The 105444-nt window shown below is 39.9% G+C and carries 105 protein-coding genes, 9 tRNA genes, 1 pseudogene and 4 riboswitches; of the genes and pseudogenes, 42 read left to right on the top strand and 73 right to left on the bottom strand.

What is annotated here, in order from left to right; translation table 11 throughout:
* Position 1 precedes the first annotated feature (1 nt).
* From LfDm3_RS03525 to LfDm3_RS03465, 13 genes are all read right to left on the bottom strand, one after another.
* Positions 2–75 (bottom strand) — tRNA-Arg (locus LfDm3_RS03525).
* A gap of 111 nt (positions 76–186) precedes the next feature.
* The gene (gene ppk1 / locus LfDm3_RS03520; protein WP_263640270.1) at positions 187–2346 is read right to left on the bottom strand and encodes a polyphosphate kinase 1; all 2160 of its coding nucleotides are present in this window, start codon (positions 2344–2346) and stop codon (positions 187–189) included.
* A 46-nt stretch (positions 2347–2392) separates the two neighbouring features.
* Positions 2393–3787: a DUF2252 domain-containing protein gene (locus LfDm3_RS03515; RefSeq protein WP_039144157.1), complete on the bottom strand. Its 1395-nt coding sequence runs from the start codon at positions 3785–3787 to the stop codon at positions 2393–2395.
* A gap of 229 nt (positions 3788–4016) precedes the next feature.
* A tRNA-Leu gene (locus tag LfDm3_RS03510) sits at positions 4017–4102 on the bottom strand.
* Between the two features lie 16 nt (positions 4103–4118).
* Positions 4119–4190 (bottom strand) — tRNA-Gly (locus LfDm3_RS03505).
* A gap of 3 nt (positions 4191–4193) precedes the next feature.
* A tRNA-Thr gene (locus LfDm3_RS03500) sits at positions 4194–4267 on the bottom strand.
* Positions 4268–4277: 10 nt separating this feature from the next.
* Positions 4278–4359 (bottom strand) — tRNA-Leu (locus tag LfDm3_RS03495).
* A gap of 22 nt (positions 4360–4381) precedes the next feature.
* Positions 4382–4454: transfer RNA gene (locus LfDm3_RS03490), tRNA-Lys, on the bottom strand.
* A gap of 3 nt (positions 4455–4457) precedes the next feature.
* Positions 4458–4530 (bottom strand) — tRNA-Val (locus tag LfDm3_RS03485).
* 175 nt (positions 4531–4705) lie between these two features.
* A complete protein-coding gene (gene serS, locus LfDm3_RS03480) occupies positions 4706–5995 on the bottom strand; it encodes a serine--tRNA ligase (RefSeq protein WP_039144155.1) in 1290 nt (429 codons plus the stop codon).
* Between the two features lie 252 nt (positions 5996–6247).
* Positions 6248–6886 (bottom strand): deoxynucleoside kinase, encoded by a 639-nt coding sequence (locus tag LfDm3_RS03475; RefSeq protein ID WP_039144154.1) that lies wholly within the window; start codon positions 6884–6886, stop codon positions 6248–6250.
* 69 nt (positions 6887–6955) lie between these two features.
* The gene (locus tag LfDm3_RS03470) at positions 6956–8437 is read right to left on the bottom strand and encodes an amino acid permease (RefSeq protein ID WP_039144153.1); all 1482 of its coding nucleotides are present in this window, start codon (positions 8435–8437) and stop codon (positions 6956–6958) included.
* A gap of 104 nt (positions 8438–8541) precedes the next feature.
* Positions 8542–8712, bottom strand: a riboswitch (Lysine riboswitch).
* Between the two features lie 64 nt (positions 8713–8776).
* The gene (locus LfDm3_RS03465; protein ID WP_039144151.1) at positions 8777–9442 is read right to left on the bottom strand and encodes a phosphatase PAP2 family protein; all 666 of its coding nucleotides are present in this window, start codon (positions 9440–9442) and stop codon (positions 8777–8779) included.
* 137 nt (positions 9443–9579) lie between these two features.
* Between LfDm3_RS03465 and LfDm3_RS03460 the strand changes: the two genes are divergently transcribed.
* Both LfDm3_RS03460 and LfDm3_RS03455 read left to right on the top strand, forming a co-directional pair.
* Positions 9580–10431 (top strand): sulfite exporter TauE/SafE family protein, encoded by an 852-nt coding sequence (locus tag LfDm3_RS03460; RefSeq protein ID WP_039144150.1) that lies wholly within the window; start codon positions 9580–9582, stop codon positions 10429–10431.
* Positions 10428–10829, top strand: coding sequence for a DUF1634 domain-containing protein (locus tag LfDm3_RS03455; protein ID WP_039144148.1), 402 nt, complete (start codon positions 10428–10430; stop codon positions 10827–10829). Before LfDm3_RS03460 ends, LfDm3_RS03455 begins: the two co-directional genes overlap by 4 nt.
* Before the next feature lie 46 nt (positions 10830–10875).
* On the opposite strand, the gene LfDm3_RS03450 is transcribed toward LfDm3_RS03455, so the two are convergent.
* From LfDm3_RS03450 to lysA, 7 genes are read right to left on the bottom strand one after another with little or no spacing between them, the layout of a single operon-like run.
* Positions 10876–12048 (bottom strand): aminotransferase class I/II-fold pyridoxal phosphate-dependent enzyme, encoded by a 1173-nt coding sequence (locus tag LfDm3_RS03450; protein WP_039144146.1) that lies wholly within the window; start codon positions 12046–12048, stop codon positions 10876–10878.
* A 33-nt stretch (positions 12049–12081) separates the two neighbouring features.
* Positions 12082–13137: an aspartate-semialdehyde dehydrogenase gene (locus tag LfDm3_RS03445; RefSeq protein ID WP_039144144.1), complete on the bottom strand. Its 1056-nt coding sequence runs from the start codon at positions 13135–13137 to the stop codon at positions 12082–12084.
* An 11-nt stretch (positions 13138–13148) separates the two neighbouring features.
* Positions 13149–13928, bottom strand: coding sequence for a 4-hydroxy-tetrahydrodipicolinate reductase (dapB, locus tag LfDm3_RS03440; RefSeq protein WP_039144143.1), 780 nt, complete (start codon positions 13926–13928; stop codon positions 13149–13151).
* On the bottom strand, positions 13921–14817 hold the full coding sequence (gene dapA, locus LfDm3_RS03435) for a 4-hydroxy-tetrahydrodipicolinate synthase (protein ID WP_082019960.1): 897 nt from the start codon (positions 14815–14817) through the stop codon (positions 13921–13923). The genes dapB and dapA overlap by 8 nt, the downstream gene beginning before the upstream one ends.
* 14 nt (positions 14818–14831) lie before the next feature.
* Positions 14832–16013 carry an N-acetyldiaminopimelate deacetylase gene (locus tag LfDm3_RS03430; protein WP_039144141.1) on the bottom strand — a complete coding sequence of 394 codons (1182 nt, stop codon included), beginning with the start codon at positions 16011–16013 and terminating at the stop codon, positions 14832–14834.
* A complete protein-coding gene (dapD, locus tag LfDm3_RS03425; RefSeq protein WP_010022676.1) occupies positions 16013–16720 on the bottom strand; it encodes a 2,3,4,5-tetrahydropyridine-2,6-dicarboxylate N-acetyltransferase in 708 nt (235 codons plus the stop codon). The genes LfDm3_RS03430 and dapD overlap by 1 nt, the downstream gene beginning before the upstream one ends.
* Before the next feature lies 1 nt (position 16721).
* Positions 16722–18035: a diaminopimelate decarboxylase gene (gene lysA, locus LfDm3_RS03420; RefSeq protein ID WP_156112349.1), complete on the bottom strand. Its 1314-nt coding sequence runs from the start codon at positions 18033–18035 to the stop codon at positions 16722–16724.
* Between the two features lie 96 nt (positions 18036–18131).
* Positions 18132–18306: riboswitch (Lysine riboswitch) on the bottom strand.
* A 147-nt stretch (positions 18307–18453) separates the two neighbouring features.
* On the opposite strand from lysA, the gene LfDm3_RS03415 reads away from it, so the two are divergent.
* Complete coding sequence (locus LfDm3_RS03415; RefSeq protein WP_039144138.1) at positions 18454–19824, top strand: aspartate kinase; 1371 nt, start codon at positions 18454–18456, stop codon at positions 19822–19824.
* Positions 19825–19835: 11 nt separating this feature from the next.
* Positions 19836–20813: a diaminopimelate epimerase gene (gene dapF / locus LfDm3_RS03410; RefSeq protein ID WP_039144136.1), complete on the top strand. Its 978-nt coding sequence runs from the start codon at positions 19836–19838 to the stop codon at positions 20811–20813.
* A gap of 48 nt (positions 20814–20861) precedes the next feature.
* Here dapF and LfDm3_RS03405 read toward each other — a convergent pair whose 3' ends face one another.
* Together LfDm3_RS03405 and LfDm3_RS03400 are read right to left on the bottom strand one after the other, a co-directional pair.
* Positions 20862–21320 carry a threonine/serine exporter family protein gene (locus tag LfDm3_RS03405; RefSeq protein ID WP_052236601.1) on the bottom strand — a complete coding sequence of 153 codons (459 nt, stop codon included), beginning with the start codon at positions 21318–21320 and terminating at the stop codon, positions 20862–20864.
* Positions 21321–21325: 5 nt separating this feature from the next.
* The gene (locus LfDm3_RS03400; protein WP_010022670.1) at positions 21326–22111 is read right to left on the bottom strand and encodes a threonine/serine exporter family protein; all 786 of its coding nucleotides are present in this window, start codon (positions 22109–22111) and stop codon (positions 21326–21328) included.
* A 152-nt stretch (positions 22112–22263) separates the two neighbouring features.
* On the opposite strand from LfDm3_RS03400, the gene LfDm3_RS03395 reads away from it, so the two are divergent.
* Positions 22264–22614 carry a hypothetical protein gene (locus tag LfDm3_RS03395; protein WP_010022669.1) on the top strand — a complete coding sequence of 117 codons (351 nt, stop codon included), beginning with the start codon at positions 22264–22266 and terminating at the stop codon, positions 22612–22614.
* Between the two features lie 52 nt (positions 22615–22666).
* On the opposite strand, the gene LfDm3_RS03390 is transcribed toward LfDm3_RS03395, so the two are convergent.
* The 10 genes and pseudogenes from LfDm3_RS03390 to helD all read right to left on the bottom strand — a co-directional run bounded on the left by LfDm3_RS03390 (position 22667) and on the right by helD (position 32766).
* A complete protein-coding gene (locus LfDm3_RS03390) occupies positions 22667–23560 on the bottom strand; it encodes a cation diffusion facilitator family transporter (protein WP_039144132.1) in 894 nt (297 codons plus the stop codon).
* Between the two features lie 27 nt (positions 23561–23587).
* A complete protein-coding gene (locus LfDm3_RS03385; protein WP_010022667.1) occupies positions 23588–24028 on the bottom strand; it encodes a nucleoside 2-deoxyribosyltransferase in 441 nt (146 codons plus the stop codon).
* A 21-nt stretch (positions 24029–24049) separates the two neighbouring features.
* Positions 24050–24451 carry a hypothetical protein gene (locus LfDm3_RS03380; RefSeq protein ID WP_039144128.1) on the bottom strand — a complete coding sequence of 134 codons (402 nt, stop codon included), beginning with the start codon at positions 24449–24451 and terminating at the stop codon, positions 24050–24052.
* 58 nt (positions 24452–24509) lie between these two features.
* Positions 24510–25394: an RluA family pseudouridine synthase gene (locus LfDm3_RS03375; protein ID WP_039144126.1), complete on the bottom strand. Its 885-nt coding sequence runs from the start codon at positions 25392–25394 to the stop codon at positions 24510–24512.
* Positions 25395–25441: 47 nt separating this feature from the next.
* A pseudogene (locus LfDm3_RS03370) lies at positions 25442–26390 on the bottom strand (MFS transporter).
* Positions 26387–26623: a hypothetical protein gene (locus LfDm3_RS06940; protein WP_052236598.1), complete on the bottom strand. Its 237-nt coding sequence runs from the start codon at positions 26621–26623 to the stop codon at positions 26387–26389. The pseudogene LfDm3_RS03370 and the gene LfDm3_RS06940 overlap by 4 nt, the downstream one beginning before the upstream one ends.
* A gap of 126 nt (positions 26624–26749) precedes the next feature.
* The gene (locus tag LfDm3_RS03365; RefSeq protein WP_052236597.1) at positions 26750–28936 is read right to left on the bottom strand and encodes a heavy metal translocating P-type ATPase; all 2187 of its coding nucleotides are present in this window, start codon (positions 28934–28936) and stop codon (positions 26750–26752) included.
* A 14-nt stretch (positions 28937–28950) separates the two neighbouring features.
* Positions 28951–29403 (bottom strand): CopY/TcrY family copper transport repressor, encoded by a 453-nt coding sequence (locus LfDm3_RS03360; RefSeq protein WP_039144124.1) that lies wholly within the window; start codon positions 29401–29403, stop codon positions 28951–28953.
* Between the two features lie 137 nt (positions 29404–29540).
* The gene (gene coaA / locus LfDm3_RS03355) at positions 29541–30455 is read right to left on the bottom strand and encodes a type I pantothenate kinase (RefSeq protein WP_039144122.1); all 915 of its coding nucleotides are present in this window, start codon (positions 30453–30455) and stop codon (positions 29541–29543) included.
* A gap of 10 nt (positions 30456–30465) precedes the next feature.
* Positions 30466–32766, bottom strand: coding sequence for an RNA polymerase recycling motor HelD (gene helD / locus LfDm3_RS03350; protein WP_039144121.1), 2301 nt, complete (start codon positions 32764–32766; stop codon positions 30466–30468).
* Between the two features lie 91 nt (positions 32767–32857).
* Between helD and LfDm3_RS03345 the strand changes: the two genes are divergently transcribed.
* From LfDm3_RS03345 to LfDm3_RS03330, 4 genes are all read left to right on the top strand, one after another.
* Positions 32858–34714 carry a cation:proton antiporter domain-containing protein gene (locus tag LfDm3_RS03345; RefSeq protein WP_039144120.1) on the top strand — a complete coding sequence of 619 codons (1857 nt, stop codon included), beginning with the start codon at positions 32858–32860 and terminating at the stop codon, positions 34712–34714.
* A gap of 192 nt (positions 34715–34906) precedes the next feature.
* Positions 34907–35563, top strand: coding sequence for a histidine phosphatase family protein (locus tag LfDm3_RS03340; protein WP_039144119.1), 657 nt, complete (start codon positions 34907–34909; stop codon positions 35561–35563).
* A gap of 10 nt (positions 35564–35573) precedes the next feature.
* Positions 35574–36839, top strand: a complete 1266-nt coding sequence (hflX, locus tag LfDm3_RS03335) for a GTPase HflX (RefSeq protein ID WP_039144118.1) — start codon at positions 35574–35576, stop codon at positions 36837–36839.
* Between the two features lie 271 nt (positions 36840–37110).
* Entirely contained in the window at positions 37111–38457 is a 1347-nt protein-coding gene (locus LfDm3_RS03330) for an APC family permease (protein ID WP_039144117.1), read from the top strand.
* Between the two features lie 32 nt (positions 38458–38489).
* On the opposite strand, the gene LfDm3_RS03325 is transcribed toward LfDm3_RS03330, so the two are convergent.
* The 7 genes from LfDm3_RS03325 to LfDm3_RS03295 form a co-directional block, all read right to left on the bottom strand.
* Positions 38490–39302, bottom strand: a complete 813-nt coding sequence (locus tag LfDm3_RS03325; RefSeq protein ID WP_039144116.1) for a DUF6681 family protein — start codon at positions 39300–39302, stop codon at positions 38490–38492.
* Positions 39302–39853: a hypothetical protein gene (locus tag LfDm3_RS03320; RefSeq protein WP_156112348.1), complete on the bottom strand. Its 552-nt coding sequence runs from the start codon at positions 39851–39853 to the stop codon at positions 39302–39304. Before LfDm3_RS03320 ends, LfDm3_RS03325 begins: the two co-directional genes overlap by 1 nt.
* Before the next feature lie 82 nt (positions 39854–39935).
* Positions 39936–40505, bottom strand: a complete 570-nt coding sequence (locus tag LfDm3_RS03315) for a guanylate kinase (protein WP_039144113.1) — start codon at positions 40503–40505, stop codon at positions 39936–39938.
* Entirely contained in the window at positions 40495–40917 is a 423-nt protein-coding gene (locus tag LfDm3_RS03310; RefSeq protein ID WP_039144112.1) for a bis(5'-nucleosyl)-tetraphosphatase, read from the bottom strand. Before LfDm3_RS03310 ends, LfDm3_RS03315 begins: the two co-directional genes overlap by 11 nt.
* Positions 40918–40966: 49 nt before the next feature.
* The gene (locus LfDm3_RS03305; RefSeq protein ID WP_039144111.1) at positions 40967–42106 is read right to left on the bottom strand and encodes a cation:proton antiporter; all 1140 of its coding nucleotides are present in this window, start codon (positions 42104–42106) and stop codon (positions 40967–40969) included.
* A 69-nt stretch (positions 42107–42175) separates the two neighbouring features.
* The gene (locus LfDm3_RS03300; RefSeq protein WP_052236596.1) at positions 42176–43843 is read right to left on the bottom strand and encodes a glycosyltransferase family 39 protein; all 1668 of its coding nucleotides are present in this window, start codon (positions 43841–43843) and stop codon (positions 42176–42178) included.
* A gap of 118 nt (positions 43844–43961) precedes the next feature.
* Positions 43962–45566, bottom strand: a complete 1605-nt coding sequence (locus tag LfDm3_RS03295; RefSeq protein ID WP_039144110.1) for an ArnT family glycosyltransferase — start codon at positions 45564–45566, stop codon at positions 43962–43964.
* Positions 45567–45717: 151 nt separating this feature from the next.
* On the opposite strand from LfDm3_RS03295, the gene LfDm3_RS03290 reads away from it, so the two are divergent.
* A complete protein-coding gene (locus LfDm3_RS03290; RefSeq protein ID WP_039144108.1) occupies positions 45718–46632 on the top strand; it encodes a proline-specific peptidase family protein in 915 nt (304 codons plus the stop codon).
* Between the two features lie 44 nt (positions 46633–46676).
* Here the strand turns inward: LfDm3_RS03290 and LfDm3_RS03285 are convergent, their stop codons facing one another.
* Positions 46677–48224 carry an ABC-F family ATP-binding cassette domain-containing protein gene (locus LfDm3_RS03285; RefSeq protein ID WP_039144106.1) on the bottom strand — a complete coding sequence of 516 codons (1548 nt, stop codon included), beginning with the start codon at positions 48222–48224 and terminating at the stop codon, positions 46677–46679.
* Positions 48225–48342: 118 nt separating this feature from the next.
* Between LfDm3_RS03285 and LfDm3_RS03280 the strand changes: the two genes are divergently transcribed.
* From LfDm3_RS03280 to LfDm3_RS03245, 8 genes are all read left to right on the top strand, one after another.
* Positions 48343–48723: a VOC family protein gene (locus LfDm3_RS03280; protein WP_039144104.1), complete on the top strand. Its 381-nt coding sequence runs from the start codon at positions 48343–48345 to the stop codon at positions 48721–48723.
* 111 nt (positions 48724–48834) lie between these two features.
* Positions 48835–50481, top strand: coding sequence for an APC family permease (locus LfDm3_RS03275; RefSeq protein ID WP_039144103.1), 1647 nt, complete (start codon positions 48835–48837; stop codon positions 50479–50481).
* Between the two features lie 81 nt (positions 50482–50562).
* Positions 50563–51093, top strand: coding sequence for a hypothetical protein (locus tag LfDm3_RS03270; RefSeq protein WP_039144102.1), 531 nt, complete (start codon positions 50563–50565; stop codon positions 51091–51093).
* Positions 51094–51167: 74 nt separating this feature from the next.
* Positions 51168–51677: a YbhB/YbcL family Raf kinase inhibitor-like protein gene (locus tag LfDm3_RS03265; RefSeq protein ID WP_010022634.1), complete on the top strand. Its 510-nt coding sequence runs from the start codon at positions 51168–51170 to the stop codon at positions 51675–51677.
* A gap of 16 nt (positions 51678–51693) precedes the next feature.
* Positions 51694–52161 (top strand): universal stress protein, encoded by a 468-nt coding sequence (locus LfDm3_RS03260; RefSeq protein WP_010022633.1) that lies wholly within the window; start codon positions 51694–51696, stop codon positions 52159–52161.
* Positions 52162–52325: 164 nt separating this feature from the next.
* Positions 52326–53129, top strand: a complete 804-nt coding sequence (locus tag LfDm3_RS03255; RefSeq protein WP_039144101.1) for an alpha/beta fold hydrolase — start codon at positions 52326–52328, stop codon at positions 53127–53129.
* Positions 53130–53143: 14 nt separating this feature from the next.
* Positions 53144–54337 (top strand): O-antigen ligase family protein, encoded by a 1194-nt coding sequence (locus tag LfDm3_RS03250; RefSeq protein ID WP_039144099.1) that lies wholly within the window; start codon positions 53144–53146, stop codon positions 54335–54337.
* 122 nt (positions 54338–54459) lie between these two features.
* Entirely contained in the window at positions 54460–55227 is a 768-nt protein-coding gene (locus tag LfDm3_RS03245; protein ID WP_039144098.1) for a flavodoxin family protein, read from the top strand.
* A gap of 47 nt (positions 55228–55274) precedes the next feature.
* On the opposite strand, the gene thiM is transcribed toward LfDm3_RS03245, so the two are convergent.
* From thiM to LfDm3_RS03215, 6 genes are all read right to left on the bottom strand, one after another.
* Positions 55275–56066, bottom strand: a complete 792-nt coding sequence (gene thiM / locus LfDm3_RS03240; protein ID WP_039144097.1) for a hydroxyethylthiazole kinase — start codon at positions 56064–56066, stop codon at positions 55275–55277.
* Positions 56067–56225: 159 nt separating this feature from the next.
* Positions 56226–56783 (bottom strand): cysteine hydrolase family protein, encoded by a 558-nt coding sequence (locus tag LfDm3_RS03235; protein WP_039144096.1) that lies wholly within the window; start codon positions 56781–56783, stop codon positions 56226–56228.
* 17 nt (positions 56784–56800) lie between these two features.
* Positions 56801–57469, bottom strand: coding sequence for an SDR family NAD(P)-dependent oxidoreductase (locus LfDm3_RS03230; RefSeq protein ID WP_039144094.1), 669 nt, complete (start codon positions 57467–57469; stop codon positions 56801–56803).
* Between the two features lie 281 nt (positions 57470–57750).
* Positions 57751–57822: transfer RNA gene (locus tag LfDm3_RS03225), tRNA-Arg, on the bottom strand.
* 46 nt (positions 57823–57868) lie between these two features.
* Entirely contained in the window at positions 57869–58195 is a 327-nt protein-coding gene (locus tag LfDm3_RS03220) for a hypothetical protein (RefSeq protein WP_010022617.1), read from the bottom strand.
* Positions 58196–58253: 58 nt separating this feature from the next.
* Complete coding sequence (locus LfDm3_RS03215) at positions 58254–58874, bottom strand: LVIS_2131 family protein (RefSeq protein WP_039144093.1); 621 nt, start codon at positions 58872–58874, stop codon at positions 58254–58256.
* A gap of 84 nt (positions 58875–58958) precedes the next feature.
* A riboswitch (TPP riboswitch) is annotated at positions 58959–59048 on the top strand.
* 63 nt (positions 59049–59111) lie between these two features.
* On the opposite strand from LfDm3_RS03215, the gene LfDm3_RS03210 reads away from it, so the two are divergent.
* The 3 genes from LfDm3_RS03210 (at position 59112) to LfDm3_RS03200 (ending at position 61381) form a co-directional block, all read left to right on the top strand.
* Positions 59112–60479 (top strand): ATP-binding cassette domain-containing protein, encoded by a 1368-nt coding sequence (locus tag LfDm3_RS03210; RefSeq protein ID WP_039144092.1) that lies wholly within the window; start codon positions 59112–59114, stop codon positions 60477–60479.
* Positions 60469–61113 (top strand): energy-coupling factor transporter transmembrane component T family protein, encoded by a 645-nt coding sequence (locus tag LfDm3_RS03205; RefSeq protein WP_039144091.1) that lies wholly within the window; start codon positions 60469–60471, stop codon positions 61111–61113. The genes LfDm3_RS03210 and LfDm3_RS03205 overlap by 11 nt, the downstream gene beginning before the upstream one ends.
* A gap of 70 nt (positions 61114–61183) precedes the next feature.
* Positions 61184–61381: an LBP_cg2779 family protein gene (locus LfDm3_RS03200; RefSeq protein WP_010022611.1), complete on the top strand. Its 198-nt coding sequence runs from the start codon at positions 61184–61186 to the stop codon at positions 61379–61381.
* A 33-nt stretch (positions 61382–61414) separates the two neighbouring features.
* On the opposite strand, the gene LfDm3_RS03195 is transcribed toward LfDm3_RS03200, so the two are convergent.
* Positions 61415–62572, bottom strand: a complete 1158-nt coding sequence (locus LfDm3_RS03195; RefSeq protein ID WP_039144090.1) for a hypothetical protein — start codon at positions 62570–62572, stop codon at positions 61415–61417.
* Between the two features lie 165 nt (positions 62573–62737).
* Here LfDm3_RS03195 and LfDm3_RS03190 point away from each other — a divergent pair, with 165 nt between their 5' ends.
* The 11 genes from LfDm3_RS03190 to LfDm3_RS06845 all read left to right on the top strand — a co-directional run bounded on the left by LfDm3_RS03190 (position 62738) and on the right by LfDm3_RS06845 (position 73589).
* Positions 62738–63082 (top strand): hypothetical protein, encoded by a 345-nt coding sequence (locus tag LfDm3_RS03190; protein WP_039144089.1) that lies wholly within the window; start codon positions 62738–62740, stop codon positions 63080–63082.
* Positions 63083–63129: 47 nt separating this feature from the next.
* Positions 63130–65502 (top strand): helicase C-terminal domain-containing protein, encoded by a 2373-nt coding sequence (locus LfDm3_RS03185; protein ID WP_039144088.1) that lies wholly within the window; start codon positions 63130–63132, stop codon positions 65500–65502.
* Positions 65495–65992, top strand: coding sequence for a hypothetical protein (locus LfDm3_RS06685; protein WP_052236594.1), 498 nt, complete (start codon positions 65495–65497; stop codon positions 65990–65992). Before LfDm3_RS03185 ends, LfDm3_RS06685 begins: the two co-directional genes overlap by 8 nt.
* 84 nt (positions 65993–66076) lie before the next feature.
* Positions 66077–66610, top strand: coding sequence for a Fur family transcriptional regulator (locus tag LfDm3_RS03175; RefSeq protein ID WP_039144087.1), 534 nt, complete (start codon positions 66077–66079; stop codon positions 66608–66610).
* 144 nt (positions 66611–66754) lie between these two features.
* Complete coding sequence (locus LfDm3_RS03170; RefSeq protein WP_010022604.1) at positions 66755–67444, top strand: VIT1/CCC1 transporter family protein; 690 nt, start codon at positions 66755–66757, stop codon at positions 67442–67444.
* Between the two features lie 13 nt (positions 67445–67457).
* The gene (locus LfDm3_RS03165) at positions 67458–68162 is read left to right on the top strand and encodes a VIT1/CCC1 transporter family protein (protein ID WP_039144086.1); all 705 of its coding nucleotides are present in this window, start codon (positions 67458–67460) and stop codon (positions 68160–68162) included.
* A 206-nt stretch (positions 68163–68368) separates the two neighbouring features.
* A complete protein-coding gene (locus LfDm3_RS03160; protein ID WP_039144085.1) occupies positions 68369–69574 on the top strand; it encodes a quaternary amine ABC transporter ATP-binding protein in 1206 nt (401 codons plus the stop codon).
* Positions 69574–70455, top strand: a complete 882-nt coding sequence (locus tag LfDm3_RS03155) for an ABC transporter permease (RefSeq protein WP_191978918.1) — start codon at positions 69574–69576, stop codon at positions 70453–70455. The genes LfDm3_RS03160 and LfDm3_RS03155 overlap by 1 nt, the downstream gene beginning before the upstream one ends.
* Positions 70455–71363: a glycine betaine ABC transporter substrate-binding protein gene (locus tag LfDm3_RS03150; RefSeq protein ID WP_082019958.1), complete on the top strand. Its 909-nt coding sequence runs from the start codon at positions 70455–70457 to the stop codon at positions 71361–71363. The genes LfDm3_RS03155 and LfDm3_RS03150 overlap by 1 nt, the downstream gene beginning before the upstream one ends.
* A gap of 91 nt (positions 71364–71454) precedes the next feature.
* The gene (locus tag LfDm3_RS03145) at positions 71455–73383 is read left to right on the top strand and encodes a M13 family metallopeptidase (RefSeq protein WP_039144084.1); all 1929 of its coding nucleotides are present in this window, start codon (positions 71455–71457) and stop codon (positions 73381–73383) included.
* Between the two features lie 38 nt (positions 73384–73421).
* Positions 73422–73589, top strand: a complete 168-nt coding sequence (locus LfDm3_RS06845) for a hypothetical protein (protein ID WP_010022596.1) — start codon at positions 73422–73424, stop codon at positions 73587–73589.
* A gap of 58 nt (positions 73590–73647) precedes the next feature.
* Here the strand turns inward: LfDm3_RS06845 and LfDm3_RS03140 are convergent, their stop codons facing one another.
* From LfDm3_RS03140 to LfDm3_RS03120, 5 genes are all read right to left on the bottom strand, one after another.
* Positions 73648–74454, bottom strand: a complete 807-nt coding sequence (locus LfDm3_RS03140; RefSeq protein WP_052236592.1) for an alpha/beta hydrolase — start codon at positions 74452–74454, stop codon at positions 73648–73650.
* 133 nt (positions 74455–74587) lie between these two features.
* Positions 74588–75640 carry a WxL protein host-binding domain-containing protein gene (locus tag LfDm3_RS03135; protein WP_039144083.1) on the bottom strand — a complete coding sequence of 351 codons (1053 nt, stop codon included), beginning with the start codon at positions 75638–75640 and terminating at the stop codon, positions 74588–74590.
* A gap of 85 nt (positions 75641–75725) precedes the next feature.
* Positions 75726–78824, bottom strand: coding sequence for a pectate lyase-like adhesive domain-containing protein (locus LfDm3_RS03130; protein ID WP_039144082.1), 3099 nt, complete (start codon positions 78822–78824; stop codon positions 75726–75728).
* Positions 78825–78850: 26 nt separating this feature from the next.
* Positions 78851–79879 carry a WxL protein host-binding domain-containing protein gene (locus tag LfDm3_RS03125; RefSeq protein WP_039144080.1) on the bottom strand — a complete coding sequence of 343 codons (1029 nt, stop codon included), beginning with the start codon at positions 79877–79879 and terminating at the stop codon, positions 78851–78853.
* 18 nt (positions 79880–79897) lie between these two features.
* Positions 79898–80689 (bottom strand): WxL domain-containing protein, encoded by a 792-nt coding sequence (locus LfDm3_RS03120; protein ID WP_225349316.1) that lies wholly within the window; start codon positions 80687–80689, stop codon positions 79898–79900.
* 590 nt (positions 80690–81279) lie between these two features.
* Between LfDm3_RS03120 and map the strand changes: the two genes are divergently transcribed.
* Together map and LfDm3_RS03110 are read left to right on the top strand one after the other, a co-directional pair.
* The gene (map, locus tag LfDm3_RS03115) at positions 81280–82080 is read left to right on the top strand and encodes a type I methionyl aminopeptidase (RefSeq protein WP_010022584.1); all 801 of its coding nucleotides are present in this window, start codon (positions 81280–81282) and stop codon (positions 82078–82080) included.
* Between the two features lie 120 nt (positions 82081–82200).
* The gene (locus LfDm3_RS03110; RefSeq protein WP_039144076.1) at positions 82201–82803 is read left to right on the top strand and encodes a matrixin family metalloprotease; all 603 of its coding nucleotides are present in this window, start codon (positions 82201–82203) and stop codon (positions 82801–82803) included.
* Between the two features lie 42 nt (positions 82804–82845).
* Here the strand turns inward: LfDm3_RS03110 and LfDm3_RS03105 are convergent, their stop codons facing one another.
* The 5 genes from LfDm3_RS03105 to LfDm3_RS03085 form a co-directional block, all read right to left on the bottom strand.
* Positions 82846–83475, bottom strand: a complete 630-nt coding sequence (locus LfDm3_RS03105; RefSeq protein ID WP_039144075.1) for a DNA-3-methyladenine glycosylase — start codon at positions 83473–83475, stop codon at positions 82846–82848.
* 32 nt (positions 83476–83507) lie between these two features.
* The gene (locus LfDm3_RS03100; RefSeq protein WP_052236591.1) at positions 83508–83954 is read right to left on the bottom strand and encodes a universal stress protein; all 447 of its coding nucleotides are present in this window, start codon (positions 83952–83954) and stop codon (positions 83508–83510) included.
* A gap of 94 nt (positions 83955–84048) precedes the next feature.
* A complete protein-coding gene (locus LfDm3_RS03095) occupies positions 84049–85671 on the bottom strand; it encodes a BCCT family transporter (protein WP_052236590.1) in 1623 nt (540 codons plus the stop codon).
* Positions 85672–85857: 186 nt separating this feature from the next.
* The gene (locus LfDm3_RS03090) at positions 85858–86415 is read right to left on the bottom strand and encodes a sugar O-acetyltransferase (protein WP_039144071.1); all 558 of its coding nucleotides are present in this window, start codon (positions 86413–86415) and stop codon (positions 85858–85860) included.
* 42 nt (positions 86416–86457) lie between these two features.
* Positions 86458–87132 (bottom strand): ribonuclease H family protein, encoded by a 675-nt coding sequence (locus tag LfDm3_RS03085; RefSeq protein ID WP_039144069.1) that lies wholly within the window; start codon positions 87130–87132, stop codon positions 86458–86460.
* A 102-nt stretch (positions 87133–87234) separates the two neighbouring features.
* On the opposite strand from LfDm3_RS03085, the gene LfDm3_RS03080 reads away from it, so the two are divergent.
* Entirely contained in the window at positions 87235–87675 is a 441-nt protein-coding gene (locus LfDm3_RS03080; protein ID WP_039144067.1) for a hypothetical protein, read from the top strand.
* 37 nt (positions 87676–87712) lie between these two features.
* Here the strand turns inward: LfDm3_RS03080 and LfDm3_RS03075 are convergent.
* The 3 genes from LfDm3_RS03075 to LfDm3_RS06970 all read right to left on the bottom strand — a co-directional run bounded on the left by LfDm3_RS03075 (position 87713) and on the right by LfDm3_RS06970 (position 89351).
* A tRNA-Asn gene (locus LfDm3_RS03075) sits at positions 87713–87786 on the bottom strand.
* Positions 87787–87914: 128 nt separating this feature from the next.
* On the bottom strand, positions 87915–89015 hold the full coding sequence (locus LfDm3_RS03070; protein WP_052236589.1) for an NAD(P)-dependent alcohol dehydrogenase: 1101 nt from the start codon (positions 89013–89015) through the stop codon (positions 87915–87917).
* A gap of 213 nt (positions 89016–89228) precedes the next feature.
* On the bottom strand, positions 89229–89351 hold the full coding sequence (locus LfDm3_RS06970; protein WP_010022570.1) for a hypothetical protein: 123 nt from the start codon (positions 89349–89351) through the stop codon (positions 89229–89231).
* 110 nt (positions 89352–89461) lie between these two features.
* On the opposite strand from LfDm3_RS06970, the gene thiD reads away from it, so the two are divergent.
* The 3 genes from thiD to fba all read left to right on the top strand — a co-directional run bounded on the left by thiD (position 89462) and on the right by fba (position 91850).
* Positions 89462–90262 (top strand): bifunctional hydroxymethylpyrimidine kinase/phosphomethylpyrimidine kinase, encoded by an 801-nt coding sequence (gene thiD, locus LfDm3_RS03065; RefSeq protein ID WP_039144065.1) that lies wholly within the window; start codon positions 89462–89464, stop codon positions 90260–90262.
* Positions 90263–90348: 86 nt separating this feature from the next.
* The gene (locus LfDm3_RS03060; RefSeq protein WP_039144063.1) at positions 90349–90960 is read left to right on the top strand and encodes a 5' nucleotidase, NT5C type; all 612 of its coding nucleotides are present in this window, start codon (positions 90349–90351) and stop codon (positions 90958–90960) included.
* A gap of 11 nt (positions 90961–90971) precedes the next feature.
* The gene (fba, locus tag LfDm3_RS03055) at positions 90972–91850 is read left to right on the top strand and encodes a class II fructose-1,6-bisphosphate aldolase (RefSeq protein ID WP_039144061.1); all 879 of its coding nucleotides are present in this window, start codon (positions 90972–90974) and stop codon (positions 91848–91850) included.
* Between the two features lie 48 nt (positions 91851–91898).
* Here fba and LfDm3_RS03050 read toward each other — a convergent pair whose 3' ends face one another.
* The 4 genes from LfDm3_RS03050 to LfDm3_RS03035 all read right to left on the bottom strand — a co-directional run bounded on the left by LfDm3_RS03050 (position 91899) and on the right by LfDm3_RS03035 (position 94753).
* Positions 91899–93029 carry an ArgE/DapE family deacylase gene (locus LfDm3_RS03050; protein WP_259739978.1) on the bottom strand — a complete coding sequence of 377 codons (1131 nt, stop codon included), beginning with the start codon at positions 93027–93029 and terminating at the stop codon, positions 91899–91901.
* Between the two features lie 151 nt (positions 93030–93180).
* Positions 93181–93705, bottom strand: a complete 525-nt coding sequence (locus LfDm3_RS03045; protein ID WP_052236588.1) for a GNAT family N-acetyltransferase — start codon at positions 93703–93705, stop codon at positions 93181–93183.
* 162 nt (positions 93706–93867) lie between these two features.
* Positions 93868–94047 carry a hypothetical protein gene (locus tag LfDm3_RS03040; protein WP_039144057.1) on the bottom strand — a complete coding sequence of 60 codons (180 nt, stop codon included), beginning with the start codon at positions 94045–94047 and terminating at the stop codon, positions 93868–93870.
* Between the two features lies 1 nt (position 94048).
* Complete coding sequence (locus LfDm3_RS03035) at positions 94049–94753, bottom strand: NAD(P)H-dependent oxidoreductase (protein ID WP_039144055.1); 705 nt, start codon at positions 94751–94753, stop codon at positions 94049–94051.
* 202 nt (positions 94754–94955) lie between these two features.
* Between LfDm3_RS03035 and LfDm3_RS03030 the strand changes: the two genes are divergently transcribed.
* The gene (locus LfDm3_RS03030; RefSeq protein WP_010022560.1) at positions 94956–95156 is read left to right on the top strand and encodes a cold-shock protein; all 201 of its coding nucleotides are present in this window, start codon (positions 94956–94958) and stop codon (positions 95154–95156) included.
* Between the two features lie 79 nt (positions 95157–95235).
* Here LfDm3_RS03030 and LfDm3_RS03025 read toward each other — a convergent pair whose 3' ends face one another.
* The 3 genes from LfDm3_RS03025 to LfDm3_RS06835 form a co-directional block, all read right to left on the bottom strand.
* Positions 95236–95760, bottom strand: coding sequence for a TetR/AcrR family transcriptional regulator (locus LfDm3_RS03025; protein ID WP_039144053.1), 525 nt, complete (start codon positions 95758–95760; stop codon positions 95236–95238).
* Positions 95761–95835: 75 nt separating this feature from the next.
* Positions 95836–96117: a hypothetical protein gene (locus LfDm3_RS03020; protein ID WP_039144051.1), complete on the bottom strand. Its 282-nt coding sequence runs from the start codon at positions 96115–96117 to the stop codon at positions 95836–95838.
* A gap of 71 nt (positions 96118–96188) precedes the next feature.
* Positions 96189–96353, bottom strand: coding sequence for a hypothetical protein (locus tag LfDm3_RS06835; protein WP_156112346.1), 165 nt, complete (start codon positions 96351–96353; stop codon positions 96189–96191).
* Positions 96354–96549: 196 nt separating this feature from the next.
* On the opposite strand from LfDm3_RS06835, the gene LfDm3_RS03015 reads away from it, so the two are divergent.
* Both LfDm3_RS03015 and LfDm3_RS06935 read left to right on the top strand, forming a co-directional pair.
* A complete protein-coding gene (locus LfDm3_RS03015; protein WP_225349315.1) occupies positions 96550–97377 on the top strand; it encodes a YczE/YyaS/YitT family protein in 828 nt (275 codons plus the stop codon).
* Positions 97378–97399: 22 nt separating this feature from the next.
* A complete protein-coding gene (locus tag LfDm3_RS06935; RefSeq protein ID WP_225349314.1) occupies positions 97400–97579 on the top strand; it encodes a hypothetical protein in 180 nt (59 codons plus the stop codon).
* 58 nt (positions 97580–97637) lie between these two features.
* On the opposite strand, the gene LfDm3_RS03010 is transcribed toward LfDm3_RS06935, so the two are convergent.
* From LfDm3_RS03010 to purB, 3 genes are all read right to left on the bottom strand, one after another.
* Positions 97638–99023 (bottom strand): class II fumarate hydratase, encoded by a 1386-nt coding sequence (locus LfDm3_RS03010; protein WP_039144049.1) that lies wholly within the window; start codon positions 99021–99023, stop codon positions 97638–97640.
* 32 nt (positions 99024–99055) lie between these two features.
* On the bottom strand, positions 99056–99619 hold the full coding sequence (locus LfDm3_RS03005; RefSeq protein WP_039144047.1) for an ECF transporter S component: 564 nt from the start codon (positions 99617–99619) through the stop codon (positions 99056–99058).
* A gap of 66 nt (positions 99620–99685) precedes the next feature.
* Positions 99686–99777: riboswitch (TPP riboswitch) on the bottom strand.
* A gap of 60 nt (positions 99778–99837) precedes the next feature.
* Positions 99838–101133, bottom strand: a complete 1296-nt coding sequence (gene purB / locus LfDm3_RS03000) for an adenylosuccinate lyase (protein ID WP_039144045.1) — start codon at positions 101131–101133, stop codon at positions 99838–99840.
* Positions 101134–101337: 204 nt separating this feature from the next.
* Between purB and LfDm3_RS02995 the strand changes: the two genes are divergently transcribed.
* The gene (locus LfDm3_RS02995) at positions 101338–102606 is read left to right on the top strand and encodes an adenylosuccinate synthase (protein WP_039144043.1); all 1269 of its coding nucleotides are present in this window, start codon (positions 101338–101340) and stop codon (positions 102604–102606) included.
* A 46-nt stretch (positions 102607–102652) separates the two neighbouring features.
* Here the strand turns inward: LfDm3_RS02995 and LfDm3_RS02990 are convergent, their stop codons facing one another.
* From LfDm3_RS02990 to LfDm3_RS02980, 3 genes are all read right to left on the bottom strand, one after another.
* Positions 102653–103750 (bottom strand): M24 family metallopeptidase, encoded by a 1098-nt coding sequence (locus LfDm3_RS02990; protein WP_039144041.1) that lies wholly within the window; start codon positions 103748–103750, stop codon positions 102653–102655.
* Positions 103751–103824: 74 nt separating this feature from the next.
* Positions 103825–104607: a biotin--[acetyl-CoA-carboxylase] ligase gene (locus LfDm3_RS02985; protein ID WP_039144039.1), complete on the bottom strand. Its 783-nt coding sequence runs from the start codon at positions 104605–104607 to the stop codon at positions 103825–103827.
* On the bottom strand, positions 104597–105190 hold the full coding sequence (locus tag LfDm3_RS02980; protein ID WP_039144036.1) for a 4'-phosphopantetheinyl transferase family protein: 594 nt from the start codon (positions 105188–105190) through the stop codon (positions 104597–104599). Before LfDm3_RS02980 ends, LfDm3_RS02985 begins: the two co-directional genes overlap by 11 nt.
* Positions 105191–105444: the final 254 nt, after the last annotated feature.

Genomic DNA, 105444 nt, shown 5'->3' with positions numbered 1-105444 from the left:
ATGCACCTAGTAGGAGTCGAACCTACAACCTTCTGATTCGTAGTCAGACACTCTATCCAATTGCGCTATAGGTGCATAAAATATTTAGAAGTTCACTAATTACCAGCGAACAAATAATATTATACCAGAGACTAGCACTTTTGGTAAAGAAAAAATAAAAAAATAACTAGAAATATCTAGTTATTTTTACCACCACAATAAAATCGCCACAACTACGATGATTGTAACCACTAAAATTGAGATGTAGGTCCAATCATTTTTGAGATTCGAGCCATTCTTTACGTTAATGCGAATGTCATGACGCTTAGAAATGTGTTTTTTATTATTCAACTTTGGATCATCAATAATCTTAAGAAAGGTTTGTTGGGCTGATTTGCCCTTAGGATGCTTAAACTTAAAGTACTGTCCGTCCGGTTTAAGAAAGCTGCCGTCTACATCATCCTGCGCATATATATCAATGATATTGAGTAACTGCTTTTTCAGTTTAGGATCAAGAATTGGGGCCGCTAACTCAACCCGATTATCCATGTTCCTAGTCATTAAATCAGCCGACGAAATCCATAACTTAGAATCATCATTAGTAAAGAAACCGTAGATCCGACTGTGTTCCAAAAACTCACCAACAATACTTGAAACCACAATTTTTTCTTTCTTACCACAAATTCCTAACTTGAGACAACAAGCACCTCTAACTACCAATCGGAACGGTACCCCAACGCGAGCAGCATCATAGATAGCTGAAATAACTTCCACATCGGTTAAAGAATTAATTTTTAGAAAGACAGCACCTTTCCCAGTTTTTAGGTAACTTTCTTTCACTTCTTGAATTCCATCAATCACCTGATCCTGAATTTGGTGAGGAGATGCTGATAAAACTTGATAACTTGGTTGAGCGGCATCTGGAGCCTGTAAGTAATCAAAGAACTTGGATAAATCTCTGACATAATCATCTTTACTGGTAAAGAAGCTCAAATCAACAAATCCCTTGGCAGTTTGCATGTTATAGTTCCCAGTTCCAACCTGAATGTAACCTTGAGGATGCTCACCCTCTTTAGTTAAGACTAAACAAGTCTTACTGTGAACCTTCATGTCCTGCTTTCCAAAAATGACATGAACCCCAGCGTTCTTTAGCTTTTCAGTGACCTTTAAATTATTTTTCTCGTCAAACCGAGCTCTCAATTCAACCACTACGGTAGTTTTAATACCTTTTTGAGCAGCCTTAGCTAATAAATCGACCACTTCAGAATGCTTTGAAACCCGATATAGCGTTTGCTTAATGGCAACGGTCTTGGGACTCTCAACGGCTTCCTTTAAGAACTGTAAAAACTGACTAAAGGAATCATAAGGATACTGAATCAACAGATCCTTTTGATCTAGGTAAGCAAGCATTGATTCTGAATCAGACCAGGTCCGTGGATTGAATTTAGCATAACAATATTCAGGATAATCTGGGGAATACTTACTAACAATCTCAAAAAGATAAGTTAGATCAACGGGTCCAGGAATTTTAAAAATGGCATCTTCGCCAAGATTGAATTTGGAAATAAAATCACGCAAAAAGTCATCATCGGTATTACCATCAAATTCTTCAACTTCAAACCTAGTTACTTTCCCTTTCTCACGATCAACAAGGTACTGACGCATTCTAGAAATAGTCTCAAAATTATTATCTTCTTTTTCAACGTCTAAAGTAGCATCAAGATCACGGGTAACGCGAAAAACAACCGTACCTGTAATTTCTTTTCCATTAAATAACCGCTTTAAGTTGTGATTAATCAGGTCCTCTAACAAAATATAAGTATCAATCCCATTGGATTTTACTGGAACCAATCGATCAAATTTAAGTGGTACTGGAATAATCCGAATGACTTTTTTGTCGTCACCCTCAACTAATACTCCAATTGCAATTTGTTTATTGGAGAGAAATTTCAGAGTGTAATTCTTATCAAATTCCTTGAATGCCAGCTCTGGCTGAATGTTTTTAATAAAATATTGATTAGCTTTGTTTTTTTGTTTGTCGTCCAAATCTTCATATGATTTGATCGAACAAATATCCTTCTCTTTCAATTCACGATTAAGTTTATCGTAGTCATGATATTGAATCTGGAAGTTTTCATTATTGCGGGTATGAATCTGATTTAGAATCTGACTGTAGTGAAGGCCGGACTTTTTTTCGACCCCATTATCACTTAATTCCATCTGACTCTGAATACTTGGTACCCGAACACTATAAAATTCATCTAAATTGTTGGACCCAATTGCTAAAAATTTTAGTTTCTCTAGGAATGGTGTGACCGTCTCAGTAGCTAAATTAATCACTCTTCGATTAAATAATGTCCAGCTCAAATCCCTGTTATAGCATGAGTCAACATATTCTTCATTTCTTTTCATGTTATTTCAAATCCTTAATAAATGTGTGATAATCCATCTCCACTTGTTTCATATACTCATTTGCAAATTCAATAAATGACTTTTTGACCTTATCACTATTTTTCAAATAACCAATGATCATTGGAAAGGTTGGAGACTGACTGTGTGCCCGTGCCAACAAGATGACACAAACCAGCACGTAATCTTTAAATGCATCTAAGTCTAACTTGTTAAGGTTTACCGAACCCTTCATGTCCTTAAACTGACGTACGTAATAACTCTTGTTTTGGGTATTAAACCAACCCAAAAACGGATCCGACGCCGTTTGAAGGATCAATTGACAATCCACAATGTTCTCACCCAACGAATCGTTCTTGTTCATTCCAATTACATTATTTTTATAAATTGGAAGGGCCTGCTTAATCTGTAAGACCAGATAATTATTGTTAGCATCCTCCAATAATACCAAGAAGCATAGCGTCCCTACACTTCCGACACCAACACTATGTCTCACGATGTCCACAATTTGAAAATTGGAAAGAAAGAAACGAATATCACTTTTAGTATGATTGTAGTAACGATCAAGACCATCACTAATTTTTTGATAATCTTTCTTACCAATGTGAACCGTTACCGGTTCATTATCAATAAACTGCCGTTCACCATTTGGAAGCACCGTTGTATACTTCTCAACAGCGTAATCAGAAGTACTTCTAAGAGCTTTGTTAATGCTTTTAGCGGTGATTTTTTGAAACGACTTCTTAAAGTGTTTTTCGCCATCTTTCAGCGTACCAAAGATTTTAGAAATATTTCTAATTGAATTAGGAAGCGTAAGTTTATCCATGGCTGGAATTTCCGTCATTCTCACTAACGCACTGCGATAGGTATCAAGCACGTCCCTTAGAAACGGATTAACCTCATTTTCAATGTCAAATCCTTGTTGTTTAGCAACAAGCAAGGCACTTACCATAAAACGTAGAAGGTCATCCTCAAAATGGCCAACGTGCGATTCATCAAAATCATTTAAATCAAACAAAAGTTGGTGTTCTGGTGAACCATAAAAACCAAAGTTACCTAAATGCGCATCACCAGCAATCAGCAGATTAATGTCACTCATTGGAATACGCTCCAAGTCATGATTCATGAGTTCCACGCTTCCGCGATAAAATGAAAATGGATTCTTAGCCATTCGTTCACGCTTCAACCCCAGTAAACCACTTAGTAACAGCGAATCTCTTTCGGTTAAGATCGGTTTAATGTCTCGCTTTTTAGCTTTGAAATTTCGCATTGCTTCCATGTTGGCATCATTACTCATTTTTTCGCCAGCATGAATTAATTGATCATCGTTCATTGAAACGTCATTAAGTAAAGCACTGACGTTGTTCAGCCCGTAAGGCGACTTTTTCTCGAGTTTCATCTTGTTTCTCCTTGGATTCTAAATCTACGTCTGATCAATTATGTTGATTACGTTATTCATATTCTACACGTGACCTTAACGTTAAATCAACTTATTATGGATATCACAATATCAATTCAGTTCTATAGTAGCGCTGTTTCGGTGGCATTTCCAGTATAGAATTAATATTTTGAATAAAAAAGAGAGCTCCTAATATTAGGGCTCTCTCACTAAAATTCCAATATTTAAATGCCGGGGACCGGGATCGAACCGGTACGGTCATCACTGACCGCAGGATTTTAAGTCCTGTGCGTCTGCCAATTCCGCCACTCCGGCAGGATGATACCAAAAAAGCGGAAGACGGGATTCGAACCCGCGACCTCCACCATGGCAAGGTGGCGTTCTACCACTGAACTACTTCCGCATATGCCGACTATAGGATTCGAACCTACGACCTCTTCATTACTAGTGAAGCGCTCTAGCCAACTGAGCTAAGTCGGCAAAAAATCAATGCGGGCGAAGGGATTCGAACCCCCACGTCCTAAGACACTAGAACCTAAATCTAGCGCGTCTGCCAGTTCCGCCACGCCCGCATAATAAATGTGTTACTAGCAATGAGCCGTGGCGGGTTCGAACCGCCGACCCTCTGATTAAAAGTCAGATGCTCTACCAACTGAGCTAACGGCTCAAATGGAGGATACAGGGATCGAACCTGTGACCTCCTGCTTGTAAGGCAGATGCTCTCCCAGCTGAGCTAATCCTCCATTGATAGATATCACCCACATACTGTGTGATGACAACTATTATATAATATCATTTTGCAGTTTAAGCGTCAAGAACAAATTTGGCTAACCTACAATGATGATACTGTTTCTTCACGCCAGTCAGACAACAAATATTATTATACCAAAATGTCGCATTGATTTCTACTGATTTTGGTTAAAATTTCTCATTTTTAACAATTTTTTTCATTCCATGCATGTAAGGTTGCAAAACTTCTGGTACATTCACGGTTCCATCTTCATTTTGATAATTCTCTAAAATGGCAGCTACCGTTCTTCCAACTGCTAAGCCAGAACCATTCAGGGTATGAACATACTGAAGCTTCCCGTTCTCATCCCGATATTGAATGTGAGCCCTTCTTGCTTGAAAATCAAGGGTATTAGAGCAACTTGAAATCTCACGGTACCGATTCTGAGCTGGCATCCAAACTTCTAAGTCATGGGTCTCAGCGGCGGTAAAGCTCATGTCACTCGAAGTTAAAGTAATGACATGATACGGAATTCCGAGTTTTTGTAAGAGGGTCTCAGCTTGATGAGTAATTTCTTCCAAAGCATCCCATGATTCGTCTGGTTTAGTGAACTGCACCATCTCAACCTTATTGAATTGGTGTAAACGAATTAAGCCACGTGTATCCTTACCAGCACTCCCAGCTTCCGATCTGAAAGCTGGGGTTAATGCCGTAAACTTCACTGGTAGTTTTGCTTCAGGAATCACTTCATCACGGTAAAAGTTAACTAGCGGTACCTCAGCGGTTGGAATCATGGTTAAATCACTGTCTTTGATCTCAAAGCCGGCTTTGTTTTCTAAAAACTTAGGGAACTGTCCCGTTCCAAACATTGAATCAGAGTTCACCATGTAAGGAGGCAGCACTTCTGTGTAACCAGCCTCCGTATTTTGGTCCAAATAAAAGTTATAGACAGCCCGTTCCAACTGAGCTCCAGCCCCTAAGTAATATACAAATCGGCTTCCGGATACCTTGGCACTTCTTTTGAAGTCTAAAATATCTAGATTTTCACCAATTTCCCAGTGGGGTTTAGGCGTAAAATCAAACTTACGTGGCTCACCAATTCTTCTAAGTTCCTTGGACCCTTCTTCTGTGAGACTAACTGGAACTTCATCGGCAGGAACATTTGGTAAATGAGCTTCAATGTCATGTTGTTCAGCTTTAATTCCCTCTAATTTTTCATCAAGTTCTTTAATCTCCTTGCCAACTTCGCGCATTCGTTGAATTTGATCATCAGCATTTTCCTTGTTGCGCTTTAGCTGTGAGATCTTTTCGGAAACTTCATTTCGCTCCGCCTTTAATGATTCACTTTTGACAATCAGATCACGGCGTTCCGAATCTTTTCTTAGCAAATTATCAATCACTTCGCCAGGAACATTTCGCTCTGCCAACTTTCCCTTGTACCAATCTGGGTTACTTCTGATCAACTTCATATCTAACATTTCAATTTCCTCCCTTAAAAGACACAAAAAGACCTTCGTCATGTTGGGACGAAAGTCTTTTCGCGGTACCACCCAAGTTCCAATTAAGGCACTCGATTAATTAATAACGGTAATTGCCGTGCGGGATTAACCGCCCGAAACACGTGCTGGAATTTTCAAATGACAACTCTCACCAACGTCATCTCTCTGTGATTCTACTTAATAGGCACGTCACGTTTATTTATCAAACTAATTATACAATAATCTAAGAAATTATCCTAATACTTCTTGAACTTTATCAGAAAGAGTCTTTAAAACTTTTTCTCTAGCATTTGGATCCTCAACAAAATCATACTTATCACCATTAATTTTAATCTTCGGCGACAAATCATAATTTTTATACCAAGTCGCATATCGCTGATTTAATTCACGATAATACTCATATAAACTACTATCGTTGTCAATCTGTTCATAATCCCGTCCCCGCTTTTTGATTCTTTTCAGCATGGTACTAAACGAAATATCAATATAGATTAACAAATCAGGTGTCTTTTGGTACTTACCGCCAGGACTAGGCTCCATCATATTCTTTAACAAAGAGTCGTAGATTTGAACCTCAGTCTCAGTAGCTCGTCCTAAATCAGCATTTAAATGAAATAACAGTGAATCCTCAAAAATCGAACGATCCATTACACTGTACTTATTCGTGGAAGCTTCTTTAATACTATCCAAGCGTTTGTTCAAAAAATAAATTTGGAGTAAAAAGGCGTACTTCTTCGGATCTTTATAGAACAATGGAAGAATCTTATTATCATCGACGGACTCATAATAAGCTGGGGAGTTCAACCTCTCAGCGAGTAACGTCGTCAATGTCGTCTTCCCTGCTCCAATAGTTCCAGATAATACAATCATTTATTTAATCCCCTTAGACTAGTTTTAAAGAATTTGCACTTGTAATTGTACCATTTCAAAATCATGAATTTAAGATTTACTTTCATTCTTTTTAATTTCATCCGTGTAATCTTCCGATGGTGAGACATCCACTTTGTCCAACGGAATAATGTGAGTGTGATGAATGATCTTGTAACTAAAGTACAAAATAATTACAAGGGGAACACTCATATAAGTGACCGCAATTTCAAATAAGTTGAAGTGAGCGAAGGCTCCGATGTCTTGACCACAAATTACAACGATACACAAGAGTAGCGTAATAATCGGACCAACTGGGAACCAGGTCGCATGATACTTAAGCTCAGAAAGCTTATGACCCTGCTTTATAAAGGCCCTTCTAAATCGATAGTGTGATAAAGCAATTCCAAACCAAGCAATAAATCCAGTTAAGCCAGAAGCAGCCACTAACCACATGTAAATCTTGGATCCAAAAATACTAGTCATGAAGGTTAGAAGTGAAACTACCATGGTAGCTAGGAGTGCCAGAACCGGAATTCCACGTTTTGATACTTTACCGAAAATTTTAGGAGCATAACCTTCATCAGCCATCGAATAGAGCATTCTGGTAGAGGCATACATCCCTGAGTTAGCTGAAGAAATAACCGACGTTAAAATAACAGCGTTCATAATGCTGGCTGCCCCGGCTAGGCCAGCTCTTTCAAACACAATGGTGAAGGGGCTGATTGTAACATCCGAAGCACTCGATCCGAGTAGGTCATGACTAGTGTACGGAATGATGGCAGCAATTACAACGATTGCTAAAATATAGAATAAAATAATTCGCCAGAAAACTTCATGAATGGCCTTGGGAACCGTCTTTTGTGGGTCCTCTGATTCACCAGCAGTAATTCCAACTAATTCGGTTCCTTGAAATGAGAATCCGGCAATGACAAAGACGCTTAAAATCCCGGGAATTCCATTTACAAAGGGAGCTTGTTTATAAGTAAAGTTACGCATCCCAATGAAGTGACCACCCATAATTCCAAAGATGGTTAAGACCCCAACGGCAAGGAAAATAAAGATGGTAATCACTTTGATCAGTGACATCCAGAATTCCGTTTCACCAAACGCCTTTACTGATAAAATGTTAATCAATAAAATCAGTGATAACGCCGCCAGACTCCAGACCCAACTTGGAAAATGCGGAAGCCAAAATTGCATTACAATGGCCACCGTACTAACATCAACAGCTACGGTAATGGCCCAGTTAAACCAGTAATTCCAACCCATGGCAAATCCTAAAGCTGGGTCCACGTATTTAGCCGAATACGTTGCAAATGATCCAGAAACTGGCATATTAGTGGCCATCTCTCCTAAACTGGTCATTAAAAAGTACACCATGATTCCCATACATACATAAGCCACTAAGGCTCCACCGGGTCCAGCATTGTGAATGGCTCCACCACTAGTTACAAAAAGACCGGTTCCGATACAACCACCTAGGGCAATCATAGACACGTGTCTTGACTTTAGACCCCGCTTAACTTGTCCGTTTCCTTTTTTCTCAGACATAAATTCTCCTCCTAAATAATTAAGAAGATCCCTCGTAATAAAACGATAAATAAAAAGACCCTTTTGAATGATTTCCAAAAGAGTCCGTATTCTTACTAATCGTAATCTTAGAAAGCTCTCCGTGCGATTGCACGACAGTCCTTGATTTATTGAACCAAGACCCAACTAACCATTCACCACGTGATTAGTTTCGGCAACCCTTCCTTTCATAAGCCTTCGTTGATTTAGTAAATCTCCAGCTAATTACTAATAAAAGTCGCGCCTCTTCTTAGAATTTCATATTTAATTATAGTTAAATTATAAGTGATAAATTTTTGATTATCAATCAAATTTTCAAAATTAATAAATTGTATTTCGAAAAATTCGTTTGTTACTTAAACTTCTCGCCCATTTAACGTAACCATACTCACAAATCTGAAGCCAGGTGTAAGCAATCAAAGCGGCTCCAATTGTGTCAGACGGAAAGTGAGCGTTAAGATAAACCCTTGAAATCATTACCAAGAAAAGCACGATGACCAGGATCGTTCTGACAATCCAGCGTGTTGATTGGCGATTAATCATTGGTACCACAATAATCCATAACACACTAATCACTAAGAAAGCCCCTAGCACGTGACCACTGGGATAGCTAAAACCAGTGTCACCTGGCAAATGCATTGATGGTCTAGGTTTTGCCACAATGTGCTTAATAACAAACCCAACGGCGTCCCCTCCAAAGACTAGGACCAATGAAAAGAACGCGGGAACCTTGAATTTAAACCACCACAGAATAATAGCGATTATCAGGATCCAGACAATGTCCATTTTCGGACTCGCGACAAAACTAATTATTGAAAAAATGGTCTCCTCAAATGAAGAAGGATAACCTTGAATCGTTCCAATTAACATGGAATCTAAAAAACCAACGTAGCCAAAACTCATTTTGACTCCAATCGTTAAAATTAACGACAGGAGAAACGAAATGGTTAGTTTATACGGGCGACTAACGTCCCTTCCAATCATCATAAGTACAATTACCTCCAAGAATTCATATAAAAAAAGTATAACATAATATCAATCGCTCATTAGAGACAAGGACTAAATTACAGTCGTACTAATATGATATAATTACAACATGAATTTTATAGATTGGAGTCTTATGAATGATTCATAGTATTATTATCATGGTGCTCGTGGGAATCTTTGCGGGAGTACTTGGTGCCATCCTCGGTATTGGTGGTGGGATGATCATTACGCCCGTTTTAACCATTGGTTTTAACCTGGACATCAAATACGCCATTGGAGCTAGTATTATCGCGGTAATCGCAACTAGTTCGGGGGCCACCATCGCATATCTAAAAGATAACGTCTTAAATTTAAGGGTGGCCATGTTCTTAGAAATTGCCACTTCAATTGGTGCCGTGGCAGGAGCTCTATTAACGGGAGTAATTAATCCCATTTTTCTTTATATTTTATTTGGACTCCTGCTGTTTTTCTCTGGACTGAACATGATTAAAAAGATCTGGGGCAAACAGGTGCAGACTAACGCAACTAGTAATGATGCCATTGCGAAGAAGTTAAAACTAAATGGTTCATACTACGACAAGAATCTAAAGAAACAAGTTGATTATAAAGTTACCAACGTTCCCGCTGGTCTCACGATTATGTTTGGCGCCGGAATTGCCAGTGGATTACTCGGAATTGGATCAGGTGCCTTTAAGGTCATTGCCATGGATACTTTCATGAAAATGCCATTAAAACCATCTAGTTCAACCAGTAATTTAATGATGGGAGTAACCGCAGCAGCTAGTGCAACTATCTACTTTTTTAATGGTTCAATTCTGCCACAGATTGCGGTTCCGCTGGCACTCGGGATTATTCTAGGTGCTACGGTTGGTTCACGAGTAATGCAAATCATGCCTTCTAAGTTGATTCGAATTATTTTTATTCCGATCTTAATTTATCTAGGAGTGCAGATGATTCTTAAGGGATTCGGGGTGAACCTCCTATCATGAGTAATCAAAACAACGTAAAAAATAGTCAGTCGGAACAAAAAGCTGAAAATATCAGAATTGAACAATTAATTGGAAAAATCATGCGAATCGGGGTTATCATCTCCGTCATCATCATGCTTTTTGGATTGGTTCTATACATTGTTACCGGAACAACTGGATTTGGAAGTCACTATTACCTCACTTCCTTTGGTCAATTACTGAAGGGAATCATTTCGTTAAAACCATATTCGATTATGATGCTAGGTGTATTCGCTTTGATCCTCACACCAGTTCTGCGAGTAGTCGTTTCAATCTACTCTTTCTATAAAGAACATGATAAAATGTACGTCATTATTACTACGATTGTTTTTATCATTTTACTGATTAGTTTCTTCCTTGGAACTTTTCTTCATCTTTAAAACACAAAAACAGTTAGACATTAATGTCTAACTGTTTTTGTTTGGTCTAATTTAAATAATTTTCCATTCTGGTTAAACCTGTTTCTAAGTCATCTTTAGACGCAGCGTACGAAATCCGAATGTAATCCTTACCAGCTTTACCAAAGGCTGATCCTGGAATGACACCAACCTTCGCGTTCTGGGCCAAATCCTGAGCAAACTTAACGTCATCTTGCCCATACTCAGTGGGAATTTTAACAAAGATGTAGAAAGCTCCCGTTGGAGCAATTGGCTCAAGTCCCATGCCCTTTAACCGTGCGATGGCTTCATCCCGGTTCTTCTGGTATTCGTCACGCATCGGGAAAGCATCATCCATTCCATTACTTAAAGCTTCCAGCGCTCCGTACTGAGCTGGATCTGATGGAGATGAAACCAGGTAACCATGCATCTTATTGGCTTGGGTGATAAACTCAGCTGGACCCATTGTAAAACCTAACCGATAACCGGTCATTGCGTGCGATTTGGAAACTCCATTAATAACCACGGTTTGATCTGGCAAATACTCGGCCAATGAATGATGTTTGATTCCATAGGTCAATTCACTGTAGATCTCATCAGCAATTACAAAGATCGCATGTTGCTTCAAAACTGGCACTAGCGCTTGCAACTGTTCCGGTGTGTATTCTACCCCTGTAGGGTTGTTTGGGTAATTCAAGATTAAGGCCTTCGCGTTGGGATGCTTTGTAAGAACCGTTTCCAGTTCATCTGGGGTTAAAACAAAATCAGATTTTGCGGTGTTAATGAAAATCGGTTTTCCACCGGCGAAACGAACCAGGGACTCGTAAAGTGGATAGAACGGTGCTGGAATTAGCACTTCATCTCCAGGGTTAACCGTTGTAAAAACCGATGCAGCAATTGCTTCCGTTGCGCCCATATTAACCATAATTTCCGTATCGGGATCATAATGCAGATTGTATTTTTGACTCATAAAATGACTAATGGCGTCACGAAGCGGCTTAATTCCCTTGTGAGGAGAATAGTGTGAATGGTTGTCCGCAATGCTTTTCATCATGGCTTCTTTTACGTGTTCAGGAGTGTTAAACCCTGGTTCACCAACTGACAACATCACTAATCCATCAATGTCAGCAATCGACTCTGAGAAAGCACGAATGGCTGATGGTTGTAACTCAGTTAGATTTTGATTAAAACGATTTTGTAAGTTTTCATTTAAAGTAGGCATATTAATTTTCCTCATCATCTGAAGATCTAACGACTAAATTAAATCTCTTTTAACTAGTTCCTCACCAATTTCAACCGTGTTTAAGGCAGCTCCCTTTAATAAGTTATCAGCAACTACCCACATGTTATAAGCATTGTCATTTTCTTGATCTGGTCGCACCCTACCAACGTATGTATCTTCTTTGCCGGCAGCGTCAATTGGTTGTGGATAAAGTTGCTTCTTTGGATCATCTTTAAGCGTCACACCCGGTGCATCGTTTAAAATGCTTTGAATCTTTTCTCGACTAGCATCCTTAGCATCATCAACGGTGAAGTAAACTGACTCTCCATGACAAATTTCAACTGGAACTCGCACACAAGTTGCAGTAACCTTAATTGCTCCAGAATTCATGTCATTTAACATGATCTTCTTGGTTTCATGAATCATCTTCCACTCTTCGTGGGTGTAACCGTCTTTTTCAAAGACATCAATTTGAGGAAGTAGGTTAAATGCAAGTGGATAATGTTCTTTCTCACCCTTAACTGGGAAGATATGAGCATCCATTTTTTTACCGTCAAGGTGTTCTTGTGCCTCATCCCTTAACTCATCGAGTCCACTTTGACCAGCTCCAGAAGCAGCCTGATAGGTAGAAACAATGATTTGCTTTAAACCAAACTGTTTTCTAATTGGTTCTAGGGCAACCACCATTTGAATGGTAGAACAGTTGGGGTTAGCAATAATTCCATGATGATTTTCAAGTGCATCCGGGTTAACTTCCGGAACCACTAACGGGACGTCTGGATCCATCCGAAAGGCACTGGTATTATCGACCGCAACTGCACCCCGTTTAACGGCTTCTGGTAACAATTTCTTTGAAACGGCACCACCTGCTGAAGCAAGCACTAAGTCGACCCCATCAAAAGAATCGGGCGTAGCCTCTTCAACGGTCAAAACATCATCTCGATACTTTAACTTTTTTCCAGCTGAACGTTTGGAAGCTAATAACTTCAAACTCTTAACCGGGATATTTGATTCAGCTAACTTCTGCATGAGACGTGTTCCAACAGCACCTGTGGCACCTAAAATTGCTACATTATACTCTTTCATCACTAATTGCTCCTCTATAAAATATTTTCTAATCCAACCACTAAACCATTAACGTCATCGACTTTTTGAATGGCGACTTTTAACCCGTTCATAAACGAATCCCGGTCAAAAGAATCCTGACGAATCGTTAGGGCTTCGCCATCACCGCCAAATAAGACTTGTTCGTGAGCAACGTATCCTGGCAGTCGCACAGCATGAATTGGTACTCCATCATACTCAGCTCCACGAGCCCCCTTCAATGTTTCTTCGGTCTTCACTGGCTTGGGTTGTTCTTTTCTTCCCGCACTAATTAACTTAGCGGTGTTGATAGCAGTCCCTGACGGCGCATCCTTTTTATCCTGATGATGCATCTCAATAATCTCAGCATCCGTAAAGTATTGGGCCGCTTCTTTAGCAAATTTCATTAACAACACCGCCGAAATGCCAAAGTTAGGAGCGATAATGCCGCTCACGTCCTGATCCTCCGCAATTTTTTGTAACTCAGAAAGTTGATCGTCACTCAGACCACTAGTTCCGATCACAGGATGAATGCCATTTTCAAGGGCAAACTTGGTGTTAGGATAAGCTGCTTTAGGAACCGTAAAGTCCACCCAAACATCAATATCTTTGCCGTTAATCTGGTCAAAATTATTATATACGTGAACATCATCGGGTAGATTATGACTCTTAGGACTTAAATCCTCGGCCTTGGGATCATAGACTCCAACCAATTGAAACTCATCATTTTTTTCAATCATTTTAATGGCCTTCTGACCCATTGAACCACGAAAACCAGCTACTAATACTTTAATCATTTAAAATGTCTCCCAAAGAATTGACGTCTAGTGCTTGTGCCAACTCTTCTTTTTCATCCCGATTTAGGGTTGCAATTGGCAAACGACACCCACCAACGCTTAATCCATTAGCATTCAAAGCAGCCTTCGTTGGTGACGGTGATGGGAACATGAATAGGGCTTGCATTTTTGGCGTTAACCAACGCTGTAACTTTCCAGCTGCTTGGTAGTTTCCGTGGTCTAGGTCATCGTACATGGCTCTAAGTTGATCTCCGTAGACATGGGACGCAACCGAAATCACACCGTCGCCACCCAGCATCTTCGTAACTAATGCTTGGGGATCTTCTCCACTGTAAACAAGAAAGTCATCGGGAGTGTTTGAGATAATATATTCCATATCAGGGAGGGAACCACATTGCTTAATGCCAGCAATGTTATTGTACTCTGACAATTCAACCACCGTCTCTTTATCCATGTTTACTCCCGTACGACCAGGAATATTGTAAATGATAATAGGTTTATCGGAATGATCCGCCACATACTTAAAGTGCTCTTTCATGCCACGTTGGTTAGGCTTGTTGTAATAAGGAACAACTACGAGTCCGTAATCAATTCCATCTAACTGCATGACTTTTTGATTGAATTCAGCGGTTTGTTGCGTGTTATTAGAACCGGTGCCGGCGATCACAGGATACTTGTCACCAACGATCTTGCCAAATTCACCGTATAACTTTAATTTTTCGTCTTCCGATAACGTTGGTGTCTCACCAGTTGTTCCGCCAACCACAAATCCGTTGGTGCCTGTATCAATTAAGTGTTGAATCAACTTTTTCAGTCGTCCAATATCCACTTCCCCATCATCACTAAATGGTGTGACGATGGCCGTAAGTAAATCTGCTTTTTCTACCATAATATATAATCTCCTTAATTTGCTGCTTGCTGCATTCGGAAATTCAAAAATCCAATAATGGCGCTGCTGCCAATCTTAATTGCTGCTGGATTAGGAGTAAGCGTTGCCTCATGAAGTTGAGAATCGGGATCGCCAATGCCTAACCAGAACATTGTGCCAGGAATCTTAGATAGAAGATACCCAAAGTCTTCCCCGGTCATGGCTGGCATCGTGTTAATAAAATCAACGTCCGCTTGATTCTCCATGTAATTAATAAAATTACTGGTTAACTTTGGATTATTTTCAACCGGAAGATAACCACCCTGATTCAAGTCCAATTGAACCTTGCAATCGTAACTGGTAGCAATCCCATTGGCGACCTCTTTTAACCGTCGATCAATCAATTCAATCATTTTTTGTGTTAATCCTCGAATCGTTCCTTCAATGCGAGCATGGCCAGCGATGACATTCCGAATCGTTCCCGCTTCCATCTTTCCAAAGGTGACAACTCCACCTTCAATGGGATCAACACTCCGTGACACAATCGTTTGGACCTGATTAATAAACTGACTAGCGGCCACGATCATATCGTTGGCGTCCTGCGGATAAGCCGCATGACCACTCTTTCCCACTAGATCAACATTAACTTCAGTCGTCCCAGCGAAAAGGGTTCCCATCCGACAACCAATCGTACCAGCCGGTAACTGCGGATTGTCATGTAATCCATAAAACTCATCAGGACGCCACTTCCCGGTGAAAATGTCGTCTTCATAGGCAACCTTCCCACCATTTTCACTTTCTTCGGCCGGTTGGAAAAACATCAATAGGTTATCCTGAGGCTGATGCTGAGAGTAGTAATTTAGGATACTCAAAGCTACGGTCATATGAATATCATGTCCACATGCATGCATCACTCCTGCATGCTTAGACGCAAAGGGTAAATCGGTCTTTTCGCTAACGGGCAAAGCGTCAATATCAGTTCGATATCCAATTGTCCGTTCCGGCTTGGTTCCATGAACTAACACCAAGATGGCCGTTGGTAATTTTTTTGGCACCTCTATTTCCATGTAAGAAGTCGTCAACCCGTCAATCACATGCTTTAAATATTCGTGGGTTTCAAACTCATGCATGGCTAATTCAGGAATCTGATGAAGATGCCGATAAATTTTTAGTAAATCGTTATCACTCAACTTCGTTTCAGTCTTGGACACATCCATCACTTCCTTAAATCATCTTCGAGTTTTGTTTTGGACTTAGTCTGATTATCAATATCTTTGATCTTTTTAGCAGGAACTCCAGCTACCATTGTATTGGGTTCAACATCGTGTAATACGACGGATCCGGCAGCGATGACCGCTCCTTCACCAACATGGACACCCTCGATTACCACGGCATTTGCACCGACTAGGACGTTATCATCAATTCGAACTGGCTCGGCACTAGCGGGTTCAATTACACCCGCTAAAACGGCCCCAGCACCAATGTGACAGTGTTTACCAACAATGGCACGACCGCCAAGAATGGTTCCCATGTCAATCATAGAATCATCACCAATTTCGGCTCCGATGTTAATCAAGGCTCCCATCATGATAACCACATGTTTACCAATTACCACTTGATCCCGAATGATGGCACCTGGCTCAATTCGAGCATCTAGATTCTTGGTATCAAGGAGTGGCACGGCTGAATTTCGAGCATCACTTTCAATTTCATACTTACTAATTAACTTCTTGTTTTTCTTGAGAAATTTAGAGACGTTGGCCCAATCGCCAAAGATTACTCCCGTTTTATTCGTGGTAAAATTCTCAATTCCCTTAGGAAATTTAATTTTGCCTAGCTTACCCTTTAGGTAGACCTTAACTGGAGTCTTTTTATCTGACTCAGAAATAAATTTAATGATTGATTGTGCGTCTAATTGTGCCATGCTAATTCTCCTTTAATTTTGTATCTAACCGACTTAAGTCTGCGTAGCTCTCACGTTTAACCGCAATCTGAGATTTTCCATTCTCGACGAAAACCACGGCTGGTCGTGGATTGCGATTATAGTTAGAAGCCATCGAGTATCCGTAAGCACCAGTATTAAAAATAACGAATATGTCGCCAGGCTTGCTCTTAGGAATGGGCTGATTTTGAATTAAAATATCGCCCGATTCACAATACTTTCCAGCGATGCGAACATCCTCAACGGGTTTGCCATCAGCGTTGTTGGCAAGTGCACCTTCATAATCAGCTTCATACAAAGCTGGCCGAATGTTATCGCCCATCCCACCGTCTACAGCAACGTAGGACTTAATTCCAGGAACATCCTTTCTAGAGCCAATGGTGTACAAGCTATAACCAGCGGTACCAACGATCGAGCGTCCTGGTTCAATCCAAATTGCGGGTGTCGGCAAATTATATGATTTCGTCTTCTGTTTAATCTCATCTACGATCGCCGATACAAATTCCTCTGGTGCAACCGGATGCTCTTCGTCAGTGTACTGAATTCCAAATCCCCCACCAACATTAACAACCTTAGCAGTGTAACCAAAGTCATCGTGCCAGTGTTTCATCACATCCACTAATTTATCGGCAGCTCCCACAAAACCCTTCGTCGAAAAGATCTGAGAGCCAATATAGGCATGAACACCCTTCATGTTCATTCGCTTTTCCTTTAAGACCCGTTGAAGTGCTTCATCGGCTTGACCTGAACCAAGGTCAAACCCAAATTTACTGTCGACTTGACCCGTCTGGATATACTCATGGGTGTGAGCTGAGATCCCTGGAGTAATTCGTAACATCACATCAATATTGGCATTTTGTTCCTCTAAAACGTCGTGTAATAAGTCGATCTCATGGAAATTATCCAACATGATCGTCCCTACCCCGTTTTTCACGGCCATCTCTAATTCATCCTTTGACTTATTATTGCCGTGAAAACTCACGCGATTCATCGGAAAATCAGCTTGAAGAGCCGTAAACAACTCGCCACCAGAAACAACGTCGATCCCAGCCCCTTCTTGCTTCACAATCTGATACATTCCGATCGTGGCAAAGGCTTTACTAGCATAATTCACCGAGTAATCGACGTGGCGTTCTTCAAACACTTGTTTAAATTTTCTGATCTGACTTCTGATCTGAGTAACGTCATAAACTTCTAAAGGTGTTCCGTATTCCTTTGCCAAATCACTGGCTTTAATACCGCCAATGTACAAATCATGATCCCTAATATCCTGCTTATCAATAACCGACTTCATCATCGCACCTCTTAAATAATTTATAAAAAAAGATCTCTTTGCTCAGGAGTTGAACAAAAAGATCTAAAAATAATTCGTTTGACATTATTTGATCAAATATTCTTGAATAGCTCCCCGCAGAATATCTGCGACAGTCCGCAATTTATTAAATCACGTCCCAGCAACCATGTCCCTACTCTGGCATAGTGCTTCGGCAAGCAACCCTTTCACTAAGTTCATTAACGAGTAACATCTCCGTTAGCTAATCTTGTTGTCTGCAACCTCTATTTGAATTTGTTAAGAATATACCCCATTTCCACCAATTCGTCAATTGATATAACTTAATTAATAATTATTTCACATATATTTTGTTAATGCGATTGATAAATCTAAAAATAATGCTACAATTCAACTTAATTAAATTCTTAAGGATGAGTAATTCATGAAAGTAACTAAGTTTGGTGGTAGTTCGCTAGCCAACGGACCCCAATTTCAAAAGGTAATCAACATTATTAAATCAGATCCCGATCGCAGAGCCATCGTGGTTTCCGCCCCTGGAACCCGCTTCAAGGGTGACATTAAGGTGACAGACCTATTGATTGAGTACGCCAACCAGGTCATTAATCACGAAGATTTCTCCGATACCCTCAATCAGATTATTGATCGATACCAAGAAATCGGCCGTTCATTTCACGTTGATGAGCAACAGATTAATCAACTGGTTACGCAATTAAATGATTTACCCAACCAATCGTTTCCGGATACTGCACACTTGATGAGTACTTTTAAGGCTCAAGGTGAGTTCATGAATGCTCAGATGTTAACCATGATTTTAAATCAGCTTGAAATTCCCGCCAAATTCATGGATCCCAAGCAGATCGGTTTCAAAGTCACTGGTAACGTTGAAGACGCTCAAATTAACCCAGCCACTTATGAAAACATCCGCAAGTTTCGTGACGTAAAAGAAAAAATGGTTTTTCCTGGCTTTTTCGGTATCAATGATGACAACCAAATCGCCACCTTTTCGCGAGGTGGATCTGACATTACTGGTTCAATCGTTGCCAGAGGACTTCAGGCTGACTTGTACGAAAACTTTACCGATGTGAACGCGATTTATTCGGTCGATCCACGGGTGGTTAAGAATCCGAAAGCCATTGACGTAATGACCTATCGGGAAATGCGAGAACTTTCATATGCCGGCTTCTCGGTCTTTCATGATGAGGCAATCATTCCAGCCATTCAGGTTGGCATCCCGATCAACGTCAAAAACACGTCGGCCCCTGACCTTCCAGGAACGATGATCGTTCCCGAAAATAAATTTCAACCTACGAGAGTGATTACCGGCGTGGCGAGTGCCAAACACTTCTCAGCCCTTTACATTCATCGTTACTTACTTAATAAGCAGGTTGGATTTACCCTTACCATCCTAAAGATTCTGTATAAGTACGGTGTTTCATACGAACACATGCCTTCCGGGATCGATGATTTGACCATCATTTTTGATAAGACACAACTAAATGATCACATCGTAAAAGAAATTACCAAGGAAATTAAGGCTGCCCTTCATCCCGATCAACTTCGCTGGATTAACGACTATGCCATCATCATGATCGTTGGGGAGGGCATGCAATCTGACAATCACACTATCGAAAAAATCATTCGCCCACTAACGGATAACGAGATCTCCATTCACATGATTAATGAAGGGGCCTCTAAAATTTCAGTGATGCTCGGAACCGATATTAAGGATTCAGACAAAGCGGTTAAATTAATATATCGCAACTTTTTCGATAATAACCGACTAATTTACTAGGAGAAAAAACAATGGCTAATTTACTTAAAGTCCACGGATCAGAGAACCAATTCTTTATACTGGATCAAACCACCCTACACCAAAAGTTAAATGATAATGAATTAAAACAACTAGCACAAACCATCGCTGACCCTAAAAATAACGTCTTAAATGGTGCAGACGGACTTCTGGTGGTCGATTCATCCAGTCATCCAGGTGCTCTTGGTAAAATGCGGGTCTTTAACGCCGATGGCAGTGAGGCTTCCATGTGTGGTAACGGACTCCGAACGGTATCCCGATATCTCGCTCAAAAGTTCAATCAAACGCATTTTAAAGTAGAAACCAACGATGCCGATCTTGACGTTCAAAGGGAAGCTGACATTGTTGAGGGCATTCCAGCATTTAGTGTTCAAATCTCCCCCATTTCATTCGATGGTAAAAGTCTCCCGTTAGAAAATCTCAAAACCCCGCTAATTGATCAGCCAGTTGACGATTTTATTTCTGGATTAGAGTATTCGGCTGTTGCCGTTCCTAATCCCCATCTCATTAGCTTCATGGGGATGGATCAAGTTAAGTCTGACGATCTTGTCCATCTCGGAACCATGTTAAACAAAAAAAATCCATACTTTACCGACGGCGTCAACGTGAGTTTTGCAAACGTTATGGATGAAAATGAGTTATTCGTGCGGACCTTTGAACGTGGTGTCGGTCTGACCAATGCATGTGGAACTGGAATGACTGCCACTAGCCTCATCTATGAAATTCTTACCCATGATGGCGACTTTGATGAGTTAGTTAACGTCTACAATCCTGGTGGGATGGTGAGAACTCACATCAAGCGGACAGGAGATCAGTATGAACTTCACCTAATTGGAAATGCCACCTTCACTAACAAGTTAACCATTAGTGAAGATGATCTTCACAATTCCAACCTTAACCAGATTCAAATTTCTGACACTGGTGAGGAACGTGATTACCAGAATTTTATTAAACAACTTCAAACTAACTAAAAATATCCTCATTGACAAAAATCAATGAGGATATTTTTTAGTTTAGGGTTAGGAAACAAAACTTTTTAAAAGATGCGTAACGTGAAAGAAAAGTTGAATGGCCAACTCAGCAAGTAAAAAGCCGATTGCCAAAGCACCAGCAATCATCGCCACCTGCATCAAGTAAACAAAGGCTAGGTGCGTGTTTCCAGTCGCAATATACTTCATCACCTCATAAGCCTGTCCTCCCGGAACCAACGGTACCAAGGCAGGAATATTAAAAACGATGATCGGCATTTTCTTGTATCTTGCAGCCAACATTCCAAGGATCCCAATCGTGAAAGCCCCAAAGACGTTTCCACCAACGTAACCACCAAAGATCGAATTGTAGGTTAAATAAACTAGGTAACTGGCCACCCCAACAAGACCACCCAAATTAAGTGCGCGTGGTGGAACGTTGATTAATATCGCAAAACAAAGGGTTGCTACGTAGACCCCGATAACTTTAACTAAGAATTCGATATCCAACCCTCCTATCCAAACCATTTCAAGGCCAATGCTACACCAAAACCAAGCGCACAGGCACCCATAATGGCTTCCATGGCACGAGCTGGCCCACTAACAAGGTTTCCTGACATAAGATCTCGAACCGCATTAGTAATCTGAACTCCAGGAACTAGAGGCATTACACCTCCGATGATCATATTATCAACCCCACTGCCAAGTCCTAATTTACGCGCTAACATGGCCAACATTCCAATGGAAATGGCAGCCGTAAACTCATTAATAAACTCCACCTTCACAATGCGGTTCAGGTAATCAAAGATAATCCATCCCAGCATCCCAATCACACAGGTAATAAAAAACACGGAATAATCTCCCCGAAAGACCACCTCAATTGACCCCGATAGAATTGCTGCGGATAATATTTTCATCCAGTACGGAAAATATGTATCCAGGTCACTTACGTGTTGTAACTCCTGATAAAATTGCTCTAGGGTGGTTTTATGCTCAGCAAAGCGTCTGGATAGGTCATTTACGGCCGTGATTTTACGGAGATCAAAGGCTCGTTTATCAATCTCAGTAATTTGTGTTTCTGAATTATCGTTAACGGAGATCATGATCCCCGTAATTGTAATGTAAGTCTTCAAGTTTGGCATGCCGGCGTTTCTAGCAATTCGTTTGATGGTATCGTTGACACGGGTCATTTCAGAACCATTCTCAATCATGATTTTACCAGCCAACATACAGGTTTTAATGACCAAATCACTATAGTTACGAAAGCGAGAATCCGGATCTAACTGATTTTTCCCAAACATTCGACTCACCCCTTTTCTTTAATATTTCTAGCATATCAAAATATCCCCCAAAAATCTCAAAGAGTTACCATAGTAAAAAATTATTTTACGAATGGTAGCGAGACAGATATAATTAAATTAGATTTGTAATGGTATCGCATAGGAGGAAAAATATGAGTGATAATGTAAAGTTTAATGATTTAAGTGAACAGGCTCAACAAAAGGTTGTTAACGATTTTGTTCCTTTTTATATCCAATTATTCAGAAACAACAACTTGGAAGTTATGAGTACATTTGACGGCGAATCTGGCGTCATTGCCGACCTTAACCGTGAAATTGTAACCGTAAGTAATAATAGTCCACGTGATATTGTGGCTGACGTCATCAAGTTCGACTATGATGACTTCGCTAGTCTATTAAGTAAGTTAAGTCAGACTTACTTCGAAAATGGTAATCCTACCGTCGATTGGTCAGAATGGTACGTTAACGCAACTAATAAGTTAGATCCTGACAATACTTTATAGTTCACTCTAATTCATTAAAAAAGCTTCTATCCTACATGGATAGAAGCTTTTTTTAGATGTCTTTTCCATTATCATAAAATAAATCATCGTGGCGACCCCGATCGACTTCTGGTTGAATCGTAACGTGGTCAATGTGATATTTTCCCTTTAATAATTTATTAATTTGATCATAAATTAATTGAACTTGACTAAGTGGCATATCCTTCATGTTGACATGAGCTGAAAAGACAATGCTATTCTCGTCAACCATCATGGCGTGAACGTGATGAACACTAGTCACACCGTTGATTTTAAGCAAATCCTTTTTAATGGCAGCGTAATTAAGATTGGGAGCACATTCCATTAGAATGCCAACCGTTTTCTTAATGATAGGCCAGCTTTCCCACATGATGTACAAAGCCACCAAAATCGTTATGATCGGATCCACAATCGTCCAGTTAAAAAATGAGATTAAGATCCCACCAAAGATGATTCCAAGTGAGGACAATGAATCACTTAGAAGATGAAGATAGGTCGCTTTCATGTTTAAATTGTGTTTGGCTCCCTTGTTAAGCAGAAACGCTGAAACAAAGTTAGCAATGGTTCCCACAATCGCAACTCCCAGCATCACTGGGCCATCAATGGTTTCTGGATGTGAGATTCGACTAATCGCTTCAATAATTAAAAAAATGGAAATCAAGATCAAAAACAATGAATTGAGAAAGGCCGAAATGATTTCAGCTCGTTTAAATCCATACGTATTCTGCTTGGTTTGCTGTTTTTTACTAATCCGATGAGCAATATAGCTCAATACAATTGAAATGGAATCTCCCAGATTATGGAATGCATCTGAAAGAAGTGATAAGCTTCCAGAAAAAATTCCCCCTAAAAATTCAAGGATCGTAATAACTGCATTTAATACCGTGACTTCGAAAAATCTCATTCCAGATAATTGATCATTATTCATAATCTTTCTCCTTTATTTCGATTTATATTAAAAAATACTACCTGTGTAATGACTTTCTGGCATCTTAGAAAAGTCATAAGCCTGAAGCTGCTCCCCGTTTCTAAGGTAAGCATGCAAACTTTCTGAAATCATCAAATTTAATGGTTCATCCTTTTGTTGAAAAACAACCACTGGTTTGCCCATCTGAACGCCAGCACCGATTTCATAAGCAGTTCCACTGTCAACATTATCACCAACAAAGTCGACCACAGCAACTACCACTTTGGCAGCTGCTAGGTTTTCCATGTCACGATGATAAATCTCGTTTGCCCATGGCAGAGTAAACTGTTCATTTTCGGCATCTTGATGTTTCCGTGGGGAATAAAAATCGGTAACCGTTGGGTTTGCTTCTAACGCTTTTTCAACGACTTCAATTCTTTGAATCTGTTCGTCACTGAAAAAGGGACTTGCTAAATAGATTTGGGCCATGTTAATTCTCCTTGTCTCTGTCTAATCTTCTACCATTCGCCATTCGCCTTCACCGGCTTTTGAAATTAAATTTAAAAAGTGCAGTGCTTCAAGGGCTTGACTTTGATCGTGTTTGTTTAAAGCATTCAAACCTGCTCCCGTGTTAATGGGACGTGAGAGATCAAACTGGCCGTTTTTGCCAGATTGACCCTCTGCCATTGCTACCACAACTTCTCCACTGTCAACCTTAGTAACAATAAAAAAGATGGTAAAATCATCGTCTTTTTTCATATATGCGGGCATTGCCCAGATATCATCTGCAATCTGCTGCATTTCGTATTCTTTGAACTTATAATCGAGATGATTTTTTTCGGTCACCGGATTCTTAAGCACAAACATCATCTTATCAAACGGCTTTTCACCTAACTGAATGTTGTCTTCCATTCGACCATACTCCTTACTATTTTAATTTAATTGTAGCAAACTTTAAAAAAATTACATACTAGTTTTTAGAAATCAACCCTTGCATATCATCGGGGACTTTGGCTTTAAAATTCAACTGTTGCTTTTGAAATGGATCAAAAAAAGAAATGAATGATGCATGCAAAGCCTGACGGCTAATCCCTTGGTCCATGGGACCTTGATACAATTGATCACCTAAAAGCCGATGATTAATGGATGTCATGTGAACCCGAATCTGGTGGGTTCTGCCAGTGTGAAGCTTAATCTCAAGTAATGAATAGTCAGAAAATTCCTCTTTTACCCAGTACTCCGTCTGAGCTGACTGTCCGTTTGGCGTCACTTGGCGTGCAAAGTCATTTCCGATCCTACCAATCGGCTGGTCAATCATCCCGTGCTGATGATCCATTTTTCCAACCACCAGTGCTAAATATCGTTTATCAATTTGGTGCTGATTAAGTTCCATGTTTGCATAACTATTAGCCAACCGATTCTTAGCGACAAGAACCACCCCACTCGTAAACCGATCTAACCGGGTAATAATATGGGGCTTTAAGTTGACCGCTTTTTCTTTCACTAAATGACCCTTAATCCGATTCACTAACGTATCGTCTTGATTACTTGGACCAGGAACTGACGTTAACCCAGCCTCCTTGTTGACAACCAGCCAATTATCATCCTCATAAATCACTTTAATTGGCTGAAAACTCGTTATGATTCGTGGATCTGATGGCTCACTAGGAAAATGAACGGAGACCAAGTCGCCAAAATTAACGGTCCCATCTGGATCAACTCGCTTACCATTAATTTCTAAAGGATGACTTTGTCGTTTCAGGTCGGCATACATCCGATGACTAATTCCTTGTTGGGTTAAAAAGGCTTTTAGCGACAAGGGATGGTGGTTTTCACTTTTAAAATCGACTTTCATGATTTCCTCCTCCAGACAAAATAAATAAGGCAGTGCATCGCACTGCCTTATTTAAAGATTTTTCTACGAAATATTTTAATGTCCCATAAACCAACTGCTCCCATAGCAAGAAGAATAATTCCACAAACCACGAAGGTTAAAGCAGGCTTATTGGAACTAAAGACTGAATCAATTCCACCTAAAGCGATTGGTGCTAAGAAAATTCCACAATTACTACCGATCAACAAAATCGAAGTTGTTAGGTTTAAAGTTCCCTTTGATGAGATCTCGGTGGCAATGTTTAAAATGTATGAAACTACCACGGCATCAAGGAAAGTCACCAAAAAGAATCCAAGTGCGGCACTAAAGAAGGAATGTGACAAGCCAATCCATAACTGACAAATTCCACTCGCAATGATTCCAACGGGCAACAGATACTTCTTTAATCTCATGAGTGCCACACTAAAAATAATTCCACCAACTAGTCCAAAGATTGGAGCAATACTAATTACCACGGCTGATTGTTGGGTAGAACCAATCCCTGTTCCTTCGATGAACTCGGCAATTCGAACGGTTGCTCCGACGTAAGTAATTTGATAAACAGCTAAAAGAATTGTCCAAAACAAAACATCGGTATTAACTTTTGGGAAATACTGATTTTTTCGTTCGGCTTGATAATGTTCCTCTTGCGGTGGATTTGGCACAAAGAAGAAGAACAGAATGGCCACTGGAAATGCCAAAGTATAAATCAAGAAGGCACTATGCCAACCAAAGTCAACCAGTAGCGCACCAGCAACATAGGCCGAAATGGCATTCCCTAACATCTCAAAGCCACTTCTAACTCCCATTAGCTGGTTCTTCTCCCTTAAAGAAGGTGCCGATCAGACTGACGGCTAATCCATTTAATAATCCCAAACCAATACCAAAGGCAAATCTGGAAATGAGCATGACATAATAATTAGTGACGAAGATGGGAATGACCCCAGCTATTCCACTAACCAACAGTCCAAAGATCACCGTTCGCTTGGGACCAATTTTTTAGCAATCCAACTACTTGCCAACAAAAAAATGATAACGGCAAGAGCAGGCATGGTGGCAATTAACTCAATACTTGAGTAAGAATGTCCAGGGAACGCACGCTGCCATTGAGGCACTTCAGCTGAAACTGATAGTGATGACGCCAAAACTAATGAAACTGCCAATAATGAAAATTTCATCATTGGAGAATATTTTTTCTTTTCTTGATCCATGAACTCCACCATCCCTTATTACTTAATTTGTTACTTAATGAATCGATTATACAAAAAAAGAGTGGCAAATGGAAGCCACTCTAACTTAATCAACTAATTAATTGTTAATTATGTTCTTTTAAGAATTTATTCTTTAATTTTTCCCATGTGAAGAGTTAAAGCATTAACAGCAACGATAATCGTTGAAGCTGACATAATTAAGGCTCCAACCGCTGGAGAAAGGATGATACCCCATGGAGCAAGAATCCCAGCAGCTAGCGGCATCGCAATAATATTGTATCCAGCACCCCACCAGAGGTTCTCAACCATTTTACGGTTAGTTGCTCTAGCCAGATCCAAGAAATCAATGATATCCTCCGGATCACTTTTGACTAAAACAACATCAGCTGATTCAATTGCAACGTCGGTTCCAGCACCGATGGCAACTCCAATGTTAGCTCGAGACAAACTTGGTGCATCGTTGATACCATCTCCGACCATCATGACATCGTTACCCTTACTCTGATACTCCTTAATGATTTCTTCCTTGTTCTGTGGAAGTAGTTCAGCACGATAATCAATGTCACCTAACTGATGTGCGACTCGTTTAGCAGCTAAATCATTATCACCAGTGAGCATGACTGGAGTGATATTCATTCTTCTTAAAGCCTTGATAAGGTCAATTGACTTCGGACGAAGGACATCACCTTGAGCAATAACCCCCAGAACCTTGTCATTACTTACAAGGTAACTGATTGAATTTCCTTGACTTGCTAAATCATCAAACTGCTTTTGGCTATAGTCCAAATGATTGTCTGATAAATATTTAGCAGTAACAATCTTGTATTCTTGGTCATCAATCTGACCGGTCAACCCAACTCCTTGAATTGCTTGAACATTTTTAGCCGGAGTTACATTGATCCCTTCCCTTTTAGCCTTAGCTAAAATTCCAGTTGCAAGAGGATGGCTTGAATTAGCTTCAAGATCAGCAAACTTTGTAAGTAATTCATTGTCGCTCATATCTGAATCAGATGTGACGTCATTAACCTGGAAGACCCCTTCGGTTAAAGTTCCAGTCTTATCCATAAAGACGTAGTCAAGGCGCTTAACTTCTTCAATTGCCTGACGGTGGCGAATTAAAAGACCATTTTGAGCTCCAATTGAGGTGCTTCGAGCAACAACCAAGGGAATTGCGAGTCCTAAAGCATGAGGACATGCAATTACTAAGACGGTAATCATTCTTTGTAATCCATAACTCAGTCCACTAAGAATGGTCCAAATAATTAATGCCAGAATTCCAATTATCAAAGCACCATAGAATAACCAACGTGAAACCTTGTCAGCCATCGTTTGAGCCTTTGATTTTTCCTTCTGGGACGCCTGAACCATCTTGATAACTTGAGCCAAATAACCGTCTTTGGCAGTCGCGGTAACTTTTACCTTAATACTACCGTCACCGTTAACAGATCCACCAATAACTTTACTACCAGGTTTCTTGGTAACAGCTCTTGATTCACCCGTTACTAAAGACTCGTTTACGGCACTCGTGCCAGAATCAACAACCCCGTCGGATGGGACTTTTTCACCTGGTTGAACAAGAACCACATTGCCAACTTGCAACTGATCCAGATTAACATCCTTCGTCTTGCCATTTGGTTCAACTAAATGAGCGGTATTAGGAAGTAGTGCCGCCATTTTCTTCAGAGCATCTCCAGCGTTCATGACCGCATCCATTTCAATCCAGTGACCTAGAAGCATGATGACAATCAACGTTGCCAGCTCCCAGAAGAAATTCATCACGTGACCGCTTGGATTAACAAAGGTGTTCATGATAAATGCATATAAACTGTAGAAGTAAGATGCACCAATTCCAAGCGTGATCAACGTCATCATGGCAGGAGCACGATTCTCTAATTCACCTTTAGCTCCCTTAAAGAATGGTTCTCCACCGTAGAAGAATAAAATTGTTGAGAGGATCATGACAACCCAGTCTGATCCGGGAAAAGTAATCTGAAATGGCAGTTTCATTCCCATGAATGGAGAAAGTAATAGGATGGGGATCGTAAGGATCAATGAAATCCAAAAGCGACGCTTAAAGTTTCCCATGTTCATCATGTGGCCGCCACCCATGTCCATTGAGCCACCGCTCATATTCATGTTCATAGATCCATGTTTCATCTTCATCGAACCATGATCCATCTTCATTTTATGATTACTACCCATGTTCATTTGTGACTTATTATTTTGAGAATTCATATTTTTCATTTTGTGGTCGTCATGATTCATGTTCATATTATTCATTGAATCATGCTTCCCGTTGTTCATGTCTTTCATTAAAAAGCTCCTCTCTACTGACAATCCATGTTCATATTGCCTGGCAAGCAGTTACAGTCAACTTTATCAGGCGCCGTTTTTAATTTTTGGTTTAACATTTTTACCAACTGATTAATATCGCCCTTACTAATCTTACTTTGACTAACTAAATCCATAATCGTTTGCCCTTTTCGCATGTCACACATCTGTTTAAAAAGTTCCTCAGCGCTCAGATTCATCGCATTTTGTTCACCAACTGTCGATGAATAAACAAAGTGCTGACCCTGTTTTACTCTTGTCAGCAGTCCCTTTTTAACCAAGCGACCAAGTAGGGTTTTGATGGTCGATTCCTTCCAGTCCCGTTTACTGGCGACAGCATCAATAATGCTTCGTGATGAACTAGCACCCATGGTCCAAATTAGCCGCATAATTTGCCATTCAGCAGGTGTGATTTCATCAATTTTTTTAACTTCATTCAACTCTATCACCCCAAAACGTTTAATTTACATCTGTAAACTCAAATTTAAATATAATCTACAATTGTAAACTTTGCAAGGATTTTAAATCTCCTGCATAAAGAAAAGAGTGATTAGTTACCGTCGTCTCAGTAACTGATCACTCTTTTTTAATATTTTCTAAGGTAAACTTTATCCACGATATGACCTTTACCCTTATGAATAATAAGGTTAGCCCGTTCTCGGGTTGGCAATATATACTCGTTTAAATTTGGTAAATTAACGGTATTCCAAACATTCTCAGCCATTTCAATCGCTTTTTGGGGTTCCTCTTTCGCATATTTGTAATAATAATTGGTCGGATCTTTAAACGCGGTCTTCATTAACTTTTTGAAACGGTTGAGATACCACGTTTCAATTAATTTTGGATCAGCATCAATGTAAATTGAAAAATCAGTAAAATCACCAATGTAAAGCTTCTGATGATCCGGAATTTGGAGGGTATTGATCCCTTCAATAATTAAGATATCAGGATTTTTAATGACATCGTATCGGTTGGGAATAATGTCATAAGTCTGATGAGAATAAACGGGAGCTTTCACTTCTTTTACCCCGGCTTTAATCTTAACCAAAAATTGAATTAAAGATTCCATGTCATAGCTTTCAGGAAAGCCCTTACGATCAAGGATTCCCTTCTCCTTCAAGATCTTTGTTGGATACAAAAAGCCGTCCGTGGTAATTAATTGGGTCTTCATGTCCGGTAATAAATCGGTAAAAAGGTATCGCAGTAAGCGTGCGGCCGTGGATTTCCCAACTGCTACACTTCCTGAAATTCCAATAATAAACGGAATTTTGGGAGTCAAACGTTTTAGAAAGTGACTCTCGGTATTTTCCCAATTTTGATAATGTTTCGAAGCCAATTCCAACAAATGAACCAATGGCATGTAGATGTTAGACACATCATCCAATGAAATTTGGTCGTTAAAGGCTTTTAACCGCTCCAAATTAGCTTGAGTAATCGGCGCTGATTCGTTCGGATAAAACTCTTTCCATTCATTTTTACTGAATTCATAAAAATCTTTCATCGCCAATCACCTACTTGGTTACCAACTGATATTCATCCTTTGGAACATCATTAAACAGTGGTGATAATTCACCAATTGAAATCACATCTAAACGATGCATAGCACGACTACAAATCGTATAAACTAACTGATCGTCACGTTCCGTTGGATATTCTTGTTTAGAACCATTCCACATTACAACGGCATCAAACTCAAGTCCCTTGGCTAAATAAGCTGGGACCACAATGACACCCTTAACTAACCGCTGATTTTCGGTCTGAATCAAAGTGGATTTAATCCCCTTCTGCTCGAGCTTTTCGTGCACTCGTTTACATTCATCCAATGATTTCGCAATTATAGCCGTGGTGTCGTTGGCTTGATCGTTGGTCTGAATCGTCTCTTTTAAAGAGTCAATGCCACTATCAACATCACCTACCACGTTGATCTTAGGAAGTTCCCCTGTTCTCGCAAAGGATTGAATCTTACTTCCATCTGGAATCAGATGCTTCGTAAAATCAGTAATTTGTTCGGTTGACCGGTACGATTTATTGAGTTCGATGACCCGAGTTTTCTCTGGATCAAACATCGTTTCCATTTCTTTTAACAAACTCTGGCTACTTTCATGGGTGAAAATGGCCTGATTAAGATCTCCCAGTAAAGTAAACTTAGCCCGGGGAAAATTAAACTTCAGGTAAGCCAACTGAAATGGGGTATAGTCCTGAACTTCATCAACAAACAGGTAACGCATATGAACATCAGGACGTTTCCCAGAAATCAAGTCGTATAAATAGAGATAAATGGAGATGTCAGCATCACTGATTTTTCCATTCTTTAAACGATCAATCGATTTTTCCACTCCGTCGTTCCATTCCTGCTCACTAATTCCATATTTACTCAGGTCCGCGATTCGAGGAACATTTCTTAGTAAGTTAACGAATTGACGGTTGATACTGACAAAACGACCGCGGGTAATGGCTTTTTTGACGTTTCGAAAGGCATTCTGAACAATCTTTTTAGCAAGGAAATTGTATTCCTTGTCTGGGTTATCCATACTCTCACCAAACTTGGCGTAAATGGCTTGCAGTTGTTGTTGATCAAGACCTTCAATGGTCTCTTCCACCCACTTCTTACGCATTTCACTTCCAATGTGGCGATTCAAAATCTTACTTAGTTCTTCCTTAGTGGCTTCCAATCGATTTCGCAAGTTATAGTTCTGGTTAAAACGATAGTAAATCTCACTAATCTCTTCTTTGGAGATAAAGACATTCTGTTCAAACTTAATATCCTTAAATTGGAAATTTTCCTTATTTAAATGATGAGCATACTTCCCCACCAACTTAAAGAAGTCCAAACTGTTCTTAAAGTCGACCACTTTCTGCTGATGCTTTTCGTGGGTTTCAGTGAAACGCTCACCAACCGTTTCCACACTTAGGTGCGGAACGCGCCGATTAGTGTACTGATAATACGTCATCTGAACCATGTTTTGTTCCCCTAGTTCAGGTAAAACTTCATTAATATAATCATTAAATAATTGGTTAGGTGAAAACAAGATGACTTGACCAGAGTTCAAATTCCCCCGGTAACGGTAAAGGAGGTACGCAATTCGTTGTAAAACTGCAGCCGTTTTTCCTGATCCAGCCGCTCCTTGAACGAAAAGAAGGTCAGAATCAGTATCCCGAATGATTTGATTTTGTTCCTTTTGGATAGTGGTCACGATACTCTTCATCTTCGTATCGGACTGGTGACTAAGGTTTTCTAGTAACAGATTATCGCCTAACGCCTCATCCGTATCAAAGATGGTCTCAATCTTACCGTCTTTAATCTCAATTTGTCGCTTTAATTTGACATCCACCTTCTGTGGTCCAGCTGGTGAATCATAGGTCATCTGACCGATTCCACTATCATAGTAAATACTGGAAATGGGAGCTCGCCAATCATAAACCAGGTAGTCATCTGGATTATCGGTAAATGAAGCCAGTCCAATATAGATCGTCTCGGTGTGCTTTTCACCCTCTTCGTGAAAATCAATGCGTGCGAAATAAGGGTTTTGATCCAACCGTTTTAACGTCCCTAAGTCTCTAGCGGCATTCTTCCATCGATTTTCCCGTTCTGACAACAGTTGTTGTTGCTGTCTTACTGAGACTCCGGTTTCCATCTGACCACTATATGTACTGGTCTTCAGACGAACATCATTAAAAAAGTTTTTTTGGATTTCCGATTGGTCACCCTTCGCTTTTTTAATTTTTTTAGCAGCGTCGACTTCTGCCATTTCAATCTTGCTTTCCACAAAATCAAGGTGCTTCTGTTCTGATTTTTTAATTGAATTTTCCAACGGATAATCCCTCCTGCTTGCTAAACTTGACTAAATATTCTAACATATTACATCAGCCCGACAAAATATAAAAAACCAAGGTGATCGTAATATGGATTCAATTTCGTTAGTAATTGTTCTACTGGCGGCCCTCATAACGCCATTAATCATGGCTAGATTCCACATTTCTATGCTACCAACGGCGGTCGTAGAAATCTTAGTTGGAATCATCTTAGGTCCCAGTCTATTTAACATTGTATCGGACTCAAATATCTTATCCATTCTTTCCAAAATCGGTGTAATTGTCCTCCTGTTTTTGAGTGGAATGGAAATCGATTTTTCACTATTTAAGCCCAAAAATAAGAACCCGAGTGAACTCGAAAAGAAGTCAAATAAGAACGCTCCTCGTTTTTCTTCGGTCCAACTAGCCTTCATGGGTTACGCAACCGTTATTATCCTATCATTAATTCTAGGATACTTCTGTAAATTAAGCGGTCTTTTCAGTGATTTTTGGTTAGCTTCCATTCTATTTGCTACCATTTCACTGGGAGTCGTAATTGCTGCCCTAAAAGAAAAGGACGTGACCGGCAGTGCGTTTGGTCAAACCATTCTGTTAATTGCAGCTTTAGGTGAAGTTTTACCAATCTTTGCCCTTACGATCTATGCATCCGTCTTCGGTAAAGACAGTAAGTCACTATGGTTAATTTTGATTCTCTTTGTGGTAGCGGGATTTCTACTCTGGTGGTTCAAACGCTTCTTTAAATTCTCAGACCAAATCAACAAATCAACCACTCAAATTGATATTCGTCTCGCATTCTTTATCATCGTGCTCCTATCAACCATTGCGGTTTTCGTGGGCTCAGAAGATATCTTAGGAGCCTTCATCGGTGGAATGGTATACAAACTCTTGCAACCATCCGAAACGACTAAAGATCGGCTGGATTCAATTGGATACGGTCTGTTTATCCCCGTCTTCTTCATCATGAGTGGTGTCGGTTTGAATGTCAAAGAGTTATTGTCTAATCCAGCTACACTGATACTCATCCCAGTCTTCTTTGCGAGTTACATTATCTCCAAATTGGGACTTTATCCCATCTTTAGACTTCGCTTCAATAAGCGAAATTCACTAGCGGGGATGGCGCTTCCAAGTGCCACCATCACGATGGTGTTAGCCATTCTTCAGGTTGCCAAGGGCATGAAGGTTATTACCTCGCAACAATCTGGAGCATTCTTACTGGCTGCCATTATTACTTGTATCCTTGGACCCCTGGTCTTTAACAAGGCCTTTAAGGTTGAACCAGAAACCTATCCTAAGATTAAAGTAAACTTTTTCGGGGTCAACCTAACAACCATTCCAGTTGCCCAACAACTGTCAACCGGATGGTATGACGTTAACGTCTACACTGACAACGAGGAACACTATCGTTCCTATAACAGTCAGGCTAACGTTCATCTGGTCGACAAATTGGATCCACAATCCCTGATTGAGAACGGATACTTTGACTGTGACATCACCGTTATGGCCTACTTTGACTCAGAAACAAGTTATGAATTAGCTAAGGCAGCTAAGAAGTACGGGGTACGTCTTGTTATTGCCCGTTTTGAAAATCGGGACGTCCTTGACAAACACAAGAAAGAACTTCTGGATCTAGGGGTTGAAATTTACAATAATCTGTCCGTTAACATTGCCATGCTCAGAGAATTAATCGAAGTACCATCTACCTTTAAGATGATTGAATCCAACGAATCGATTCTCCATGAGGTTAAGTTAACCAATCCGAGTCTTGCCAATACCCCAATCAAGAGTCTTCCGTTCAGTAATGACATTACCATTAATGAAATTTTCAGAGATCATCAACCACTTCATCCAACTGGAAACACTACTTTGATGTTGGGTGATCAAATTATCTTCTCGGCTAAAAAGGGAACTGGCATTCAAATCAGAAATGAATTTAATCCTGATGAATAAATGAAGTCCTAATAAACTCTTCTAACTCAACAAGTTAGTGGAGTTTATTTTTTATGCCACCATTTTATCTCAATTAAGAAACTAATTACTTCAAATAATTATTAAATTATACCAATTCCACTTCGCCCACGTTTATATTAAGGGCCAAAATATGCTAGAATTAGGCAACTAGTCAATCAGGAGGAAAATAAAATGACTTCACTTAATTTATATTTTGTAAGACACGGTCAAACTTATCTAAACCGTTATCATCGTTTACAGGGTTGGGCAGATTCTGCATTGACCGATAAGGGAATTACAGATGCAATTGATGCCGGTAAACACCTTAGCAAAATTAACTTTGACAAAGCATACAGTAGTGACACCAAAAGAGCGCGTGACACGGCTGAATTAATTTTAAAAGAAAACCCATCAGGGTTAATTGAACCCATTGAGATGGAAAATCTCAGAGAAGAAAACTTTGGCTATTTTGAGGGAAACGACATGGGTCAAGTTTGGCACATCATTGGTGGACCTTCTGGAGCTGATTCTTATAGTCAGATGATCGCAACCTACACGATGGAAAAGACCCGTGACATGATTGCGGATGCTGACCCTTACGGCGACGCCGAAAATGATTCTCAGTTTTGGCAACGAGTTCAAACTGGACTGGACGAAATCGTTAACAATGCTGAAGACGGTGATGATATCTTAATCACCGCTCACGGAACCTTTATTCGAAGCATCGTCAGTCGATTTAGTGACATTGACATTAGTGACCCAATTCATAACGGAAGTGTTACTAAAATCGAATATAAAGACGGTGACTACGTCGTAAAGTACTATAACAATATTTCTGATCCAGTCTAAAGGAGCTTTAATGAACGATAATCTTACTGATGTAATTACAATTGGCCTAGATTTAAATGATGCCAATTTTCAGTACTCAATGGAAGAACTCAATAATCTCGTCACGGCTAATAACATGCAAAGTGTTGAAACCGTTACGCAAAAATTAGATCATCCTGATCCAGCCACTTACTTTGGTAAGGGTAAAGTGGAATTTCTTGAGCAACTCGTTAAAACCACGGAAACGGACGTGATCGTTGCCAACGATGAACTGAGTCCCAGTCAGATTCGGAATCTGGAAAAACTGACCAATGCTAAAATCATTGACCGAACGGGACTCATCTTAGAAATCTTCGCCAACCGGGCACGCTCACGTGAGGCCAAATTGCAGGTTCAACTTGCTAAACTTAACTATCAACTTCCCAGACTCCGAACCAGTGCAAGTCAACGCCTGGACCAGCAGTCTGCTGGAGGTGGTCTTGCTAACCGTGGTGCTGGTGAAACCCAAATTGAGTTAAATCGGCGAACCATCCAACACCAAATTAATCATGTTCGTCACGAACTAAAAGAAATTGACAAATCATACGACACGCAGAGTAAAAAGCGCAAACAAAATGACCTTAAAACCATTGCACTGGTTGGATATACGAATGCTGGGAAATCCACCATTATGAACCAACTGGTCAAACGCTTTGGGGAGAATGAAGGTAAAGAAGTTACAGTTAAAAACATGCTGTTCGCTACCCTAGACACCAGCGTTAGAAAGATTGAATTACCAAACCACAAACGATTTCTGGCAACCGATACGGTTGGTTTTGTAAGTCAACTTCCCCACCAACTCATTCAAGCCTTCAAATCAACTCTGGCTGAAGCAGCTAATGCAGATCTATTGATTCAAGTGGTTGATTATTCTGATCCTAACCAGGAATTAATGATGCAGACCACCGAAGCAACCCTCAAAGAAATCGGGGTTCCGGATATCCCAATGATTAAGGTCTTCAACAAGGCTGACAAAAGTGGCGAGAACTACCCTGTTCGTGAGGGCAACAATATCATCATGTCCGCTCTGGACCCTAGTTCCATTAACCGCTTGGTTGACATTATCTCCGAAAACTTGTTTAAGGATTACATCAAAAAAACTTACCTAGTTCCGTTTAGTAATGGTCAGGTCGTCTCTGATTTAAACGAAAACGAGACGGTTTATCAGACTGACTATACTGATCAGGGAACCGTTTTACGGGTCGAACTTCCGGAAACATCCGCGGGAAAATATAAAAAATATGAAGTTAATGAATAAAATTTTAGTTGACATTTAGGATAGATCGCGGTTAAATAGTCCTATAATTAATTTAAGAGAACAATATTTAAAGAAATTGCCTAAGAGAGGCTGACGTTATTCTGGAAGTTGGCTGACTAATCTTTATTTCACCATCTCTTAAAAATAGATTAATAACCAACAGAAAGTGCTCTGGTTTATTCAGAGAATTTTGGGTGGAACCGCGTAAACTTGCGTCCCTGACATTTATTTGTCGGGGACTTTTTTTATTCTCAAAAAGGGGGAATTTATTATGAAAAAAAAGGAAGCAAATTCAAACGTTAAACTTAATCGTTCGCTTGGACTTTGGTCCGCACTCTCGCTTGTAGTTGGAACCATCATCGGGGTTGGAATTTTTGTTAGACAAGCAGCCGTCTTAAATGACGCTGGATCAGCAACGGGTGCCATGCTAGCTTGGCTAGCTGGTGGCCTATTAACCTTAGCCGCTGGCCTCTCAATTGCCGAAATTGCTTCACAAATTCCCGCCACGGGTGGCTTATACGCCTATATGGAAGTGATTTACAACAAGTTCTGGGGCTTTCTCTCAGGATGGATGCAAATTATCGTATATGGACCTGCCATGATCGCCTCATTAGGTGCCTACCTAGCAATTCTTTTAGGGGACTTCTTCCATATCCAACCCCAGTGGAACATCCCAATTGCGATTGTGGCCGTGGTTGCTGTTGGGTTACTTAACACCTTCCCCAACCGGTTCGGAGCTGCCTTCTCAATCGTTACTACTATTTGCAAATTAGTTCCCGTGGCCGCTTTGATTATTTTTGGCCTTTTCTTTGGCCACGCGGACGCTTTCACTCAAAGTGTCAGTGACGTCCATTCCACAGTTGGGGGCTTTGGAGTTGCCATGTTAGCCACTCTCTTTGCTTTCGATGGTTGGATTTTAGTTGCTAACCTGGGTGGAGAAATTAAAAATCCGAAGAAGATGTTGCCACGTGCTATTACCTTTGGAATCTTAGCCGTCATTGCAATTTACATGTTAGTTTCCTACGGGGTTCTTAAAAGTATTGGTCCCCAGAAAATTCATGAACTCGGGACCAACGCAATCCCGTACATGGCCAACAAGGATTTTGGCGTCATCGGTGGAAAGATCCTGAGTATCGGAATTATCATTTCGATCATCGGTTGTATGAACGGAAAAATCATGACCTTCCCTCGTATCATGTATGCTATGGCAAAGGAAAATCAACTTCCCTTTTCAAAACAGTTAGCTTACTTAAACCCGAAGACTAGAACTCCGATCGTTTCCATTGCTGCGGTATTAGCCATCGTAATTATCATGATTTGTTTCTTTGATGCCGATCGCCTTTCCGAACTATGCATCTTCACGGTTTACTGTTTCTACGTCATGGCGTTTTTCGGGGTTTTCATTTTAAGAAAACGTCATCCAGATCGAAAACGAGTCTTCTCGGTTCCCCTCTATCCATTTACGCCAATTATCGCAATTTTAGCTTCCCTTTTCGTAATTTGTTCCGAAATTGGTTCCGACTTTATTGGGGTAGTTTGTTCCCTTGGAATTGTGGCACTTGGAATTCCAGTTTATTATTTCGAAGTAACCAGTAAGAAAAATAAAGCTCCAAAATAAATAAAAAAGAGATCTCGTTTGAGATCTCTTTTTTACTTTTTCCGGTATGCAATTTTAATTTGAACCGCGTAATCATCAGCACCATCAATTAATCCAGCCCGACCAGCTGTCTTGTACTTTCCACCTACTAAAAAGGCCTCGGCTAAGTATAGCTTAACCTTATTCTTATCAAGGTTTTGAATATCTTCAAAACCCGCTTGGACAATGTGACCAACCGGTTCACAGTTAACCTGATTCATCCCTGCGTATACCTCATATTTTCCATTCTCTTCTCTTAAATCAAAGTACGGAATTAAGGCACCATCCCCCATCGCATAAACACGATGCTTGGGACTGGTCTTTATTTCAGAAAGAAGGGCTCGCTCACCCAAACCATTATAGTCATAGTTGGCCACTTTCTTGTTAATCATGGTCTCAGCTAACTCATGAATGTTATGCCGTTCACTCAGAGTGGATTCCAACTTAGCGGGCATCGTCTTTCGCTCATCGAACAATCCATTAGCGGGAATATTGCGATAACGACGCTGTTCACCACTTATTGGCTTTTCTTCACTCTTGGGTTGAATGTGTAATACTTTATTAATTACTGGTGTTACGTCAAACTTGGCTCTCTTCTTGGTGAAATAATACATGATGTTCAAATACAAGAAGTACGCCAGGATCAACACTACTAAGAAGATCAAAATCCCCCTAATGATGAATCCGTTGACAGCAAAACGGTAGGCAACGTAAAGGAGATATAAATCCCCTAACACACCTAAAATCACGTAAATTCGACTCTTAGTGTTCGTTTCAATCGTAACGTAACCCAGGTAGTGATTAATAATATCTAGAAAACTAAACATTAACGATCACCTCCCGTAGTGGTGGCCTTTTCCTGTGTATTATTTTGGGTGTTATTGGAATTATTTCCAGTATTGTTATTAGTATTGCCGCCATTATTTTCATTTTGGCTCGATTTTCCGGTACTTCCATTGTTATTGTCACCAGTAGTCGTTTTCTGGGCATTACTACCATTGTCAGTATTGGAATTATTCCCATCCGAATTAGTCGAATTATTCTGATCCTGTTTACCCGAAGTGGTCTTATTTTGATCATCGTTTTGTGACTTATTGGTGTTATCCGTATTGTTCTGACTATTCCCAGAATTATTAGATTCATTTTTACCGCTATCGCCATTAGAATCTGAGCTCTGGTTCTTAGAATCTTTAATGTTATCATCGTTTCCCTTCAACTTAAAACCAAAGATGGACTTCTTTTGATTAGTTGGATGGGATGTCACTTTGGCACCTTCATGGGTGTTGGTGGCTTTATTGACCACCACGTTGGTAGCTCCAAGGGCCAATAATGGCAAACGGAGTAAGAAACGGTGGCACTCGATTTGGCATTTAATCATCCTCTCAACATATATTCTCTTTTTGAATCTTTAATTATTACACATAAAAGTAAAGAAATCATTCCAATCCAGAAAAGATTTCTTAAAGTTGCTTTCTTAAGTTTAAAACAATCTGATCAATCCGTTCTCGGGTTTGACTCCACTCCTCATTATCAATCACAATGGATCGACCCTTTAACGCACTAGGGAGGGTTAGATCCCGTTCATCTTCCTTACTCTCCATTCGAACTTGGATCTGGGCCATGGTGTCACCACGGTCAATCATGCGCTGTTTCAGTTCAGCTGGATTTTTGACCCTTAAAAAGATGACCACTGCTTCCGATCCCAGCTTATCCTTGTACGTGATCGCTCCCTTGGTATCTAACACGATCGAAACAATGGGTGACTTGACAAAAGCCCGTTCTAACCCCTCATATGACGATCCATAGTAATTACCCGAATACTTCACGGATTCCAAAAGATGGAGCTGTTTAAAACTCTGTTGGGTTTCAAAATAGTAATCCACTCCATTTTGCTCGTGGTCCCGTGGAGGTCTCGTTGTGTGAGTGATAACTTTGGGGATGCCATACCTTTTCATTAAATAATCCGAGATAGTGGTCTTCCCAGTGCCAGCTGCACCAGTAATCACAATTACAAATCGTTTATTTGACATAATGCTCCTCAATGTACTTATTCGCTTTTTTAAGTGGAGGAAGTAAATTGTCATAGGTTACTAATTTAAGTGCTTCATCATAAGTGCACCAACGATATTCACTAATTTCTTCATCCTGTTTAGTAACCGGTGTCCCAACGGGAACTTCGGTCACAAAGAAGGTGACCTCTTTGTGGTGACCATTCTTCATGTCATATTCCACCTTGAAGTGAAACCCATCGTCAATGTCGGCACGAATCCCAGTTTCTTCCCTTAGTTCTCGTTGAGCTGCTTGTTGCAACGTTTCGTTTCCTTCTACGTGTCCCTTAGGATAGCCCCAAAAATTACTAGTTGCACTTTTTAAAAGTAGATAAAGTGGTTGGTTGTCTTTAAATTGGAAGGCAATCGTTCCACCGTCAATTTCATTAATCATAAAAATGCCCCATTTATTTGTTTCTTTCATTGTACCAAAAAATCAAAAACTACACTGATTTAATACTAAACTTCAGCATGATTGGCGACAAAATGGTGGAAAGAACAATCACCATAATAATTTCAGAATATAACTCTGGAGCAAGCAAGTGGCTAGCCAATCCAATCTGAGCCACAATCAGTGCCATCTCACCTCTAGAAACCATTCCTGACCCGACTACGTTGGCTTCATTCCAAGTCAGTCCAGTTAATTTAGCACCAATTCCACAACCAATCCACTTGGTAAGGAGTGCCAAAACGGTCATCACAATTACAATTATCCACGTACTAGAAAGCCCTTTAAAACTCATTTCCATTCCAATGGCGGCAAAAAAAATGGGAATGAAGAAAGAATAACCAACTTGGTTAGCACTCTTTATCACCTGATCTCGAAGTGGCGTTCTGGCGATGGCAATTCCAGCAAAGAAGGCCCCTAAAACCGTACTTAAATTGGCTGCTTCCGCCAAATAAGCCATCAGCAAGCAAATACTAATTCCAACCACCGAAACAGCTGAATTAGCCGGGAGTAAGTCGGCTAGGCGCATTAACCATGGTGCAATCCACTTGATGACCAGTATAATCAACACAAAGAATAGGATTTGCCACGTGAATAACACCAGTAGATTTTTCGAACCAGATCCCGTGCCAAAAACACTTGAAAAAATACTCAACAGAACGATGGAAATTACATCGTCAACCACGGCCGCTCCTAAAATGGTAGCTCCAGCGACTGATTTTAATTTACCGAATTCCTGTAAAACTTCCACACTAATGGAAACTGAGGTGGCTGAAAAAATCACACCCCAAAACAAGGCTTTTTCAATGCCCTGTCCTAAGATTTGCCCATAAAAGGTAAATGCTAAGACTGGTAAAATGACCCCACAAATCGCCACACTAAACGCCGGCTTCAAGTACTTCTTAACCAAATCAAAGTCACATTCCAACCCAGCAATAAACATTAAAAAAATCACCCCAATTTCAGAGCCAACCGAAACCATATGATTTAAGTTAACTAGGTGTAAGACCGCTGGTCCCAGTAGTAACCCTGCTAAGATTTCACCAACAACGGCCGGCATTCCGATTCTTTGGCTCAGCACCCCTAAGATCAGCGTGGAAATTAAAATTAAACCAATCGACGCTAAATACTCCATTTTATTACCTCCATTATTCTACTATCCTTCAAAAAAAGCAGAGTTTGCCAATTTGACAAACTCCACTAATTAATAAAACTTATGTTCTTTTATCATTTTCTTGGCCTTGGGGTTGGACTTAGTTCTTGCTTCAAACAAGTAGTAAGTAGCCCGTCGTGCCTCAAACATTTGCGCATGACTGCTACGCAATCTGTAATTTTTAATTAGAGCATCACGTCCACCTTTTCTGGAACCACTGCTCATATAACTATATAATTTATCGTTATTCTTACCACTCGTATTATCAACTCGGATTACCAACCACTGGACCTGTTTCTTCTGCACCACCTTGTTAGCCGATCTCATCATTCTTGGATAAGCCCGACTAGGAATGTTGTTTCGCTCAAAGAAATAGTGGGTTGGGTAGGCACCAGAACTCGTATAGAAACCGTTTTCCAAACGACTATAGGTCAAAAGGGTTGGGGTTCCTTTACTTTCATCTCTGATAATCTTTCCAAATGACACTTGAGCAGGTTGTTGATACTGTCCCTTCTTAGGATTAAGGGTAACGTATAAGTTTTGGGGATGTAACTTTGAATAAATAAAGTTATTGTTTGATCCAAGCACAAACGTTAGCGCCATGCATAGTGCCACAGCAACAAACGTCCATGGCAGAGCAAGTTTCCTGTTAGATTCAAAATGTCTAATAAAGAAGACCAATAAGAAGATGGTCGTTACCAGGATAAATGGGAAGTACGCTAATTGATAGTACTGATAGATCTTTCCAAAGGTATGACCATAAACGGCAACAATCGCATTGACAATCATCATGAATAAAAAGAGGGACTTTGAAACCCCATTCTTGAAGATTTCATGATCAAACAAAACGTAGATGAGACCTAGTAGTCCAAAAACTGTGGTAATTGGATACTGAGTTAAAAACTTCATGAAGAAGCCAGTGGCCATAAGCATCTTAGTGGGAATAATTCCAGAAGATCCATAAACGGTCATATTGATCGTAAAGTAAACGTGAATAAACGCTTTAAGACTGCCAGTCACTACAAAGTAAATTAACCAAGGGACAAGGGCAATCAAGAAACTTAATCCACTGAATAAAATCAACCGCCACATCTCTTTAAAGCGACGGTGATAAACGTAGAAAACAAACATAAATACATAAAATCCGATCCACGGACCCAGCAAGGTGTACTTCGAGAAGAACACAACTCCTACCATGAATCCTTGAATCATCCATTCCCACCATTTGATGTCAAAATGGTTTTGACTCGCTTTCAAAGCCACGTAAATCAAATACAAAACAGCTGGAAAAACAAAGAATTCAACTGATCCACCATAGTCATAGAATGGCTGAAGCACGGCAAAGACCGGCATAAACAGTGAAATTACAAATGACCAATTCTGTGACAAATACAACCGAGCAATCTTGTATGCCATGGTCATGATAATAATCATGGCAATGATTTCAAACGGCATCATTCCCACCAAAGAACGCTTGGTAAGTAATGATGATAGTCCATAGATCAGATAAACAAAGGGTCCCTTTTGTTCAAAAACATCTTTATAAGGAATAATCCCATGAAACATAGCCTTACCAACAGTAAAGAAGTTATTACTATCAGGCGATGTATCAAAATAATAAAACGGTGAAGCAAACGATAAAAGCAATATTATGATGATACTCATTACCACAAAAGTTAAACCAAATAGATATGGTTTAGTTTTTAGTTTCTTTAGCATAAGATATTCTTCCAATCATTCAGAAATTTATATTGTACTCAAATAATAGTGGCAATTATACCACACTGCCCAAATGAAGAACGGCACTTCAACATTTTATAAAGTTATCTTAAAATTGTTAACGCCGTTTAAGTAACCAATAGGTCGATTTACGATTATTCGGGGCTTTTTGTTCATGAGTCGACACAACCCGATAATTTTCTAACAGTGTCTTAGAGGCTGGTCGGGTCGAACCATGCTGGCTAAAATACGTTTTGATTGAGTCTGCCTGATTGGTTTTTACCACAATCCACTGAACCGCTTTATCTTGAACCGCTTTATTCTGGGACCTCACTATCTTAGGGTTCTTATCATACGGAATATTATTGATTTGAAAATAGTACTGAGTGGGCAGTGCCCCAGAAACCGTGTACATCCCCAAGTCAAGATAGCCATAGTTCAGTAGGGTTGGGGTCCCTTTACTCTCCTCACGCATGATCTTACCAAATTTTTGTTGTGCAGTCTGCTTGTCATTCATATCCAAGGTTTCTTCATTGTTATCAGGAAACAACTTTGATTTTTGAAAATTATCATTAACTCCCATGGTAAAAAATAGCATTAAGAGAGCCATTCCAATAAACATTGGAACCAATCGTTCCTTTGGCAAATTAAAATGTTGATAACGCAAAAGTTTGGCAACTAAAATCACCAATGTAACTACCACATAAGGCATAAAAGCCAACTGATAGTAAACATAAAGCGTATCAGGAGTATAACTATAAACAGCAAAAAAGGCGCTCACAAACATCATACACAAAAAAAGGACTTTCGAGATCCCTTTATTAAATACGACAAAAAGTGCAAGTGGAATGGCACCAAGTACAAAAAGTTGTGGTTTATCGATCAAAAACTCACTGAAGATTGCAAACGGTCCAGCAATTTTAGTAAGAATTCCACCACCAACGGAAGTGTTATAAACCGTCATATTGGAAACAAAATAGACATCGTAAAACGCCTTGAAAGAATTGGTGACAAGAAAATAAATTCCCCATGGTACTACCGAAAGTAGAAAACCAATCCCACTTGCAATCACCATCTTGAAAAGGCTATTAAATTGGCGGTGATACAAGTAGACCACCGCAAAGATAATGTAAAACGCAATCCAGGTTCCAAGTAAAGTATATTTAGAGAGGAAAACCACTCCTACTAGGAATCCCTGAACAAGCCAGTTCCCATTACTAATCATAAAATGATCGTTGCAAGCTTTAAACGTTAAATAGACAGCCGATAAAATCATCGGAAACACGAATTCCTCGACTAAGCCACCATACGTAAAATATTCCTGAAACATCAAAAAGAACGGTGTTATTAAAGCCAGAATTGCAGCGGTCGGTTTATTAATATAGAGGTGAGCTGTTTTAAAAACCAAAAACATGGACGTAGCCAGCGAAATTATTTCTACTATTGTAATACCAATAATTGAATAGTGGCTGATCAGATAAGCTAATCCATATAAAAGATAGACATATGGTCCCTTCTGTTCAAAGACATCCTTATAAGGAACTAGTCCATGCATCATCCCTTTACCAACCGTAAAAAAACAGTTGATATCGGGTGAATAGTCAAAATAATAAAGCGGGGATGCATAACTAAACATCCCAATAAAAACAAGTGCTACTAGTACGAAAGCTAAAAAATAACGAACGTTAACATTTTTAATAAAACGTTCTAAACGGAACCTCATTACCGATCCTACTCCTTTTTAAACTCCTCTTATTATATCCTAGAATAATTGTCCTGTACACGTTGACCACATTTCCCAATTACGTTCCCCACTTTTTTTACCGTTTCAAAGTGGTATCATAATAACTAAATCAAATAGGTAGGTGAATGTTATGAAACAAGGAACCAAAATCATTACATTAGATAATGGTTACCACCTATGGACTAACACTCAAGGAACTGGAGATATTCATCTTCTGGCTCTTCATGGAGGCCCTGGTGGCACACACGAATATTGGGAAAACACCGCTGATGAACTCAAAAAACAAGGATTGAACGTCCAGGTTCATATGTACGATCAGTTAGGATCATGGTATTCAGATACCCCTGATTTTGACGATCCCAAGGTAGCAAATAAGGTTTTGACTTACGATTACTTCCTCGATGAAGTTGAAGAAGTTCGTCAAAAACTAGGAATCGACAAGTTTTACCTCATTGGTCAATCTTGGGGTGGTGCTTTAGTTCAGATGTACGCTGCTAAGTATGGCGATCATCTGAAGGGTGCTATCATTTCATCAATGGTTGATCGTATGGGCGACTATACTAAGCACCTGGCCCAAATCAGAGAAACGGCTTTAACTCCCGACCAGTTAGCATACATGAAAAAATGTGAAGCCAACAACGATTACGATAACGATAAATATCAAGAACTCGTTGAACTGCTTAATCGTGAATACGTTGACAGAAAACAGCCGCCAGCAATCGCTCACTTAGTGGATACCATGAGCAAACCAATCTACAACGCCTTTCAGGGTGACAACGAATTTGTTATTACCGGAAAGTTAAAGGACTGGAACTTTACTGATCATCTAAAAGACATTAAGGTTCCAACCCTTGTGACCTTTGGTGAACATGAAACCATGCCAATGGAAACCGGAAAACGGATGGCCAAAATGATTCCAAACGCTAAGTTTGTTTCAACTCCAAATGGTGGTCATCATCACATGATTGATAATGCTCCCGTTTACTATGACCATTTGGCAAACTTTATTAAACAAGTTGAAAATGGTACATTTAATCAAAATTAGACCAATAAAAAGACACTTCATAAAATGAAGTGTCTTTTTTGTTATTATTTCTTCGTTAAACTTAACTTTTCCACATCAATGGTTTTATCAACTAGTCCATCATAGAAACTCGCCTCATGACTAACGATGATGGCATTTCCTGGAAACTTGATAATGGCCCGCTTTAAAGCATTCTTGGTTTCGTCGTCCAAATGATTCGTAGGTTCATCCATGATTAAGAAGTTGCTTGGAACAAATTCCATCAGAGCTAACTTCACTTTCGTCTGTTCCCCACCAGAAAGTTCACCAATCGGCTTCATAGCATTAGCGGCATCAAGTCCACAACGCCCTAATTGAGATCGAATCTCCTTCTGGGTTAACTTAGGATACTTGTCCTGAATGATCTGAAGTGGCGTCATCTTGCGGTTAGGCCAAACCAGATCCTGACTAAAGTAATTAACCTTAGCAGATGGCGAAAAGTCAGCCTCGCCACCCTTTGCCGGAATCTGGCCCAGAATGGACTTAATCAAAGTTGACTTCCCAACCCCGTTAAATCCTTGTAGTCCCACTTTTTGGTCAGTATTAACCGAGAAAGTAACGGGCCGGAGCAATGGGCGATCATATCCAACTGAAAGTTGATCTACTACCAAAGCATTCTGTGAACCAGTGTCAGCATAAGGGAATTTGAACGAAGCTTGAATGTTACTTGAAGGTGGCTCAATGACATTCATGCGTTTCAACATTTTTTCTCTTGACTTCGCCATATTAGAATGACTGCCGGCCTTGTTCTTCTGAATGAAGGTCTTGGCCTTTGAGATTTCCTCTTGTTGCTTTTCATATTCCCGTTGCTGGGTCATTTCTTTTTCGTCTTTTTGTCGCATCGCTGACTTAAAGTCACCACGATACTTAGTAACTTTCCCAAACGCAACGTTGACAATACAGTTGGTGACTTTTTCCAAGAAATCGTAATCATGGGAAATAATCATTGCTGCCCCGTCAAAACTATTTAAATAATCTTCCAGCCAATTAATGTGAGCAGTATCTAAGTAGTTCGTCGGCTCATCAAGTAAAATTACATCTGGATGTTCCAGAATTAATTTAGCTAAAATAATCTTCGAACGTTGTCCACCACTCATTTCTGAAATGGTCTGATCTCTACCAATATCGTCAAGACCTAAACCATTAATTACTTGCTCAACTTCCGTATCAATATCATAAAAGTTCCGCGATTCAAGCTGTTCTTGGATTCGACCAGCCTGTTCAAGTAATTTTTCATCCATATTGTCGGCATATTTCATGTATAAATCACTCATATGCTGATTCATATTATAGAGGTCAGAAAAGGCGGTGTGTAAGAAATCAATTAACGTCATTCCTTTCGGAATATTAACGTATTGATCCAAGTAACCAATTTTGGTTCCCTTTTGCCATTTGATGTCACCAGTTAGAGGAAGTTGCTTATTGGTCAAAATTTTAATCAAAGTTGATTTTCCAACTCCGTTTTGGCCCACAATTCCCATGTGCTCACCCTTATTTAGCTGAAATGTAGCATCTGAGTAGAGGTCTTTATCAGCAAAACTCATGCTCAGATTCGATACACTTAATAACGCCATTATATATTTCCCTCCATTATTTCATAACTAATACCGTAACACCGAACCGTAATCAACGTCAATTATGTCAATTTGAGTGGTATAATTATAGGTACATTTTTATGAAAGAAGAGTACCTATGAAAATCAAAGATATTGATCACATCACCTTATCAGTAAAAGACATCGAAAAATCGATGCGCTTTTATCACGAAGTTCTAGATTTACCCGTTGTGATCGAAACTGAATCTCGAATTGAATTTCAGCTTGGTCACCAACGACTCGTTTGTGTCACCGCTAATGATGACAACGTCAAACCAGCCCACCCTACTCCTGGTTCTACCAGTTTTAGTGTGGTTGTAAGGGATCCGCTTTCCTCCATTCAATCCCATCTTGCTAATTATTTTGTTCCCATCATAGCAGGTCCACTTGAAAGTCAAGGACACAACGGCAAAATGAATTCCCTTTTCATTAATGATCCTGATAAAAATTTGATTGAGATTAGAGAGTATCAACGATAGGAATGAAAGGGAATACAACATCATCAAACCCCCGCGAGTTAGCCTTTTTTAATTTTACAACCATAATCATTTTTGTTATATTCGTCGAATATGCAAAAAGAAAGGATATTTATGAAAACAAAAAATTCAGAAAACAATTCAAATCAAAAAGTTGCAAAACCGAAGATGAGTCTTTTTAGCGTTACGATGTTAGCGTTAAGCTCAATCATCGGTTCAGGATGGCTGTTTGGATCCTGGGAAGGTGCCAAAACCGCAGGACCAGCAGCCATTATTTCGTGGGTCATTGGTGCGGTTGTAATTGGCGCGATCGCGTTTAATTACATAGAATTAGGCACAATGTTCCCCGAAAGTGGGGGAATGAGTAAATACGCTCAATACACCCATGGTCCCCTCCTCGGATTCATCGCATCGTGGTCAAACTGGGTTTCACTGGTAACCTTACTGCCAATTGAAGCAGTGGCTGCCGTTCAATACATGAGCTCATGGCCATGGAAATGGGCAAGTTGGACTCACGGATTCTACGCAAACGGAACCGTGACCACCGAAGGATTATTCATTGTATTTATCTTTATCCTCGTGTTTACCCTGTTGAACTACTGGTCAGTTAATTTACTGACACGTTTCACTACGCTAACTTCAATCTTTAAGATTGTGGTTCCAGTTCTTACTATTATTATGTTACTTGCTTCTGGTTTCCATTCACAAAACTTTAATAATGTAGCTACTGGTGGCTTCTTCCCATATGGGACTGCTCCAATCTTCACGGCTACTACCGTATCCGGTATTATTTTCTCATATAATGCCTTTCAAACGGTTATTAACGTTGGTGACGAAATTGAAAACCCGAAGAAGAACATTTGGCGTGGAATCGTCATTTCGCTTCTAATCAGTATCGTAATTTACGTTATGCTTCAATTTACCTTTATTGGTGTAATTGATCCTGGTACTTTAGCTAAACACGGATGGAATGGCATTAACTTTAGTTCACCATTTGCTGACCTTGCCATTATGCTGAACTTGAACTGGTTAGTCATCCTACTATACATTGATGCTTTCGTTTCACCCTTTGGAACCGGAGTTTCATTTGTTGCCTCAACTAGTCGGACTTTAGCTGCAATGACTGAAAACGGTCATATGCCTAAGTTCCTAGGAAAAATTAACAAAAAATGGGGAACGCCCAGAATCGCCATGATTGTCAATTGGATTGTCAGTTGTATCTTGGTCTCAGTATTCAGAAACTGGGCTGTCTTGGCTAGTGTAATTGCCACTTCCACGATGATTGCCTACCTTACTGGACCCGTCACATTGGGATCATTGCGTCTTCACGCACCTCATTTCAAACGTCCAGTTAAAATTAGTTTCGCTGGAATCATGGCACCATTAGCCTTCGTTCTTGCTAGTTTAGCAATTTACTGGGCAATGTGGCCTACTACCGTTGAAGTTATCATCGTTATTATGCTTGGTTTACCATTCTACTTCTTCTACGAAAATAAGAACGGTTGGAAAAACACTCTCACTAAATTCCGTGGTGGAGCATGGATGGTTGTATACCTCATCTTTATGGCAGCATTCTCATACATTGGGTCAACTCCATTTGGTGGACAAAACTGGATTCATTATCCATATGATTTCATTGTAATTATTGTGGTTTCCCTGGTATTCTTCTACTGGGGTGTCTTTAGTTATCAGCGTACTGGCAACATGCTTAATGCCAAAAACGTTAACGAACAGGTTGACGATGATCAGGTTGACGATTAGTTAATCTACTGCAAAAGCATAAGAATTTTGTTATAATACGTAATGCATCTTGTTTTTCTTGAAATGGATGGAGGGATTCTTATGAATAATCAAGATCCAGATTCGAGATATGAACGTTATGACTTTAATGCCACTAACGACCCAAGACACCAAAAGAAAACCTTTAAGGCGTGGCCGTGGGTCCTAGGTTTAGTAGCAATCGTTATTCTACTAGTCTTTGGAATTCACCTTCTGACGAGTGGCAATGGATTGAAACAACTAAGCGTTCCTTCCACAAGTCAACAGAGTAGCAAAGCTATTCGATCAGAGAAAAAAGCAAAAAACTTTAATAAGGCAGAACAATCAACTAACCAAAGTGCATCTTCGGTAAGTCAAAATCAAGCATCAACTAGTCAAAATAGATCGCAAGCATCAAATGCAAATAATTCTAATGAAAACAATTCAGCAAATGATTCAAATTCAATGTTTGCGACCCCTAAAACATTTGATTCGGTGCAAGACGCTAAAAATTATGCACGTGCAACTCAAAAGAGTTGGTTAGCAGCTGGTTACTCTAACTTCACGATTGAGCGGAATGGTCAGGGATTCTATACCTTACAATTTGTCAAATAAGGAACTATTTATAGTTCCTTATTTTTTTATATTCTGATGATTTTGGTATAATGAATTGTATAGGAGGTACTATTATGAAAATTAATACTCCACTTCAAAATGGATTTTTACCTGATAAATACACGAAGCATGCTCAACCAGATGAAATGTTAGACGGACATCCCGTCATTTCATTTCCAATCAAGATTTCAGATGTGCCAAGTGATGCTAAGTCACTAGTAGTGATGCTACTAGATGACGATTCAATTCCTGTTTGTGGTTTCACCTACATTCACTGGGTCGCTGCTAATATCGACCCTGATGTATCTGAGATCCCAGAAAATGCGAGCCAAGACCGTTCAATTAACATGACTCTTGGAAAGAACAGTTTGGCTGGCGGACTAGTCAATGTTACTAATCCTAAATTAAATCAACATTATGTTGGTCCAACCCCTCCTGATAAGCCGCATGACTATCAGTTGCACGTATACGCTTTGGACCAAAAACTAAACTTATCTGATGGATTTTGGCTTAACGAACTTAAGCAAAAAATGTCAGGTCATATTGTTGCTAGTGCGGAACAAATTTTACCAGTAAAAAATTAAAACGGAGGACTTCATAATGCTAAATGGATACAAACACGTTTTAGTACCAGTTGATGGATCAAAAGAAGCAGAAGCTGCTTTATACAAGGCTGCCGCTGTAGCACAAAGAAATAAAGGTCGAGTTGACGTCTTAAACGTCATCAACACCACAAACTATGGGTACAGTCTTGGCGTCGTTGACGGTAGTGTCATTACTCAAATCGTTAACGATGAACTTACCTATTTAAAAGATTTAGTTAACAAGATCAAGGATAAAACTGGGATTGAAGATATTCATATCCATGCTCGTTTTGGAAGTCCTAGAGAAGTTATCACTTATGAGTTCCCACGCGACCACCAAACTGACCTCATCATGATGGGTGCAACCGGTAAAGGTCGGCTGTATCGAATGCTAGAAGGTTCAGTCACTGGATACGTCAATTCGCATGCTGGTTGTGATGTTATCATCGTCAGAACTGACATGAAGAACACCCCAATCAAATAATTAACAATTATTTAAGGAAGAATAGCTAAGCCCTTACACTTAGCTATTTTTTCTTGCCCATTATCCGAAGAAATCATTGGGTTCGCCTAGCTGAATTACTCTAATTGTTATATGATGTTAACTGCTAGTATATAAATTTAAATTAATTAAAAGGAATGTTTACAATGCACATCAAAAAAAGAAAACACACCAAATCATTCATCGCTCTCTTTGTCATTATTGTGGTGGCTATATTTGCTGGTGGTGGATATTATTATTGGAATAATCATGGTAGTTTTCTCGGTAAGTTAGACGTTAATCAAAGCAAAACCGCTACTGTATTCATTCCTGGGTTAGGTGGAAACAACATCACCACTGGCTACATGGTTGATACTCTAAACCGTTATCACTTAGCCACTAAGACTCTGCAACTGTACGTCAAAAAAGATGGAACGGTTAAAACCACCAAGCAATTTCATAAGATCGGTGCTGATAACCCCACCGTTCAAATCGTTTTCCAAGAAAACCATCGTCCATATTTCCAATCAACTCAAATGCCTAAGGTTATGCATTACTTGTATACCAAGTACAACATTCGTTCTGTCAACATGATTGGGCATTCTTCGGGTGGGAACATCATTTATTACTACTTGGCACACTATCCCAACCTAAAGGAAGTTCCAACAGTAAATAAATTCATTTCACTCGCTACTAACTATGCTCCAAACGATCCTGATGTTAAAAACTTACCTAAAAATCTTCAAATCATGAACTTGGTCGGAGATATGAACCATTCCGGAACCGATGGTGAAGTTACTATGAAGAGTGAGATCCCAATGAAGGGATTAGTTACCGGACACGTCAAGAATTATAAACTTTACGTATACCATGGAAATAGCTCACAAGCTCAACACACCATGCTCCATGAGAATCCGTCGATCGTCAAAATTATTGCTGAATATTTCTTTACCGATAAATTTGACAACTAATGGGAGAATAATTAATGTTTTTAACCCTTAAAAATCGTTTATATCAGTACGTTTACGTGCTGAGTTACATAGTATTTCTGGCATCGTCAGTAATTCTTTTGAACAGTCAATTCAATAACGTATACTCAGCTAAAAGTTTCTTACAATGGAAAATTGCGGGAATTGTGACCCTGATTGTTATCTTCGTTCAAATTGTGTTGTTACTAACCAGAAGACACGGCTTAAAACAGTGGTCAGTAATCGGCCTGATGCTAATTATCTTTGTCCTATCCTATTTTCTAAAGCTCAATGTGATTACTAGTACTCTTTTCCTACTGTTCCTGTTTATGGCAAATGCCGATCTTTTAAGCGAAAATGCCTTTGCAACAATCGACCTAGCCACTAAACTCATTATTTTAGTGGTCATCTTCGCCTTCTTGATCTTCCATGTTTTCCCATCACAGAATGCAATTTCATTTACCCGGGGGACTTCCACACGTTATGCCATTGGATTTACCCATCCAAATGTTCTAAGTGGGTTTATTTTAAGTATCCTTTATTCCGCCCTCTTACTATTGCAGAACATCCGAAAGCACTTTACGTATTTGATTTACGCTCTTCTTTTGGTTGTTTATCTAGTGATTGCTTATCTGACGGGATCACGTGGATTTATGGTTGCCGGAGCTGTCCTGATCCTCGGATTTGGACTGAGTTACTCTAAAAGAATCGTTCGTTGGCTACCCAAAGTCACTTGGGTGATCGTCTCATTAACCTTTGTTATTGGAATTGGAATGGTAGCTTGGGGTTCATCACTACCGCTCTTTAACACTCTAAATAGCGCGTTATCAGGACGTCCTGGTCAACAATTAACCGTCATCCAGTATTTCTATTCACCAAAGATTATCGGGCAAAATCTTCCACTACTGGGAGCACGATCGAACTTGTGGGTTGATAATACCTTCTTATTTATCCTTCTAAGCGCTGGCTTCATTGGTTTAATGCTTCTCCTAGCGTTATTCATCGGAAGTGCTTACAAGGCCAAACAAGACAACAACTACTTTCTTTGTGTAATCCTGATTGCTTTGGCAGTTCAGGGAATTATTGAAACCCAGCTTACCAATGCATATATGTTTGCTCCGTTTATCTATGCCTTTACCCAGGTCGTTAAAGATCTTCCTAAAAGACAAAGACCCGTGGGCAGACACGCACGCCATGCTCGCACATTTTAATCATGATTTATTCCATCCCATTTTCAGCAAAAGTTGAAAATGGGATTTTTGATTGATATTATTTTCACAAAAATATACCATGAATAGGTAAGTACCAATTAATTTCAAAGGAGGTCATAAATTTGCGTTATTTAGCATTTTTAGGATCACAGAGTAAGGATGGTTTGACGGCCAAATACTTGAACGCGGTTATCTCGGGTCTCCCAAAGGACGCTGAAGTTGAAACCCTATTTCTTCAAGACTATGACATCAAACCCGATAATTTAAAACACCCTAACCCAACGCTTGATATGATTGAAAAGAAGATGGAGGCAGCCGATGTATGGATCATCGCCTCACCCACTTACTTCGCCGATCTATCCGGGGTTACCAAAAACCTATTTGACTGCATGCGTCACCGCATGGTTAAAATGAACAGTATTGGAGACACTCTCCCGGGCAAGTTCAAAAATAAACATTACTTAAGCTTAACCACCTGCTTTTTGTCTTCATTTCAAAATTTCTTTACCGGAATTACCGATCAAACCTTTCGAACCATTGATAAAATTATGACGTCAGCTGGTTTGATCAAGCTTGGCGAAGTCATTGGTACCCACACTTGGGGAAGTAAGGGGATTCCTAATCCCAAGAAACTTGAGCTATGTAAACGATGGGGACAAAAAATTGCTAACAAACCGCGAAAGGATGATAGTACTTTGAAACGTTATATTGAATTATTCGGCATGATTGCCGTGATGTCACTGGTTACAATGGTAATCGAAGGACTGGTTTTTGGACTGAAATTCAACGGAGAATTCTGGCTCTTCTACGTTGCATTCGTTGTGATTTTCTACGTCCTACTCGCCATTTTGCTTCATTTCTTCACCTTTTTAAGACACCGACGTCGTTAAAATTAACCCAAACAAAAAGATCGATTTAAAATCGATCTTTTTTTATTTTAGTTATTAATCTTTTCAATTCTAATTTCATCAGAAAGTTGATGATCATCCAATTTGTATAAGTTATTAAAGAACTCCATTTCAAATGATGCCGGGTCAGCTGGATACTTCTCTTCCGCTAACTCACCTGCCACACTGACAATGGCAGTTCCAAGTGCAACAGCATGAACGCCACGATGATGAGCAGCGACAACTCCAAGGACGCCATCTAACACGTCTCCAGAACCCACGTTAATGGCTAATTCTTTACTGCCATTGTGAACCACGTATGTTTCTGAACCATCAGAAATCACATCATCAATCCCTGAAATCACCACAATTGAATGGAACTGTTTGGCAGCAATCTTGGCAACTTGAACACGATCACCATTTCCATCATCTGCATCGATTCCACGAGGTCCCCAATCTATTCCAGCCGTAAAAGCAATCTCACCGACATTACCCCGCAAAATATCAATATTGACCTCGTTACTTATTTTCTTGAAAACTTCCGTTCTTAGTTCCGAAGCACTAACCGCCACTGGATCAACAATAACGGGCAAGTTACGATTATTAGCCGCTTGACCAGCGATAATATCCAATTTTACGTTATCATCATTCATCGTTCCTAGGTTCAAGACCAAACTGTTCGCAATGGCCACTAAGTCACGACCTTCGTTTGAAGAATCACACATAATTGGTGAACCGCCAACATAACTAATTGCATCAGCTACTTTTTGTGGGGTTACCATATTAGGAATATCTAAGACAACTGGATTCTCTTTACGAATTTCTTCTAAAATTGATGTCATATTCTCATTTCCTTTCTAATTCATTAATGGGTTTTTGCACGCATACCCGTCCCTTCATTTATTACCATAACAGGGTTAAAGACGATTGGATCTAATGGTGCTCTAAACAAAAAGACTTCTCATCGTATATGAGAAGTCTTCAATCATTCATCTAAATTTTTAATCAACAATTTTTGCACCAAGGACATTCTTGAAGTGATCCATCGCAAATTTTTGTCCCAAATCAGAGAAGGTTGCCACTCCGCTCTGATGAATGACCAAGTTGTAATCTAAGTTATATCCAGCAATCGCAGTGTGTAAAACACAAATGTCGGTGCAGACACCCACCAAATGCAACGTTTTCACGTTTCGCTCTCTGAGTCTAAGATCGAGATCCGTCCCAGCAAACGCACTGTATCTGGTTTTATCCATTTGCCAAACATTATCCAAATCTTGATTCTTATTAAACCACTTTCCAACGTTTCCATACAACTGACGACCCCAGGTTCCCCGCACGTTGTGAGTTGGATAAAGCTTGGTTTCGGGACTGTATGGATCGTCCTTTTTATGCACATCAGTTGGAAAAATCACGAATTGATTGTCATCTTTAAATTTTTCAGCCAAATCAACAATGGACTGATCAAGTTTTTGAGCTGGCTTACCAGCGGTCAGAGATCCCTGATCATCCACAAAATCATTAGTATAGTCAATAATTAGAAGTGCGTCTTTATCTGCCATTTTAATGCCTCGATTTCCTAAAAATCAGACGGTTTTGCTGGATACTTAATTTCCCTTTCAGAACGATCCTGGGCAGCCTTTACATAGACTTTAGCAACGTTGTCTGGTTGCATCTCTTCACTACTACCAGAAAGCCCTTGAATGGTAATCAAACCAACGTAAATATTATCATCTTCAACTGCATCATGAAGTGAAAATGCGTAATCACTTAAAGCTGCCTTGGTAGCCGCTAAAGTGACGTTATCCTTCGTGGGATGAAAAGCTGCTCCACCACCAGTGATTAAAATATTCCGATTCAACTTAGAATCATCCGAAAGACCAACGAATTGTCGTGTTGTTGTAATGGCACCAAAAACATTGGTGTCATAAATTCCTTTAATTTGTTCCAATGGCAATGAAAATGGTGTATCCAAAGTTTTATCACCAACGTTATAAACCATGGTTTCTGGAATTCCATAAGCCATTTTGACCTTACTAAAGACATTGGTTACCTGAGTAGGATCGGTTACATCTGCGACAATGAAATCAGCTTTAATGCCATCGTTACTCAAATCTTTTACGAACTGTTTCAATTGATCGGCGTTACGAGCCACTAAAATTGGAGTCTTGCCTGCTTCACCAAATTTCTTGGCAATGGAAAAGCCAAAGCCCTTTCCAACACCAAAGATTACTACACTTTCACTCATAAATTTACCTCCTAAAGTTAATTCATGAAAAGTTTACCACCATTTGGGAAAACAAACATTTTTGGCGTTTGGTGATAAAAAATTACGCACACATAAAATACAGGTTTAAATACAAAAGAAGCCCCACTACCAAAAGTAGTGAGGCTTCTTTGCGACTTAATCTCCGTTAAATAAGTATACCAGTTTTAAGAATTTTGTCAGCACTTACTATTAACTGAAACCAAATAGAGACCAATCGATTTTTAATACTGGTTACATCAATGTCTTGAAGCTAAAATAAATGCGCCCCCCGAGAGTCGAACTCGGATCATGAGGACCGAAATCTCATGTGCTATCCATTACACTAAGGGCGCTTAACAAATACTATGCTATCGATAAACACAGTAAATTGCAAGTAAATTATTTATTTGCGACTTTATTTGCGGCCGCTTCTAGGTCTAACTCTAGCTTTAAAGAGTTATTTTTAAAGTCATCAACCAGGCTGGTACCTTTGGTAACATACTTTCCAATCGTTCTCCCGGTGATGCTAACAAACGCAATGGTTTGATCATTAACCAACTTAGCCGAGTCATAGTGACCCTCTTCAGCTGAATCCAGGTAGGCTTGGGTTAAATCCTGGACGTTACTTTTGATCAACTCATCAAGTGTAATGTCCTTGCCTTCTTTTTTGAGCTCATCCCACAAGTTTTTAACTTCATCCATCGTCTCTGGAATCTTTGCACTCATTTCAATTCCTCCATCTTTAAACAAAACCACCGGTCCGTAAACATCGGTGGTTAAATAATTATTTATTTCTCTGTACGAACGTCTTATTAGGAACCCGAATTAAAATGAATTGGTTGGCATCCTTTCCGGCATGCATCCCCAAACCATTCCAGAAGTTCCCTTTATATGTCAAAGTAACTACCTTGGCCCATGCGTTCTGGAAGTGCTGGTCGTTTAATTTAATGTTTTTGTGATTCAATTTGTAACTGCGCCCAGTAACTTCAGCATTACCACGCGTCGTAACTACTTGTGCATTGGTACTTGGAAGCTGATACTTAACGTTCTTTAACCAGAACGAATATTGTTGAATCGGGCCCCTATTACCATCAACCTTCACGTAATAAGAACCGTGCTCGTCACTTTGAATGATTAATGGTTCCACTTGCGTCGTGGTAACAACGTTCCGGTTGTTCGTCTTGGTAATGTTTCTAAAGAAGGTCGTGTAAACCATCAAAGCCAGCAAAACCAAGAAAACAACGATTTCAACGATTGAGATCAGCAAATTTCGCCATTCAAAAGTCTTTTTATCTTGGACGATCATTTTAATTCTGCGTGAACGAATGTTTTTAATCACAAGGATTAAAACTACCAAAACAATTAACCACGCAATTACACCTACAAGATTCCACCATGAATTCATGAAAGTATCCTCCGCTCTATTTTTCCTATCTCCCCTATTCTAATTGAAAATTGATTTTTATGCCATATTTGATATACTAAACTTAATTAAACATTGGGGTGCCGAGTGGCTGAGATCATACCCGTTGAACCTGACTTGGACAATACCAGCGCAGGAAATATATAACTAAGCTTGTTAAATACATCAGCTGGACGTTCTCCCACTCGCGGTTTGGACGTCTTTTTTTATGGAGAATAAATGATGATAAATATCAAAGATCTATCATTTTCATATCCTGAACAGGATAAAATCTTAAATCAAATTAATTTAAAGTTTGAGCCAAATAGTATTAACTTACTATTTGGTCCAACTGGAAGTGGGAAGACCACGCTCTTGAAACTGATTGCGGGACTGTATCCCAAGTACAGTAAGGGTGAAATGAGTGGAAAAATTGATATGGATGAAAAGACAGCCATGCTGTTTCAGGATCCTAACCACCAGTTTGCGATGAAAACCGTCAAAGAGGAACTAATCTTCGCCCTCGGAAACTTACAGGTCGATCCCGCTCAAATGCCTAATCGCATCGATGATGCTCTAGCATTTTGTGGAATCAGCAGTCTTAAAAATCGGACCATTTCCACCTTATCTGGGGGTGAGAAACAAAAAGTTGCTTTAGCAGTGACAGTTGCCATGAAACGTCCCGTTCTTCTCCTCGATGAACCTTTTAGTAACGTCGACGTCGAAAGTAAGAAAGACATCATCAGGCGACTAGTTCAACTTAAGGAAGAACACAATCGGACTATCATCATTTCCGATCATAATTTGAGCGATTACATTGGAATCGCCGATCACTTCTTTAACGTTCAAAACGATTCCGTCAAACCAATTCTGGTTAAGCAAATTAAGACCCGTCTCCCACACCATCCTGACAAAGAGATTGAATACAAGATCATGTCGGACAATGATCCCATTATTAATCTACTCAATTTCTCCATGACCGATGGCAACCAAAACTTAATTGAACCAGAAAACATTGATTTGTATCCTGGCATCACTTACTTAAATGGGAAGAATGGGAGTGGTAAATCAACTTTCTTCAAAGCTTTATCACGTCTCCACTCTTATAACGGAGTCGTTAAAATCCTTAATCGCAACATTAAAAAGTCATCCCTCCCATTTCTCATGCGATATGAAAATCTTGTTTTTCAAAATTCAGAAGACCAATTTTTAACCATTACCATTAATGATGAGATTCAATTGGCCAAAAAGAACGCCATTACGAAAAATTGGACGGATGATCGGATCAATGACTTAATGGAAGAACTCCATTTAGATCAACTCACCGATCGAGTTGTCTACTCACTTAGTGGCGGTCAAAAAAAGAAACTGCAAATCATAATCATGTTAATCAGAGACGCTCCCATTCTCATGTTGGACGAGCCGTTTGCCGGACTTGATCAAGAATCAACCACGATTATCTCAAGGTTGCTTGAAGACGAGGCCCACGCTGGCAAAACCATCATTTTTGCTTCCCATCAGCAAACTGAATTGGTGGACAACGCTGATTTTTACATCGAACTCGCTAATCACCGCTTGACTTATAAGGAGGATGTTCATGAATCCTAGTCTAAAATTCATCTTAGTCCTGATCATTGCACTCGAAGTATCATTTACTAACAGTATTGTTGGCAACGTGATTTTAATCGTAGTGGGACTTCTCTACCTTTTAGTTAAACGAGTTAAATTAAAGCGTCTTTTATGGATCCTCCTGATTGCGTTGATCCCTGCCATTGGGCTCCTTATTTCGCAAGTCTTATACGCTAAGAGTAGCCACGCTGGAATCCTTCTTTTCACTCGAATTTACGTCTATGTGATCTATGGAGCAGCATTCACCTTAACAACCAAGCTCTATGAGTTAGTCAATTCACTTGAACAGAATCTCCATCTTCCAAGCAAGTTCGTTTATGGTGCCATGGCAGCGTTTAACCTTCTTCCTGAGATTCAGGCCGAAGTTAATAAAATCAAAACCGCGAGTTTAATGCGCGGCGTTAAGTTACACTGGTGGTCACCTACCCTATACTTTAAGGCGATTTTATCAGCCATTCGGTGGTCGGAAAACTTAGCGCAAGGGATGGAATCGCATGGATTCGTTGAGGGTCAGTCTCGAACTTTTTATGAGCCGGTTAAAATTACGATGGTAGACTGGCTGGTCTTCGTTTTCAACGTAATTTTACTTCAAGCGATCCTACTTCTCCTTTAGTATTCTTTGTCTCAATTAAATAAATTAATGTATAATGGACTCAAGTAAGAGAAGTAGAGGAGGAAACAAAATGAAAATTGGTGAAGAATTTAGTCAAGTAGCAACTGATCTGATTAAATTCCAAGAAAAACATGATATTCCTGATAACCAGATGGCAGTTGACTTACATATGACCGTGGAAAGATTTCACGCCATCAAGAGTATGCAAGTTCAACCCACTCAGGATGAAGTAAAAATAATTAAACAGTTTATTGTTCATAACAAGTAAAAAACGATGGCTTTCATGAAAGTCATCGTTTTTTTATCCAATTTGTTGTTCAATTAGATACGAATCAAGATAGCCAAAGGCAATCTCATCAATATCATTTAAATTAATCAGTTGGTTATTTACGACAAATAATTTAGCTTTATCAACAATCTGAACCGTAACCTGTCCTCGCTCGTACTTTACGGGAAAACCGAGGTACGATTGTCCGTCATTCATTTTAATGCGAACCACTCTTTGAAACTTGATGGCCATTTCAATCGTAGCGGCAAACAAGTTGACCGTTGCATCAAAACTCCGATCATTATTTAAAACTGGCTGAACGAAAACGCCGTTGGCTGAATTAATGGAGACAAAGTGATTAATCAAACGCAAATAATCACTTTTAATCACTAACTTATCAATTTCATCAATTTTAATTAATTCATAACCGCCAAATCGTCCCATCATATCGACCAACGAAAAGATTACCGAATCTGAATTAACCGCCCGAATCTGACCAATAAAGAAGAGATCGGAATGAATATTAGGAATCATCACAATCCGTCTCCCGGTTTCCATCGCGGAATAGAGGTTAGCTTCAATCGCTAATTGTCCATCTACTACTTGGGGATCAATGTGTTTAGCAAATAACACCGACTTGGAATCCGTTAATAATTTTAATTCTGTTCCCAAAAACTCAACGGATCGAACCAATGGCTTAATAATGGTCTTGTGTGTCACGTTCTCATTATCAAACTTATCAATTACAGAAAGTGAAAATTCAAAGTCTGACAACGAATTAATAAAACCTTCAACGGAATTACCGTCCTGAGTCACCACCATGATAGCTTGCTGGTCAACAAAGGAGTTTCCTAAGATCTGAGTTAACAGATCATTCTTCGAATTAAGCTTCATTACTTCCTGTTTCGTCCCGTTCAACTTTAGTTGGCGTGACATCCGAATCCGACCTTCCATCTTGGTCAGGTCTTCACTTTGAAAATCAATGTCGTCAATGTCACCATAAACTACATATACCAGTCCATTAGCTAATCCATAGTCATCGTACGTAATTAGAATGGCTCCAGCAGCATCAAGGGCAACCACGACCCCGGTATAAAAAACCGTGGTGTTTTGTTGGGTCAAATTTACCAATAAATTATTATTCATCGAATACCTCAAGTCTTTGACAACTTGATCAACCGAATTATTCAAATTATCACCTACTTCTCTAGTAACATCAGTTTAATCTTATCACATGTAAGGATTCGACCAAGATTAGTGCGCCTATCATAACATAAATTTTGCGTTCTTTTTAAGCTTTTACTTTCTATTTTCATTTATACCATGAATGCTTTAAAATGAAATTGAGGTGAAAATATGTCGAAGAAGAAAATTGAACGCAAGCAACGCCAAAACATCATTATTGATATGAACGATTTCATCATTAAATACGCTGCTACAATGTTAGGAGAAAACAAAACTAACTTAGCTCAGCAAATCTACGAAGCAGGCAAAGATGACGTCAAGGGTTTAGATAAACTATTCAATGACGCCGGATACGGTCGTAAAGAACAATACGAAAACATCGCCGAAGGATACGTCTGCAACTTTTATCACGTGATGCCGGATCAAACCAAACCCGAGGTTGATCGGTTAACTAAAGAAGCAATGAATTACTTAGGATCACACGCGGACGAGTTCAATCGTTGGCGTGAGGAATAAAACAACTTCGCTTGAAGTTGTTTTTTTATGGAAAAATGGAGGTGGAAATGGTGAACAAAGTTGGAGTCAGAGATCTCGTTGAGTTCTTACTAAGAAGTGGCGATCTCAATAGTAGTTTAAGTAGTTTAAACACGGCTCAAGCTGGCACTAGGATCCACCACAAACTACAAAAGAATCGAACAAAAGACTACCAAAAAGAATACTATCTTGAAAAAGCGGTTCAAGTAAATCACAATGATTTCCTGGTGCATGGTCGGGCTGATGGAGTGATCCTCAACGATGATTCGGCCGTCATTGAAGAAATCAAAACCTCTGATATCGAATTTCAAGACATCCCTGAAAATAAAATGATTCTCTACTGGGGGCAAGTCAAAGCCTATGCCTACTTACTCATGAACGAAAATCCAGCAATCAAAACCGTAACAATGCGACTCACCTACGTTCAAACTCCTGAAGAAGAAACCACCCAAAAAGAACAATCAATTACATTTACAGATGCAGAAAGTTTCTTTAACAATTTAATCAAAGAATTCAGTGAGTGGCTTAAGCTTAAAGATCAATTAGATGAAGAGAAACACACCACCGCCCAAAAACTCCAATTTCCTTTCAAGGAATATCGTGACGGTCAGCATGAATTAGCCGCCGCCGTTTACAAGACGGTTGTGACCCATCGTCACCTGTTTGCAGAGGCGCCCACTGGGACAGGAAAAACCATTTCAACCCTTTTTCCTACCATAAAAGCCATGGGAAACGACCTTATTTCCAAGGTGTTTTACCTAACGGCTAAGCAGAGCACTCGAAGAGTCGCTGAAGATGCCATTCGACTTATGAGCGACAAGGGATTGCGGTTAAGAAGCATCACCCTTACTGCCAAGGACCAGATCATGTTTAAAGAGGAGCGAGACCAAGCTCCTGAAGATAATCCCTATATGATTGGCTACTACGATCGCTTGAAGCCCGCTCTAAAGGACCTTTTGCGTCACAATTATCAGATCACGCGTGACGTCATAGAAAAGTATGCAAAAAAATACACACTGGACCCGTTTGAATTTTCCCTTGATCTCAGCCTTTTTTGCGATGTAATCATTGGTGACTATAACTACCTCTTTGATCCCCAGGTTCACCTGCAACGTTTCTTTGAGGTTCAAGACTATCGCAATTTTTACTTAATTGATGAGGCTCATAATCTCGTGGATCGTTCCCGCGAGATGTATTCAACTGAACTATCGTCTAGTTCGCTAGCCGACGTTATCAAAATCATTTCAAGGGATAGGGAATCAAACAAAAAGGTGTTAACCAAACTCCGTTCACTCAAGCGTCAGTTTAATGCCGTCGCTAAGCCATTGCGTGATGATCATGTCTTTGAAACGGCCACTGATGATCCCCTCGATAAATTTACGAAGGCGGTTACTAACCTAGTTAAAGTAATGCGAAAGTGGATTGCTAAACAGGATGATGGTGACGACTTAGACGTCGTACTCGATTTTTTCTTTCAGTGCACCGGATACCTTAAAATTAGCGAATATTTTGGTCCTAATTATAAAGTTCGCATTTTACTAGATGGAAAAAATGTCACCGTGCGCCTCTTTTGTATGGATCCCAGCCATGATTTAGCCGAGACCCTCAACTTAGGTGGTGGAGCCGTCTTATTTTCAGCCACCCTCTCACCCATGGACTACTACGCTAAGGTTTTAGGTGACGAACCCGACAGTCTAAAGTACGAACTACCGTCCCCCTTTCCCCCTGAAAACCAGTCCATTATTGTGACTTCATACATTAATACTACGTTCCGAAACCGAGACCAAAGCATCGCCAAAATTGTCGCTACCATTAATCAAATGGTGACTGCCAAGAAGGGTAACTATCTCATTTTTGCCCCATCTGGATTATACCTTGAGAAAATCTACGCTGAATTTACCAAACAACATCCAACCATTCACACCATCAAACAAGAGTCAGGGATGGACGATCAAGCCCGCTCTCGCTTCATTCACCAGTTCGATCATCCCGATGATCAACCGACGGTGGGTTTTGCCCTTTTGGGTGGTATTTTTTCGGAGGGGATTGACCTTGTCGGGGATAAGTTAATCGGCGTTGGAATCGTCGGGGTTGGACTTCCAGGACTTAACTCGGAGACCAACCTCATTCGGGACTACTTTGACGCCGAGAACGGTCACGGGTTTGAATATGCCTATCAACTTCCTGGATTAAACCACGTTTTTCAAGCAGCTGGGCGCCTAATCCGTGGGAAACATGATCAAGGTGTTATTGTAATGATGGATCAAAGATTTACCCAAAAAAGATACACGAATCTTTACCCACCGCAATGGAAAAATTATCACATTGCCCATAATCCACGTGAATTAGAAAATGATCTCCACCAATTCTGGAACCATTTGAAGGGAGAAAGTCATGACTAAATTTGAAAGTTACCACCCTATTTTTACTGCTCATCTTGAGCTAGATTGGTTAACCACTACTAGTTTGGGGCAAATTACTCAATTATTAAACGGTCGTACCATTGCCAACGTACGTCTTGACGGTGAGTACGATGCATCAAGGACTGCTGACCTTGTAAACGATGACATGCGCCAAATCATGCAATCCCAAGCTTTGATTTGGGCAGTCAAGGACAAGCAAACCCAAGTCTTATTGGGAATTTTTGCTATCACCAACCTAGCCAATAATGAACCCCAATTTAACTTTATCTTTGAAGTTGGGATTGCTCCAGATTTTATCAGCGAATTATTTGACCATATGATACAATTTACTTTTAAAGAATTAAAACAATCTAGTATTTCTCTCTTATTAAATAACAACCAACATAATCTTATGAGTATAATAAAAACTTTAGGATTCTCCCAAATCGCTAAATCAGCTAAATCCTCTAGATTTCAATTATTTCAGTAATTTCAGTTGAATTGTGTTCCATAAGCTACTAGAATGATTATTGAAATAAAAGAGTAACATTATAATGTATGGGAGTGCATATTTATGAATGATAGAGAGAAGAAAGAAGCTTATGGGAAAGCTATGGACATTTTGAAAAGCAATAATGTTCGTATTACCCCACAACGTCAAATTATTTTGAAGTACCTAATTGATCACAACAACCATCCTTCAGTTGAGACGATCTTCCATTTCTTGGAAGAAACGTTCCCCAACCTTAGTATGGCAACCGTTTACAATAACCTGTACTTATTTAAAAAGCTTAGGATTGTGATTGAATTACCAAACCCAGATGGCGGATATCGTTATGACTTTTACAGTCATCCCCATTTCCACGCCATTTGTGACACTTGTGGTAAGATTATTGATATCGATGATCCTAAATTCAAGAAGATCGACGAAGAACTCCAAGACGCCACTAAGAAAGTTGGATTTGATCCATCAGTCTCAAACGTCGAAGTTCACGGCACTTGTAAAGAATGCCAGGCTAAAAAGAACGCTCAAGAACCTAAGCAAGATCAGGGTAAGAGTAGTAACAAAAGAGTAGTCGAAATGCCGAAAGCATCACTAAAAAACTAATTTTATTTCAGAATTAAGCATCATGACGTTTGTCATGGTGCTTTTTTTGTGCATAATTTATCATTCATGTTTACTAGATCAAGAGATTGCGGTAAAATAGTAGTTGAGCTAGATTATAATCATTATAAACTGGAGGGGTTGATTATGGCAAAAAAGAAAACATCACTTGCGCAAAAAATCAACGTTTTGCGGGCAAGTGTCATGGGTGCTAATGACGGTATCCTATCAGTCGCAGGGATTGTCCTAGGTGTCGCTGGAGCGTCAACCAGTAACTGGGCAATCCTGATTTCTGGTTTGGCTGGAATGCTAGCCGGAACGGTTTCAATGACAATGGGAGAATACGTTTCAGTCAACACCCAAAAGGATTCACAACGACAGGCCATCGATTTTGTAAAACGCGGTCTTGCCAACGATTACGATGGTGAATTTAACTTTGTGAAAAATAAATACCTCAAAACAGGAATGGCTCCTGAATTGGCAGAAAAAGCCACTTCCGAAATGATGCAAGAAGATGCGTTAACGACAGTCGTGCGGGAAAAATACTCGTTTGATAGAAAAGATTTTACCAGTCCGTACGCTGCCGCAATTGCTTCCATGATTTCGTTTCCCACAGGATCAATTCTGCCCCTAGTCACCATCTTTGTCGCCCCAGCTCAGTACCGGGTTCTTGGAACTTATCTTGCCATCATCTTGGCACTTTCAATTACCGGATACGTAGCTGCCGTTCTAGGAAATGCTAATCGGACTAAGTCACTAATACGAAATGTCATCTCTGGATTAGTCACCATGACCGTCGCATACCTTGTTGGTCGTTTAGTCGGGTTAGTATTTTAAGGAGGAACGCTAGATGAGTTTTCATTTTAAGAAAGATCACAAAGATAACAATGACAACACCATGGACGAAAAACTGAATAACCTACGAGCCGGAGTCCTTGGGTCAAACGACGGGATTTTGACCGTCGTGGGTGTCCTCTTCTCAGTGGCGGTTGCCACTACTAATCCTCTCACCATTTTCATTGCCGGATTATCCGACTTACTTGCCTGTGCTTTTTCGATGGCCGGTGGGGAGTATGCTTCTGTTAGTTCTCAGCGTGATACCGAGCAAGCGGCCGTCAAAACCGAAAGTAAGTTACTTAAAACCAACTTTAATGAAGAACTTCAAAGTGTAATCGAATTTTATGTGGGCCGAGGAGTTAGTCAAAAAACGGCCACCGCAATTGCTAAGGACCTTCTTTCAAAGAAACCCTTAGAGACCGTCGTAAGTGTGAAATATGACCTTCAATTAGGAAAGTATTTGAGTCCCTGGAGTGCGGCCCTATCTTCTCTATGCTCGGCCTCTCTTGGTGGGATCCTTCCTTTATTAGCAATGACCCTCCTCCCGGTTGGTCTTCAGTGGCCTGGAACCATTATTGCCGTCATCATCGCCGTTGCCATCACTGGATTTCTAAGTGCAGAACTCGGAAACGGCTTGGTCAAGATCGCCGTGGTTCGAAACGTCATCGTTGGAATCATCACCATGATTATCCATTATGGGATCGGACAATTCTTCTAACATAATTCTCAACCTTTAACATTAATTTTTAGATAAAATTACATTACGGTAAACCTATATCAGAGTAGGAGTATAGAGGCTACAAAAACCGACGTGCCGCTATTTCCAAATGATAGATAATTTGACATATACCTTCCAAATTGTTAAGTTGGTTAACGTAGATATTTTTATTTTTAATGAAGATGTTAATCGAAAGGAGGAGTTCTGTGACTCAAAATAATAATGAAAAAATCAAAGTAGATCACATTACAAAGATCTTTGGTCCTCATGTTAGAAAAGCACAAGAACTTTTATCTAAGGGAGAAGACAAGGCCCACATTCTTGATGAGACCGGTAGCACCGTTGGTGTTGATAACGCGACCTTCTCAATCAAAAATAACGAGATTTTCGTTATCATGGGACTATCTGGTTCAGGTAAGTCAACCATGTTACGGATGTTTAATCGTTTAATCGATCCAACATCTGGTGCCATCTATTTGGATGGAAAAGATATCATGAAGTTTGACAAGAAACAATTACTTGATCTTCGTCGAAAGAAAATGAGCATGGTCTTTCAAGGCTTTGGATTACTTCCTAACCGTACGATCCTTGAAAACGCTGCCTTCGGGCTTGAAGTTCAAGACGTTAAGAAGGAAGAACGTGACAAGAAGGCTCATGAATCACTTGAAATGGTCGGCCTTCACGGATATGACGACAGTTATCCAGGGGAACTATCTGGTGGGATGCAACAACGTGTTGGTTTGGCTCGTGCCATTACCAACGATCCAGATATTCTCCTGATGGATGAGGCCTTCTCAGCCCTTGATCCACTAAATCGTCGTGAAATGCAGAATGAGTTATTGGAACTGCAACGAAAACTTCACAAAACCATTATCTTCATTAGTCATGATTTAAATGAAGCACTACGAGTCGGTGACCGAATCATGATGATGCATGATGGTGACGTCATTCAGGTTGATACTCCTGAAGACTTACTTGATCATCCTAAAAATGAATACGTTAAGAAATTTATCGAAAACGTTGATCGTTCTAAGATTCTGACTGCTTCCAATGTAATGGTTAAACCAAACACCGTTAACATTGATAAGGATGGTCCTAAGTTGGCCCTTCGTCGTATGAAAGAAGATCAGATTTCAAGTATCTTCGTGGTTGATTCCGACAATCATTTTGTGGGAATTGTCGATGCTGATGATGCTAACGAAATGATTGATAAGAACGAAAAAGACCTTCATACTGCACTTAAGACTGACGTGCCAACAACTGCTCCAAACACCCCAATTGGCGAATTGTTCAATGCAATTTCTAAATCGCCAATTCCATACGCAGTCGTTGATGACGAAAAGCACTTACAGGGAATTATTCTTCGAAGTGCCGTTCTTGATGCCATGGCAACGAAAGGAGCAGATGACTAATGAATAGTTTATTATCAATTGCTAGCATTGGTGCAATTCCAATCGCTAAATGGGTGAATGCCTTTTTTGCTTGGCTAACTGGATTTGCTGGCTTTTTTAATGCCATTACACTGTTCTTGAATACCGTTATGAATGGTATTCAATGGGTCTTTGACATTATTCCAATCTGGTTATTCATTGTGATTATCCTGCTTGGAACTTGGTTCTTATTCAGAAAAACTAAGCACTGGGGCTTCATGCTCTTTGAATTATTAGGATTTCTATTAATTTGGAACCAGGGTTACTGGCGTGAAATGACTCAGACTCTGGATCTGGTTCTTACAACCTGTCTTTTAATTATCATCATTGGGGTTCCACTTGGAACTTGGATGGCTAAGAGTAAGATTGTACAAACCATCGTTAGTCCAATCATGTCATTTCTACAAACGATGCCAGCCTTCGTTTACTTGATCCCTGCCGTTGCTTTGTTTGGAATCGGTCAAGTTCCTGGTGTGTTTGCATCAGTAATCTTCTCAATTCCACCAATCGTCAACATGACTAACCTTGGAATTAGACAAGTACCTAGTGAATACCTTGAAGTTTCAGAATCATTCGGTTGTACCGCATGGCAAAAACTTTTCAAAGTTCAATTCCCATTGGCTAAACCAACCGTTATGTCTGGAATTAACCAGGGAATCATGCTTGCCCTTTCAATGGTTGTTATTGCTTCAATGATTGGAACGATGGGACTTGGAGAAGCTGTTTACTTCGCCGTTGGTAGAAATGACGTTGGTACTGGTTTTGCAGCTGGTATCGCAATCGTTATTTTGGCAATTGTCCTTGATAAAATCAGTAAAGGCCTTGGTGGTGCCAATAAAACTGATGCAGGATCTAACGAATAATGAATAAGAAATTTACTAAATGGATTCTCGGAATCACTTCTGCGTTACTTCTAGCGGTGACCTTAACCGCATGTAGTGTAAATCCACCAAAGTACAATCCCAACGCAAAAGTTGGACCACAAGTTAACTACACAATAACTGGAATTGATTCCGGAGCTGGAATCATGTCATCCACTACTAAAGCAATTAATACCTACGGACTAAAGAAAGAAAAGTGGCAACTTCAGGCTAGTTCTACTGCTGCCATGCTTTCATCCTTAGACAAAGCCCTAAAGTATAAACAACCAATCGTTATTACTGGTTGGACACCTCATTGGATGTTTCAAAAGTATCCAATCAAATTCTTGAAGGACCCAAAGAATGCTTATGGAAAGGGCGAACACATTCAAACCATTATCCATAAGGGATTTGAAAAGAAAGATCCTGGTGCAACTAAGTTACTCAAACAGTTCCATTGGAATGATGAACTGATGAGTGAAGTGATGTTCAAGATTGACAAGGGTGAAAATGCTGAAAAAGCTTCCAAGGAATTTATTGCTAAACATCCTGAACTAGTTAAACAATGGCTCAATGGTGTTCCTGAAGGACACGGTCAACCCGTTAAACTTGTCCTAGTTTCATGGGACTCGGAATTATCATCTTCTAACGTGGTTGCCCAGTTACTTCGAATGAAGGGTTACAAACCAACCCTTTCAGCAATGGAAGCTCAACCAATGTGGACCTCCCTTTCAACGGGATCCGCTGATGCTTCAACTGCTGGTTGGTTGCCAACTACAATGGCTCCAATGTACAAGAAGTACAAGAACAACGTTGAAATCATTGGTACTAGTATCGACAAGGCAAAGGTTGGACTAGCCGTTCCGAAGTACATGAAGAACGTTAACTCAATTGAAGACCTTAAAAAATAAATAATCAGTAAAATTAAGTCCCGTGAATGTCGTTCATGGGACTTTTTTGATACCATTTAGTTATGATAAAAGTTTCGAAAGGACAATGACTATGACAAAGAAAGATTTTCCAATTAACAAACCCGAACTAAAAGATGACTTTTATGATGCCATCAATGGTTCGTGGATTAAACAAGCTACGATTCCATCCGATCACTCTTCAACTGGTGGATTCATGGATCTAGTTGATGATATCGATAAAACCCTGATGAAGGATTCAGCAGAACTTCAGAGTGGCAAGCTAAACGCAACCTCTCCTGAATTAGAGGAATACAAAAAGTTCTACAATATGACCACCAATTTTAAAAAGCGTGACGAGGATGGAGTGAAACCCTTAAAACCAGTCCTTGATCGTATTACCAATCTTGATAACTACGATGATCTAAACGACCAACTTTCCGACTGGATTCTTTCTGGTCTCCCTACCCCATTTTCACTTGGCCTTGATCCTGACATGAAGAACGCTAAGGTCAACGCTCTCTTTGCGAGCGGTCCTTCCCTATTCATGCCCGACAAAACTTACTATGAAAAGGACAATGAGGCCGCTAAGACCTTAATGCCAATCTTCATTAAAATGACCACCAAATTATTCGAAATGGCCGGATACAGTGAAGAAGATAGCAAAAACATCGTTGAAAATGCGGTTGAATTTGATCGTTTAATTGCCCCTAACGTTAAGTCAGCCGAGGAAGCTGCGGATTACAGTAAGATGTATAATCCTGAAAGTCCTGATCAACTGGCCAAATCAACCAACGTATTAAACCTAAAGGAAGCCATTAACCAACTCGTTGGTGCCCTTCCTGAAAAGATAATTGTGACCGAACCTCAATTCTTTGAAAATCTGTCTGAACTTCTTACCTCATCACACTTTAAACTCATGAAGGATTGGATGCTTGTTAAGACCCTTAACGGCTACAGTGGAGCCCTTTCGGATGAATTTAGAGTAACTGGTGGAACGTACAGTCGAGCCCTTTCTGGTAAGAAAGAGGCCACTAATAAGAAAAAAGCGGCCTACTACCTTGCTTCTGGTACTTTCGACCAGGTCATCGGTGACTACTACGGGAAGAAGTACTTTGGTGAAAAAGCAAAGGATGACGTTCATCAAATGGTTAACAACATGATTAACGTCTACAAGAATCGCCTTACTAACAATGATTGGTTAAGTGAGGACACTAAGAAAATGGCCATCAAAAAACTTTCAACCCTTGGCGTTCAGGTCGGATATCCTGATGAACTCGATCCTTTGTACAAGAAGTTCCACGTAACGGAGGAAAAAGATGGTGGTACAGTTTTAAGTAATCTCCTCGACTTTGAAAAGATTGCTAACCAGTATGAGTTCTCCAAGTGGAATAAACCAGTTGAAAGAGAACGCTGGGAAATGAGTGCCAACACCGTGAACGCTTATTACCATCCCTTTAAGAATATCATTGTCTTTCCAGCTGCCATCCTACAAGCACCATTCTACAGTCTTGATCAACCCGAGAGTGCCAATTATGGTGGAATCGGTGCTGTGATGGCACACGAAATCTCACATGCTTTTGATAACAACGGTTCTTTGTTCGATCAGTATGGTAATCTTAACAACTGGTGGACCAAATCGGACCACGAACACTTTGCTAAATTAGCTCAAAAGATGATTGATGAATTCAACGGTATTCCATTTGCTGGCGGAAAAGTTAACGGAAAATTGACGGTTTCCGAAAATATTGCTGATGCTGGTGGACTCAGTTGTGCTGAGGAAGCAGCTAAAAATGACACCGATCCCGATTTATATCAATTCTTTACTAACTGGGGTCGAATCTGGCGCATGAAAGCCACTCCAGAATACCAAAACCTGCTACTATCAATTGACGTTCACGCTCCCTCCCCACTTCGAGCATCCGTTCAGGTCAAAAATCTGGATGACTTTTACACGACCTTTGACGTAACATCTGAAGATAAGATGTACTTAAAACCTGATAAACGGGTTCAGATCTGGTAGGATGTAAGTGGAAAACAGAATAGATTGGAGCGAATAATATGAAACTTACTGATTATATCGATAAACAAATTCAATTCTTAGATCAACAATTACAAGACGCCAAGGACAAGAGTGAGGTCAAAGGCCAATACCTCATTGAGTCCAAGATTAACGAACTGCAGGCATTGAGCCGTGCCGTTGAAAAAGGTGTCGTTAATCAACTTTAATTAGAAACGTAAAAAGCGGAAGCACTTCAATGAAGTGCTTCCGCTTTTTTATCTTTTATTATTCAGCGAACAAGAATCGTTCGATAATTCGTGAAGCCATCTGATTACTCAACAGCTTACTATGACGTCCAGACTTTCCACTAACCTTAATTTCTTGATAATCAGATCCTGGAACCAACTTCTTGAGTTCTCTAGCCGACGACGTTGTAACCCGTCCATCCGACTTGTTAGCCCGACTCAACTGGCCATAGACGTTCAGGACACTGACACCCTTAGGAAAGGTCTTCGAACCATCTCGCAGTTCGCTCACCTTTGGATAACGATGATTCATGATATTTTGTTTTGGCATAATTCCCTTGAAGGGGCCACCAATTGAAATGAACTTCGTTAAGCGCATGTGATTAGCTTCCTGTCCGTAAGAAACTGCATTTTGATAAACCGTTAAACTTCCAGAGCCAAAGCCCAGGGCATTGTACTGCTGATAACGATACTTACGATTCAAATGAACTAAGATTTCGTTTAACCACTTCGCCTGAACTACTGTAGAAGCAGTATTGTCATTGAAGTTAACCTTAATGATCGGATACTTAGCATGCACGTTTTCATTCGGATGATAATAAATCTTGCCATCTGGATAAACATTAATCTTCATGGCATATTCGCCACCCTCGCGACTAGAAGTAACCGTCAAATGATTGGCAGCCTTAGAAGTTTTGTTTAAGTCAGATACAAATAAAATGGGCGTATGATCATGTTGCTTAACGCCATCAACGTTAATTCCAAATTCAATAAACAAAAAGCCAGCAACCACTACAATGATTCCGATCGCAAATAAAAAAATGTTTTTCTTTGTTGCTTTTTCCAAAAAATCACTCTTCCTTTGTTCTAATAATTTAAGGATACTAGTAATTCAGAGATATTGCATTAAAATTTAACGAATCAAATGTCATTAAGCGAACTCACGTCTTGACATCCGAACGCTTTCTTATATTTCAAAGTTAGATTTCATCCTGCTTTCTTCCAACAAAGAAGAAGTAAATGCAGGCTCCAATAATACCTAATAACAATATTAACATAACGAGCCAAAAGATGCTCTTAGCAACTGTTTTCCTACCTGAGTTAGTCGCCGAAACGGGATTATTAACGGTAAAGTTATGCGTAAAATTCCAAACCTTTGTCGCCTTAAATTGAGGATCATTTGAGGTCATTTTTAGGTGAAGGGTGTATTGACCGTTAGGTAAACTCTTCGTGGGTTTAGGAACCAAGTAATCAAACGAACTATTGGGCGCAATAACGGCATTGGCAGTGGTATGTGAAGCCACCACATTGGAACTATTGATTGGGGTAATATCAGTTCTAATCTTGGTCTTCCCTAACACAGCAGCCTTATCATTAGCTAACTTCACCTTTATGAGGTTCGGATTCCCAGCTGGTAACGTCTTAACGCCATTCATTTTCATGTTAGCGAGTTGCTTCCCCTGTTTTAGTTGGATTCCAACCGAATACGAATACAGGGAATTAACCGGAGAAGACGACTTGTCACCATTATCTTCAACCACGTAAAGTCCACCGAGAATTGTTCCGTTAAACTTCTGAAAGTTCTCGTCGTTTGGAACTTTTAGGTTCAAAGTAACGGTTTGTTTCTGGTGCGGTTGTAAAGAAACTGTTTGATCTGAAGCCTTGTTAAAGGTTACCAGTTGTTCAATCGGAAACTGTAAATGATTGTTGGTTGCCTGAGCCTTATTGGCATAACTAATCGTAGGAGCTCCCGAAGTAGTCGCCGGATTGATCCCTAATTTTACTTTTAAGGGAATCTTAGTACTGCGGTTGATCAATTGCACCTTCAGTTGCTGCTTCATGCCTGGAGATGCCTTAATATCAAAATAATTGGCCTCCTTTTGCTGTCCCTTAACTCCGTTTAACTGCGGAAGCACCTCAAGGGGAACCTGATTCTGGGTGTCAGCATGAGTGGTTGGAGTCACCATCACAATCATGAGAACACTAGCAATCACGGTCAACCCGATCATTGCTAATTTTTTGCTTACTTTCATTATCAATCCACCCCAATATTCTAATTAATTACTTATGTACAAAAGACGATAACAATCTTTCAATTATTATCGTCTTTTATGTTGGTTAATTTCCTTCTGAAGGTCCATGTGATAAGTTCCAAGTCAACGTTCCGCTTGCATTTTGTGAATTACCACCTAAACCAGCATTATTATTTTTCAAAACATTTTCATCAAGATTCAACTTAACGTTGGCCAAATTCCAGAACGCTTGATAAGTAGAGTTATCCAAGTCAACGTTTGAACTTGAAACAATCGGAGTGGCTTGTCCGTCAAAGTTAATCGTGTTTCCAAGATTATTTCCGGTTTTATTCCACGTTAGCATACTCTTATCCTGATTGAGCGACAGTTCCTGTAAGAACCCATCTCCTAAAGAGGATCCTCCTAAATCAAGTGAAGCGTTATTCAACAAATTATTCTGAGCTGAACCTGACTGAGCCGTAACTGTAAGACCCCAACCAACATCATTCATTTCGCTTCCAGCGGAGTTAGTAAACTGAGTAAAGATGCCCGGATCGGAACTATTAGGATTATAAGCTAATGAGGTTCCGTCTTGTGAAATGGGAACAGCTACACGCCCATTTGATGAGGTCGAGTTCCTCCCCTCCATGTTAAATTGCATGCTTTGAGGAACCGCATCCAGTCTTAACATTGCCGGTGGATTATTATTTGCTGGGTTATTTTTACCGGATACCTGATCTCCCGCCTTAACGTTATCTGGATAAGTTTGATCGGGATGATTAGGATCAGGAGTTCCTGGTGTTTGTGGTTTGTAAGGATTAATGACTCCTGGTTCACTCACACCATCAACTGATTCTTGGGCATCATTTGTCTGAAACCACGAATCACTATTGGCCCTATCATAATAAGCCGCAAATCCATTAATGGTCTCGTCAGCACTTAGATACTTACCCTTGGGCAAAGTATAATCGAAAGTTCCATCAGAATTAGTGTAAGTCGTATACTGACGTGAACTAATGTTGTCGGGAGCCTTCGGAGTAAAGTATGGATAACCATATACATACCCATCATTAATGCTATCAACGGCATCATCTGGGCTGATGTTGGGATCCCCCGTTAAACTGACGAAAACGCCGCCCATTCCTTTCCCATTATTATCAGTAACTCTTCCTGAAATGGTTCTGGAATACTTTGAATCATGAGCATCATTTAGTGGGTGCGTAAACTCGATGTTTCCCTGAGTGGTCGATGATCCTACCTTTAATCGTGAGTACTGGTAGATATTAAAATTACTACCATTAATTGCGGTTTGTCTTGGATAAGAAAATCCACCGCTAGGAGTCATCCATTGAAATTGAGACGGACCATCATTATTGGCACCATTTAGGTCCCAAGCATTCAGGGGCTCTCCACCAGGAAACATAATTTGTGGACCACTACTTTGCTGACTGCCACTTCCAGAATTTCTAACCTGGAGTAACGGATCATCCAAACTATCGTTTTTATACTGACCATAATTTTGTAAACGAAAATCCCCGTGACCCATGCCACTCAAATCAATGTTTCCCCGTCTGGATTGCATCATGGTTGGAGAATCACTTTGAGCGTCTTTATACATACTAATATTAGGACTATCATCAGGTGAATTGGTTGATTCATTCGTATTCGGTTTGACGGTAATGTCACTGTTAGCCCAAATTGAAGGAGTTCCTGATGATGGACTACCATATCCATTGTTCACAGTATTAACGGTGACCTTGGAACTTCCAATGCTAATCCCTGATGAGGCACTACTAGTATTACGATTGTAAGAAACAATGGCATAGTGTCCCGGACTCATACTAAAGTTGACATTCGAATTGTTACCAATACTAAAATCATCTGGATTGCTTCCTCTACCTAGATCAAAGCCAGTGGTTTGTCCGGAAATGCTGGTATTTCCTCCCCCAGTATTTTGTTTGGCAGCAGAATTCATACTAACGTTAACATTATTGCCAATGGCAATCTGGCCAATACCAAATGGTTGATTAGTATTAGGATTGATAGGGGGATTTTGGATTCGACGATCCCAACGTTCATCTCCCCAATCACCAATTTCGAAGTTTGGAGTAGAACCAGTGTTATTAACAGTGGTTTTCAGGTCAGTGGGATTATTTTTATCGTTACTATCAGCAATCCAAAGGGCACAGCCCTCCATTAGTTGTTGACCACCGTTATCAACGTCGGTATTGGTTCTACCCAAAGCCGTATAATAACTAACTTGATTAAGCCGTTGTTTGCCCTTTAGGATATTGAGTCCACCATAGTTAACAAATGGTTGCGCTCCCGTAAAGGAATAGTTGGTGTACGTTTGAATATCACCGTGAGTACCACCGTTACTATCACAAAACATTCCGTAGTAGTTTCCACTGTACACGTTTAGGTTGTTTACCTGGATATTAGGAAATCTTGATGTTCCATCTGAATAAGAGCCATTATTCCCATGCCAGTCAAAACTATTACCACCTAGATCAACCGTCGGTCCACCGACATGTTGTCCATCTGGGCTATTATTAGAATTAGTTACCTGACCATCCACGACTAAATTACCACTCGGTCGTGGAGCAGCTTGAATCTGGTTATGACCAGTATCAGGAGAAGCAATATCATTTGCGATTAAAATGTGATCGACATTTGAATTTTGAATTGCCGCTACATAACTATCCCAATCGCCAACTGAAATGGTTGATAAGTCAGCCGTTTTAATTTGGGCAGCTGATAATTTCGTGGCTGGAACATACTTTCCACTCTTAAACTCACTTTCGGCATTCTTACTTTCTTGAATTAGTTTAATATTTTTAGTGTCGTTAGGATCTTTTTTGGTCTTAGCTTCATTGGCAGAGGTCTTGGTCTTCTGAACGTCTTGAGCGGCCTGCTTGCTTGATTCTTCACTACTCTTATTATCTGAGCTTGTTTTTGCCGACGAGCTACTAGAAGATTGGCTTGAAGAGCTACTTTGAGTGCTACTAGAAGAGGCTTGGCTCTGACTGGCACTAGCTGATGACGAACTTGAAGCTTTAGCCTCCGTTTTGACATTATTTCCAGCTTTTGCTGAGACAGGATTATTTGAACTAGAGGTGTACATAAACAAGACGGCACATGCAACCACGAATAATGCCGCAATTCCGCTTAAAGTTATTAATTGATTCCGATTTTTCTTTTTCATTGTTCAGTCTCCTCCTCAGCATAGATTTAAAGCTTATTTTTGCGATGATTCCGGATAATCAAAAACGTCAAACCCGCAATGATGATCAACATGATCATTACGATTCCTACAAAGATCATGACCGTCTGATATGAAAATGTTCTCACGTAATCCACTGGGTTGATGGTAAATTCCCTTCGTAATTCCACGTTACTAGGCGTTTCATCAACTGGATCTTTTCCATTTAGATTAATTGTTGCGATGTATTTCCCTGGCAGCAACTGCTTATTTAATGGTTGCTTAACCGTAAATTGACTATTCGGGGCAATCTGGCCTCGTTTGATACTAGTTCTAGTGATTGTTTGATTCAATGTCGTATTTTTTAAACTAACATTAGCCTCCACATTATTTAACATCGCTGGTTTGGGATTAGCTAATCCAAACATTAGCATTGAATGCTGGATCGCTGGCCTCTTCAAATTAGCACTCGTCTTTTCAACTTCGCCAGTTGGAATCTTTCCTTTTTTTACCTGAATTGGAATGGTGTAAGAAAATTGATTATTAATCTCACCTTTAACGGTCGGGGCATCTTGGGTAAAAGTCACCGCCCCCAAAATTTCACCGTTAAAATTTTTAAACCGATCATTATTTAGGTTAAGCGACATCTTAATGTTGCGCGTTTGACCGGGATTTAGTTGAAAATTGCGATCAGACCCGTTAGCAAATGTAACCAACTTTCGCATGTTAAACGGGAGTTTTTCAAATTTACTCTGATCATTATCATAAAACAACGCTAATTTTGATGAAGTAGAAGCCGCGTCAACCCGAGTACTTACCTGACAAGAATTGGTTTTACTCATGTTTGTTACTGAAATTGCAATCGGAAAATCACGGGCCTGATTGGCCTGAATCTGGTAATATGCTTTTTGCTTTGATATGTGGCTACTATCGTCAATCCTTACGCTTAACGGAACCGTACTACTCAAGTTAGCAGCTGAGACCGTGAAACAGCTTAAAGTCCCCATCACAGATAGTGTAAATAATGTAACTAATAATGACTTCAGTAGTTTCTTCATAATCCGTGTCCTTAACTATTAATTGTTAACCTGAGGTGAATAGTTCCAATCAATCGTTCCATTATATTCGGTATTCTGAGACGGCATCTTAGCTTGTCCAGTAAAACTATTACTATCAAATGGAACCTCAAGCCGCATATTATCTAATGTCCAGGCTAACTCATAGACCCCAAAAGAACCAACTGGGGCAGAAGATTGATCAGCTGGACCATTGTCGGTATTAGAAAGCATCACTGGCGCATCAGCATCAGTGGTAATTGTAGTAGTTCCAATGTTGTCTGGTGAGGCTGGACTAGAAATATTATTATAGATTACATCCCCGATATTGTATTGAAACAACTGGGTGTTAGAAAGTTTAATGAATGCTCCTGGTAGTGCTCCACCCTGATCGTTAGTAAATCCATTTCCGTTTTGGTCAGGTCGTAAAGTCGCTTTTAAAGCCATGGGACCCGTCCCACCAAAATCATGGACTTGGGCAAACACAAAATTATTCTGATTCCCATCTTTCGATACGCTGGTTCCGTCCGCCGTAAGTGGACTATCAGCAAAGTTGGGATCACGTAACGATTGAAACGTTAATTCTTTAGGCACGTAATCTAGCGCAGTCGGATCGTTATTTTCTCCTGCCGCACCATTATCACCAATATTAGAATTGTCATTGGGGGTAAACGGATTAATAATGGGAACGTTTAGTCTTCCCTGAACGTTTAGACCAATATGGGTATCGTTGTTTTGTGAATAATTAATTAAACCATCAGCCCTTGGAGCTAAAGAAAGTGAGCATACCACTACAAAAAGACTACATAGCAATATACTCACGTACTTCATTCTTTTTAGCAATATCCTCACCTCTCCTACCCTAACAAATAAAAAGAGCACTCAACTTGTTAATTAATTTCCCAATCCAACATTCTTTGATACAAAAATTAGTTAACTTTTGAATTCAGATTTCACATTTTCTAAGAATAATTTAAAAATTACGATATGTATATGTTTAACAATCTTAGTGAACTGAAAAACACAAAGCCTAGTCTCATCGAAATCTTGTGTTAAATTGAATTACACAAAATCCGCATAATATTATAATAATAATAACATAATATTGATACTTATTAATAGTGAAAAGTCTTCCTATAATCGTTTTCAGTAACTAATCCATTACTTAATTCATTGATATTGTAACATGATACCATGCAATTTATAAATTTTGGAAAATATTTCTAAGATGGGTTTTCACAAAGATGAGTCAATTAATTTAAGATTAGAAATAAGAGGTCAAATAGTGATATATTAGAGGCGTGAGAAATCTATTAAAAAAGTTGGTAATTTAAAATCATTTTTAATCTTTAATAATATAGTAGAAAAACAAATTACCACAGTAATAAAAAGGAGATATTTACTTGATTACTTTAAAATCAGACCGTGAAATTGAAAAAATGGCAGAATCTGGTGCCGTACTTGCTGGAGTCCACAACGGACTTAAAAAAATTATTAAACCAGGAATCGATACCTGGGAAATCGAAGAATTCGCTGACAAGTACATTACCGACCATGGTGCCACTCCCTCCGAAAAGGGATTTGATGGCTATAATTATGGAACCTGCATTTCCATCAATAACGAGGTTGCCCATGGGATTCCACGTCGTGGTCTGAAACTGAAGAACGGTGACATCGTTAAAGTTGACATGTGTGTGAACAAAGATGGCTTTGAGAGTGACTCTTGCTGGTCATACGCTGTTGGAGACGTTTCTCCAAAGATTAAAAAGTTAATGGAAGTAACCCGCAAGGGTCTCTACCTTGGTATTGATCAAGCTCAAGTTGGCAATCGAATTGGTGACATTGGTGCTGCCATCCAACACTATGTTGAAGACGAAAATCACATGGGTGATGTTCGAGAATTAATCGGTCATGGGATTCAACCTTCAATTCACGAAGATCCAGCTGTTCCAGCTTACGGAGTTGCAGGTCATGGAATGCGTCTTCGTCCCGGAATGACCATTACGATTGAACCAATGGTCAACCTAGGAACTTGGAAAATTAAGGATGACTACGATAAGAAGGATGACTGGACTTACTATGTCAGCCAAGATGGTTCTTATTCAGCTCAATACGAACACACTCTAGCAATCACAGAAGATGGTCCTAAGATCTTAACCTCTCAAGATCACGTTGCAGACGCCAAGTACATGTTTAAAAAATAATAATTCACAAAAAGGGTACGAAATTGTTAAGAATTTCGTACCCTTTTCCTTTTGATTCTTCCTGATGTTCATTTATGCTAGTATAAATTTGACTAAAATAAGTCACAAAGGTGGGATATCATGAAACAACTTTCAAAAATTACCGGAATCATTATGGCACTCGTCATTTCACTCGTTGCCCTTAGTTCACTACCCGGTTCAAATGCCAAAGCGGACCAAAACATCGACCCTAACATTGGTTTTCGTTATGAACAGCCCACCGCCAAATATTATATTCGCAAAGGGACACCCCAAAGTTATCGTATTATTATCAATCAAGCCATCACTAATTGGAACAAAACCCACGCCTTTAACTGGGTTCGTTCCAAGACCAAGGTTCCAACTACGATTGGCATCACTAACAGTAACCAGGGATTTTGGAAGGGTAACCATTACGCCGGTGTCACCCTTAATCTAACTAAAACCAAAAATGTTAATGATCATACTTTTCAAACTGGAGCCAAAATCACTTTGAATCCCAGGGTCATGGCTAACATGCGTTACACTTATGACCAACAATTACTTACCGTTGAACACGAATTGGGCCACGCCATGGGACTAAAACACAATCACGAAAAAGATAGTATCATGTACCCTAATGATACCTACTACAATTCACTCAATCCCAATCAAATTGGACCAAGTGATATTAGCGGTGTTCAGGCTTTATATAACGAAAAATAAGCAAGTTTAAGGGGATACTACTCATAAAGTAGCATCCCCTTTTTATTTCCATCCGTAAGTTTTTAAATCCATCTCACGTTTGGGTAGCTTGGATACGTAAGGATTTCCCTTTACGTAGAATCGATACGGTTTGTCAGTCCAGGTTCCACGATCACTCACACCAATCCGCCCTGACTCCACAATCTTCTTTGGAAATTTCACGTTATCAACGTCAAGATCAAGGGCAGTATCACCTAACTCAATTAGGTTCATTTCCTTATCATAGATTCCAAGGGCATCCATTAGCTTTCCCGGTCCGTTGGTTAACTCAAAGCCGGATTTTGGACGATTAGCTTTCATTAAATCAATTCCTTGATATGGTTCAATTCCACGAATCAAAATTCCCTCGGGAACGTCCTTGGCTTGAGCAGCCACATCTAAACAAAGGCGACCATGAATCGAATAGATGTAGATTGTACCTGGAACTCCATACAAAGCTTCATTAGATGGAGTTCGTTTCCCTTGGTAAGCATGAGCCGCTGAATCTTTTTGCCCTAAATAAGCCTCTGCTTCGGTAATGTAGCCACTCATTAAACCCTTGGGTGAATGATAAACAAGTAACGTTCCAAGCATCCTCTTGGTGATCTCATCGGTGGTACCCTCATTAAAAAATCTTCTTAATTTATCTGACAAAATCCATCCCTACCTACTTAAAGATTTAAAAACTAACGAATGATAATCGTTGAAATCTTAGACTTCTTAACTAACTTAACACTTATACTCCGATTACCGTGTTCACCGGTAGCATCAGCTCCACAGATGAGCAAATCAGCCTGAAACTTAGGTGCGATTGAGTCCAAAATCTCATCATCAATACTTCCACCAACCGAAATAATTGGTGTAACATCTTCAACTCCAGCATTTGAAGCGCAATCAGCATAGCCACCAACTACTTCTCGTAGTTGGTCACGTTTAGCTTCGATTTTACTTGGTGTTAAAGAATCATAAATATTAATATCATTATTTTCTAACACCGAGCAAATTCCAAGTGATGCTTTAAACTTAATGGCCATTGTTACCGCATAACGGAAAGCACGTTGAGTTGACTTACTGTCATCAGGGTCAACGGTCAATAAAATTCTTTGAAACGTTAATGGCTCAAATTTTTCCATTTTTTTCATCCCCTTTCAGTAATATCATATCATTAATTTTAAAATTTTCGACAAAAAAATAATCAGTAGAAAACTACTGATTATTACTAATTATTTATTCTTTATTAGGATCAGGAAGTGAGGCCTCATGATCGTTACCCTGAGCATCTTTAATACTCTTGACCATTTTCTTAGCGTGAATTCGACGCATCTTTTCTTTCTTCTTCTTAATTCGTAAATCATCCATCGCTTTGTTCTTAAGGACGATTCCCTCATCATTCTTCACCATGTGATAAATCGATATCAAGATCATGATACATACAAACATTAGTGGGAATCCCGCGATCGCACAGAAGGTCTGAATGGTGCTAAACCCTCCAACGACAACAAGTCCGAAGGAGAACAACACGAAGACAACCACCCAGGTCATTCGGTTAAACTGAGTTGGCTCTTGGCCTTCTTTGAGTCTTAGACTCGTAAACGATGAAACGATAAAGGCCGACGATGAAATTGTCGTAGCAAGAAAAATAAAACAAGAAATACAGTAAACCGCGAACACGATCGCCTTAAACGGCAGATTAGACAAGACAGCAGTAATTACTGCGGCCTGTCCCTGTGTATTCAAGATATGAACCAAGTTAATCTGACCGGTTTTTTGAAGCCACAATGAATATCCACCAAGAATAGCATAAAAACTCAAGCAACCAACCGAACCATATCCAAGCATTCCAATCAGCGTCGAACGAATCGTGCGTCCCTTTGAAATACGTGCAATAAACAATCCCATGACTGGCATGTATGATAACCACCAACCCCAGTAAAAGATCGTTTCTTGTTTAGCAACATCTGCCGGACCATTGGGAATGGTGTTCGTCGACATGGCAACGAACTTATCAGCTAGTAGTCCCAAACTATTTGTCTCTGAACTTAAAATGTAAATCGTTGGACCAACTAACAAGACAAACGCCAAGAAGATAATGGCGGTCCAAATGTGGGCATCACTCAATCGGTCAATCCCACCGTTAAGCCCCTTGTACACGGTCCATGCAAAGATGACAAAGAGAACACCGAAGAGCGCAATCTTCAGAATCAGATTATCAGGAATTCCCAACAAGCGACTCAAGACGTTAGAAATGATTGGAATCTCCATTCCGACGGAAGATCCAACTCCACCCATGATTCCAAAGACAACCAGAAAGTCAACTAATTGTCTGAGGTAGTATTTCCACTTGGCTTCTCCTTGAATGAAATCAATCGCAGAACTTAGACGCTGAACCTTCCCGTGCTTAACGAACAAGATGTACGCAATTGCAATGGTGGCCGGGGCAAACATCATCCATGCCATTGGTCCCCAATTAAATTGACCAAACATATGAGCGTAGTTATACGCACTTTCAGAAAATGGTTTTGCGCCAAATGGTGGATGCTGGAGATACCTTAACGGATCAACCATACTTAACATCAAAATACTAGCATCAATTGCGGTCGCAAACACCATGCTTCCCCATTGAAGGTCACTGTATTCTGGCTTCGAGTGTGGTTCTCCCAATCTGATGGCACCATATTTTGAAAAGATTAGCCACATAAAAAATAAGAAATTAATTATGTAAACAACCATGTAGGCCCAACCCATTTGATTAGTAATCCAATTTAAAGCCAGAGCTAAAATCCCCTGTAATTTTGAACCACCAACGATCAAAATGATCGATCCCACTCCAAAGATTAACAGCGTGGGAATAAAGACGAATTTATCAATATTAAATTTTTTAAAAATAAAGAAATCCCTCCAAATACTTTTTCACAATAAAAAACGCTATGCATGGTGCTCATAGAGACACTTGCATAGCGTTGTAACGGTCACACAAATGATAATTACTTATCTTTCATTATCATTATACACAACTAAGATAATAAGTAAAATTCGTTAATTATTATCAATCTTTTTTAATACTTTTGCAGGATTACCTACCAGGACCACATCGTCGCCAAATGACTTGGTGACAACGGATCCAGCTCCTACGACCACATTATTTCCGAGGGTCACCCCCGGAACAATTGTGACATGACCACCAAACCAAGCATTATCACCGATGGTAATTGGGGCAGCCATTTCAACGTCTGCCACCCGTTCCTTTGCATTTAGGGGATGAACGTTGGTATATAGTCCACAATTAGGACCTATGTAACAGTTTTTACCAAACGTAATTGGAGCGGTGTCCAAAAGGGTTAACCCATAATTAGCGTAAAAATTATCACCAATATAAATGTTAAAACCATAATCAAACTCAATTCCAGTTTCAACAAAGAACTTCGGGCCACTCTTAGCCAATAAGTCCTGGATTAATCCGTTTCGTTTCTCGTTATCAGGGGTATCATTAGCCTCCTGTAACTGCTTTCGACATAAAATTCGCCGACTAATCAATTCCTTATCAAACTGATTGTACGGTTCACCATTTGTCATCTTTTCTCTCTCACTTGTCATTGAATCACTCCTTTGGGGTTTCATCTTTATTATTAAGCAAATTTACATTTTGTCCATAGTCTGATTCAATTTCTCGTCAACAAAGACGTTTCCCTTGTTAGTGGCGTGACCCTTCGTCCAACCAAACTGGATGTTGGAAAACTGATGTAAAAGTTCGTCAAGCTGTTGCCAAAGCTCCTTATTTTTCAGTTCACCACCACTGCGTTTCCAGCCTCGCTTTTTCCAGCCATCAATCCAATGCTTTGTAATTGCGTTTAAAACGTATCTGGAATCACTGACTACACCAATGCCAGCATGATTTAGTTGGTGCTCAGATAGCCACTGAAGGGCCCTCACGAGTGCCATGATTTCCATCCGATTGTTAGTGACCCCATATTCCCCACCAGAGTCAACGTGTTGACCCGTTGGAGCGTCAATGAGGTACGCCCAGGCTGCTTTATCGTTGGACTTAACGTGACCACCAGCGACATTACCATGATTTCGTGACCCACCATCGGTAAAGACAATAATCTCAGGACGTTGGGTGTGACTCCCCTCTGTTTCTGTGATTGGTGCTTGTTCATTATACAAGTACGCACTTGCTTCCCTTTTGGTTTGAAAGCTTTTATACTGCGCCCCTGAATATCCGTCGATTTGAGCTTTGGCCAAATCCCAGGTCGGGTAAATTCCAGGATGACGCCCTCGTCTGACTGCGTAATACTTCTTTGTCTTTCCCATTTTTACTCCATTCAAATTCTTAATTAATTCTTACATTTAGTCATATCATTTTGCATTTTGTAATATTTATGCGAAAATAATATGTAGGAGGGGATTCATACAATGGCCGATATAGCTGCAAAATTAATTACAGTTGATCAAGCGTTAGCAATGCTCAAAGACCGTCATGCTCAAAAGAATGAACGTTTTCCAAAGTTAATGACTCCCGGTAAATACATTTTACCAGATTACTTTTTAACTAGAAAAAGAGAAGCGTTCAAGATTAGAAAGCATACCTTCTTAAAGCGGCGCTCTCGCTCATACGTTGCTTTCGATTCTGAGAATGGTCAAACGCTTTGGTTGCACAATTTCCCTAGTCTATCAGAAGCATTATTCTGGTTAGATACCGGTCTTAAACCCGCCGATTCTGATTCAGGATCATCATTCAAAGAATGGAAACAGGAGCATGCAAAAGAAATTGAAGGCATGAAAGATCAACTGAGACAAATGTCAAAACCTAAAAAGCGTAAACCTAAAAAAGCTAAAAAAGGTAAGAAGCATTAATTTAAAAACCACAATCCTAATTGTGGTTTTTAAATAGCTGCTGTGGCTGGGCTCGAACCAGCGACATCTTCATTAACAGTGAAGCGTTTCTACCAACTGAACTACACAGCAATAATGAAATACTTAATTTGTTGTTCACAAGTATACACAGGTCTTAATAGTTTGTCTACTAATTTAGCAAATTATTTTGCAAAAAAAGTGGACTCTGCAATTACCCATTGCAGAATCCACTTATGGCGCTATTTTCTCAGTTGTTCATTTGGATAAATAATGACCTTAATTGAATTACTTTTATCGGTTCTGGACTTTTCAAGTGCTGCCTTAGTTTGATCCAATGGATAGAAGTTAGTTAACAAATTATCAACCAGTTTTGTATTCTTAGCTAAAATCTTCAAACCAGTTTGATAATTATTACAGTATCTAAAGATCCCCATGATCGTAGTTTCATGATCGGTCATAAACGGAACGTCCAGTGGAGTTTGGTCAGTCGTTGGAACTCCAATGTAAGCAACCTTTCCGCCCCGTTTTAGGGCATGCAGGGAAGTTTGTTCACCAGGAACCGTTCCAGAAGCTTCAATGGCATAGTCAACTCCAACCCCGTTGGTAAGGGTTTTAACGGTATCAAGAACATCAGCATTCTTAATGTTAACCGCGTTAGTGGCTCCTAACTTTTTTGCAACGTCCAATCGTGATTGCTCAGCATCACTAACAATGATCTGATCAGCTCCATGGGCTTTAGCGGCCAGAATTGCCAGTAAACCAATGGGACCCATTCCGGAAATCAGAACTGATGAACCAACATCTACACCTAATTTTTGCGTAGCATGAACACCAACTGACAATGGTTCGTTCAAAGTAGCTTCTTCATATGAGACATTTTCAGGAATTGGGTAAACAAAGTCTTGAGGATAAACGATAAATTGAGTTAAATCACCATTAACGGGTGGCGTTGCCATAAACTGCATGTTCGGGCAAAGGTTGTAGTGACCAGTTCGACAAGCTTCACAGTGACCGCATGGAACACCAGGTTCCATGGCAACCCGATCACCACGTTTGAACTTAGTAACTTTATCGCCAACAGCAACAATAACACCGGAACTCTCATGGCCCAAAATCAGTGGTTTCTTAACCACAAAGTTACCAATATGACCCTGGTCATAGTAATGAACATCGGAACCACAAATTCCAACCGCTACCACTTTAATCAAAACGTCAGTTGGACCCATTTCTTTTAGTTTGGTGTCCTTCATGTCAATGTCGAACACTTTCTCTAAGACCGCACTCTTCGTGGTCTTTGGCATATTATTTTTATCATAGTTTGGAATACTTACGTCAGTCATAATTTTAAGTCTCCTCTACATAATCGTTGATTCATGAAAATAACTTTGAGCTAACCGTTACTCGCGCCCATTGGTATCATCCCGTTCCTTCTATTTTTCACCCTCATTATCACATCTTGTGCAATAGTTATCAAAGAAAATGTTCGTAAAAAAATAGACCCTAACGATCGGAAAACCGACCATCAGATGTCTAGTAAAAGTTAATTAGTTAAATTATTTAGCAGGTTTTTGCTTCAAAAATTTTTGTAAATCTGCTACTTCTTTTTGTTTTGCTTTACGTTTTTTAGTGTCGATCGGACGACGACCTTGGACACCATTTGGATGACAAATTCTCATGATGAAAAACTCCTTCCAATTAAGTCTAAACTCTTAAATACATCAGCTCTTAGTATTATAATACATGGAACAGGTAAAAATCAAATTAAAGTGGAAATGGGGACTCAAAAATGACTAAAGATTATCCGCAAGCAGTAACAATTGCCGGCAGTGATAGTGATGGCAGCGCTGGAATTCAGGCAGACTTAGAAACTTTCTTTGCTCGTCGTGTGTACGGTGCTTCAATTATTACAGCATGTGTGTCAGGGAACTCCTATGGAATTCATGATAGTGTCAACATGCCAACTAGTTTTATTGATCAAGAATTCAAAGATCTAGGTGATGACTTTCATATCTTAGCCGCTAAGACTGGGATGCTCTCTGATGCCAACATTATCAATACGGTGGTAAAAGACTATCAGCTATACGACTTTGGTCCACTAGTGGTTGATCCAGTAATTACTACCAAGTTTGGAACCATGTTGCTTGAAGAAGACGCTTTCGATGCCATGAAAAATGAATTAGTACCGATGGCAACCGTTTTAACACCCAACTTCTTTGAAGCACAAAAGCTTACTGGACTCGATGTTGATGATCCTGATTTCATGGCTAAATCAGCTAAAGCCATGCAAGACATGGGCGCTAGCAACGTCATTGTGAAGGGTCGCCATGACGATCCTAGTCAAACAAAGGTTTCTGACTACGTTTTGTTAGAAGATGGTCAGCACTTTAACTTAAATGGCCCTTACTTCACTACCGATCGTAAAAACGGAACTGGTGATACCCTTTCAGCTGGAATCACCGCTGAACTAGCTAAGGGTCACACCGTTGCCGATTCCATTAAGATTGCCAAGCAGTACGTTGACGGTGCAATCGAAGATGAAATCCAGGTTGGCCACAAGTATGGTCCAATTAACCACTGGGCAAGATAATTGACTATAATGGTAAAAGATATGTTTTAAACATTATTATAAGTTCATTTATTTTACCTTATTAGTATAGGAGAATCAGTTTCGACATGCAGTCAAACAATAAAAAAGAATCCATCAAATTATTTCTCGACATGGACAACGTGTTGGTTAACACCATTCCGGTCCTTAATCAAAGAGCAAAATCACTCCCAACGGGAGCACGACCAGATCGGATCCCTGGAATTTTTCGGGACTTAGATCCAACTGAAGATGCCATCGAAAGTGTCAATAAATTAGCTGACTACTATGATCTATACATCTTGACCACTGCTCCCTGGAGTAATCCAAGTGCCTGGCAGGATAAAGTAGCGTGGATTCAGCATTTTTTTGGAGCTGAGAAAAACAGTCCATTTTATAAAAAAATAACAATGACCCACGATAAGGGATTAGTTCACTATGTTGGTGGAATTTTGATCGATGATCGTCCTTATCATGGGGCAAGTTCGTGGAATGATCCCAAGACTAATAGCGTCTGGATTCAGTATGGATTCGACAAACGTCTCACTTGGAAGGATGATCTAGTTCCTTTCTTAATTGACATTGCCCAAAACAGTCAACAAACAAGTGACATAAAAACTGCCGTAAAAAAATCTAATCAGAATCCCAAGTACGTCATTCACGGGAATGTAAGTACGTTTAAAAAGGAAAATTGGGAATAAAGGAGAAGAAAATGATTACAAACAGTACTGAAATGTTAGATAAGGCCCGAAAAGAACACTACGCCGTTCCAGCATTCAACGTTAATAACTTGGAATGGGCTAGAGCCATTCTTGAAGCAGCCGAAGAAGCCAAGTCACCTGTAATTATCCAAGCGACTTCTGGAGCCGCTAACTACATGGGGAGTTTCCGATTAGTTTATGACTTGATTGTGGACATGTACCACGCCTTAAACATCACCGTCCCTGTTTCAATTCATCTTGACCATGGTACCTTTTACGACGCCATTAAGACTTTGGGAATTAAGTTCACTTCCATCATGTTTGATGGCTCTGCTCTTCCCTTGGACGAGAACCTCGACAAGACCAAAACACTTGTTAAATTAGCCCACGCTGAGGATGTTAGTGTCGAAGCTGAAGTTGGCACCATTGGTGGTGAAGAAGATGGTGTGATTGCTGACGGTGAAATTGCCCCCGTCGACTCAGCCGTTAAAATGGCTGAGACTGGAGTCGACATGCTAGCAGTCGGAATCGGTAACATTCACGGAAAATATCCTAAGGACTGGAAGGGCTTAAACTTTGATCACCTAAAAAAAATTGATCAAGCCATCTATAACCAAACCGGTAAACAGTTACCGTTGGTCCTACACGGTGGTTCCGGTATTCCTGATGATCAAATCAGAAAAGCAATCCAACTTGGAATTTCCAAGATCAACGTCAACACGGAGGGTCAACTAGCCTTTCATCAGGCCATGCGAGACTACGTTCACTCTGATAAAGATCTTGAGGGTAAAAACTATGATCCACGGATTTTCTTAAAGGCTGGAACAAACGCACTTAAAGAGATGTGCCTTGATCGAATTAAGGTCTTTGGATCAGAAAATAAAGCTTAATTAAATAAAAATCGTCTTGAAGGTCAACCTTCAAGACGATTTTTTTATCTAATTAACAAAGTACTGACTAAAAAGTTTCTTATAAATTTCAATGAAGTCTAACCACATTTGTAGGGACGCTGATTCATTATTTTGGTGCATCTTCATTGGATTCCCTGGGCCAAACACAGCATAATTAGCACCGTTTAATTTTTGGGATAAAAGCTCAGAGGCGTCGGTTCCACCTGCTGCACTCATTACCGTAATCTGATCCGTTGCAAAGGGATTAAATCCCTGCTTAACCATCATCTCTTGGCCCATCTTGACTTCATCAGAACTGTACTTCATCTTCTTCATGTATGGAGTTGCAATAGCTAAAAGTTCCTTAATCAACTTAGAATCTGGTTTCGCAACCACTGGCGCAATATTCATCAAAATCTCGAGATTAATTTCCCCGTCATGGGTTTGGTTAAAATCATCAACTATCTGGTTAAAGTCATCGATGACCTGCTGATTATCATAGTTTGGCACAATCCGAGTATTAATCGCCGCTTTAGCAGAGCCTGGGATGGCATTAATTTGAATTCCTCCGTTAAATACATCAACAGTATAGGTGGTTTGTCCCAAAACCTCACTGGCATTTTGCTCAGCTCTCGTAGAAATGACTTGCTTCACTTCCTCTAGAACATCCATCAGGTTTTGGATCGCATTAATCCCTAAGTTAGGTCGTGAACTATGTGCCTCTTTCCCAGTTGAAGTAACCAAGAAATCAACTTCACCCTTATTGGCACGCACAATCCGATAACCAGTTGGTTCAGTAATTAACAAAGCATCTACATCATCCATGTACCCTTGTGATTGAAGACTATGTGAGCCATTCATTCCCACTTCTTCACCAGCTGTAATCAGGATCCGGATTGTTCCGTCAATCTTAACGTCTGCTTCTTTTATTTCAATTAGGGCAATCACGATGGCAGCCAGACCACCTTTCATGTCGGTTACCCCGCTTCCCGTCATGACATCGTCCTTAATTACAATTTCAAACGGATTGGTGTTCCACATTTCTTCATTCACGGCCACCGTATCCATGTGTCCACTTACCGCTAAAACTGGTTTTTGTCCGTTTCCGTATTCCACCACTAAATTAGCTTGATGGTTTCCAAGGTCGATTAATTGACCGTCAATTCCATACCGCTTCAAAAGTGATTGGAGATACTCGGCAGCCTTAACTTCATTACCATTAACGGTGTTAATTAACGGTGTTAATTTCGACTAAATCCCTTAAAATGTTCAGTTTGTCTGCTTTTTGCATGTTTGTCACCCGTTCTATTTAAAAATTACATTTTAAATCTTATTGAATCCGCTTTGCTAGAATCAAATCACGTTGAATCTCACTCCCAAGTCTAAATTCATGGGTTTTTAAATATTTAAAGCCCAGTTTCCGATAAAACTTAATTGCCTTTTCATTTTCTTCCCAGACACCGATCCAGAGCATTTTAGCTTCCGCCTGCTTTGCGACCCTTTCAGCTTTCTTTAGAAACTTAGTTCCTAGTCCAAGCCGTTTGAATTCCGGGTAAATGTACAATTTTTCAACTTCGACACTTGCGGTTGGAAAAGCTTCCGTTTGTTTATTACCTAAATTCAATTTCATGTAACTAGCAACCTGTCGATCAACGATACAGACGTAAAATTGACAATTCGGATCATCTAACTGTTTTTGAATCTGGCTCACATTGTACTCCCGATCCAGATACGTCTGAAGCTCTGATTTTGCAGTATCTTTTTGATAGGTATTAATAAAAGTTTGATGGATGATTTTTTGCAGTATCTTAACGTTGACTGGGTTATTGGTAACTCGTTTTAATTGAACTTCCACAAAATCACTCTCTTCGATTAGATTATTTGGTCTGATTAGTAAAAAACGTCCTCATAACCTCAAAACTTAAAGCTATCAGGACGTTTCATCAAACTAAATTAATCCAATAATATTATTTAAAACCGATTTGTCAACATTTATCTCTCAATTTCAGTAAAAATCCTACCATTTCTCTGGGCTCCAACTCCGCCCATCAATTTCATTTTCAGCCTGATCATTTCTTTTAGCCTGTTCTTTTACCAACCGTTCACATCCCTCGAGTAAGGATCGATTAAGAAATGATGTTTGACTCTTTATCAATTCATCGATCTGATTGATAGTCCACTCTTCATTGTCACTCATTTTAATCTTCCTCCTTATTTCGAATTAAATTAATCTGTTCCTTTAAGTCGTTTAAGTCGTCTTGACCTGTCTCAAGCTCTTGAATAATTAAATCAAGTTCTTGTTGATGATTCTTCATATTGCCACTTGCCAACTTCTTCAGCTGCTGAATCATCCAAGTCTCACGCTCGTTAAAACTAAAGGGATACTTGGCGGTCAGATACATTTGGTAATCGACCAACAGTTGAGATTTTTCTTCATCAGTTGAATAGCCGAACTGCGCAATTACAAGTGGTTTCATAAACTTCATTCCCGCCTGTTTCGCCAGGGCTTCGTATGGAATCATAATCTGGGAAATACTGAACGATTGGCTGGCACCTGCGGCAAACGCCGACTTGGGATAACCAACGCTCGTAACGATTCCCAGTTCTTTATCCTTCAAGTGCCCCTCTTCGCTTGCATAGGTATACGCTCGACTCAAAACATCATCTTCCCAAATTTTAAGGGAAGCTGGAGCGCTGTACCAATAAAGTGGAAATTGAAAAATAATGCGATCAGCCCCATTTAAGAGTTCTCGTTCAGCTTGAATGTCAATCGGATCACTTCCATAGATTTCGTCTAAACAATGCCACGTGACGTCATCTAGTCCTGCTTGACTTGTTTTTAAGAATGCTTGGGTAATGGAGTCCTGAAATTCAGGGTGTGAAACGACTATTAGTGTTTTCATATCTTCATCTTCTTTTAATTGATTAATCTAAGTCTATCATATTGACATCCCACGGATTTATGTTATATTTAAATAGATGTGTGAATGGTTTCGAGTTTCTAAGGTTTCTTGTTTTGTATTATTATGAAATGACTTCCTTTTAAGATTCAAACTAAGCAACACTGAAAAATTTATTGCGCTATGCGCTAGGAGGTTTCATATTATGAAACAAGGTACTGTTAAATGGTTTAATGCTGACAAGGGTTATGGTTTTATTACTACTGATGATGGTGATGTATTCGTACATTATTCAGCTATCAACAAGGATGGTTTCAAGACCCTTGACGAAGGCGAAAAGGTTACTTTGGACGTTGAAGAAGGAGACCGTGGTCCCCAAGCTGCTAACGTTACTCCAATGGACTAATTTTAGCCAAACAAAAAGAACTCAGCAAGCGCTGAGCTCTTTTTTTATACATATTTTTAAATTAAAACATTAATGAAGCTTAATTAACCTTGAAGTTCAAATACTTCGACGCAAAGATGACCAGCTCCTCAACGGGTTCTTCCATCCCATCTTCGATCCACGTTAATAGCACTTCCGTTAAACCACCAGATATCATCGCAATTAACATCTTTGACGAATTAGCACGTAATTCTAGAATGTCATCGTCAACCAGATTGGTAATGTATTTTTTCAAGACCTTCAACAGTAAATAAGACAAGTCATTATCAACGATGGCATCCATCATTGGCTTATTTTCCTTAATAATCGTAAAAAAGGTCGTTGCTAGCCCATTAAAATTAGAGATCTTTTGAGCTAGGAGCCGATTAATAAAGGTGGTAAAGGTTTCTTGAAATTGACCTACGATGACATCTTCCTTGGTGTGAAAGTTACGATAAAATGTCATACGGGAAACCCCAACGTGTTTGGAGACGTCCTTGACCGTAATCTCTTGATAGGACTTGGTCTGAAGCATCTCAAACATCCCATCAATTATTCTTTTTTTGGCTGTTTCTTTTTTTGACATAATTTCACCATTCACTATTAACATTTTAAAGCTTGTCACAATAAATAAATAAGCGTGAAGAAAACTTCCTCACACTTATTTATTTTTTAATGAATCAAGTTGCGTCTGCAATTCACGGTACTGATTGGATAATTCCATGTATTCAGTACTCATTTTATTATATTTATCTTCATACTGAGTCGCCCGATCTTGAGCGTTTTTTAGTTCGTCTTGAAATTGGATTACTTGGGATTTCAACTCATTAGTGCTCTTATCAGAAATGTCAGTATCATTCGTCAAAGCTTGAATCTTACTGTGAAGCTCTTTATTACGAGCCGTTAAATCTTCGACTTGTTGTTTCAAATCTGAATCAGCCATTATACTCACTTCCTAGACAAATGCATTTTAGTTGAAATCGTGATGTCTTGCAATTAAATTATTAAGATTCTCTAAGTTAACGGTTTTAAGACGGGCGAAATCATCGCCTGCGCTGATTTACTCAACTGAAGTTTTTTATTATGCATTAATTGATGAACTCGAAAAAGGTTATTTTCGCGCTGTTGCCATTCTTTAACTGGCTGAGCGCTTTGCTTGTTTAATACTTTAATATTCATAAGCAATCCCTCCGATTTACAAAATCAACTTAAATGATTAGTTTAAGTTACCAAGCATTATAATACATAATTGGAAATTAGTCATCTATCGCAAATTTCACCACGTAAAATGGCTTCCTGGCAGTCGTTACCCTTACAATTGTTTCATCAATAAGTTATAATATTAATAACAATTTTAAGAAGGAAGTCTAATTCAATGAGTAATTCTAATCCGTCAGCTAATTCCGCCGCACCAAAAATGACGTGGTACGGTAAGACATTTAACATATTACTTAAAGTTTTAATGTCATTTGTTGGGATCACCATGTTATCGCTTGGTGCTACCCTACTTCGATCAAGTAAAATTTTAGGACTTGATCCATTTACGGCCGTTAATATTGGGATGTCAAACCACCTACATATGTCACTTGGTTTGTATCAATTACTAGCCAACTTAGTAATTTTCGTGTTTGTCCTATTCCTTGACCGTCACATGATCGGAATTGGAACCATCATGAACATGGTCTTAGTTGGATTCGAGATTCAAATCTTCACCCAATTTTATCAACAGATTTTCCCAGAAGGCATTAATTTCTTCGTAATCGTTGCTAATGCTTTCCTTGGATTAATTCTATTTACCGCTGGTAGTTCCATCTACATGGCACCTAACCTAGGGGTTGCACCGTACGATGCGATTGCTCCAATTGTTTCATCACGACTCCACATTAAGTATAAGACCGCTCGTGTAATTCAAGATATCTTATTCTTAATTGCCGCTGTCCTTGCAGGTGGTCCCGTTGGATTTGCATCAATTATCGTGGCATTCTTTGCTGGTCCATTAATCGCTTACTGGAACAAGCACATCAGTGATCCAATTGTTAATGGAATCGACGACTTCAGTGAACAACCAACGGTTAAGCATGCTGCAAGTACCATTTCCAAAGCAACGCTATCTGGGTATCATTATTTGACCCATGCTTATAATGCCACTCTGAACGTTCAGATGAACTTATCCGGTTACACTAACCAAACAACTAGGAACTAGACTTCACGACGCTCAGACCAACATGGAGGACTCTCAGAAGGCTTACAATGCATACCGTACTCAATACAGAATGTTGATGGCCGAAATGATGAAGCGAAGCAAGAATGGTAATGTTGATCCCCAATCAACTGGTCAGCCTAAAAATAGCTCTGATCAGGGTTCTAAGGATCAAAACAACCAAAACAATGATTCAAAAAAATAATTAAATAACTAAAAGCCAGAGATTAACTAAATGTTAATCTTTGGCTTTTTTAATTTCCCTATTGTTTACGATTATGATTCGTCATTTCAAGAGGTTTAACCCACTTATCAAAATCGGATCCAGTAACGTATCCTGACTCAACGGCAGCCTGTCTAAGATCGGTCTTCCCGTTCAAAGCCGCTTGGGCAATCTCAGCGGCTCGGTGATATCCAATGTGTGGTGATAAGGCGGTCACCGTCATAAGTGAATTATGAACTAATTCTTCCATTCGATCTTGGTTTACTTCAATTCCATCAACCATCAGGTCCGTAAAATGACTCAAGATGCCAGTTAACGACTGAACGGAATCGAGAAAACACTCAATAATGATGGGCTTGTAAACGTTCATCTCAAAGTTCCCCTGGGTGTTAGCCATTTCAATCGTAGTATCATTCCCCATGATGCGGGCCACTACCATGTCCATGGCTTCTCCTTGAGTTGGATTTACCTTTCCCGGCATAATTGATGATCCGGGTTCGTTAGCTGGAATGGTAATTTCGCCATAGCCAGCTCGCGGGCCACTTGCCAAGAATTTAATGTCATTAGCAATTTTCATTAAGTCAGTAGCAAGGGTCCTAACCGCTCCATGTGTCATCGTAAGGGCCGAGTGAGATGCCAAACCATAAAACTTGTTTTCTACTTCAAACGGTTCATGATACTTGTCCCCTAAGTTCTTAACCATTTCAACATCAAAATTTTGAGCAGTATTTAGTCCGGTGCCAACTGCTGTGCCGCCAATCGGTAACCCCAACAGTGATTTAGAATTGTCAGCCACAAATTGGAGGTCATGTTGAATGGTGCTAGCCCATCCAGACACTTCCTGACCAAACGTCATGGGAGTCGCATCCTGTAAGTGGGTGCGACCAATCTTCACCACATCCCAGTACTTCTTCTGGAGACGTTGCATCACCTTAATTAAGTGCTGTAATTCTGGCAATAACTGGTTAATGGCAACCAAACTCGCAATGTTCATCGCGGTTGGAAACGTATCATTAGAACTTTGTGAATGATTTACATCATCATTTGGCAAAATCTCAGTGTTTGGATCAATCTGTTTTGCAACATGGGCAATGACTTCATTGACGTTCATATTAGTTTGAGTTCCTGATCCAGTTTGATAGATGTGTAACGGAAAATTTTGCATGAGCTGTTCATCAGACAATTCAAGTAGCCTAGCTGCGGCTTTCTCAATCAAGGCACCCTTTTGTTTTTCAATTGTCTTTTGTTGAACGCTAACTTCAGCCGCACTGGCTTTAATGTTGATCAGTGCTCGAATCACCAAAACCGGCATTTTGGGACCGACCGGGAAATTATGGCGGCTGCGTTCTGTCTGAGCTCCCCATAAGGCGTTCTTTGGCACCTTCACGTTTCCGAGTGTGTCACTTTCAATTCGATAATCAGACATTCTGTCATCCCCTAGTTAGTATTGGGTACGACCTATCGACTTAGGACCTGACTCTTCTCGAGTAATCGACTGATTAAGTATGTCAAGACTCCGCTAAATAAGAAGACTGACACAAGACGAGTTAGGAATAAGAGCAGCAAGAAACCAATGTGATAGTTAGCGTAACCACTCTTAATCATGTCCCAAGCAAACGTAATTACCGTGGTGGTAATCGTCGTACTTATGATTCCTAACCAATCATAATGTTTATAACCTAATACAGCAAATCCTAGCTCTGAAGATAGTCCCTGAATTAGACCAGAGAGTAAGTCAGCCACTCCCCACTGACTTCCTAAAATCATTTCAACAAACGCTCCCAAGAATTCACCAAGGGTGGCTGAAAAGGGAAGTCTAATGATAAAGGCCGCTAGTGGACCAGCCAGTGTGTACAGGCCAAAGGTGGCTTCGTTGGCAAATGGCTGCAAGCCAAACGGGGTCAAAGCTGCGGCCAACAAGTTGTACAGAAACGAGGTTCCCCAGAAGATTACCCCACAAAAAGCTCCAATTAATGTTACTAAAATGATGTCCTTTAAATGCCATTCTCTTAATACTTTCATGTTATCTCCTCCAACAAAAAAAGTTCCAGGATCTCCTCCGGGAACTTCAACACATGATTAAAATAACACTTATAGTGTAGTCGGATCCCTTCGCAGGTCTTAACCTGATCAGGTTCAATGGGTATTATCTCAGCCATACGGCACCCCAGAATTATATAATTCATGCTAATAGTATAATGGATGATTAATAAAAGCAATCAAAAAGTGAACAAAGATTATTATTCAAGTCCAACCCGTTTAAAGATATCATCGACATGACGCAGATGGTAATGATAATCAAACGCATCATTAATTTCTTGATCGGATAAACGTTCACTAATTTGTTTATTATCTTTAACTAACTTTTCAAATGACTCATGATTCTCCCATGACTGAGCTGTAAGCGGTTGTACTAGATCATAAGCAGCTTCCCTACTCATGCCACTATCAATCAACTTCAACATTACTCGTTGACTGTAGATCAAGCCATAAGTCAACTTCATGTTCTCTTTCATCCGCTCAGGAAAAACGTCTAAATTAGAAAGAATATTGTTAAAACGATGCAACATATAATCTAAAAGCGTGGTACTCTCCGGCAAAATGATCCGCTCGGCTGATGAGTGAGAAATGTCACGTTCATGCCACAATGAGACGTTTTCGTAGGCCGTTGTAATTAAGCCACGCATCGTTCTGGCAAGTCCACAAATGTTTTCGGAACCAATTGGATTCCGTTTGTGCGGCATCGCCGATGATCCTTTTTGACCAGGATTAAAGTGTTCTTCAACTTCATGAATTTCAGAACGTTGGAGTCCCCGAATTTCCGTGGCAAAGTTCTCCAAGCTGGTAGCAATTAGTGCCAAGGTTGAAATATACTCCGCGTGTAAATCACGGGGCAACACCTGACTAGTGATCTCTTGTGCCCGAAGTCCTAATTTATTGCACACATAGGCTTCTACCTGCGGATCAATGTTAGCAAAAGTACCAACTGCTCCGGAAATCTTTCCGGCTTCCACTCCGTCAGCAGCTTCATTAAATCGTTTCAAATTTCGTTTCATTTCTGAATACCAGCGGGCCATTTTTAAACCGAACGTCATTGGTTCCGCCTGAACTCCATGAGTTCGACCAATTTCAACGGTGTCCTTGTATTTTAACGCTTTGGCTTTAATGGTATCCATCAATGTCAAAATGTCTTGTCTGATTACCTTATCAGCCTGTTTTAAACGAAGCCCTTGGGCAGTATCAACAACATCGGTACTGGTAACCCCATAATGAATCCACTTTTTCTCAGGCCCAAGCGATTCGGAGACATCTCGAGTAAAGGCCACCACATCGTGATGAGTTTCGGCCTCAATCTGTGCAATTCGATCAACGTCAAAAGTAGCATTCTTTTTAATGGCGGTGACGTCGTCCTCAGGGATCTTGCCTAGCTTACTCCAAGCTTCATCAATAGCAATCTCCACTTCCAGCCAAGTCTGATACTGGTTCTGTTTACTCCAGATCTGTTTCATTGGTGCTCGCGTATAACGATCAATCATTTCATTCACCTCATTGTAATTACACGATAATCTTACATAACGTTTTCTTTTCAGTCAAATAAACCCCAAAATCATTTTAAGCCATTTCTAATCGTTCGTAAAACCCGAACATTATTTTTGACAATATTAGGAATGTTCTTGATTTTTCTAAATCCGATTGGTAAACTGTTCTTGGTCAAAAAATTCATTTACGAGGTGCTATATATGTCTGTAACAGTTGTGGTTGGTAGTCAATGGGGCGACGAAGGAAAAGGGAAGATTGTTGATACCCTAAGCGCCGATGCGGATATCATTGCCAGATATCAGGGTGGTGACAACGCTGGTCATACCATCGTTTTTAACAATCAAAATTTTCACGTTCAACTAGTTCCATCCGGGATCTTCTATCCAGATAAGTTGGCCGTAATTGGAAATGGAGTTGTTTTAAACCCGAAGTCACTCTTTAAGGAAGTTGACTATCTTAATGAACATGGCGTTTCAACCGACAACTTACGGGTCTCATCTCGTGCACAAGTAATTATGCCTTATCATCCCCTCTTCGACAAACTACAAGAGGAACACAAAAATCATAAAATTGGAACCACCCAAAAGGGAATCGGACCAGCTTACATGGATAAAGTCGCTAGGGTTGGAATTCGCGTTGCTGATCTAATCGATCCGGTAACGTTTAAGCATCGTCTTAAGGATGTTTTGTCGGAAAAGAACGAACTCCTAGTGAAGTTATACGATCACGCTCCACTGAACTTTGACGAGATTTATGACGAATACGTTCAACTTGGAAAACGACTTAAGCCATACGTGACAGAAACTTCGGTCCTTTTAAACGATGAAATTGATAACCACAAGAACGTCTTATTTGAAGGAGCTCAGGGGATCATGTTAGACGTCGATCATGGGACTTATCCATACGTAACCTCATCTAATCCAGTCGCAGGTGGAGCTGCCGTTGGTGCAGGAATTGGTCCAAGTAAAATTGATCGTGTCATCGGAACTTGTAAGGCCTATACTTCTCGAGTTGGTGAGGGACCCTTCCCAACCGAACTCTTAGACGCCACCGGCGATCACATCCGTGAGACCGCTCATGAATACGGAGTCGTTACCAAACGTCCCCGTCGAATTGGCTGGTTTGATAGCGTGGCACTACGTCACGCCCGTCGAGTCTCAGGTCTAACCCACTTAGCCCTCAACTGTTTAGATGTTCTTGATGGACTTAAGGAAATTAAGATTTGTACCGCATACGAATTAAACGGTAAAAAAATTACCTATTATCCCGCTAACCTCGACACTCTCGACAAGTGCAAGCCGGTTTATGAAACCCTGCCAGGATGGAATGAAGACATCACGGACTGTGATACTTACGACAAACTCCCAGAGAACGCTCAAAAGTTCCTTGATCGTGTCTCAGAACTTGTCGGAATTCCTCTTGTCACCTTTTCAACTGGTCCCAAGCGTGAACAAACTCATCAAATGTAAAAAATAAGACCTTGGATTGAATTATCCAAGGTCATTTTATATTCTCTTATACGTACCGTAATTCTTTGGAAGTATGCGTAAATGGTTCGTTACCATCTTTTGTTAAATGAATGCAGTCTTCAATCCGAACTCCGGCCACTCCGGGAATGTAAATTCCAGGTTCAATGGAGAAGCACATACCCTCTTTCAAGACCATCTGGTTGCCCTCCATGATGGAAGGAAATTCGTGTTCACTCATTCCCATTCCATGACCAAGTCTGTGAATGAAGTACTTACCATAACCAGCTTTATCAATGATATTTCTAGCAATCGCGTCCAGTTCCTCAGCTCGAATTCCTGGTTTAGCAGCCGATTGAGCCGCTAGTTGGGCTTCTAACACAACGTCGTAAATTTCTTTTTGTTTTGCTGGAATTTTATCACCAACCGCTACCGTCCTAGAAGCATCCGAAATGTATCCGTTGTGGACCGTTCCAAGATCAAACAGTAATAAGTTATCATTTTTGATCTGATTCATGTCAGTTGCCCCATGTGGTTCCGCAGCATGAGGACCGGTCTGAACCAGAGTATCAAAGCTCATATTCATCACACCACGAATCTTTTCTTGGTACTCAATTTCGGCAGCAACTTCGGCTTCGGTCTTACCAGCCTTAGCGGTTTCAAAGCCCACCTTAAAGGCAAAGTCGGCTTCCTTACCAGCTGCATCCAGTTGTTCAATCTCGTAAGGGGTCTTAATCACACGTAACTCGCTCACTTTAGGAGCAACGTTGGTCTTAAAATCAGCCTTCGGAAACTCTGCTTGTAACTGCTGGTAACGACTAATAACCAAGTTATCGTCTTCAATCCCAAAGCGCTTGGGATCTGGATTAACGTCCCGAATATGTTTAGCGATTAATTTAAAGGGATCCTCGTGATCAAGGTAACCATAAACCGGATACTTCCAGCCTGATTCCTTGATGGCTTCGACCTCTAGCTCTGGTGCAAACAAGAATGGTTCGGCATCAGGAAAAATAAAGAGTGCCAAAACCCGTTCAACAGGATCACTGCCAAAGCCCGTGAAATACTTGATGTCTTCAAAGTTACTGATGTAAGCTACATCAAGTTGCTTTTGATTAACGTAGTCTCTCATTTCGTTTAACTTAACCATATTACTACCTCCTAAACTTGCTGCTAATTTTAGCATACGTTTTCATTTAATCAATAGAAAAAAGGAATCTGTCACTAACTGCCAGACTCCTTTTTTCTAATATTTTGGGTTTCATTTGGATCTAAGCTCATCATTTGATCATCGGATGTCTTTAACAGTAAATGTCCCTTATCGTTGATTCCAACTAATTGGCCAGACATTTCACGGCCCTGATTAATCAACGAAACCCAATCGTTAAGCCACATTAAATGTTTAACGTACTCCACTATGATTTGATCAGCAGTCCACTCATAGTAAATAGCATACAGATGATTGTATATAGCCGCAATGACCTGATTACGTTGTAACGGCGGAATAACATTCAAGCTGCCCACCATTTGATCCTCATTACGTGAAAATGGCATAATGCCGATATCCAGACCAATTCCCATGATGAAGTTTTCTGGTTGGTTATTTTCGTTACTCTGGATTTCGGTCAGAATTCCACCAACCTTACTATCATCATAGTAGATATCGTTTACCCACTTTAACTGAGAATCGATTCTGTAAACTTGGTTAATGGCTTGTGTCACTGCGACACCAATCCCAAGGGTCAGGATCCCCGGATTTTGAACGAATTCATTTTTGGCCGGAAAAACCACCGTAAAATAAACGCCGTTATTAGCGGGCGAGTAAAAATGGTGACCATTTTGGCCCTTCCCCTTGGTTTGTTCGTTGGCAATGATCATTCCGGGTCTTTGCCACACCTCAGTCTGAGCCTCTTCGTTGGTCGAGGGTAACTGATCATAGACCTCAATTTGATCGATGGGAAAACTAATCAGACTGTGAATCACCCGTGCGTTCAACTTATCGTTCATTCTCATTCTCCACTTGAGTTGCTAGTGTCCCAATGTACTTCCAGCCTACGTCTAAAAAGTTGATCTGATACAAATCATCATTTCTTCTCGCACTTTCCATGTGAGGAAGTGTGGTCACGACGGTCTTAGGCTTTCCAATCAACCCAACTCCTTGCAACTTCAAAACCGCTTCCTTAATGGTCCACAAACGTAATGCCTGTTCTCCCTGCCGTTTCCCCTTTAAATTCTTGAGATATTCCAGTTCATCAGGGGTAAAGGCCCTGGTAATTCTGGTGTAATCGTAGGGACGAATCTGCTCTAAATCAACCCCAATGGGATGATCGGCAATGGCGACTAAAACAGCATCATGGGAATGGGCAATGTTGAAATGATAACCATTTGGCACAAAGTATGGTTTCCCGTAGTGACCGAAATCAATGTCAACGTTTTTAATGGCGTCTTTAACGGGCATTCCCACCAAATTGGCTAACAGGACTCGTCCCACCAAAGTTTGTTGTTTCTTTGGTTGGTCGATAATCCCTAGTTCTTGGTAGTAAGGTTGAAATGCCTTCGTAGTTATCGAATCACTTAAAAATTTAATCATGTAATTCTCCATTTTTCGTTTTATTAAAAATCATCAATAAGAGACAAAATAAGAGTCTCACTATTTTCAACAGGTACAATAGTAACACTCTCACTCGTTTCGGTCATTTACTAAAAATTACGGTATCGGGCCAATCGTTTCTGAAGCATCTCATCCTTTGACATTGCATTCAGTTCTTTGATTTTTTTAACCAAATCACCACGAAACCGTTCAAAGCCGTCGGCGGTATTCACTTCAGGAATAATTCGATCAAT

Source organism: Fructilactobacillus fructivorans (genome assembly GCF_000814735.1).
Lineage (GTDB): Bacteria > Bacillota > Bacilli > Lactobacillales > Lactobacillaceae > Fructilactobacillus > Fructilactobacillus fructivorans.
This window is presented reverse-complemented; position numbering and strand designations above follow the sequence as displayed.

Excerpts from the sequence above, each read along its gene's own strand:
- LfDm3_RS03130 (WP_039144082.1), bottom strand. The coding sequence starts at position 78,824 with ATGAAAAAGAAAAATCGGAATCAATTAATAACTTTAAGCGGAATTGCG.
- LfDm3_RS03260 (WP_010022633.1), top strand. The coding sequence starts at position 51,694 with ATGCTAAATGGATACAAACACGTTTTAGTACCAGTTGATGGATCAAAA.
- LfDm3_RS03400 (WP_010022670.1), bottom strand. The coding sequence starts at position 22,111 with ATGTTTGGGAAAAATCAGTTAGATCCGGATTCTCGCTTTCGTAACTAT.
- dapB (WP_039144143.1), bottom strand. The coding sequence starts at position 13,928 with ATGATTAAAGTATTAGTAGCTGGTTTTCGTGGTTCAATGGGTCAGAAG.
- thiD (WP_039144065.1), top strand. The coding sequence starts at position 89,462 with ATGACTAAAGATTATCCGCAAGCAGTAACAATTGCCGGCAGTGATAGT.
- LfDm3_RS03280 (WP_039144104.1), top strand. The coding sequence starts at position 48,343 with ATGAAAATCAAAGATATTGATCACATCACCTTATCAGTAAAAGACATC.
- LfDm3_RS03030 (WP_010022560.1), top strand. The coding sequence starts at position 94,956 with ATGAAACAAGGTACTGTTAAATGGTTTAATGCTGACAAGGGTTATGGT.
- serS (WP_039144155.1), bottom strand. The coding sequence starts at position 5,995 with ATGTTAGATATGAAGTTGATCAGAAGTAACCCAGATTGGTACAAGGGA.
- LfDm3_RS03300 (WP_052236596.1), bottom strand. The coding sequence starts at position 43,843 with ATGCTAAAGAAACTAAAAACTAAACCATATCTATTTGGTTTAACTTTT.
- LfDm3_RS03070 (WP_052236589.1), bottom strand. The coding sequence starts at position 89,015 with ATGACTGACGTAAGTATTCCAAACTATGATAAAAATAATATGCCAAAG.
- LfDm3_RS03250 (WP_039144099.1), top strand. The coding sequence starts at position 53,144 with ATGTTTTTAACCCTTAAAAATCGTTTATATCAGTACGTTTACGTGCTG.
- dapA (WP_082019960.1), bottom strand. The coding sequence starts at position 14,817 with ATGGTAGAAAAAGCAGATTTACTTACGGCCATCGTCACACCATTTAGT.
- LfDm3_RS02985 (WP_039144039.1), bottom strand. The coding sequence starts at position 104,607 with ATGAACGATAAGTTGAACGCACGGGTGATTCACAGTCTGATTAGTTTT.
- LfDm3_RS03475 (WP_039144154.1), bottom strand. The coding sequence starts at position 6,886 with ATGATTGTATTATCTGGAACTATTGGAGCAGGGAAGACGACATTGACG.
- LfDm3_RS03060 (WP_039144063.1), top strand. The coding sequence starts at position 90,349 with ATGCAGTCAAACAATAAAAAAGAATCCATCAAATTATTTCTCGACATG.
- LfDm3_RS03165 (WP_039144086.1), top strand. The coding sequence starts at position 67,458 with ATGAGTTTTCATTTTAAGAAAGATCACAAAGATAACAATGACAACACC.
- LfDm3_RS03385 (WP_010022667.1), bottom strand. The coding sequence starts at position 24,028 with ATGGCCCAAATCTATTTAGCAAGTCCCTTTTTCAGTGACGAACAGATT.
- LfDm3_RS03190 (WP_039144089.1), top strand. The coding sequence starts at position 62,738 with ATGTCGAAGAAGAAAATTGAACGCAAGCAACGCCAAAACATCATTATT.
- LfDm3_RS03380 (WP_039144128.1), bottom strand. The coding sequence starts at position 24,451 with ATGGAAGACAACATTCAGTTAGGTGAAAAGCCGTTTGATAAGATGATG.
- LfDm3_RS03460 (WP_039144150.1), top strand. The coding sequence starts at position 9,580 with ATGATTCATAGTATTATTATCATGGTGCTCGTGGGAATCTTTGCGGGA.
- hflX (WP_039144118.1), top strand. The coding sequence starts at position 35,574 with ATGAACGATAATCTTACTGATGTAATTACAATTGGCCTAGATTTAAAT.
- LfDm3_RS03025 (WP_039144053.1), bottom strand. The coding sequence starts at position 95,760 with ATGTCAAAAAAAGAAACAGCCAAAAAAAGAATAATTGATGGGATGTTT.
- LfDm3_RS03200 (WP_010022611.1), top strand. The coding sequence starts at position 61,184 with ATGAAAATTGGTGAAGAATTTAGTCAAGTAGCAACTGATCTGATTAAA.
- LfDm3_RS03145 (WP_039144084.1), top strand. The coding sequence starts at position 71,455 with ATGACAAAGAAAGATTTTCCAATTAACAAACCCGAACTAAAAGATGAC.
- LfDm3_RS03215 (WP_039144093.1), bottom strand. The coding sequence starts at position 58,874 with ATGAATTCATGGTGGAATCTTGTAGGTGTAATTGCGTGGTTAATTGTT.
- LfDm3_RS06685 (WP_052236594.1), top strand. The coding sequence starts at position 65,495 with ATGACTAAATTTGAAAGTTACCACCCTATTTTTACTGCTCATCTTGAG.
- LfDm3_RS03085 (WP_039144069.1), bottom strand. The coding sequence starts at position 87,132 with ATGGGAAAGACAAAGAAGTATTACGCAGTCAGACGAGGGCGTCATCCT.
- LfDm3_RS03390 (WP_039144132.1), bottom strand. The coding sequence starts at position 23,560 with ATGAATAATGATCAATTATCTGGAATGAGATTTTTCGAAGTCACGGTA.
- LfDm3_RS03125 (WP_039144080.1), bottom strand. The coding sequence starts at position 79,879 with ATGAAGAAACTACTGAAGTCATTATTAGTTACATTATTTACACTATCT.
- LfDm3_RS03270 (WP_039144102.1), top strand. The coding sequence starts at position 50,563 with ATGAATAATCAAGATCCAGATTCGAGATATGAACGTTATGACTTTAAT.
- LfDm3_RS03090 (WP_039144071.1), bottom strand. The coding sequence starts at position 86,415 with ATGACAAGTGAGAGAGAAAAGATGACAAATGGTGAACCGTACAATCAG.
- LfDm3_RS03265 (WP_010022634.1), top strand. The coding sequence starts at position 51,168 with ATGAAAATTAATACTCCACTTCAAAATGGATTTTTACCTGATAAATAC.
- LfDm3_RS06845 (WP_010022596.1), top strand. The coding sequence starts at position 73,422 with ATGAAACTTACTGATTATATCGATAAACAAATTCAATTCTTAGATCAA.
- LfDm3_RS03450 (WP_039144146.1), bottom strand. The coding sequence starts at position 12,048 with ATGCCTACTTTAAATGAAAACTTACAAAATCGTTTTAATCAAAATCTA.
- LfDm3_RS06940 (WP_052236598.1), bottom strand. The coding sequence starts at position 26,623 with ATGGATCAAGAAAAGAAAAAATATTCTCCAATGATGAAATTTTCATTA.
- LfDm3_RS03515 (WP_039144157.1), bottom strand. The coding sequence starts at position 3,787 with ATGAAACTCGAGAAAAAGTCGCCTTACGGGCTGAACAACGTCAGTGCT.
- LfDm3_RS03220 (WP_010022617.1), bottom strand. The coding sequence starts at position 58,195 with ATGAGTGCAAAGATTCCAGAGACGATGGATGAAGTTAAAAACTTGTGG.
- LfDm3_RS03320 (WP_156112348.1), bottom strand. The coding sequence starts at position 39,853 with ATGATTAAATGCCAAATCGAGTGCCACCGTTTCTTACTCCGTTTGCCA.
- LfDm3_RS03110 (WP_039144076.1), top strand. The coding sequence starts at position 82,201 with ATGAAACAACTTTCAAAAATTACCGGAATCATTATGGCACTCGTCATT.
- LfDm3_RS03375 (WP_039144126.1), bottom strand. The coding sequence starts at position 25,394 with ATGAAAGTCGATTTTAAAAGTGAAAACCACCATCCCTTGTCGCTAAAA.
- LfDm3_RS03150 (WP_082019958.1), top strand. The coding sequence starts at position 70,455 with ATGAATAAGAAATTTACTAAATGGATTCTCGGAATCACTTCTGCGTTA.
- LfDm3_RS03205 (WP_039144091.1), top strand. The coding sequence starts at position 60,469 with ATGAATCCTAGTCTAAAATTCATCTTAGTCCTGATCATTGCACTCGAA.
- LfDm3_RS03315 (WP_039144113.1), bottom strand. The coding sequence starts at position 40,505 with ATGTCAAATAAACGATTTGTAATTGTGATTACTGGTGCAGCTGGCACT.
- LfDm3_RS03430 (WP_039144141.1), bottom strand. The coding sequence starts at position 16,013 with ATGGATGTGTCCAAGACTGAAACGAAGTTGAGTGATAACGATTTACTA.
- LfDm3_RS03455 (WP_039144148.1), top strand. The coding sequence starts at position 10,428 with ATGAGTAATCAAAACAACGTAAAAAATAGTCAGTCGGAACAAAAAGCT.
- LfDm3_RS06835 (WP_156112346.1), bottom strand. The coding sequence starts at position 96,353 with ATGAATATTAAAGTATTAAACAAGCAAAGCGCTCAGCCAGTTAAAGAA.
- dapF (WP_039144136.1), top strand. The coding sequence starts at position 19,836 with ATGGCTAATTTACTTAAAGTCCACGGATCAGAGAACCAATTCTTTATA.
- LfDm3_RS03015 (WP_225349315.1), top strand. The coding sequence starts at position 96,550 with ATGAGTAATTCTAATCCGTCAGCTAATTCCGCCGCACCAAAAATGACG.
- LfDm3_RS03325 (WP_039144116.1), bottom strand. The coding sequence starts at position 39,302 with ATGTTTAGTTTTCTAGATATTATTAATCACTACCTGGGTTACGTTACG.
- purB (WP_039144045.1), bottom strand. The coding sequence starts at position 101,133 with ATGATTGATCGTTATACGCGAGCACCAATGAAACAGATCTGGAGTAAA.
- LfDm3_RS03170 (WP_010022604.1), top strand. The coding sequence starts at position 66,755 with ATGGCAAAAAAGAAAACATCACTTGCGCAAAAAATCAACGTTTTGCGG.
- fba (WP_039144061.1), top strand. The coding sequence starts at position 90,972 with ATGATTACAAACAGTACTGAAATGTTAGATAAGGCCCGAAAAGAACAC.
- LfDm3_RS03010 (WP_039144049.1), bottom strand. The coding sequence starts at position 99,023 with ATGTCTGATTATCGAATTGAAAGTGACACACTCGGAAACGTGAAGGTG.
- coaA (WP_039144122.1), bottom strand. The coding sequence starts at position 30,455 with ATGAAAGATTTTTATGAATTCAGTAAAAATGAATGGAAAGAGTTTTAT.
- LfDm3_RS03275 (WP_039144103.1), top strand. The coding sequence starts at position 48,835 with ATGAAAACAAAAAATTCAGAAAACAATTCAAATCAAAAAGTTGCAAAA.
- LfDm3_RS03235 (WP_039144096.1), bottom strand. The coding sequence starts at position 56,783 with ATGGCAGATAAAGACGCACTTCTAATTATTGACTATACTAATGATTTT.
- LfDm3_RS03295 (WP_039144110.1), bottom strand. The coding sequence starts at position 45,566 with ATGAGGTTCCGTTTAGAACGTTTTATTAAAAATGTTAACGTTCGTTAT.
- LfDm3_RS03080 (WP_039144067.1), top strand. The coding sequence starts at position 87,235 with ATGGCCGATATAGCTGCAAAATTAATTACAGTTGATCAAGCGTTAGCA.
- LfDm3_RS06970 (WP_010022570.1), bottom strand. The coding sequence starts at position 89,351 with ATGAGAATTTGTCATCCAAATGGTGTCCAAGGTCGTCGTCCGATCGAC.
- LfDm3_RS03175 (WP_039144087.1), top strand. The coding sequence starts at position 66,077 with ATGAATGATAGAGAGAAGAAAGAAGCTTATGGGAAAGCTATGGACATT.
- LfDm3_RS03020 (WP_039144051.1), bottom strand. The coding sequence starts at position 96,117 with ATGGCTGATTCAGATTTGAAACAACAAGTCGAAGATTTAACGGCTCGT.
- LfDm3_RS02980 (WP_039144036.1), bottom strand. The coding sequence starts at position 105,190 with ATGATTAAATTTTTAAGTGATTCGATAACTACGAAGGCATTTCAACCT.
- LfDm3_RS03290 (WP_039144108.1), top strand. The coding sequence starts at position 45,718 with ATGAAACAAGGAACCAAAATCATTACATTAGATAATGGTTACCACCTA.
- LfDm3_RS03330 (WP_039144117.1), top strand. The coding sequence starts at position 37,111 with ATGAAAAAAAAGGAAGCAAATTCAAACGTTAAACTTAATCGTTCGCTT.
- LfDm3_RS03465 (WP_039144151.1), bottom strand. The coding sequence starts at position 9,442 with ATGATGATTGGAAGGGACGTTAGTCGCCCGTATAAACTAACCATTTCG.
- LfDm3_RS03135 (WP_039144083.1), bottom strand. The coding sequence starts at position 75,640 with ATGAAAGTAAGCAAAAAATTAGCAATGATCGGGTTGACCGTGATTGCT.
- LfDm3_RS02990 (WP_039144041.1), bottom strand. The coding sequence starts at position 103,750 with ATGGTTAAGTTAAACGAAATGAGAGACTACGTTAATCAAAAGCAACTT.
- LfDm3_RS03345 (WP_039144120.1), top strand. The coding sequence starts at position 32,858 with ATGGATTCAATTTCGTTAGTAATTGTTCTACTGGCGGCCCTCATAACG.
- LfDm3_RS03305 (WP_039144111.1), bottom strand. The coding sequence starts at position 42,106 with ATGGAGTATTTAGCGTCGATTGGTTTAATTTTAATTTCCACGCTGATC.
- LfDm3_RS03100 (WP_052236591.1), bottom strand. The coding sequence starts at position 83,954 with ATGGAAAAATTTGAGCCATTAACGTTTCAAAGAATTTTATTGACCGTT.
- LfDm3_RS03185 (WP_039144088.1), top strand. The coding sequence starts at position 63,130 with ATGGTGAACAAAGTTGGAGTCAGAGATCTCGTTGAGTTCTTACTAAGA.
- lysA (WP_156112349.1), bottom strand. The coding sequence starts at position 18,035 with ATGATGAAGTCGGTTATTGATAAGCAGGATATTAGGGATCATGATTTG.
- LfDm3_RS03040 (WP_039144057.1), bottom strand. The coding sequence starts at position 94,047 with ATGAGTGACAATGAAGAGTGGACTATCAATCAGATCGATGAATTGATA.
- thiM (WP_039144097.1), bottom strand. The coding sequence starts at position 56,066 with ATGACATCAATTTTAGAAGAAATTCGTAAAGAGAATCCAGTTGTCTTA.
- LfDm3_RS03340 (WP_039144119.1), top strand. The coding sequence starts at position 34,907 with ATGACTTCACTTAATTTATATTTTGTAAGACACGGTCAAACTTATCTA.
- dapD (WP_010022676.1), bottom strand. The coding sequence starts at position 16,720 with ATGGCACAATTAGACGCACAATCAATCATTAAATTTATTTCTGAGTCA.
- LfDm3_RS03210 (WP_039144092.1), top strand. The coding sequence starts at position 59,112 with ATGATGATAAATATCAAAGATCTATCATTTTCATATCCTGAACAGGAT.
- LfDm3_RS03415 (WP_039144138.1), top strand. The coding sequence starts at position 18,454 with ATGAAAGTAACTAAGTTTGGTGGTAGTTCGCTAGCCAACGGACCCCAA.
- LfDm3_RS06935 (WP_225349314.1), top strand. The coding sequence starts at position 97,400 with ATGGAGGACTCTCAGAAGGCTTACAATGCATACCGTACTCAATACAGA.
- LfDm3_RS03230 (WP_039144094.1), bottom strand. The coding sequence starts at position 57,469 with ATGAGTGAAAGTGTAGTAATCTTTGGTGTTGGAAAGGGCTTTGGCTTT.
- LfDm3_RS03035 (WP_039144055.1), bottom strand. The coding sequence starts at position 94,753 with ATGAAAACACTAATAGTCGTTTCACACCCTGAATTTCAGGACTCCATT.
- LfDm3_RS03365 (WP_052236597.1), bottom strand. The coding sequence starts at position 28,936 with ATGAAAGACATGAACAACGGGAAGCATGATTCAATGAATAATATGAAC.
- LfDm3_RS03470 (WP_039144153.1), bottom strand. The coding sequence starts at position 8,437 with ATGTCTGAGAAAAAAGGAAACGGACAAGTTAAGCGGGGTCTAAAGTCA.
- LfDm3_RS03005 (WP_039144047.1), bottom strand. The coding sequence starts at position 99,619 with ATGAAAGTATTAAGAGAATGGCATTTAAAGGACATCATTTTAGTAACA.
- LfDm3_RS03255 (WP_039144101.1), top strand. The coding sequence starts at position 52,326 with ATGCACATCAAAAAAAGAAAACACACCAAATCATTCATCGCTCTCTTT.
- LfDm3_RS03310 (WP_039144112.1), bottom strand. The coding sequence starts at position 40,917 with ATGATTAATGAAATTGACGGTGGAACGATTGCCTTCCAATTTAAAGAC.
- LfDm3_RS03395 (WP_010022669.1), top strand. The coding sequence starts at position 22,264 with ATGAGTGATAATGTAAAGTTTAATGATTTAAGTGAACAGGCTCAACAA.
- LfDm3_RS03285 (WP_039144106.1), bottom strand. The coding sequence starts at position 48,224 with ATGGCGTTATTAAGTGTATCGAATCTGAGCATGAGTTTTGCTGATAAA.
- LfDm3_RS02995 (WP_039144043.1), top strand. The coding sequence starts at position 101,338 with ATGTCTGTAACAGTTGTGGTTGGTAGTCAATGGGGCGACGAAGGAAAA.
- LfDm3_RS03155 (WP_191978918.1), top strand. The coding sequence starts at position 69,574 with ATGAATAGTTTATTATCAATTGCTAGCATTGGTGCAATTCCAATCGCT.